Below are 92,100 nucleotides of genomic sequence, written 5' to 3'. Positions count from 1 at the left end.
GCAAGGTCGTGCTCTACCAACTGAGCTATTCCCGCAATAATGGCGTCCCCTAGGGGACTCGAACCCCTGTTACCGCCGTGAAAGGGCGGTGTCCTAGGCCACTAGACGAAGGGGACGTTGCCCGAAACATACACTGTACGTTTCAGTGCCAAATCATTAACCGAAGTTAGTAACCTGGCTTTCACTCAACCCCGTCCGGAAACGAAGCTGCTTAAAAATGGAGCGGGAAACGAGACTCGAACTCGCGACCCCGACCTTGGCAAGGTCGTGCTCTACCAACTGAGCTATTCCCGCAATAATGGCGTCCCCTAGGGGACTCGAACCCCTGTTACCGCCGTGAAAGGGCGGTGTCCTAGGCCACTAGACGAAGGGGACGTTGCCCGAAATGCACACGTACATTTCAGTGCCAATCACATAACCTGAGTTAATGATCTGGCTTTCACTCAACCCCGTTCGAAAACGAAGCTGCTTAAAAATGGAGCGGGAAACGAGACTCGAACTCGCGACCCCGACCTTGGCAAGGTCGTGCTCTACCAACTGAGCTATTCCCGCAATGGCGTCCCCTAGGGGACTCGAACCCCTGTTACCGCCGTGAAAGGGCGGTGTCCTAGGCCACTAGACGAAGGGGACACGCTACAACTTCACTGGTTGCTGGCGTTTAGCTATTCGCTTTACGCTGCAATTGGCGCGCATTCTAGGGATGGATTTGAAAGGCGTCAACCCCATTCTGAAAATATATTGAAATCAATGACTTCCCTCTTCTCTAGGCGCATTCCTACGCAGTCTGTCGCTGAACTTCCAAGGCCTGTATTCCGTCTTACTCCAAGGCGTTATGATTGGCTGAACTAAGTGATGGCATATTGCAGTCACTGATCTTCAATCTCTAGGCAGATAGCCCATAATCGAGAACAAACCGCCACTGCTTACCTACATCCAGAATACGTCTAACGGGCAATACCGCCTTGGCCCTGCATTGACCAGCAGACCACTTTGAAGAGGTTTTAACGTTGACTCCTTCCATGATCGCCCTGCTTGTCGTAGCTGGGATCGTACTATTGATCGCTATTGCCTACCTGAACCATGCGGTAGAAAACAACAAGCTGGAAAAAGCCCGTCAGAAGGTCGAACTCAATGACCGCATTCGTCGTTGCAGCGAGGTCAACGAGACATTCCCGGGCCAACTGATGTCTCCCGCGCTCAAGCTTTTACTGACTCGTCTGGAACTCAACGCGACACAACGGTTATTGCACCTGCAAAAAAACAGTGCCTCGACAAAAGCACGGGTTGCCGAACTCAATGCGTTAGTCGGGCAAGGGGAGTCAATCCCGGTCAATAACCCTCCACGCCCTATCCTCTCGGAGGCCATGGCCAAAGATGTTCGCTTTGCCCTGGAAACCCTGCACGGGCAAATCACGCGCGCTGCCAAAGATAACGTGCTGAGCAACGCCGAAGCCAAGGAGTGGCTTAAAGAGGTTCATCACCTGCTGGTGGTTGTGCACATCGAGTTCTTCAACAATCTTGGCCAACTTTCGCTCCAGAAAAACCAGCCTGGCCAAGCGCGCCTGGCCTATGAGCGTGGCGTGCAGTACTTGCGCCAACAGCCGGACACACGATACAGCGCCCACCTCGACGCCTTTGAAGTGCAATTGGCCCACGCCAACACGCTCTTGTTGAACACGCTTGAGCCTACAAAAGACGAAGCTAATGAGCTGACCGAAGGGCTGAAAAGTGACGAGATAGAAGGCGACTGGAAGAAAAAGGCGATTTACGATTAAACGCCGAGCAGCCTAAACGCAGGAGCCGTGCGCGAAATTGCGCAGACATTGCAGGCTATAAAAATAAAGGTGGTTGAGTACCCGGAACGGGTCAGAGGGCAAAACACAAAAAGGCAGCCACGGGGGCTGCCTTTTTGTTTGACGTCAGGCTACCGGATTGATTGGCTTTTCCGGGTACCACACGTCCAACAGCGGGCTAACTTCAACGCTGGTCAGCTCTGGGCGAGCTTTCAACCAGGCTTCAACTGCAGCACGTTGCTCTTCGCTGACCGAACCACGTTTCTGCAGGCAAACCAGACCGTAGTCGTCGCCACCCACATAGCCAAGGCCGTTAGCTTCCATGGCTTCTTTCAAAAAGGCTTCCAGGAAAGCGTCGACAGCTTCATCCGACAGGTCTTCTTTGAAATCCAGGTTCAGCTCAAAACCCAGCTCCTGAAATTCATCAACGCACAATTTTTTGCGCAGACGCTGGGAACGATTAGTAGCCATTGAACAATCCTCTTAAGTAATAACGGCGGCACTTTACCAGCTTAAGCCTGTGTCTGCCCGGTTCCGTGTGAGCGGTTCATCGTTTTCTGCTTATATTAAGCTCGTGTCTTTGGCATGCCGATGCACAAGCTCACAAGCCTTGGGGCATAATGCCGATACTTTTATGACCATTGAGGGCGTTTTTCGTCGTGCCCTCTTATTTTTTCCCCCTCGCGTGCAGGGTTTACTTCTTATGATCAAATCTTTACGACCACTGCTTCTCGCGGGCCTTTTCTTACCGCTCGCCTTTGGCGTTAACGCCGCCCCCGTCAACACCACGCTTTCGCCTAAAGTCCAGCAAGCGCTCAAAACCAATAAACTGCAAAACGATGCGCTGTCGCTGGTCATGATCCCGCTCAATGGCCCTGGTGTGCCTACCGTGTTCAATGCTGATGTGTCCATGAACCCCGCCTCCACCATGAAACTGGTGACCACCTACGCAGCGCTTGAAATGCTCGGCCCGACTCATCAGTGGAAAACCGAGTTCTACACCGACGGCACCCTGAATAACGGCACGCTGCAAGGCAATTTGTACCTCAAGGGCGGCGGCGACCCCAAACTCAACATGGAAAAACTCTGGCTGCTGATGCGTGACCTGCGCGCCAATGGCGTCCAGCATGTCACCGGCGACCTGATACTGGATCGCAGCTTCTTTGAACAACCTCAGCTTCCGGCGTTCAACGATGACGGCAACGATAAAAATAAACCGTTCCTGGTCAAACCCGATGCGCTGATGGTCAACCTCAAGGCGTTGCGCTTTATCGCCCGTAATGATGCCGGCAAGGTGTTGATCTCAGTCGAGCCGCCGATTGCCAGCATCCGGGTCGACAATCAGGTCAAGGCCCTCAACACTAAGCAATGCACTGGCGATGTCCGCTATAATCCCGTGCAGCAAGCCGATGGCACGGTTCTGGTCACGGTCAGTGGCCAACTGGCCGATGGCTGCAACTCTCAGACCTACCTGTCCCTGCTTGATCACGCGACCTATACCGCAGGGGCCGTACGCGCCATTTGGAAAGAACTGGGCGGGACCATTCAGGGCCAGGATCTTCAGGCCAGCGTGCCCAAAACAGCCAAATTGCTCGCTCGCGCCTACTCGCCGGACTTGGCCGAGATCATTCGCGACATCAACAAATACAGCAACAACACCATGGCTCAGCAACTGTTCCTGAGCCTAGGCGCTCAGTTTCGCAATGATGCGGACGGCGACGACGCCAAAGCAGCTCAACGTGTCATTCGCCAATGGCTGGCCAAAAAAGGCATCACAGCTCCACATCTGATCATGGAAAACGGCTCTGGCCTCTCACGAGCCGAGCGAGTCAGCGCACGCGAGATGGCACAAATGCTTCAGGCGGCCTGGAACAGCCCATATGCCGCTGAATTCATCAGCTCCATGCCGATTGCAGGCAAGGACGGCACCATGCGCAAACGCCTGAAAACAACAGCCATGAACGGGCAGGCCCACATCAAGACCGGCACCCTGAACACCGTACGCGCCATTTCCGGCTTTAGCCGTGACATCAATGGCAACACCTGGGCAGTCGTCGCGATTCTTAACGACCCTCGCCCTTGGGGCGCCTCATCAATCCTCGATCAAGTGCTGCTCGACCTTTATCGCCAGCCCCCGCTGGCCAACCGCGCAGTCTCTATCGCTCAGTAACGTTGTTGCAGACAATAAAAAACGCCCTTGATCTAGCGACCAAGGGCGTTTTTTTATCGCCTGAACAAAAGGATCAGCGTGCCATTATTTTCCAGGCACGGTGGATTTTGCTGTTGCGGGCAAAGTCCGGATCAATGGTGCTGGCGGTAATTTCTTCAACCGCATAACGCGATTCAAGGTGTTCATCCAGGATGAACTTGCGGAAGTTATTCGAGAAGTACAGCACCCCGCCCGGCGCCAGACGCGCCATGGCCAGATCCAGCAGTTGCACGTGATCGCGCTGGACATCAAAGATGCCTTCCATACGCTTGGAGTTGGAGAAGGTCGGCGGATCGATAAAGATCAGGTCGTACTCTTCACGGCAGGCGTCCAGCCACACCATCACATCCCCCTGCTCCAGACGGTTCTTGTCCGAAAAACCATTCAGGGACAGGTTGCGACGCGCCCAGTCCAGATAGGTCTTGGACAAGTCAACGCTGGTGGTGCTGCGCGCTCCGCCTTTAGCCGCATGCACACTGGCCGTCGCGGTGTAGCAATACAGATTGAGGAAGCGTTTGCCGCTGGCTTCCTTCTGAATACGCATGCGCATTGGCCGGTGATCCAGAAACAAACCGGTGTCCAGGTAGTCTGTCAGGTTAACCAGCAGCTTCACGCCGCCTTCATTGACCTCGGTAAACTTGCCTTGTGCGCTTTGACGCTCGTATTGCTTGGTGCCGCTCTGGCGCTCGCGACGCTTGACGATCACGCGGCTCTTGTCGATGTTCAGCGCCTGAGGAATGGCCGCCAGCGCATCGAACATACGAGCGGAGGCTTTTTCCGGATCAATGGATTTAGGTGCGGCATATTCCTGCACGTGAACCCAATCGTGATACAGGTCGATGGCCATCGAGTACTCGGGCATGTCAGCATCGTAAACCCGGTAGCAATCAATACCTTCACGCTTGACCCACTTGCTCAGCGCCTTGAGGTTCTTTTGCAAGCGGTTGGCAAACATCTGCCCGCCTTCGCTCAAGCGCGGCTGCTCGATCACCACCGGAGCGGGCTTGATCGGGTTACCGTTCTTGTTGAACTTCTCATACTTGGTCGGTGCTTCGATGTTGGACGGCAGGTCCGACTCGGCCTGCTCTCGCTCGGCCTGACGCTGCTCAGGTGTGCGACGCTCACCTGTGACGAATTGATCCGGCACGACTTTGATCAACAACAGCTTGCACGGCAAAGCACCGTTCCAGAACGAATACTGTTTATGGCTGCGGATACCCATACGCTTGCCCAAATCCGGGGCGCCAGTGAAAACCGCTGCCTCCCAATTCAGACAGGCCTGACGCAGGCGCTCACCCAGATTCTGGTAGAGGTAAAGCAAGCTCGCCTCGTCCCCCAGACGCTCGCCATAGGGAGGGTTACAGATAACCAGACCTTTTTGGTTCTGATCCGGACGCGGCTCAAAAGTCGCCACTTCGCCTTGATAGATTTTGATCCAGTGGCTTAATCCGGCACGCTCAATATTGTTGCGTGCAGGCTGGATAAGACGCGGGTCAGCCTCATAACCACGGATCCACAAAGGCGGTTTGGCCATGCCAATTTCGGCACGTTCGGTGGCCTCTTCGTGGAGTTTTTTCCAGATCGCCGGAATATGCCCCAACCAGGCATCGAAACCCCAGTGAATACGGTTGAGGTTCGGCGCCATATCGGCTGCAATCATCGCGCCTTCAACGAGGAATGTACCCACGCCACACATTGGGTCAGCCAACGCAGCGCCTTCGGCTGCCATGCGTGGCCAGCCAGCACGAATCAGGATAGCCGCTGCCAGGTTTTCCTTGAGCGGTGCCGCACCTTGCTGGAGACGGTAGCCACGCTGGTGCAAGCTGCTGCCTGACAGATCCAGCGACAGAATCGCTTCGCCGCGATCCAGACGCAGATGAATGCGCAAGTCCGGGCTGAATTTATCAATGGATGGGCGCTCACCGGACGGCGTGCGCAGTTTGTCGACAATGGCGTCCTTGACCTTCAACGCACCGAAGTGGGTGTTGTCGATGCCCGAGCCGTGGCCACTGAACTCAACAGCCAGCGTTCCGTCCGGAACCATATGGTCATGCCATTCAACATCCAGCACGCCGTGATACAGGTCCTCAGCGTCTTTCATCGGGAAGCGCTTGAGCACCAACAAGACACGGTTGGCCAGGCGCGACCAAAGGCAGAGGCGATAGGCGGTTTCCATATCCGCGACACCTCGAATGGCCGAGGTATGCTCGCGGGCTTCCTCAAGACCAAGGCCCGTAGCCTCCTCAAGGAGAAGGCCTTCAAGGCCTTTGGGGCAAGTAAGGAAGAGTTCGTAACGATCCGACATGGAATTCCTGAGCTTTAAGCTATCAGTGAGAAGGCAACGCATCGCCCGCTCCGTTTTCAATCAAGCGCTTTTCTCGAAGAGCGCCCGTGTGGCACGAAACTGTGCCGTTCCACCGCTGCGACCACCCGGCCCGAAGGCATAAGAAGTTTAGACGCAGAGACAGATCATTCATCTGAAACAATGTGACATGTTCAGACCCTTCGTCGAATAGTACCCAAGCATAGCGGGTGGCTATTCCCTGCAGAGAATGAAACGCATCCTCTTTGCAAGGGCTCGTCCTGTCAGGCTTTTGTCGCATTTGGCCCAGCAAAACAAGCCTTTCTTATGGCCTTAACACCATTATCGTTACGTCCTTATGACAAAACGATCATTCACACACCTTGGCTCATTGGTTAGAAATGAACACAGGTTGTCACCGCACAGGCGACAACAAAATGCTCGCCACGCCGGCAGCGAGCACACCAACGGCAGAACACTCTGCCCCGACCGCTGGTAGGTCGACGCTATACACACAGTCAACAAGTGAGGGCAACACCCTATGAGAAGACTTAAGCGTGATCCGTTGGAAAAAGCATTTTTACGCGGATATCAATATGGCGTTCATGGAAAATCCCGTGAGCTTTGCCCTTTTACTCTACCGTCGGTACGCCAAGCCTGGATTAACGGCTGGCGAGAAGGACGCGGCGACAATTGGGACGGTATGACAGGCACTGCGGGCATCCACAGACTTAACGAACTTCACGCCGTCGGCTAACTCTGGGCACACTCCGACATCACCTTTAAGACGTACCGACTTAACCATGCCGTCCTATCCAGGCGGCGGGCTGCGGCCCAAGGGCTCCTTATAGGAGCCCTTTTTATTGCCCGGCCATATGACCTCGTCGATTACTTGCGACCAAGCGCCGAAATAGCGTCAACTGATTCTCTGATCAGGGCCGGGCCTTTATAAATAAAGCCTGAGTAAATTTGAACAAGACTGGCACCCGCAGCGATTTTCTCAGCCGCGTGCTTGCCTTCGGTGATACCGCCCGCCGCGATGATAGGCATACGACCCGCCAGCTCGGCTGCCAACACTTTCACTGTGTGAGTGCTCTTCTCTCGCACAGGCGCACCCGACAAACCACCGGCCTCGTCACCGTGTTCCATGCCTTCAACCCCTACGCGGCTTAACGTCGTATTGGTGGCGATCACGGCATCCATACCCGTTTCAAGCAATGCCTGAGCCACGAGAACGGTTTCTTCATCAGTCATGTCCGGCGCGATTTTAATCGCCAGCGGTACGCGTTTACCGTGTCGCTCTGTCAGTTCTTTCTGACGTATTTGCAAGGCTTCAAGTAACTGCTTAAGCGAATCACCAAATTGCAAACTGCGCAGCCCCGGAGTATTCGGCGAGCTGACGTTGACGGTCACGTAGCTGGCGTGTGCATACACTTTGTCCAGGCAGATCAAATAGTCGTCGACTGCGCGCTCTACCGGCGTGTCAAAATTTTTGCCGATATTAATGCCCAGAATGCCGTTGTATTTAGCCGCTTGAACCCGCGCCAGCAGATGATCAACCCCAAGATTGTTGAAACCCATGCGGTTGATGATGGCTTGCGCTTGCGGCAACCGGAAGATACGTGGCTTGGGATTTCCTGGCTGAGGTCGTGGCGTAACGGTGCCCACCTCTACAAAACCGAAACCCAATTGAGCAAAGCCGTCGATGGCCGAACCATTTTTGTCCAGACCCGCAGCCAGACCGACCGGGTTTGGAAAGTCGAGCCCCATTACATTAACCGGCAGCCTGGCCGGGGCCTTGCACAACAAACCATTAAGCCCCAGCCGGCCACCTGCACCGATCAAGTCCAGAGACAGGTCGTGAGAGGTTTCGGGGGACAGTTTGAAGAGCAACTGGCGGGCCAGGTTATACATGGGTTCAATGGTCTCGAGGCTGACAGAAAGAGGGCGCAATTATAGCTGCGCTGTACGGCAAATCACAGGCAAAGAAAAACCCGGCCTGAGCCGGGTTTTTCTGAACAGCCTAGCTAAAAATTACTTAGCTTCAGCTTGAACGGTAGCTTCTACGCGACGGTTCAGAGCACGGCCTTCAGCAGTTGCGTTAGTAGCAACTGGGTTTGCTTTACCGTGACCAACAGAGTCTACACGGTTAGAAGCAACACCTTGGTTAACCAGAGCTGCACGAACGGCGTCTGCACGACGTTGCGACAGTTTCAGGTTGTAGGCATCGGTACCAACGCTGTCGGTGTAACCAGCAACAGTCGTGGTGGTCGATGGGTACTGCTTCATGAAATCAGCAACGTTGTTGATGTCAGGCATGTACTGCGACTTAACGTTCGACTTGTCGAAGTCGAATTTCACGTCCAGTTCAACGCGAACAACTTCAGCGATCGGAGCTTCTGGTTCTGGCTCAGCGATTGGTGCTGGAGCTGGAACTGGAGCCGGTGCAACTTTACCGCCGTTGCCGCCGAAGTTCACACCCAGGCCAACGGTAGGAGCGTAGTCCCACTTGCCGTTGTCCAGTTTGTAGTCAGCTTCAACGCCTGCACGGGCGAAGAAGTTGTTAGTGATGTACCACTTAACACCAGCGCCAGCAGTCAGGAAAGTAGACTTGTCACGACCGCTGTGACCGTCAGCTTCAACGTTGGTCATGCTCTTGTGAGCAACACCACCGGAAACGTATGGACGCAGAGCGTCGCCAACGTCACGGAAGTGGTACTGAGCGTTCAGACCAAAGTTGTCGCCTTTGATTTTCTGGTGGCCAGTGCCGTCATTCGAACGGGTGTGGTTGGTCTTGTCGTAGGTCAGGTTCAACGAGACGTCGTCGGTAATGAAGTAACCGATCGATGCGCCTGGGTTGTAACCATCTTCAACGTGGTCGACGCTGTCGTTGTACTGTTTTTTGTAGAACAGTTCACCCTCGACCGCGCCTTGGCCTTGTGCCAGGGCACCGAACGAAGTTGCGGCTACAAAGGAACCAATGGCAATGCCCAAGGTGTTTTTCAGTTTCATCCGTTAAATCCCCATCTGGTGATTGTAAAGCAGTCCCACATACCGGGGGACAACTCGGCGACAAGTCTATCAGACCTTGCCTACACGTAGATCCATTTGCACTGAACTAAGTTTCAGCATTATCTGCAAATTTCTCACGTAATTTGTCAAGAGCACGCTTGTACCGCATCTTCGTCGCGCTCAAACCCATATGCATTATGTCTGCGATTTCCTGAAATTCCAGTTCTGCGACGAAACGAAGCACTAAAATTTCGCGATCAATCGGATTCACGTGCACCAGCCAGCGATCAAGTCCGCCCTTTTCCTCAGGTTTCGGCGCCTTTTCTTCAGACGCCTCCTCGAGGGGATCAATACTTAATGCGTCCATCAAGCGACGCTTTCGCCGTTCCTTTCGATACTGTGTAATGCATTCGTTATAAGTGATGCTATAGAGCCATGTCTTGAATTTCGATTTACCTTCGAAATTTTTAAGACCATACAGCACCTTGAGCATGACTTCCTGACAGACATCATCTGCGTCTCTATCGTTCCCTAAATACCTTGAACAGACGTTGAACAAAGTGCGTTGGTAGCGACGCATCAGTTCTTCGTAGGCCCGAGTCACGTGGAACAACTCATCATGCGCGCGCGCCACCAACTCCTCATCAGAGAGCTCGCGGGGATCGTAGCGCATGGACAGCGATTGTGCTTTATTCAAAACGAGTCGTGCCGACAGTCAGGTCAATGTCCGCCGCAGCCTGACAAGCAGGCAGTAGCGCGGCGGCATACAGTATCAGGGTTTACCGCATTAGCGGCGCGTCACGTGCTGCTCAAGCAAAGTCCGATTAGAGAGGGAGACTAGCTCACCCTCATCAGTCAGCAACGTGGTTTTAACCGTACCGATTTCCTCTATTTGACCTTCTACCGCACCCACTCGAATGTCCTGCCCAATCTGATACAGCTCACGCACATAGATTCCGGCAAGAATCTGCCCGGCAATTTCTCGACTGCCCAGCCCCATGGCCAATGCAACGGCCAAGCCTACCGTGATCAATACAATCACAATCACGTGGTTCAGCAGGTCAGTCTTGACCTCCAACTGACTGATTGCCACCGAAATACTGATGATGATCACAAGCCCTTGGGCAACGCGCCCCAAGCCTGCAGCGTAATCAAAACCGACACTCTCAGCAGCGCCGCGTACCAGACCATTGAGCAATTGCGCCAGCAATACGCCAGCCAGCAACACCAAAATGGCACCAAATACTTTTGGCAAATACAGTGTAAAGATGTCCAGCGTAGCTGAAACTCGCTCGAGCCCCAGAGACTGCGCGGCCGAAACAAGGAATATCAGAAGTATGAACCAGTAGACAATTTTGCCAATCAAAGTGGAAATCGGCACTTTGATACCGGCACGGCCGAGAATTTTAGTCAGGCCCGTTCCGCCCATCAAGCGATCAAGACCCAGCTTGGCGAGCAATTTGGACAACAGGGCATCAAGCAGTTTGGCAACCACGAAACCCAGCAGTACGACCACCAACGCCCCGAAAAGGTTCGGTATAAAGTTGGCAATTTTGGTCCACAAGGCAGTCATTGCCGTGACCAGGCTCTGGGTCCAGAGATCAAGTTCCATGTTCAATCAGCCTTATCAGCAGGGCGAGCAGCAGGTTTGCGCCGCGAAACGGGCGCAATATGAGCTGAACCGCTGTTCAAAGCAATCATCAGTGCCTGCACCCACCGCCCCAGCAAGCTGAAAAGATCACCCGCACCGACCTGGCGGTTAGCGGTTTTCAGTACTCGACCCAGGCAAGCGTCATCGTCACGGGTGGACGCTGGCGCCTTGAGCATGTCACGTAGCGATTGTTCAAACGGATCGTGCATAAGCACCTCTCGATATGTCTGTAAAAGACGCGAGCAACTTTGACGGCGTCACATTTGCCCCGGTCAAAGCCACTGCAACCGACGGTAAAACCACCATTGGCCGACACCAATGACCAGCATTAACAAGCACGTCACTGCAAAACCGTAGGGGTCATTGGAGAACGGCACGCCGCCCACGTTAATGCCCAGCAACCCGGTGATAAAAGTGATAGGCAAGAAAATCCCGGTCAGCACACCGAACCGGTACATGATGCGGCTCATGCGCACATTCAAACGTCGGTCTTCGGCCTCAAGTACCAGCCCCACGCGCTCACGGGTGAGTTCCAGCTCTTCCAGATAGCGGGTCAGACTGTTGTTCAATTCGTTCCAGTAATCCGCATCATCCGTGCTGAACCACGGTAGTTTGGTCCGCGTAAGCTGGCCGAAAATATCCCTTTGCGGGGCCAAAAATCGGCGCAATGCAGCGGCTCTGCGGCGAATCTGCAAAATGGATCCGTGCTCAGGCGTGTACCGTTCGTCGGCATCTATTTTATCTTCTTCATCATCGACGATTTCTGATAGCTCGCCGATCAAGTCCTGCACTTTTAAAGTCAGGTGCTGGGCCAGATAAAGAATGAGTTCCGAGGGATTTTTCGGCCCTTCACCCTGGGAAAACTCCCCGAGCAGTTCATCGGTGGCGCGTAGCGGACGCATACGCAGCGAAATTACCCGCTGCGCACTGCCAAAAATACGCAGCGAGACCATATCTTCGGGTTCTGCACCGGGGTTCAGATTAACGCCGCGCAAAAACAGCAGGAATTCGTTGTTGGGCAGCGTCAATAAACGCGGCCGGGTATTTTCTTCGAGGAGCAAGTCACAGCTGAAATCGCTCAGACCGCTGGAATCGCGCAACCAGCTCTGGGTTTGCGGGTGACTGCGATCCCAATGCAACCAGATGCTTTCGTGAGGTTGCAGTTGCAGATCGTCCAGCTCGGTGCGGGCAATAGAGCGCGCCCCACCTTCACCGTCCAGCACCAGGGCATGCACCAAGCCCCATTGCGCGTTTTCGTCCTCGAACATCCGTGATCCTTAGTGGAAATGCGTTTAGCCCGGCATCTTCAAGGCTGATGGCGAAACGATAATGCCATTGTTGTCGGCATAAATGAATTCACCAGGGCGAAATGAAACGCCCGCAAAGGTTACGACCACGTTCAAATCACCGATGCCGCGCTTGTCGGTTTTCATCGGGTGACTGGCCAATGCCTGCACACCAAGATCAGTTTGCGCGATCACATCCACGTCGCGAATACAGCCGTAGATCACCATCCCTTCCCAACCATTTTTCGCCGCTTTCTCCGCGATCATGTCGCCCAGCAAAGCCCTGCGTAGCGAACCGCCACCATCCACTACCAACACTTTGCCTGCGCCATTGAGCTCTGCCTGCTCTTTGACCAGCGAGTTATCTTCAAAGCATTTGACGGTCACGATCTCTCCACCGAAAGAGTCACGGCCGCCCAAATTGCTGAACATAGGCTCAAGCACTTGCACCAGTTCAGGGTAGGCATCGCACAGATCGGGAGTGCAGTAGTGATTCACGGGAAAGCTCCTGTTGGGAAGGACAGCAAGCAGAACACTAGGGTTAAGGTATAGACGGTCTGGTGAACTCAGGTTTTACCCGTCGGGTCTATGACTTGTCGAAAACCCATTGAATCCCAGAACACTGAAAATGACCAGAACTGCATGCTGCGTCACATATTAGCCAGTAATCAGTGCTCTTGAATACACCGCATATTGCAACCTGTAGCCGCTGTCGAGGAACGAGGCTGCGATGGGCTGCGCAGCGGTCCCGCTTTTAGCAATCACGCAACCAATCACGTACCAAGGGCCATACTTCTGTTTGAGCAGGCTGACTGACGAGCATTTCGACGTGACTGAAATCGGCACTGAAACCATGCTCGCGGCCGAGCGCGACAAAGGTGCGCTGCGAGGAGCCCAATTGATCGTACAGTTTTCGGCACGCCCACTCGGGCGTCAGCCTGTCTCCTGCCGCGGCGACCACCAGAACCGGCACCTGCACTTCGGCCAGACCTGCCCACCAGTCCCGCTCTGCGTCCTTGAAACGACCCAAAAAGCCATTCCAGCGCAAGGTTTCCAGCGCGATGCTGACTGGCTCATCCTCTGGCCCGCGCTTTAGTCTCGTGCCAGACAGATACTTGAAGCGCTTGAGTATTAAATAGGCACACCACTGCACAGGCGGGAGTTTCAGCCACCCATAGCGGCGATTAATCTGAGTACCAAAAAATGCCGCCGACGCCACCAGGTCATTACTTAAATAGTGGCCACCAAGCGCTGCCGCAAGGCTGATGCCGCCTTGGGAATGGCCGATCCAATGTGGCGTTTGCCCACTTAGCTCCCTTACAAACGCACCTATTGCGGGCAAGTCGTAACGGGCATAGTCGGCTACGCGGTTCTTGTTCCAGTGAGTATTGCGAGCTGACAAGCCATGACCGCGCATCTCGGGCAGCCACACATCAAAACCGGCACGTGCCAAAAAGGCGCCAAGCCCCACCCCTTTGGGCGAGTACCAGAAACGCCGATTGGAAAAACTGCCATGCAACAGAATGACCGGTACGCCACGCGCGCAACCCGCGTTAGCCAGCCCAAGACGGGTAACCACCAGCTCTACGGAGATATCGGGGCTGTTGGCAGGTTTCAAGCGATAAACGTCTTCGCTCAGATCGCCCCGACGCTCAGCGCTGATCAGGGCAACGGGAAAAAGATGACTGCTGCTTTGCATAATGCTCTTGCACAAAAAAGGGCGACTCCGCACAGGAGCTCGCCCTAGCACTGCTTATAAAGAGCAAGGCACGCCATTGGCGTCCCCGCCCTCCTCTCAACGACTCAAGCGTGCGCTTGACCTTCTGCCAGGAAGAACCAGGTTTCCAGCACGGTATCAGGGTTCAACGACACACTTTCAATGCCCTGATCCATTAGCCAGCGTGCCAGATCCGGGTGATCGGAAGGGCCCTGACCGCAAATACCGATGTACTTGCCTGCTTTGTTGCACGCCTGAATAGCGTTGGACAGCAGCTTTTTCACCGCCGGGTTACGCTCATCAAACAAGTGTGCAATCACACCGGAGTCACGGTCCAGACCCAGGGTTAGCTGAGTCAGGTCGTTGGAGCCGATGGAGAAACCGTCGAAAAACTCCAGGAACTCTTCGGCCAAAATCGCGTTGGACGGCAGTTCACACATCATGATGATGCGCAGGCCGTTTTCGCCGCGCTTGAGGCCGTTTTCGGCCAGCAAGTCGATCACTTGGCTTGCCTCGCCCAACGTGCGCACAAACGGCACCATGATTTCGACGTTGGTGAAACCCATCTCCTCACGCACACGCTTGAGCGCGCGGCATTCAAGCTCGAAGCAGTCACGGAAGTTTTCGCTGATGTAGCGCGACGCACCGCGGAAGCCCAACATCGGGTTTTCCTCTTCCGGCTCGTACAACTTGCCGCCGATCAAGTTGGCGTACTCGTTGGACTTGAAGTCCGACAGGCGCACGATGACTTTTTTCGGGGTAAAAGCAGCTGCCAGCGTGCTAATGCCTTCAACCAGTTTTTCAACGTAGAAACCGACCGGATCGTCGTAGCCCGCGATTCGTTTGTCGACGCTGTTCTTGATTTCCGGCGGCAGACCGTCGTAGTTCAGCAGCGCTTTAGGGTGCACGCCGATCATGCGGTTAATGATGAACTCCAGACGAGCCAGGCCCACACCCGCGTTCGGTAACTGCGCGAAGTCAAAGGCACGGTCGGGGTTGCCGACGTTCATCATGATCTTGAACGGCAGTTCCGGCATGGCATCGACGGAGTTTTTCTTGATGTCGAAGCCCAGTTCGCCTTCAAAGATAAACCCGGTGTCGCCTTCAGCACAGGACACTGTCACACCCTGACCGTCTTTCAACAGTTGAGTGGCGTTGCCACAACCAACCACAGCCGGAATACCCAATTCACGGGCGATGATCGCCGCATGACAGGTGCGCCCGCCACGGTTGGTGACAATGGCGCTGGCACGTTTCATCACCGGCTCCCAATCCGGGTCGGTCATGTCGGAAACCAGTACATCGCCCGGCTGCACTTTGTCCATCTCGGACACGTCTTTAATGATGCGCACCTTGCCCGCACCAATACGCTGGCCAATGGCGCGACCTTCAACCAGCACGGTGCCGGTTTCTTTGAGCAGGTAGCGCTCCATGACATTGCCGGCACTGCGGCTTTTCACGGTTTCAGGGCGTGCCTGAACGATGTACAGCTTGCCGTCATCGCCGTCTTTGGCCCATTCAATGTCCATCGGGCACTTGTAGTGCTTTTCGATGATCATGGCTTGCTTGGCCAGCTCGCCGACTTCGGCGTCAGTGAGGCAGAAGCGTGCACGGTCGGCCTGATCAACGTCGATCACCTTTACCGACTTGCCGGCACTGGCTTCGGCGCCGTAAATCATCTTGATTGCTTTGCTGCCCAGATTGCGGCGCAAAATGGCAGGACGACCCGCTTCAAGGGTTTGCTTGTGAACGTAGAATTCGTCCGGGTTTACCGCGCCTTGAACGACGGTTTCACCCAATCCGTAGGCGCCGGTGATGAACACTACATCACGAAAGCCCGACTCGGTGTCCAGGGTAAACATCACGCCCGCAGTGCCGGTTTCAGAGCGCACCATGCGCTGCACGCCCGCCGACAGAGCGACCAGTTTGTGGTCAAAGCCCTGATGCACGCGGTAGGAAATCGCCCGATCGTTGAACAAAGAGGCAAACACCTCTTTGGTTGCACGAATCACGTTTTCAACGCCACGGATGTTCAGAAAGGTTTCTTGCTGACCGGCAAAGGACGCGTCCGGCAAGTCTTCGGCCGTCGCTGACGAGCGTACAGCCACCGCCATATCAGGGTTGCCGCTGGACAAGGTAGCGAACGCCGTACGAATGGCTTCGTTAAGTGTCTCCGGGAACTCGGCTTCCATGATCCATTGGCGGATCTGCGCGCCGGTTTTGGCCAGTGCGTTAACGTCATCGACGTCCAGCGCGTCGAGCGCTGCATGGATCTGATCGTTCAAGCCGCTCAGCTCAAGAAAATCACGGTACGCCTGGGAAGTCGTGGCAAAACCACCGGGAACCGAAACACCAGCGCCTGCAAGATTACTGATCATCTCGCCGAGGGATGCGTTCTTGCCCCCTACGTGCTCTACGTCATGGGCGCCGAGCTTATCGAGGGAAACTACGTACTCTACCAAGGTGATCTCTCCACTAACTGTGTTGGAAAAGCTCAGGGCGCTGAATACTCATCTAGGGAGCATCGCAGCGAGTGTGGCCTGGACCTGGAAAATAAGTGAAACTGCCTGTTATGTAGTGCAACAAAATCTTACCTATCATATCCAAGATTCGTCACCAGCTTAAGGCCCAAGCGCAAATGAAACGATCTGCTTTCTTTATCTCCGATGGCACCGGCATTACCGCCGAGACCTTGGGCCAGAGTTTGTTGGCACAATTCGAAAATGTGACCTTCAGCAAGTTCACCCGTCCGTACATCGACAACGCCGAAAAAGCGCGGGCAATGGTACAACAAATCAACAATGCCGCCGAAAAAGACGGGGTTCGCCCGATTATTTTCGACACCATCGTCAATCAGGACATCCGTGAGATTCTTGCCACGTCCAATGGTTTCATGATCGACATCTTTTCCAGCTTTCTTGCCCCGCTGGAGCAAGAGCTGGCGGAGCATTCTTCCTATTCAGTGGGAAAATCCCACTCTATTGGCCATAACTCCAACTACATGGAGCGTATCGAGGCGGTCAACTTTGCCCTCGACAATGACGATGGCGCACGTACACATAAATACGACAAGGCCGACCTGATCCTGGTAGGTGTCTCACGCTGCGGTAAAACCCCGACCTGCCTTTATATGGCCATGCAATTCGGCATACGCGCGGCCAACTACCCGCTGACTGATGACGACATGGAAAGCCTCAAGCTTCCTCCGGCGTTAAAGGCACACAAACACAAGTTGTTTGGCCTGACCATCGACCCTGATCGCCTGACCGCCATTCGCAACGAGCGCAAGCCTAACAGCCAATACTCCAGCTACGCCCAGTGCGAATTTGAAGTGCGCGAGGTCGAGCGTTTGTTCCAGCGTGAGAACATCCCGCATATCAACTCCACGCATTTCTCGGTCGAAGAAATCTCGGCGAAAATTCTGGTTGAGAAAGGCGTAGAGCGGCGCTTCAAATAAAACGAACTGCCAGCTTTTAGCCACAAGCTGGCAGTTGAAATCAGATTGCGCCCTGCCTGTTTTTTCTTGCAGCTTGCCGCTTACAACTGTTTTTACTGCTCAAAGAGCCCCACAAACGTATGAACAGGCATCGCCTCAAGCCTTGCCTGATCCTTGCACAGCGCAAAAATCTTGGTGCAACGCTGCCCCACAAATCGCGTCGCCAGGTTGGCCTTGAACTTGTCCTCCAGTAATGGAATGCCTTGAGCACGGCGACGGCGATGGCCTATCGGGTATTGCACAACTATTTGCCCGGTGCAGGTGCCATCGTTGAAAAACACCTGAATGGCGTTGGCTATCGAGCGTTTATCCGCCTCCAGGTATTCACGGGTAAAACGCGGGTCTTCAACGATCTCCATCTTCTCGCGCAGCTCATCAATGATGGGATGCGCCGCATGAAACTCATCCTCATAGTGCTCCGCCACCAGATTGCCAAACGCCAGAGGGACAGCTGTCATGTATTGAAGGCAATGATCACGGTCTGCCGCGTTGGCTAATTTTCCTTGTTTGGAAATGATCCGAATCGCTGATTCGTGGGTTGTAATTACGATTTTGGCGATTTCGTGCAGGCGATCCTTGACCTCCGGGTGTAAGGTCACGGCCGCCTCGCAGGCTGTTTGCGCATGAAACTCGGCCGGGAAGCTGATCTTGAACAGCACGTTTTCCATTACATAGGTGCCGTAAGGCTGCGACAACCGTAAGTGACGCTGATTTTCAGGTTTGAGCGCCAAATCCTTGTTGGTGTGACTGAACAGCACATCGTAAAAGCCCCACTGTGGCGCGGTGAGCACACCCGGCACGCCCATTTCGCCGCGCATGGCAATGTCTGCCAGGCGCACGCCGCGGCTTGAAGCATCCCCCGCCGCCCAAGATTTACGCGACCCCGCATTCGGCGCATGGCGGTAAGTGCGCAGGGCTTGGCCATCCACAAACGCATGGGACAACGCCGACAATAATTGCTCGCGGTTAGCGCCCATCAGCTTGGCACAGACCGCCGTTGAAGCGACCTTGACCAACAGAACATGGTCGAGGCCAACACGGTTGAATGAGTTTTCCAGAGCAATGACGCCTTGAATCTCATGGGCCATGATCATGGCCTCAAGGACCGCGCGCATGGTCAGTGGCGTTTCGCCGTTGGCCACGCGTTTTTGCGACAGATGATCGGCCACCGCCAAAATACCGCCCAGATTGTCCGAAGGATGGCCCCACTCGGCCGCCAGCCACGTGTCGTTGTAATCCAGCCAGCGCACGATGCAGCCGATGTCCCACGCGGCTTTGACCGGGTCGAGGCGAAAGGAGGTGCCGGGCACACGCGCCCCGAACGGCACCACGGTACCTTCCACAATGGGCCCCAAGTGCTTGGTGCATTCAGGAAAACGTAGCGCCAGCAAGCCGCAACCCAAGGTGTCCATCAGGCAGTTACGGGCGGTGTCGAGGGCTTCAGGCGAGGTGATGGTGTAGGTCAGAACATAGTCGGCAATGTCCTGCAAAACCTGGTCATAGTCAGGACGGTTGTTGAGGTCGACGTTGGCGCTCATGGGGCAGTCTCCAGCAGGCATTATTGAAACGTGGGTTAATCCTCAGGCAGGTCGTTAACAGGCGGGTCTGGAGTGCCCGCTTAAAATCAGTGTTGAAGCATTCCCTCACCCTAGCCCTCTCCCAGAGGGAGAGGGGACTAAAGGCAAGAGCGGATCGGTGCATAACCACCCATCAGCCCCCTCTCCCTCTGGGAGAGGGTTGGGGTGAGGGTTTACGCCATCAAAACGAATCGCCGGGCACTCGCACCCAACCTTCCATCAAGACCCGCGCGCTGCGGCTCATGATCGCTTTAGTGACCGTCCATTCACCGTTCACTCGCTGCGCTTGCGCACCAACGCGCAATGTTCCTGACGGATGTCCGAAACGCACGGCACTGCGTTGTTCACCGCCCGCTGCAAGGTTGACCAGCGTGCCGGGGATCGCAGCCGCTGTACCAATGGCCACCGCCGCCGTGCCCATCATCGCGTGATGCAACTTACCCATCGACAACGCTCGCACCAGCAGGTCAACACTCTGCGCGCTGACCGGTTTGCCGCTGGACGACACGTAATCCAAAGGCCCAGCAACAAACGCCACTTTAGGGGTGTGCTGACGCTTGGCCGCTTCTTCAAGCCGGTCAATCAACCCCATGCGCAACGCACCGTGGGCGCGGATGGTTTCGAACATGGCCAGCGCTTTCGGGTCGCTGTTAATGTCGTCTTGCAGTTCAGCACCGGTGTACCCCACATCCCGTGCATTGACGAAGATCGTCGGGATGCCCGCATTGATCAGGGTCACGTTCAGGGTGCCCACGCCTGGCACCTCCAGATCATCCACCAGATTGCCGGTCGGAAACATTGAACCGCCTGCCCCCTCTTCGTCCGCCGCCGGGTTCAGAAACTCAAGCTGCACTTCAGCGGCCGGAAAAGTCACGCCATCAAGCTCAAAGTCACCGGTTTCCTGAACCGCGCCATCGGTAATCGGCACATGAGCAATAATGGTTTTACTGATGTTGGCTTGCCAGATTCGCACCACAGCCGTGCCGTTATGCGGGATACGCGCCGCGTCCACCAGACCGCTGCTAATGGCAAACGAACCGACGGCAGCCGAGAGGTTGCCGCAGTTACCGCTCCAGTCGACAAACGGCTTGTCGATGGCGACCTGGCCAAACAGATAGTCCACATCGTGATCCGCGTGGGCACTTTTGCTCACGATCACGGTTTTGCTGGTGCTGGAGGTCGCCGCCCCCATGCCGTCGATCTGCTTTTCATACGGGTCTGGGCTGCCGATGACGCGCAACAGCAAGGCATCGCGGGCGGCACCCGGCACCTGAGCAACAGCTGGCAAGTCGAGCAGGCTGAAAAAAACCCCTTTGCTGGTGCCGCCACGCATATAGGTGGCGGGGATTTTGATTTGTGCTGCGTAGGCCATAAAAAAATCCTTTAAAGGCCGGGGCACTTGGCCCCGGCACTGCAATTAAGCCGTGGCCGATTCCAGGAAGTCCTGAGCAAAACGTTGCAACACGCCCCCGGCTTCATAGATTGACACTTCTTCTGCTGTATCCAGACGGCAGGTCACCGGCACCTCGACGCGTTCACCGTTTTTACGGGTAATCACCAGCGTCAACGTGGCACGTGGCGTGCGCTCACCGATAACGTCATAGGTTTCGCTGCCGTCAATTTGCAGCGTTTTACGGTCAGTGCCCGGCATGAACTCCAGCGGCAACACACCCATGCCCACCAGGTTGGTGCGGTGAATGCGCTCGAAGCCTTCGGCCGCGATGGCTTCAACCCCGGCCAGCCGGACGCCTTTGGCCGCCCAATCGCGGGAGGAGCCTTGTCCATAGTCGGCACCGGCAATGATGATCAGCGGCTGTTTGCGGTCCATGTAGGTTTCGATGGCCTCCCACATGCGCATCACCTGGCCTTCAGGCTCCAGACGGGTCAGAGAACCCTGCTTGACCTTACCGTCTTCGATGACCATTTCATTGAATAATTTGGGGTTGGCAAAGGTCGCACGCTGGGCCGTCAGGTGATCGCCCCGATGGGTCGCGTATGAGTTGAAGTCGACCTCGGGCAGGCCCATTTTCGCCAGGTACTCACCTGCCGCACTGTCGAGCATGATCGCGTTGGACGGCGACAAATGGTCAGTGGTGATGTTGTCCGGCAACACTGCCAGCGGGCGCATGCCTTTAAGCGGACGCGCACCGGCCAAGGCGCCTTCCCAGTAAGGCGGGCGACGGATGTACGTGCTTTGTGGGCGCCAGTTGTACAGCGGCTCAACTTTGGGGCCGGTGTCTTCGTGTATCGCAAACATCGGGATATAGACTTGACGGAATTGCTCAGGCTTAACGGCTGCCTTGACCACGGCGTCGATTTCTTCGTCGCTCGGCCAGATGTCCTTCAGGCGGATTTCATTGCCGTGGGCATCGAGGCCCAACACGTCCTTTTCGATATCGAAACGGATGGTGCCAGCAATCGCATACGCGACGACCAATGGCGGCGAGGCCAAAAAGGCCTGCTTGGCGTAGGGGTGGATGCGCCCGTCAAAGTTGCGGTTGCCCGACAGTACGGCGGTGGCGTAAAGGTCGCGGTCGATGATTTCCTGCTGGATCTTCGGGTCCAGTGCACCGGACATGCCATTGCAGGTGGTGCAGGCAAACCCGACGACACCAAAGCCTAACTGCTCCAGTTCATCGGTCAGCCCCGCCTCATCCAGGTACAGGGCCACGGTTTTCGAACCCGGCGCCAGCGACGATTTAACCCACGGTTTGCGGGCCAGGCCCAGTTTGTTGGCGTTACGGGCGATCAAACCGGCGGCAATCACGTTGCGCGGGTTACTGGTGTTGGTGCAACTGGTGATGGCCGCAATGATCACAGCCCCATCCGGCATTTGCCCCGGCACATTGTCCCACTGACCGGCAATGCCTTTGGCTGCCAGATCGCTGGTGGCTACACGGGCGTGCGGGTTGCTCGGGCCGGCCATGTTGCGCACCACGGATGACAGATCAAAGCTCAGGTTGCGCTCATATTGCGCGTCCTTGAGGCTGTCGCCCCACAGGCCGCTGACCTTGGCATAATTTTCGACCAGTTGAACTTGCTGGTCTTCGCGGCCCGTGAGCTTGAGGTAATCGATGGTTTGCTGGTCGATATAGAACATTGCCGCTGTGGCGCCGTATTCCGGGGCCATGTTGGAAATGGTCGCACGGTCGCCCAATGTCAGGGCCGCAGCGCCTTCGCCATAGAATTCGAGCCAGGCACCGACAACTTTTTGTTTGCGCAGAAACTCGGTCAGCGCCAAGACCATGTCCGTCGCGGTAATGCCCGGTTGCAACTTGCCGGTCAGCGCTACGCCAACGATTTCTGGCAGGCGCATCCATGAGGCCCGACCGAGCATCACGCTTTCGGCTTCAAGACCACCGACGCCAATGGCGATCACACCCAGCGAATCAACGTGGGGGGTGTGACTGTCGGTGCCCACGCAGGTGTCGGGGAAGGCCACACCGTCACGCACTTGAATCACCGGGGACATTTTCTCCAGGTTGATCTGGTGCATGATGCCGTTGCCGGGCGGGATCACGTCGACGTTTTTAAAGGCCTTTTTGGTCCACTCGATAAAGTGAAAGCGGTCTTCGTTGCGACGGTCTTCAATGGCGCGGTTTTTTTCAAACGCCTCGGGATCATTCCCGCCACATTCCACAGCCAGCGAGTGATCGACGATCAGTTGGGTCGGCACCACCGGGTTCACTTGTGCCGGGTCGCCGCCTTGTAGCGCGATGGCATCGCGCAGACCCGCGAGGTCAACCAGCGCGGTTTGCCCCAGAATGTCGTGACACACCACGCGGGCCGGGAACCACGGAAAGTCGAGGTCGCGCTTGCGATCAATCAACTGGCTCAACGAGGCATTCAGGGTCGCGGGGTCACAGCGCCGCACCAGGTTTTCGGCCAGCACGCGGGAGGTGTAAGGAAGCGTGTCATAAGCCCCGGGCTTGATCGCATCGACTGCCGCGCGGGTGTCGAAATAATCCAGCCGGGTGCCCGGTAGTGTTTTGCGAAATTCAGTGTTCATGGCGTAGGGCTCGATCACGGTTAGGTCTGAGGGCGCACCGCCGATGAGGCGTGACGAGGCGCCCTGCTGGTCAGCGACGTTCGATTAATACGAACTTGCGCTGTTCGACGCCGGTGTATTCGGCGCTAGGGCGGATGATGCGATTGTTGGCTCGCTGCTCGAACACGTGTGCGGCCCAGCCTGTCAGGCGTGAACACACAAAGATGGGGGTAAACAGCTTGGTCGGAATGCCCATGAAGTGGTACGCCGAGGCATGGTAGAAATCAGCGTTCGGGAATAACTTTTTCTGTTCCCACATGGTTTTATCAATGGCTTCCGATACTGGAAACAGCACCGTGTCACCGACTTGATCCGCCAGCTTTTTCGACCATTGCTTGATCACTTCGTTACGCGGGTCACTGTCCTTATAGATGGCATGACCAAAGCCCATGATCTTGTCTTTGCGCGCCAGCATGCCGAGGGTGCCCTGCACGGCCTCTTCGGCCGAGCCGAAACGCTCGATCATTTCCATCGCTGCCTCGTTCGCACCACCGTGCAGCGGGCCACGCAACGAACCGATGGCCGCCGTGATGCAGGAGTACAGGTCGGACAAGGTCGATGCACAGACACGCGCCGTGAACGTGGACGCATTGAACTCATGCTCGGCATAAAGGATCAGCGACACGTTCATCACTTTGACGTGCAACTCGCTCGGCTTTTTATCGTGCAGCAAGTGCAGGAAGTGACCAGCCATCGAGTCTTCGTCGGTCACGCAGCTGATGCGTTTGCCATCGTGGCTGAAGCGATACCAGTAGCACATGATCGCCGGGAAGGTAGCCAGCAGGCGATTGGTCTTGTCCAGTTGTTCGGAAAAGTCTTTCTCCGGCTCCAGGTTGCCCAGGAACGAACAACCGGTACGCATCACGTCCATCGGGTGCGCGTCGGCAGGAATGCGCTCCAGTACTTCTTTCAACGCCTGCGGCAAATCACGCAGGGTTTTGAGCTTGGCCGTGTAGTCAGCCAGCTCGGCCTTGGTAGGCAGTTCGCCGTACAGCAGCAGGTAAGCCACTTCTTCGAACTGAGCATCGGCTGCCAGTTCGCGAACGTCATACCCCCGATAAGTGAGCCCGGCGCCTTCTTGACCTACGGTCGACAAGGCCGTCTGACCGGCCACTTGGCCGCGTAATCCGGCACCACTCAAAACTTTTGCTTCGGCCATTGCGCTCTCCAATCTTGAATTTGTTAGGGATAAGGCAAATTTTTGTAGCCGCTGTCGAGCGAAGCTAAGGCTGCGATCGGCTGCGAAGCGGCCGCACACCAAGCGACTCAACCGTTCAGACAGACCACACCTTGCGATCTTACGACCGCTTCGCGCTCGATCGCAGCCTTCGCTTCGCTCGACAGCGGCTACAGGTATTACGGGCGTTTAATTATTTCTTCCCGGCAAATACCGCATCGAGCTTTTGCTCGAAAGCGTGGTAGTTGATGGCGTCGTACAGTTCCATGCGGGTTTGCATGGTGTCGATGACGTTTTGCTGGGTGCCGTCGCGTCGGATTGCGCCGTAGACGTTTTCCGCCGCTTTGTTCATGGCACGGAACGCCGACAACGGGTACAGCGCCAGCGATACGTCGGCGCTGGCCAATTGCTCGGTGGTGTACAACGGCGTCGCGCCGAACTCGGTGATATTGGCCAAAATCGGCGCCTTCACCCGATTGGCAAACAGCTTGTACATCTCAAGCTCGGTGATGGCTTCCGGGAACACCATGTCTGCGCCCGCTTCCACACACGCCGCCGCACGCTCAAGCGCCGACTCCAGACCTTCCACCGCCAGCGCATCAGTTCGCGCCATGATCACAAAGCGGTCATCGGTGCGTGCATCGACTGCCGCCTTGATGCGATCGACCATTTCTTGCAGCGAGACGATTTCTTTATTCGGACGATGACCGCAACGTTTAGCGCCCACTTGGTCTTCGATGTGAATCGCCGCCGCGCCGAACTTGATCATCGATTTAACGGTGCGCGACACGTTGAAAAATGAGGAGCCAAAACCGGTGTCGACATCGACAAGCAACGGCAGGTCGCACACGTCGGTGATGCGGCGAACATCGGTCAGCACATCATCAAGACCGGTGATGCCAAGGTCCGGCACGCCCAAAGACCCTGCAGCCACCCCGCCACCCGACAGGTAGATCGCCTTGAAACCGGCGCGCTTGGCTAACAGCGCATGGTTGGCGTTGATCGCGCCCACCACTTGCAGCGGATGTTCACTGGCGACTGCATCACGGAAACGTTGGCCTGGACTGTTTTTATTGCTCATGACTCACCTCGTGGAGTGGCTGTCTGCTGGGCGCTGTCTTGGTAATGACGCGCAATGTTGCGTTTAGAAGCGCCGATATGACGGCGCATCAATAATTCGGCCAACTCACCGTCGCGGTCGGCAATGGCATCAAGAATGCGGTGATGCTCGGCAAACGCCTGATGCGGGCGGTTGGGGGTGGTGGAGAACTGGATGCGGTACATGCGCACCAATTGGTACAGCTCGCCGCAGAGCATTTGGGTCAGCGTGCGGTTGCCGCTGCCTTGAATAATCTTGTAATGAAAATCGAAGTCGCCTTCCTGCTGGTAGTAACCGACACCGGCTTGAAACGCCTCATCGCGCTCATGGGTTTCGAGTACGCGGCGCAACTCGGCAATGTCTTCGTCGCTCATGCGTTCGGCCGCAAGGCGGCAGGCCATGCCTTCCAGAGACTCACGAATTTCGTAGAGCTCGATCAGCTCGGCGTGGCTCAAGGACACGACTCGCGCGCCAACATGGGGGACGCGCACCAGCAAGCGCTGCCCTTCAAGCCGGTGAATGGCTTCGCGCAACGGCCCGCGGCTGATGCCATAAGTGCGCGCCAGCTCAGGCTCGGAGATTTTGCTGCCGGGGGCGATTTCGCCTTTGACAATAGCCGCCTGAATCCGCCTGAAGACGTTCTCGGAAAGGGTTTCCGAATCGTCCTGAACGTTCAGATCAGAATCCAGTGCTTGCAGCATATTGTCGACACCTTGAAAATCAATAGTGCCAAAACTAGCGATTCAAGCAGCAATAGTCAAAACATAAATAGATATTGTCGACAATCTAAGTATTCGACCTTGGTTGCATCGACAACCACAATGAGTATCGGGAACCGCCTCGACGCTGGCGCCATAAAACCATCATGCTAGAATGCCGCCCGCATCCGCCCTGCCCTTCTTTATAGAGAGCAGCCGCACGAGGACACTTGCGCTCCTGCCAGTCGCCTTGAACTGAAGATTGCAAGAGACCACGCCCCGATTTATGAAATTTCTCACCCTGTCTGCCCTTCTTTCCCTGCTATGCCTGCCGAGCCTGAGCTTGGGTGCCGAAAAGACCGTGTACGGTCTCAACGAATACGCTGAACTGGCGGGCATTGACCTGCAAGTCGCCGCCAAACTCGACACGGGCGCTAAAACGGCTTCACTCAGCGCACGCGACATCAAACGCTTCAAGCGCGATGGCGAGAGCTGGGTGCGCTTTTATCTGGCCATCGATGACGCCCACTCGCACCCCATAGAACGCCCGCTGGCCCGCGTCAGCAAGATCAAACGCCGCTCTGGTGACTATGACCCGCAAGCCGACAAGAACTACACATCGCGCCCGGTGATCAACCTGGAAATTTGTATGGGCAAAGCTTTACGTACGATAGAAGTGAACTTGACTGACCGAAGTGCGTTCCAATACCCGCTGCTGATCGGCTCCGAAGCGCTTAAACGCTTTGATGCGCTGGTCGACCCAAGTCTTAAATATGCTGCTGGCAAACCTGCCTGTGTCGCCAACGCTCAAACCGCAGAGTAATTGAAATGCGTGCGCTAACCCTTCATCTGAAAATCTTGATCACCATTTTGGTGGTACTCGGGATTTCGATCACTGCTTATCAGATTTTCGCCCTCGGCATTCCTGTGACCGAAGACGCTACCGACGACCTGTGGAACATCGATGCCAAGGTCGAGTTCGTCGCCAGTTCAAAAGACCCGGTCAAAGTTCAGATGTTCGTGCCGCCGCTTAACCGCGACTACGTGAGCCTCAATGAAAGCTTTATCTCCAATAATTACGGCGTGAGCGTTAACCGGGTAGACGGCAACCGCAAAGTTACCTGGTCGGCACGCCGGGTCAGTGGCAAGCAAACCCTGTATTACCGCCTGGTGCTGACCAAACGCTACTCGGGCGACAAAACCAAGGTTAAAGGCCCGGTCTTCCGCGACAGCATCGCTGTCGAAGGCCCTGAGAAAATCGCCGCCGAAGCGTTGTTGGCTCCCATTCGCCAGCACTCGGCCGATGTCGAAACCTTTATCAGCGAGACCATCAAGCGGGTCAACAACCCCAGCGATGACAACGTAAAGCTGCTGCTGGCGGGCGACCCTTCCACTGCACATAAAGCTCAGGTCATCGAGTTGCTGCTGTCGATTGCCCACGTCCCGATGGAACAAGTCCACACGATCCGCTTGGTGGCTGATCAGCCGCAAACCCCCGAATTGTGGTTGCGCAGCTTCAACGGCAACGACTGGCTGTATTTCAACCCGGAAACCGGCGAGCAAGGCCTGCCGGCTGACCGCCTGCTGTGGTGGACGGGCGATGAGCCGATGGTCACTGTGGATGGCGGCAAGAAAGCCAACGTGACGTTCAGCCTGAGCAACAGCGAAATGAACGCCATTCGTTTGGCCAAGCTGACCGACGAGAACACCGACGCCAACTTCCTTGAATACTCGCTGTATGGCTTGCCGCTGCAAACGCAGCAAACGTTCATGATCATGGTCATGATCCCGATTGGCGTGCTGGTCATTCTGGTACTGCGCAACCTGATCGGCTTGCAAACCCTGGGCACCTTCACCCCGGTGCTGATTGCATTGGCGTTCCGCGAAACCCAACTGGAGTTTGGCATCATCCTGTTTACGGTGATAACGGCACTCGGGTTGATGTTGCGGTCTTATCTTGAGCACCTGAAGCTGCAAATGTTGCCGCGACTTTCAGTCGTGCTGACCTTCGTGGTGATACTGATCGCCGCCATCAGCCTGTTCAGCCACAAGCTGGGCCTTGAACGCGGGCTCTCTGTGGCTCTGTTCCCGATGGTGATTTTGACCATGACCATTGAGCGCCTGTCGATTACCTGGGAAGAGCGCGGCGGCGGACACGCCATGAAAGTCGCCATCGGCACCCTGTTTGCTGCCACCCTGGCGTATCTGGTCATGAGCATCCCTGAACTGGTGTACTTCGTGTTCACGTTCCCGGCCGTTCTGCTTATTCTCGTGGGCTTTATGTTGGCCATGGGTCGTTATCGCGGCTACCGCCTGACCGAGCTGGTGCGTTTCAAAGCCTTTTTGAAGGCTGACTCCTGATGTTTGGCCTCTGGAAGACATGGAAGGCCCTGGAAGCCCGGGGCATCATGGGCATCAACCGGCGCAATGCGGACTACGTACTCAAGTACAACAAACGCAGCCTGTACCCGATTGTGGATGACAAAATCATCACCAAAGAGCGCGCCCTCGAAGCCGGCATTCACGTGCCGGAGATGTACGGCGTGATCTCCACCGAAAAGGGCATCGAGAAACTCGACGACATCATCGGGGGACGGACCGACTTCGTGATCAAGCCTGCGCAAGGCGCGGGTGGTGACGGGATTCTGGTGATTGCTGACCGCTTTGAAGACCGCTTTCGCACGGTGTCGGGCAAGATCATCAGTCATGAAGAAATCGAACATCAAATTTCGAGCATTTTGACGGGCCTCTATTCCTTGGGCGGCCACCGCGACCGTGCGCTGATCGAGTACCGGGTGATTCCAGATCAGATCTTCAAAAGCATCAGCTACGAAGGCGTGCCGGATATTCGCATCATTGTGCTGATGGGCTACCCGGTGATGGCCATGTTGCGCTTGCCGACCCGCCAATCAGGCGGCAAAGCCAATTTGCACCAAGGCGCCATCGGTGTAGGCGTCGACCTGGCCACAGGCCTGACCCTGCGCGGTACATGGTTGAACAACATCATCAGCAAGCACCCTGACACCACCAACGCGGTGGACGGCGTGCAACTGCCCAACTGGGACGGCTTCATGAAGCTGGCGGCGGGCTGCTATGAATTGTGCGGTCTTGGCTATATCGGCGTAGACATGGTGCTCGATCAGGAGAAAGGCCCGCTGATTCTAGAACTCAACGCGCGCCCTGGCCTGAACATCCAGATTGCCAACGACTGCGGCCTGACGCTGCGCACTCACGCCGTCGAAGCCCACCTTGAAGAACTGGCAGCCAAAGGCATCAAGGAAACCCCGGAAGAGCGCGTGCGCTTTGCCCAGGAGTTGTTTGGGCATATCCACCCGAAAGACTGACACTAAAAACCGTAGCAGCTGCCGAAGGCTGCGTCCGACGACGCAGTCGTCGCAAAATCAGATGCTGCGGTGTATCAGTTAAACTCTGCTCTCAGGTTTTACGATCGCTTCGCAATCGAACGCAGCCTTCGGCAGCTGCTACGGGATTAGCGTTGCGCTGGCACTCAGGACTACAATCTGCCCCCCCCCGCTCCGATGGCTGATCTGCCTCACATGTTGACCTGCTCCGTACACCCGCTGCCCTACTGCGCCAACCCTGCCGATTATTTTGCAGCCATTCGCCATGCCCCCGGCGCTGTGCTGCTGGACAGCGGTCGGCCCACTGCCGACCGTGGCCGTTATGACCTGATGAGTGCCTGGCCGCTCGAAGAACTGGCCGTTCGCCCGCAGGAGTCGGGGCGCGATTTTCTGCAACGCTTGCGCGACAGCCTCAAGCAGCTCGGCAATGCCACGCTGCCGACCGGGCTCGAACTGCCCTTTGCCGGCGGCCTGATTGGCTACCTGAGCTACGATTTCGGCCGCCAACTGGAGCATCTACCCGCACGCTCACAAGACGATGTACACCTGCCCGACGCACAACTGGGCCTATATGCCTGGTCACTGATCAGTGACCATCACGCCGCCACCAGCCAATTGGTGTTTCACCCCAGCCTTGAGGCGACCGAGCGTGAGCGCCTGACGCACCTGTTCAGCCAGCCAGCAGCCGCGCACCACCGCTCTTTTTCATTGAAACACCCCATGCAGGCCGATATTAGCGCCCACTACTACGAGCAGGCACTGAAGCAGATCCATCACTACATCAAGGCGGGCGACTGCTATCAAGTCAACTACACCCAGCGCTTCAGCGCCCCCTGCGAGGGTGACGCATGGGCGGCATACCGTGCTCTGCGTGAGGCCTGCCCGACGCCGTTTTCCGGGTTTATAAGCCTGACTGGCGACGACGCGATCTTGAGCCTGTCGCCTGAGCGCTTTGTTCGTGTCAGCCACAATCAAGTTGAAACCCGCCCGATCAAAGGCACCCGCCCGCGAGGCAAAGACAGCGCCGAAGATGCTGCCAACGCAGCCGAACTTCTGGCTAGCCCCAAGGATCGTGCAGAAAATTTAATGATTGTTGATTTACTGCGCAATGATCTGGGACGCACCTGCCGTACAGGCTCAGTCAAAGTGCCGGAGCTGTTTAACCTTGAGAGCTACCCCAATGTTCATCACTTAGTGAGCAGCGTTACCGGGGAACTGGCGGACGGCAAGGATGCTCTGGACCTGATCGGTGACAGTTTCCCGGGTGGCTCGATTACCGGCGCCCCGAAGATCCGCGCCATGCAGATCATCGACGAACTGGAACCCACACGGCGCAGCATCTACTGCGGCTCCTTGTTGTATCTGGATGTGCGCGGCGAAATGGACAGCTCTATCGCTATCCGTACCGTGCTGGTCAAGGATGGCCATGCACGCTGCTGGGGCGGCGGCGGCATTGTGGCCGACTCCCACTGGCAAGACGAATATCAGGAATCCATCACGAAGGTGAAGGTATTGCTCGATACGCTGCGAACCCTGTAACCCGCGGTTTTTGCTAACATCTCGCCCACTAGAGAGCGCCCAGCGCCATTCACTGTAGGAAGCCGCCTGATGAGCCATCCGTTCGACGTCGCACAGACCGCCGCGACATACGCCAGCAAATCACCGCAAGACATTCTTAAACTCGCCTTTGAACACTTCGGCGACGAACTCTGGATCTCCTTTAGCGGTGCTGAAGACGTGGTGCTGGTGGACATGGCCTGGAAGATCAATAAAAACGTCAAGGTGTTCAGCCTCGACACCGGTCGCCTCCACCCTGAAACCTATCGTTTTATTGACCAAGTGCGCGAGCACTACAACATCCAGATTGAACTGATTTCACCGGATCACACCAAACTGGAACCGTTCGTCAAAGAAAAAGGCCTGTTCAGCTTCTACAAGGATGGCCACGGCGAGTGCTGCGGCATCCGCAAAATCGAACCGCTGCGCCGCAAGTTATCGACGGTCAAAGCCTGGGCAACCGGCCAGCGTCGCGACCAGAGCCCAGGCACTCGCAGCCAGGTCGCCGCACTGGAAATCGACGGCGCATTCTCCACACCCGAGCGGCCCCTGTACAAATTCAACCCGCTGGCACAGATGACCAGCGAGGAAGTCTGGGGTTACATCCGCATGCTGGAACTGCCTTATAACAGCCTGCACGAGCGGGGATTCATCAGCATTGGTTGCGAACCGTGCACCCGCCCGGTATTGCCCAACCAGCACGAACGCGAAGGTCGCTGGTGGTGGGAAGAAGCCACGCAAAAGGAATGCGGGCTGCACGCTGGTAACCTGATCGCCAAACACTAGTCCCCAGCATCCCGCTCGCACGGCTTGCGTTTACCCGACACTTTCGTTGAGAATTGGTAATTATTCTCAATAACGTTTGAGTCACACTTATGTCCTCGGGCGAACCTGCGTTTCAGTCTGCCATTTCAGCGCTCTACAGCGAGCACCACAGCTGGCTGTTTGGCTGGCTGCGACGCAAGCTGGGCTGCGCACACAATGCGGCCGACCTTGCACAAGACACCTTCGCCCGGATACTTAATGCTCGCGAATCAGTCGCGACCCTGCGTGAACCCCGCGCATTTTTGAGCACCACCGCGCGGCGCTTGATCATCGATCAGTCTCGACGCAAAAAAATTGAAAACGCTTATCTTCAAGAGCTGGCACTTACAGCCCAAGCCCTTGAAGGCTTTCAGTCTCCCGAGCAAATTCTGACCACCCTCGAAGCACTCGAACAGATCGCGTTTATTCTCGAAGGGATGCACGAAAAGGCACGACAGGCTTTCGTGCTGTATTACCTGGACGGCCTGACCCAGTGCGAGATCGCCCGCCAACTGAGCCTTTCTGACCGTACAGTGCGCAAGTATCTGATTCAGGCCTTATTGCATTGCAGCCACAGCCTGGACACGTAATGCCCTCTTCACAGCCAACCATTGATGAAGAAGCTGCAGAATGGATCCTTCGTCTGCACGAAGAAGGTTTCAGCGAACCCTTGCGTCTTGAGTTCGACCGCTGGCAGCAACAAAGCCCTAAGCATCAGGCTGCCGCCTTGCGCATGCAGCATGTGATCAGCCGTTTAAAAGCGCTGCGCGGGCAGTCAGCACCGGCCAAGGCGGCACTGAACGCAGCGTTCAGCGTGAAGAAACCCTATAAGTACGCGCGGCGGGCACTTCTTTTAGCGTTTGCATTGGCATTACCTCTGACCTTGCTGATGCGCAGCCACTATCCCGAGCAATGGATGGCCGATATCAGCACCGGCCCCAATGACTGGAAAACCTTGCGCCTGCCTGACAACTCCACGATTACCCTCAGCGGCACCAGCGCAGTCAATCTGCACTTCGATGGCACCTTGCGACGCATCGACTTGTTGCAGGGCGAAATTCTGATTGAAGTGGCGCACGACAACACCCGGCCTTTTATCGTGCACACCGAACAAGGCAGCATGCGCGCGCTGGGCACCCGCTTTTTAGTCAAACACTTGCCGGACACTACTGTGCTAAGCATGCTGCAATCGCGTGTCGCGGCACAAAGCGCCGATGAACAACGCACATTGGAAGTGAGCGCAGGCTCTCAAGCGTTGATCCGCCGCAACGCTGTCGAACTCGCTGGTAACATCGACCCGGCCAGCATTAACAAGGCCTGGCTGCACCACCAACTGGTGGTGGAAAACCAGCCGCTGCCTCAGGTTCTGGATGAGATTTCACGCCATCGACGTGGCCATATTCAGTTTGACCGTGCCGCACTTTCCGACTTGCGTGTGTCCGCCGTATTACCGCTGGACGATACCGACAGAGCCCTGCAACTGGTCGCAGAAACCCTGTCGTTGACTATTCATACCTACACACCGTGGCTCATTGTGGTCAGCCAAAAGTCGCCATCTAAAAAATAATAATTCGCATTCGTTCCGCTTTTTTCGCGTCAGCCGTCAAGGAAGGTACAAAGACCCATAAAGGATTGCGCTCTTCATGTTGACCTCCCCCCCTCTGCGCAGACGCTTTAATCCCGGCACCTGCAAACCGCTGACCCTGCTCATTCACATGGCTATTGTTTCGACTGCCAGTGCACTGAGCCCTGCATATGCCCAGGCACAATCCAGCATGGCCGTGCAAACCTATGACATTCCTGCCGGGCCTTTGAGCAACGCAATCAACCGCTTTGCGCAACAGGCCGGGGTCGCCATTATCGTGCCGTCCAACACCTTGCAAGATCTGACGACGCCCGGCCTGCATGGCACCTACAGCGAGCAAGGCGGCTTCGAAGCACTCTTGCGCGGTACCGGATTTACCGCTGTCAACACGGCCAATGGTTACAGGCTCGATCCATTGCCGGTCGCGGGCGCATTGGAATTAGGCGCAACCGAGGTCAGCGCCAATCAGTTGGGGACAATTACCGAAGGTACGGGCTCCTACACACCCGGCAGTATTGCCACGGCGACGCGGATGGTGCTGACACCGCGCGAAACCCCGCAGTCCATCTCGGTGGTCACGCGCCAAGCAATGGACGACTTCGGCCTCAACTCGATTGATGATGTGATGCGCCACACCCCCGGCATTACCGTAGCCACCTATGACAGCGACCGCACCAGCTATTATTCGCGTGGTTTTGCGATCAAGAACTTCCAATACGATGGCATCCCGATCCTGCAAGACGCGCAATATTCTGCCGGGCATACCCTGACCGACACTGCGATATATGACCGGGTTGAAGTGCTGAAGGGTGCCACAGGCTTGCTCACTGGCGCGGGTGGGCCGGGCGGGACGATCAATATGGTGCGCAAAAAACCGACCCGCGAGTTCAAGGCTCACGTGGATCTTGGGGCCGGCTCCTGGGACAACTACCGTTCGGAAATCGATGTCAGCGGCCCGCTGACAGAAAGTGGCAATGTGCGCGGCCGCGCGGTTGCGGCGTATCAGGATAAGCACTCGTTCATGGATCACTACTCGCGCGACAGCGAGGTTTACTACGGCATACTTGAGGTCGACCTGACCCCTGACACGCTGCTGACCTTGGGCGCCGACTATCAGGACAACAACCCTAAAGGTTCCAGCTGGTCAGGCAGCGCCTCATTATTCAACTCCGCAGGTGAACGCATCAGCACCCCGCGCTCCTTCAATAACGGCACTCAATGGAGCAGTTGGAAGCAATACACCCGCACCGTGTTCTCTACCCTGGAACACAACTTCGAAAACGGCTGGGTCGTCAAAGGCCAGTACAACCATCAAATCAATGGCTATAACGCCCCCTTGGGGGCCTTGCTCGACCCGGATGTAACGACCGGCTTGGCACCTATTCTCGCTCGCAAATACACCGGCGAATATGTCAGTGACAGCGGAGACCTTTTTGCCACAGGGCCATTCAGCCTGCTGGGACGTGAACATGAATTAGTGATTGGTGCTTCGGCGGCCAAATCTCACTGGACGGGCAAGGATTACACCAACGCCAAGATGATCGACAACGCCTACGACTACTACAACTGGAAAGGCGACGCGCTTGAGCCAGATTGGGGCGCAGTCACGTCGTACAACGATGAAACCACGCGTCAGACCGGCACGTACATGACCGGGCGTTTTAACCTGACAGACGATTTGACCCTGCTGCTCGGAACACGAGTGGCCAATTACACCCTGACAGGTACCAGCCAAGCCAAAGACACCGGCAAAGTGCTGCCTTATGCCGGGGTTATTTACGACCTCAATGAAAATATTTCTGCTTACGCCAGCTATACGGAAATTTTCCTGCCGCAATCCTATTACCGTGATCGCGACAACAAGATGCTTGAGCCCGATGAAGGCACGAATTATGAGCTGGGTTTGAAAGGTGAGTTCTATGATGGGCGTCTGAATTCTAGCCTTGCGTACTTTGAAGTACACCAAGATAACCGACCAGAGGCAGACACTTCTTACAACGGTAACCCGACCAATCCCGACATTGAATACGCCTACAAAGGTATTAAAGCCACCACCAAGGGCTACGAAGCTGAAATCTCGGGTGAGCTATTGCCTGGCTGGCAGTTGCAAGCGGGCTACACACACAAAGTCAGTCGTGATCAGAGCGGTAAAAAGGTCTCGACCTGGGAACCAGAGGATCAAATCAATCTGTACACAAGCTACACGTTGACAGGAGATCTCGACAAGTTGACCTTGGGCGGCGGCGTGCGCTGGCAGAGCACAGGCTGGCAAGTGCTGACCAACTGGAACAAAGGCGGCACTCAAGAGAAGTTTTCCCAAGCCCCCTACTGGCTGGTTGATTTGATGGCGCGCTATCAGATTTCGAAAAACCTGTCGGCCACCGTCAACCTTAACAACGTGTTCGACAAGTCGTACTACACCAATATTGGTTTCTACAACTCGTCCTACTACGGTGATCCACGCAATGTGATGGTGAGCACACGCTGGGATTTCTAAAAAGTCACCTGGAGACGCTGCCGAAGGCTTCAAAGCAGTCGTCGGCGCTCTCCGGGAGCAGCCCTTCGCAGCGACTACAGACTGCCCATATACAAAACACACGCGCACAAAAAAGCCTGCACTAGGCAGGCTTTATTGCGTGTCACAAGCGTTCAAGGGGCTTGTGACTCTAATATGGCGCAGCGGACGGGACTCGAACCCGCGACCCCCGGCGTGACAGGCCGGTATTCTAACCGACTGAACTACCGCTGCGCGTAACACTGAAAGCGAATGGTGGGTGATGACGGGATCGAACCGCCGACCCTCTGCTTGTAAGGCAGATGCTCTCCCAGCTGAGCTAATCACCCTTTCACTTCACTCTCGATGCGGGGCGCATTCTCTCACACTTTTTGTGTAAGTGGTTGTTTTATTTGAGTTTTTTTCAAAACTCTCAAAAACTACCGTTTCCAACGCCCCACTCTTTGATTCTGCAGCGAACTGCAAAATCGAAGCCTTTCAGGAAAAAGCCCGCATTCAGCGGGCTTCCCCAACCACAAGCGTTCAATGGGCTTGTGGTAACAAAAATGGCGCAGCGGACGGGACTCGAACCCGCGACCCCCGGCGTGACAGGCCGGTATTCTAACCGACTGAACTACCGCTGCGCGTAACACTGTGAGCGAATGGTGGGTGATGACGGGATCGAACCGCCGACCCTCTGCTTGTAAGGCAGATGCTCTCCCAGCTGAGCTAATCACCCTTTCACTCTCGGTGTGGCGCGCATTCTACGTAGCGACCTATAGTCTGGCAAGCACTTTTTAAAATAATTTTTCTAACGATGACAAAGGCTTAGCGCAGGGTTGGCCTATTAAGGCTATCAAGCGAATAATGCACCTTTGTATATAGGAGTGATTCACCCCATGTGGTTCAAAAACCTGCTTATCTATCGCCTGACCCAAGATCTGCCTTTTGATGCGCAGGTGCTGGAAACGGCACTGGCCACCAAACCGGCCCGCCCGTGTTCAAGCCAGGAAGTAGCCACCTACGGCTTCGTTGCCCCGTTCGGCAAAGGCGAAGACGCACCGCTGGTTCACGTCAGCCAGGACTTCCTGCTGATCGCCGCCCGCAAAGAAGAACGCATCTTGCCGGGCAGCGTTGTACGTGATGCCTTAAAGGAGAAGGTCGAAGAGATCGAAGCCGAACAAATGCGTAAGGTTTATAAGAAGGAGCGTGATCAGCTCAAGGACGAAATTATCCAGGCCTTCTTGCCACGCGCCTTTATTCGTCGCTCGGCAACCTTTGCCGCCATTGCACCGAAACAAGGTCTGATTCTGGTTAACGCCTCCAGCCCGAAACGCGCAGAAGACTTGCTGTCGACGCTGCGTGAAGTGATCGGTTCCTTGCCGGTTCGTCCGCTGGCTGTGAAAACTGCGCCGAGCGCGGTGATGACTGAATGGGTCAAGACGCAAAAAGCCGCCGACAACTTCTTCGTCCTCGACGAATGCGAACTGCGCGACACCCACGAAGATGGCGGCATCATTCGCTGCAAACGTCAGGACCTGACCAGCGACGAAATCCAGTTGCACCTGAGCACTGGCAAAGTCGTGACTCAACTGTCCCTGGCCTGGCAAGACAAGCTGTCCTTCGTGCTGGACGACAAGCTGGTGGTCAAGCGCTTGAAGTTTGAAGACCTGCTGCAAGATCAGGCTGAACAGGACGGCGGCGACGACGATCTGGGCCAGCAAGATGCCAGCTTCACCCTGATGATGCTGACCTTCGGCGAGTTCTTGCCGCAGCTGTTTGAGGCGTTGGGTGGCGAAGAAACCCCGCAAGGGATCTAACGGCTCACGCTGTTGTAGCCGCTGCCGCAGGCTGCGATAAGGTCCGCAGGGCCTTCGCTTCTTTATAAGCCGCAAGGGGCCTTCCCAATCCCCTTCGCAGCCTGCAGCAGCGGCTACACCGACAATAATCACAATAAAGGACCACCATGCGCGCACTCGCTGCTCTAAGCCGCTTTGTCGGCAATACCTTCGCTTACTGGGTCCTGATTTTCGCGGTGCTGGCGTTTATCGAACCCGGCTGGTTCGTCGGCCTTAAAGGCTACATCGTCCCACTACTGGGTTTGGTGATGTTCGGCATGGGCCTGACCCTTAAACTTGAAGACTTCGCAGAAGTCGCCCGCCATCCGTGGCGAGTGGCACTGGGCGTGGTTGCTCACTTCGTGATCATGCCCGGGGTGGCGTGGTTGCTCTGCCAAGTGTTTCACCTGCCTGCGGAAATCGCCGTGGGCGTGATACTCGTAGGCTGCTGCCCAAGCGGCACCTCTTCTAACGTGATGACTTGGCTGGCGCGTGGCGATCTTGCCCTGTCGGTGGCCATTGCCGCTGTCACTACCCTCCTCGCCCCGCTACTGACGCCTGCACTGATTTGGTTGCTGGCGTCGGCTTGGTTGCCGGTTTCATTTATGGACCTGTTCTGGTCGATCTTGCAGGTTGTGTTGCTGCCTATCGTGCTTGGGGTATTGGCCCAGCGCCTGCTCGGGACGCGCGTGCGTTTCGCGGTCGATGTACTGCCACTGGTCTCGGTCGTCAGCATTGTCATTATCGTGGCTGCCGTGGTGGCCGCCAGCCAGGCACAGATCGCCCAGTCGGGTTTACTGATCATGGCCGTGGTGATCCTGCATAACAGCTTCGGCTATTTACTGGGGTTCTTTACGGGGCGCCTGTTCAAACTGCCACTGGCCCAACGCAAGTCGCTGGCACTGGAAGTCGGCATGCAGAACTCGGGATTGGGCGCCGCACTCGCCAGCGCACACTTTTCACCCTTGGCCGCCGTTCCCAGCGCCCTGTTCAGCGTGTGGCACAACATTTCAGGTGCGCTGCTGTCGACGTACTTCCGTCGCATGAGTGAAAAGGAAGATCGCCTGGAAGCGGAACGCCGAGTTGCCGAATGAAATTCCGGGGTTGTCTGTCAGATTAATTACGGGCATATTTTGCCCACGGCGAGGACGACCTCGCGACTCATCGAGTGATTATTCTGGGGACGACCCCATCAATTGATGGAGGCACCATGTCCTGGATTATTCTGTTTTTCGCCGGCCTGTTTGAAGTTGGCTGGGCCGTCGGCCTGAAATACACCGATGGCTTCAGCCGGCCGCTACCGACCGCTCTGACGATCGCCGCGATGGCCGTCAGCCTTGGTTTGCTCGGGCTGGCGATGAAAGAGCTGCCGCTGGGTACGGCCTATGCGATCTGGACCGGCGTCGGTGCCGTCGGCACGGTAATCGCCGGGATCATCCTGTTTGGCGAGTCTATGGCGCTGTTTCGACTGGCCAGTGTTGCACTCATCATTGCCGGCTTGGTCGGCCTCAAGATGAGCGCGTAAACACAGGGTTGTAGTCGTGCCGAAGGTTGCGAAGCGAGCTGTTTTCTCAAGAGCGCCTCGTCCCCCTTCGCAGCCTGCGGCAGCGACTACAGGTTCTGCCCCCGCAGCTCAATGACCCGTTCACGCAATACTTTTTGCGTAGCTTCTTCTGGCGTCAGTGGCGCACCCGCGACCAACGTCACCCGCGACCACAACCGCCGAAACACGCCCTTGTTCGGGTCTCGACTAAAGAAACTCCCCCACAACCCCCGCAACGCCATTTGTATCACAGGCACAGGGGTGCGCTCCAGGATCAGCCTTACCCCGGCCTTGAACTCGTTGATCTGACCATCGGTGGTCAACTTGCCTTCCGGGAAAATACACACCAGCTCACCGTCACTCAGGAACTTGGCAATCTTGCTGAAGGCCTGTTCATAAATCGCCTCATTTTCAGCACGCCCGGCAATCGGAATGGTCCCGGCGGTGCGGAAGATAAAGTTGAGTACCGGCAAATTGTAGATTTTGTAATACATCACAAAGCGAATCGGCCGCCGCACTGCACCGCCAATCAAGAGCGCATCCACAAACGACACGTGGTTACACACTAATAACGCAGCGCCCTCATCCGGGATCGACTCCAGCCCTTTGTGTTCCACCCGGTACATGGAGTGACTGAGCAGCCAAATCAGGAAGCGCATGCTGAATTCAGGCACGATTTTGAAGATGTACGTATTAACCGCAATGTTCATCAGCGACACCACGAGGAACAACTCGGGAATCGTTAACTTGGCCACGCTCAGCAACACAATGGTGACGATGGCTGACACCACCATAAACAGGGCATTGAGAATGTTGTTGGCGGCAATTACCCGCGCACGTTCGTTTTCAGCCGTGCGCGACTGAATCAGTGCATACAGCGGCACGATGTAAAACCCACCAAAAACGCCCAGCCCGAGAATATCCAGCAGCACCCACCACGCCTGGCTAAAACTCAGCACCCCCAACCAGTCATTGGCCTGGATATTCTGTGGCATCTGCCCAGAGTGCCACCACAGCAGAAGACCAAAAACCGTCAAGCCAAACGAGCCAAAGGGCACCAGCCCGATTTCGACCTTACGCCCCGACAGTTTCTCGCACAGCATGGATCCCAAGGCGATCCCTACCGAAAACACGGTGAGAATCAAGGTGACCACGGTTTCATCACCGTAGAGCCAATCTTTGGCGTAGGCCGGAATTTGTGTCAGGTAAATCGCACCGACAAACCAGAACCATGAGTTACCCACGACAGAGCGTGACACCGCCGGCGTCTGGTTCAACCCCATGCGCAAGGTTGCCCATGACGCACTGAAAATGTTCCAGTTCAAACGTATATGCGGCGTATCGGCAGGTGCCGACGGGATCGAGCGGCTGGCCAGATACCCCAACACCGCGACACTGATGATCAACACTGAAACAACCGTGGTGTAATTGCTCGACGAGAGCATGATGCCAGCACCGATAGTGCCCGCCAGAATCGACAAAAAGGTGCCCGTTTCTACCAGCCCGTTCCCCCCGACCAGTTCATCTTCGTGCAGGGTTTGCGGCAGTATCGAATACTTCACCGGCCCGAAAAGTGCCGAATGAGTGCCCATGGCAAACAAAGCGACCAGCATCAACGCAAGATGATCAAAGGCGAAGCCAATGGCACCCACCCCCATGATGGCGATTTCACCCAGTTTGATCAGGCGAATCAATCGGTCCTTGGCGTACTTTTCGCCAAACTGCCCGGCCAGCGCCGAGAATAGAAAAAAAGGCACAATGAAAAGCAACGCGCACAGGTTGATCCAAATGCCACGATCACCTTCGATGCTCAACTTATAAAGAATGGCGAGAATCAGAGACTGTTTGAACAAGTTGTCATTGAGTGCGCCCAAGGATTGGGTGATGAAAAACGGCAGGAAGCGACGCTTCTTTAGCAAACTGAACTGCGAGGGGTGACTCATCATCCATGTACTCACGTTGCGCCGAAGGCTTTCTCTTTGGAGTGCTGTTGTAACACTCAAGGCACAACCTTACTCAGGTTCTGTACGGAAAATGCCACGTTAGGCACTTTCATACAGAACCTGAGCATGTGTCCTACTTTTTAAGCCCGGCAATGCAGGGCGAAACAAACAACTCTCCGCGATAAGCCCCGACTAGCGTGCGCTTGCCCACCACCAGCCACATCAGCGCCAGCGCCAGCACCAGCACACACCCGGCAACATTGAAGAAGGTCAGGTGCAGAACGCTGCCCAGACGCAATGTGGCCAGCGAATACACGCCCAGCGGGAAGGTGAAGCCCCACCAACCGAGGTTGAACGGGATACCTGAGCGGAAGTAGCGCACGGTGATCATCGCGGCCATCACGATCCACCACAAACCCACACCCCACAGAATCACGCCTGCAATCAGCCCCACCCCCTCGACAATCTCACCCATGCCAGCCAAGCCATTGGCGGCAAAAATCGCCGGAGCATCAGCCCCCAGCAGCAGTAAGCCCAGCGCTCCTGTGCCTACGGGGCCCAAGGCCAGCCAGCTGGAAGCGGCCATGCTTTCATGGGGCAACTTATGCAAGGCCATGCGCAGAATCAAAATGGTCAAAATACTGAAGGCCACCGGCACTGAAAACGCCCATAGCACATAGCTGGTAATCAGCACATGGAACTGCATGACGGTGTCCGTCAAGTAAGGCGCCAACAGCCCGCCACTGGCCGCAGCGACTTCTGCCGCCACCACCGGCAACAGCCATACAGCGGTCATCTGATCAATCGTATGGTCCTGACGGGTGAACATCAGGTACGGAATGATTACACCGAACCCCAGCGCCATGGCCACATCAACCCACCACAGCACCTCGGCCACCTGCACCATGGCGTCACCCCAACGCGGTACACCGAACACCAAAAAGCCATTGATGATGGTCGCCAGCCCCATCGGGATGGTGCCGAAGAACATCGAAACCGTGGAATGCCCGAAAATACGTCGTGCTTCGTCAAAAAACAGCACCCAGCGCGCGCCATACAAGGCGCTGAACAGGATGAACAAGCCAATATTGAACAGCCACAAGCCTTCGGCAAAAAATCGCACACCCGGTAGTTGCACCGGCAGTTGAGCCAAGGCCAACGCCAAAACCCCCGTACCCATGGTGGCCGCAAACCAGTTTGGAGTGAACTGGCGGATCACCTCACGCGGGTGCTGCAATTGGCTAAATGGCCGCAACACTGTTGAAGCTTTGTTTGGGCAAGTCATGGGTTCCTCCTCTTCCTCGTATGAGGTGCCGTAAGACTAGAACCAAATTAAATATCTATAAAACGGGTAATTTCGCTAACTGTTATCTATTTTGCAGATATTGAGATGGGCTGCTTTTTTCAAGCAGCGCATAAGCCCGCATTACTTCTCTTTGGCACGCGCCAACCCAGAGACAATGACAACGAACAATAGACTGAATCCCCATCCGGCGAGGATTTCAAACCACATCACGAATCTCACCGCCCGTTTGAGACTGAAGAATCCCAGCAACTCATCTTTTACGTTTGCCTTGGGTGTTTCGATCAGGGGCGCCCAATCCTTTTCTTGATGAAGATCAACCAGAGGCAGCAGCAAATCCAGTGAAAAGGCGATGGGGCTGAAACCTGTGTATTCCTGTGGTAAAGCATCACAGAGGTACCAGTTGCCTGTTCCGGGTTGAGAAGGCCCTACACTTGGTGGCCGACACGCAGCATAAGCATCATTCTGGAATATCAGGGGATCACTGGGGGCGAATACGGCCCCTTGATTGGCGGCATACCAGTAGAAAGCGGTGGTAAGAATCCACACGCCTAAAAACCAGGGCATTAACAAAATAGGACGGTAGCCGTAGCTGATCAAAATGCCGTATAGACCGTGAAGTGCCTTTGCCACAACCCGATTGATTAATTTACTGAAGACATCCCAACTTTGCGGAGCCAATCCGATTTGCCCGCACTTTGAACGATGGCGCTCATACTCAATGCCAATTTCTCGGGCATCTTCAGCGCGGCCCATATTCTCCAGAACGGTCTTGAGTTGTAGCCAGGGTTGAGGGACAAACGCGGGCGGACCCTTTTTCGCCTTGGCAAGTTTACCTACCGTGGCAGGCAAACGAATGCACTGCTTTCCCAACCATACGACGCGCTCATTAACTGTCATCGTGTTGTGCACGTCTAAAAATTCGTACACAAAACCATTGAGAACCAAATGCTTGCCCCAAGAAGCAGCATCATCATTAAGTGCAGTCGTATGCGCCCCCGCCAGTGACACTCTGTTTAATGGATTTTTGACTTTCAAAATATTTAGAGAGCCTTTGATGCGCACACGATTGGCAACCAGCTTGCCGACCCCTTCAGCCCCTGAAAAAATCAAATCACTATCAAACCTGGCTGCATTGAAACTGACAGTGCCCTCAGAAGAGAACCCCCCTCCAAGGTGTGCCGCACCTGTCACGTGCACGCTGTTGGCTAACAACGCATTGCCGTCACCCGTAAAAACACCCCCCGTACAATTCAACTGGCCTTGAATGACCGCCCCGCTCAGAGACACAGTCCCTTCAGAAGTGAACCCGCTGTCCAGGTAAATATTACCGTTCACGCGGATGCGATCTGCTCTTAAGGTCATACCGTTCTTGCAGGCAAGCTTAGCGCCTCGCAGAGCAAATTGGGCACTAACGGTGGCAGCAATAAAGGAGAGTTCTCCAAAGGACTTGAATCCACTCACCAGAAATACACCTCGCCCCACTTTGATGTTGCCAGCATCCAAAGAGACTTTTTCATTCAAAAAAGTCCCCGCACGGCAATTGAACTGCCCACCCACTTCAGCCCCAACGACCCTCACCAACCCCTCGGCGGTAAAACCATCTGTGAGAAAAAGGCCTCCCCGTATGATCGCGTCAGTGGCCGACAAGGACATATTGGAACCGGTCTTGAATAGCGCACCGGAAAAATTCACCTCTCCGCCCACCGACACAGAATCGATATTGACTGCATGAAGGGTTTGAATATTTGTGGCTATAAAATCACCACGCACCGACATCCCGTATGCTTTGAGCCCTTTAAGATGGGACCCATGCAAGTTCACGGTCTGCTTGAACTGGGCGCCCGAAAAAGCCGTGATTCTCGTCAGCGTGCATGAGCGAAGAGTAAATGCGTACGCCACTGTCGCACTTCTTAAATCGAGGGCACCTACTATAAAAGCCTTGCCAAGCTGAATCCCATTTTCATGTATGGCAATTCCGTCTTCAGCGCCCAACAATAAAAAGCGTAGAAATCCCGCACGTACTTTGTTCTGCGTGGTCGCGTGCTCAGGGCACTCAACGTCTCCTTGGGCGACGCCTCCTTTTTGACACGCCGCAAGCAATTGCTTTTCCAATTCAAACAGCGTTCCAAAATCGCTCAACGAACGTCCAAATGCTCTCACACCCTCTCCTTTGCGGTTGGCCCCTTACGTTGGGTGCGTAAGGTTTTCTTATGATGGACGCCATATTAAATTAGAGGCTTTTAGCCATCAAATGCTTGCCGCGTTGATGGCCTACCTGCGACCCCACGCCACGCTCAGACCTTGGTCGACGCTGACGATAATCAAGCATCATGCGAGACTAGTCTGCCGTCGCCGGATTGCGGCGGTCTATTACCTTCAGGAGTGTCCATGTCGTTGTCCAGCGGGCTCATCGCCGCCGTAGCCTTGGCCTACATGGCCGTCATGTTCGCCATTGCCTTTTATGGTGACCGGCGCAGCAAACCGCTGCCGCCGCGGGTTCGCGCATGGGTGTATAGCTTGTCGCTGGCGGTGTATTGCACCAGCTGGACATTCTTTGGCGCCGTCGGTCAGGCCGCCGAACAATTGTGGGCGTTTTTACCGATCTATCTAGGCCCGGTGCTGTTATTGGTGTGCGCACCCTGGGTGCTGCAAAAGATGGTGATGATCAGCAAGCAGGAGAACATCACCTCGATTGCCGACTTTATTGCAGCCCGCTACGGCAAATCCCAGTCGCTGGCGATTGTGGTGGCGTTGATCTGCCTGGTGGGCGTGTTGCCTTATATCGCCCTGCAACTCAAAGGCATTGTGCTGGGGGTCAACCTGTTGATTGGTGCCGGCGCAGACGCTACCGGCACTCGCGCTCAGGACACGGCACTCATTGTGTCGCTGGTTCTGGCGCTCTTCACCATTGTCTTCGGCACCCGCAATCTCGACTCAACCGAGCACCACCGAGGCATGGTGCTAGCGATAGCCTTTGAGGCCCTGGTCAAACTGTTCGCATTTCTCGCCGTCGGTGCCTTTGTAACTTATGGCTTGTATGACGGCTTCGAGGACCTGTTCGATCAGGCCATGCTGGCTCCGCGTCTTGAGGAATACTGGAAAGAAACCATCAATTGGCCCTCGATGGTGGTGCAAACAGGCGTGGCCATGATGGCGATCATCTGCCTGCCGCGCCAATTCCATGTGACCGTGGTCGAAAACATCGAACCGCAAGACCTGCGTCTGGCCAAGTGGGTGTTCCCGGCTTATCTGATTCTGGCCGCACTGTTCGTTGTGCCTATCGCACTGGCGGGGCAAATGCTCTTGCCCAGCTCGGTATTGCCCGACTCCTTCGTGATCAGCCTGCCCTTGGCGCAAGCGCACCCGGCACTTGCCATGCTGGCCTTTATTGGTGGCGCTTCCGCTGCCACCGGCATGGTGATTGTGGCCAGCGTGGCGCTGTCGACCATGGTGTCCAATGACATGCTGCTGCCGTGGCTGCTGCGGCATAAAAATGCCGAGCGCCCGTTTGAAGTTTTCCGCCACTGGATGCTCTCGGTGCGTCGCGTGTCGATTCTGGTGATCTTGCTGCTGGCTTATGTCAGTTATCGTTTATTGGGATCAACCGCCAGTCTGGCCACCATCGGGCAAATTTCCTTTGCCGCCGTGACTCAACTGGCGCCCGCCATGCTGGGTGCGCTGTACTGGAAACAAGCGAACCGCCGAGGTGTCTTCGCCGGGCTCGCAGCGGGTACCTTTATCTGGTTCTACACCTTGGTGCTGCCGCTGATTGCCCACAGCCTGGGCTGGCATCTGAGTCATTTTCCCGGGCTGGCGTGGTTGCACGGCAACCCTCTTGGTTTGCCCATCACTCCGCTGACCCAAGGCGTGGTGCTGTCGTTGGCCGGCAATTTCACACTGTTTGCCTGGGTGTCTGTGCTGTCGCGCACCCGCGTCTCGGAACACTGGCAGGCAGGTCGTTTTATCGGCCAGGAAATCAGCAGCCATCCCAGCGCACGCTCGATGCTGTCAGTGCAGATCAATGATTTGCTGACCTTGGCTGCGCGCTTTGTCGGCGAAGAACGGGCGCGTCAGAGCTTTATCCGCTTCGCCTATCGTCAGGGTAAAGGCTTTAACCCCAATCAAAATGCTGACGGTGAGTGGATCGCTCATACCGAACGGTTGCTGGCCGGGGTCTTGGGTGCGTCGTCCACTCGCGCGGTGGTCAAGGCGGCCATCGAAGGCCGGGAAATGCAGCTTGAGGATGTGGTGCGGATTGCGGACGAAGCCTCGGAAGTCTTGCAGTTCAACCGCGCCCTGCTTCAGGGCGCCATTGAAAACATTACTCAAGGCATCAGCGTGGTCGATCAGTCGCTGCGACTGGTGGCGTGGAACCGGCGCTACCTTGAGCTGTTCAACTATCCCGAAGGGCTGATCAGTGTTGGGCGCCCGATTGCCGACATCATTCGCCACAATGCCGAACGCGGTTTGTGCGGCCCTGGCGAGGCAGAAGTCCACGTGGCCCGCCGCCTGCACTGGATGCGTCAAGGTCGGGCACACACTTCAGAGCGATTGTTCCCCAATGGCAGGGTGATCGAACTGATCGGCAACCCCATGCCGGGCGGCGGCTTCGTGATGAGTTTTACTGACATCACCGCGTTTCGTGAGGCCGAGCAGGCCCTTACCGAAGCGAATGAAGGGCTGGAGCAGCGTGTCGCTGAGCGCACCCATGAGCTGTCGCAACTCAATCAGGCGCTGACCGAGGCGAAAGGCGTGGCCGAAGCGGCCAACCAGTCGAAAACCCGCTTCCTCGCCGCCGTCAGCCATGACCTGATGCAGCCGATGAATGCCGCCCGACTCTTTTCTTCAGCGCTTTCCCACCAAGAAGAGGAGCTGAGCCCGGAAGCGAAGAAGCTGGTGCAACACCTGGACAGCTCATTGCGCTCGGCCGAAGACTTAATCAGTGACTTGCTGGATATTTCACGGCTGGAAAACGGAAAAATCACCCCCGACATCAAGCCTTTCGCTATCAATGATCTGTTCGACACACTCGGCAATGAGTTCACTGCGCAGGCCAAGGAACAAGGTCTGAGCTTCAGAGTGCGTGGTAGCCGGCTGCGGGTGAGCAGCGACATCAAATTGCTGCGCCGTATCTTGCAAAACTTTCTGACCAATGCCTTCCGCTATGCCAAAGGGCCGGTGCTGTTGGGGGTGCGTCGACGTGGCCATGAACTTTCTCTTGAAGTGTGGGACCGGGGACCGGGAATTCCCGAGGACAAACTCAAGGTCATTTTTGAAGAATTCAAACGCTTGGACAGTCACCAGACCCGCGCAGAGAAAGGCCTGGGACTTGGCCTGGCGATCGCGGATGGTTTGTGCCAAGTGCTCGGGCATAGCCTGCAAGTGCGCTCTTGGGAGGGCAAAGGCAGCGTATTTAGTGTGCGTGTACCTTTGGCTAAAAGTCAGGCAGCACCGCAACCGAACGTTCCGGAACAAAACGGCCCAACAGCAAAAGGCGCTCAAGTACTGTGTGTCGACAACGAAGACAGCATTCTGATCGGCATGCAGAGTTTGCTGACACGATGGGGTTGCCGAGTGTGGACCGCGCGCAATCGCGAGGAATGCGCCGCATTGCTGAATGAAGGCGTTCGGCCGCAGTTGGTGTTGGTGGACTACCACCTGGATGAGGGTGAAGTGGGCACCGACCTGATGCGCTGGTTGCGGGCCGAGCTGGGCGAACCTGTGCCAGGCGTTGTCATCAGCGCTGACGGTCGACCGGAGATGATTGCTCAAGTTCATGCGGCAGGGCTTGAGTATCTGCCCAAGCCGGTCAAGCCAGCAGCGTTGAGAGCGCTGCTGAGCCGGCATGTGCCGCTGTAGATACTTCGCCCAGCTTCGCTGATGAGTAACGAAGGCTGCGATCAAGGTGGCAGAGCACTCACATTACAGCTTCGCATACGGTGTGCTCATTGAATCTGGCACACCGTGAAGCGGCCTTCGCCACCGATCGTACGTCTGCGTGCAAACGCTAACCCCTGCCTCATTCACTCCGCCGGGTGAGCCACACCATCAATATCAGCCATCGCGCGCTCCAGCAGTTCCGTCGGCAAACTTTTGCTGGCTCGCGCACCCAACAATTTCAACTGCTCGCTGCGACTGACCAGATTGCCGCGGCCTTCCGTCAATTTGTTGCGCGCCGCTGCATAGGCTTTATCCAGTTGTTGCAGGCGATTACCGACCTCATCCAGATCCTGGATAAAGAGCACGAACTTGTCATACAGCCAACCCGCCCGCTCAGCGATTTCTCGTGCGTTCTGACTCTGACGCTCCTGCTTCCAGAGACTGTCGATAACCCGTAAGGTCGCCAGTAAGGTGGTGGGGCTAACAATCACAATGTTGCGATCAAAGGCTTCCTGAAACAGATTAGGCTCAGCTTGCAACGCCGCTGAAAAAGCCGCTTCGATGGGTACGAACAATAGAACGAAGTCCAGGCTGTGCAGCCCCTCAAGACGCTTATAGTCTTTACCGGCCAAGCCCTTCACATGATTACGCAGCGACAGTACATGCTGTTTGAGCGCGGCCTGACCGATCACGTCGTCATCCGCGCTGACATATTGTTGATAGGCCGTCAGGCTTACCTTGGAGTCGACCACCACTTGTTTGTCACCCGGCAGCATGATCAACACGTCGGGTTGAAAGCGCTCGCCATCGGGCCCTTTGAGGCTGACCTGAGTTTGATACTCACGCCCTTTTTCCAGTCCGGCATGCTCCAGTACACGCTCAAGGATCAGTTCCCCCCAGTTGCCTTGGGTTTTCTGCCCTTTGAGTGCCCGAGTCAGGTTGGTGGCCTCGTCGCTCAGGCGCAAATTGAGCTGTTGTAAACGCTCAAGCTCTTTGGCCAGGGAGAAACGTTCACGCGCTTCTTGCTGATAGCTTTCTTCAACCCGCTTCTCGAACGATTGAATGCGCTCTTTCAGCGGATCGAGTAGCTGACCCAGACGCTCATTGCTGGTATCGGCAAAACGCTGCTCGCGCTCATCGAAAATTTTGCCAGCCAATTCGGCGAATTGTGCGCGCAACTCATCGCGTGAACCTTGCAGGTCATTGAGTCGCTGTTGATGACTGTCTTGCTGTTCGCGCAATTCGGCCGCCAGCGCGGCGGCGTGAGCGTCCAGGCGACGCAACTCAGTTTCCTTGAGGCTGCGCTCAACACTCCAGGCGTGGGCAGCATCACGAGCGTTATCGCGCTCCACCTGCGACAGCTCTACCTCTCGACGCAGCGCGGCAAGCTCGGCTTGCTTGGCAGCGTTGGCCTGCCCCAGATCACTGATCTCATCACGGCCTGCGTCCAGCTGAGCGCTTAGACCCTCTTGCGCCAACTGCGCCATATTCAGGCGTTCATTAAGCATTGCCAATTCAGCGGGATGAGCACTGTAACGACGCTGTAACTGCCAGAGGAGCGCCAACAGCGGCACACCCGACACCATAAGGCCCAGCAAAAAGCTGTTCAAGTCCAGGCTCATAACCCCTCCGCACGCGCTAAAAGAGCAAGGTTAACCAAGCTGCAAGGCCGAGGACAGCTCAGCCTTCGTTTTTGCTCAGTTCTTGCTGCGCGACCAAGTCGCCTGCACGTGCGGCCTGACGTAAAAGCTCATGGCCGATTCGCCGGTCGCGAGCGCTGCCGCAGTCACGACACATCAGTTGGCCTAAACGGCTTTGCGCCAACACCACACCCTGGCGGGCGGGTTGTTTGAGCAAGTGACCTGCAACGTGCTTGACGCTGGGATTAGCGCCCAGACGAGGGTTATCCAGCAACCAGATAGCCACCCGCAGCGAGAAGCGCTTGGGGGCATCAGAGGGCGTGGTCGGGCGAGCTGCGGAAGCAGTAGTTGTGCGAAACTTCATAAAACACTGTAGGGCAGAACAGAAGGCGCGCCACTCTACTCCTTTTTTCGTCTTGGTAAAGCCTAAAAAAGTCTATACCCGCGATCTAGAGCAAGCGAGCGGGACAATCCACAGATCCTGTGGATAAGTCAGTGGACAACCCTATTGAAACCCTCGCAAACGCCCACCCCACGCGGCCCAAGGTCAAACTGACGATTTTTTCACCAACTATAAAAAACGATGTTTTTCATTGACTTAAATTTATCAAACAGGCTAAGCAGGTCCGCCCTCTCGCCTGCCAAGCCATTATTCGCGCTGCGCCAATAATGTGCACAAGTGCGTATGAGTTGCCCAAAACAGGGTAAAAACAAGCTCAATCTTGTAGGCTGCGCCTTGGCTCGGAGCGCAGGCACACCGTCTTTTCTAACGCCTGCAGGCTAGTGAGCCCGCACCGCCGCTGCGCTAAAAATGGACTATAGGCACTCCGAGCCTATCCCTATGGCAATCAGCCCAGATCGAACGACTCCAGCATTTATTTTTGCTAGCACAGTTGCATTTAAAAATTCAACTGGTTACTATCCGCAGCGTTAGTACCAAGCTGAAAGTCAATTCGGGCCGAACAAATCCTTAAGCCATCTTCCATAACGTCGAAGAAACGCTGAAATACAGGATCGACCCCCTCGATGGTTTCCAGGTAAATCTTGTGACGCTACGGCCTTTGAAAATCAAAGGGTAGCGCGAAGCACTTTATTCTGACCTAACCAACCTGCAAATTGATCAGGATCTTCACCCCGAGCATGGAACCTTAGCTCCCGTTGTGATTGCCTGCCCTCCTAAGTACCTACCTGCCAGCCCAAGCGCCACATAATTTATGCGCTACAACTGGCGGCTTTGTTCCAGTCAGGTTCTTCGTCAAGCCAAAGATAGCTCGACGTCACTGGAACGTTTTAACGCAGCACGGATCATATCCGTGTCATTTGTAGGAACACCTAATAACTATGTCGACTCAAATCCATACTCAGGATGCCATTCGCACCCTAACCAACGCCTTTGCTCCAATGAACTGCCTGATTATGGCCGCTCGCAAAGGATGCTTCAGCTTCACTCTGGTCAACGAACACGGTATCGCCCGTCACAGCGAGCGCCTGTATCCCGATCAATATTCCAGCGCAGAACCCCTGCAAGCGGTGATTGATCGTACTCGTCAGGCACTGGTTGCCTGAAAACCTGAGCGCCACGCCAAAAGCCCTGCCTTATTAGCAGGGCTTTTTATTGCCTGCCATTTAAGAAATATCCGGTAGCGCTTAAGTACTTGCAGATATATAGCCAACCACTCGATGCTTTAAATGATTTAAAAACAGTCCTTTACAGCTGATATATGACACTAGACTTCAAGTTAAGCGGTTTCATCCGCTTCCGGCGACCCCTTCCGACCCATTGCTGCCAAGCCCTTGTGGGTCGTCGGCCATTTACAGGCGTCGAGGACACTATGGGTATCGCTGCCAGAGAATTGAGTCTGTACGTCATAAGACCCACGCTTGCGTATCTGGGTCAGAACAATCCAAATGCAGAAATCTTGTTACTGGGTATTGCCGCCAGTCAGTCAAATTTAGGGGCCGCCCTGCACGACCGTCGGGGGCATGGCCTGTACTGTATTAGAGAGCCTCGCCACGCCGCGCTTTGGGATGACTACCTCGCTCGCACCCCTGATCTGGCGAGCCTGGTTCGTGGACTGGCCAGTCAGCATGCTTTTTTAGGCAACCCTCACTTGGAACTTACCGTTAATTTACGGTATGCCACCGCTATTGCCTGGCTGTTGATAGAACAGCTTCATGTGCCAATACCCACTGCGGATGACGTTCAAGGCATGGCAAGAATATGGCGCCAAGCCTTTGAACCACAAGGACGTTTGCGTGATTTTGCAATTGCCTGGCGCAACTGCGTTACACCCCTCAACCAAGTGGCTTAAGTTATGAGCCACACAACTATTATAAAAAAAGATTGAAAACCGTGCGGATTGTCCTACAAAACAACGCTAACTTCTGCGAATTAGCCTATAGCGCTTAATTAAAAATGTTGGTAGCTTTCGTCCGGTGATCAAAAGGAGTTCTAATAATGAAAAAAGTAATGCTCAAGACCACACTTAGCCTCGCCGTCACTTTGGCTTCCAGTCAGATTTTCGCAAGTGGCTTCGCACTTAACGAACAAAGCGTTAGCGGTATGGGGACCGGTTTCGCAGGTCGTTCGTCTATTGCCGACGATGCAAGTACCGTATTTGGCAACCCTGCCGGTATGTCCCGCCTTAGCGGCCAGCAAATTACTGGCGGCATCGCTGTCATTGACGCCTCGACCGATATTAAAGATGCTTCCGGTAGATACCCTGGCACCAATAAAGGTGACATGGTTCCTTTTACTGGCGTCCCGATGGGTTTTTATACCAACAAACTGAATGACCAATGGTCGGTAGGTTTTGGGGTATACGCTCCTTTCGGTCTGGTGACCGATTATGAAAGCGGCTTCCAGGGTCGCGCGTTCGGCAAGAAGAGCGAAGTCAAGGTTGTCACATTGCAACCTACTGTGAGCTATGCCTTCAATGATCGCGTGTCGGTGGGTTTCGGCCCAACCATTAACCACATTTCCGGCACACTCGAATCTGACCTGACCCTCAACCCTGCGTTTGGTGACACCAACGTAGAAATCAAGGGCACCGATACCGCTCTGGGTTTCAACATCGGCGTGCTGGTTCAGGCGACCGATACGACTCGCGTCGGCCTGACTTATCACTCCAAGGTCAGCTACGACCTTGATGGTCATACCAAAGTTTCCGCCGCAGCCGGCACCCCGGCACAGTTGATGAAGAGCAATCGCTACGACGCTTCGCTGTCAATTGATACGCCAGAATCTTATGACCTTTCCGTCACTCAGGAACTGAGCGATGCATGGCGCGTGTATGCGGGTACTACCTGGACTCGCTGGAGCCGCCTGAAAGACATCACCGTGAAAAACGAGGGTGTCAGTCCGGTCAACTCGGGTGGTATCGGCGCGGCACTATTAGGCACGATCAAGGAAGAACAAAACTGGCATGACACCTGGGCCTACGCCATCGGTACTTCCTACCAGTTGAACAAACAATGGATTCTGCGCACCGGCCTGTCATGGGATCAGTCGCCAACCAACAACGAAAACCGTTCGCCACGTATTCCTACTGGCGACCGTACGATTTTCAGCTTGGGTGCCGGTTATGCCGTCAATGAAAACCTGACCATTGACGCCGCGTATTCGTACTTGAAAGAAGAGTCGGTAAAAGTTAATGACTCGAACCAACTCAACGCTTACAGCGCCAAGTATGAAAACAGTGCAAACGGTTTTGCGGTAGGTGCAACCTACAAGTTCTAATTCATTGCGCGCATGAATCATGGCCCACTGAGTTAAAAAAGCCCCGCTCTCTTTAAGAGGCGGGGCTTTTCAATTGGGAACGATCAAGATTTTGAAGCAATGGCTTTATTGATCGCCTCAATCAGTTCTGGATCATCCGGTTTGGTCAAACTGGAAAAATTGGCAATGACATTGCCTTTACGATCAACGACATACTTGTAGAAGTTCCACTTTGGTACGCTGCTCTGTTCTGCCAACACTTTAAACATGTGCGTGGCATCATCTCCGCGCACTTTTTGCGGATCGATCATGGTAAATGTGACGCCGTAATTGACATAGCAGACCTTGGCGGTCTCTTCGCCGTCCTTGGCTTCTTGTTTAAAGTCGTCCGAAGGCACTCCAATCAATTCAAGGCCTTGCTCATGAAATCGCTTGTTCAGCGCTTCCAGCCCTTTGAATTGCGGAGCAAAACCGCAAAAACTCGCGGTATTGACGATCAATAAGGGCTTGCCGGCAAATCGCTCACACAGGTCGATTGATTCCTTTGCCCGTAACTTGGGCAGTGAGCCCTCCAGAAGTGGCGGGCAATCAGCCGCCCAGACCGAACCGGCACATACCAACAGCAATACAGGCACCGCAACCCAGCGCTTAAACATTGTGTTTTCCTTAATCAAGAAGCCTAGGGTCTGTTCCCGTTTCATTGCAGCTGCGACGAAACGGGAACAGACCCTAACAAGTGCCCAGACCCAATTGCATCAAAGCCAGCCCGCCTTGGTGCCAGCCCCACCACGTCAGTGCCAGCAAGAGAAAACCGACACTCACGGCAACTAACCCTAGCCATCTCATATTCACGCCAGCCCCCTCTGCGCTTGCAACCGCGCCACAGGGCGCTCGCGCACCGGCCAATTCAACGCTGCAGCCAGCAGACTCAATACAACCGAGACCTGCCAGATGATGTCGTAACTGCCGGATTGATCATAGACCACACCGCCCAGCCAGCCTCCGAGGAAAGCGCCCAGCTGATGAAAGAGAAACACGATGCCGCCCAGCATGGACAAATTACGCACCCCGAACAGGGTAGCGACGGTGCCATTGGTCAACGGCACGGTGGAAAGCCACAAGAAGCCCATGGCCATACCGAACAGGTACGCGCTGACGTGTGTCACCGGCGCCCAAAGAAACAGTACGATCACCACCGCCCGCGCCAGATACAACCCGGTCAGCAAACGAGGTTTGGACATACGCCCACCTAGCCATCCCGCGGTGTAGGTGCCAAATATGTTGAACAGACCAATAAGCGCCAACACCGTTGTACCGACCGTGGCAGGCAAATGCTGGTCCACCAGATAGGCCGGCAGATGGATACCGATAAAGACGACCTGAAACCCGCAGACAAAAAAACCGAAGGCCAATAACCAGAAACCCGAGTGCGAGCAGGCTTCACTGAGTGCTTCTTTGAGCGTTTGCTCACCCCCCAGGCTGGGCATAGGACGGTCTTTGAGCAGGCCGACCAGCGGTATGATCAACGCCACCATCAGCCCCAGCACCAGCAAGGCAGACGACCAGCCTAACCAGCCAATCAGCCCGAGGGTTCCGGGCAACATTGCAAACTGACCGAAAGACCCTGCCGCACTGGCAATGCCCATGCCCATGCTGCGTTTTTCAGGGGGCAAGGCGCGCCCCACGACGCCCAAAATCACTGAAAAGGACGTGCCTGAAAGTCCAATACCAATCAACAAACCGGCGCTTAGCGACAATGACAGCAGCGAGTCCGACAACCCCATAAGCACAAGGCCAACGGCGTACAGGACACCGCCAATCAAGACCACTTTTGCCGCGCCAAACCGATCAGCCAGCGCTCCGGTAAAGGGCTGGGCCAACCCCCAGATCAGGTTCTGCAACGCAATCGCCAACGCAAACACCTCGCGGCCCCAGCCGAATTGCGCACTCATGGGTGGCAAGAACAGCCCAAACCCATGCCGGATTCCCAAGGACAGCGCCAATATCAACGCACTGCCCAGCAACACCCAGACACTGTTACGCCACACCGTTGTCATTCTTATTCTCCAAGCGTGGGTATGTACCCGTGTCTAATCGTGTAACAGGCGCCTCATTCGGAACCCGCCAACTCATCCAATAGCTGTAACAATTGTTCGCGGCGCTCTTCACCCAGACGGTCGATAAGACGCTGCTGCGCGGCTTCCCATGCGGGCAAGGCTGCCGTGAGCCGTCTCTCCCCCTCTTCGGTCAGGCACACCAGCCGATTGCGTTGATCTTCGCCCTCTGCCAGCTTCACCAGCCCGGCGCCTTCGAGTACACGTAAATTGCGCCCCAAGGTGCTGCGATCCAGCCCCATCGCTTCAGCCAGACTGGAAATACTCGGCTGGTCGAGGCGCTTGAGGTTTGTCATCAAGGAAAACTGCGCAACATTGATCCCGAAGCCATCAAGGGCGCCGTCGTAATGCCTGCTGATGCCTCGCGAGGCACGCCGCAGGTTGGTGCATAAACACTGGGTTGGTAACATTTTGTATGTATATACCCGCAATAATGGAGAATCAAGATGTAAGCGTCACAAATACCCTTTATAACGCCAAGCCTACTAACACCAACACTTCAAGCAATTCCAGCAGAGCGCCGGCGGTATCGCCCGTGGTGCCTGCCAGACGACGCATCATCACGTGTCGCAACCAGACAAATCCCAGAGTGGCCAGCATGACTGCCCACAACCCTGCATACCCGGCCAGCGCCACGCACACGACCGCACTCAAGGCCAATACCCACCAGCCCGCCTTGCGGGGCAAGTGATCTGCCAGCGCTTGACCCAAACCGCCCGCGCGCACGTAAGGTGTTGTCAGGAACACACCCAGCAAGGCGCTGCGGCCAATCAAGGGCACAATCACCAAAACCATCGCCTGCTGCTGCTCAATCAACGCCAGCAAGGCGCAGAACTTCAAAAGCAGCACCAACACCAATGTAACCACGGCAATCGGACCGCTACGCGGGTCTTTCATGATGGTCAGGGTGCGCTCACGATCACCAAAGCCGCCCAGCCAGGCATCCGCACTGTCAGCCAGCCCATCTAGATGAAGCCCGCCACTGAGCAGCACCCAAACCGTCAGCAGCAAGGCGGCGTGCAACATCAGCGGTGTGCCCGCCAGCAACGCGCTTACGCCCCATAACACCCCGCCAAAGAGCGCGCCCACCAGCGGATAAAACAGCAGGGAACGCCCCAATTCCTGAGGCTTTGGCATGCCCGGCAAATTAATCGGCAAGCTGCTCAGAAACTGTAAGGCGATCCAGAATGGCAACATGTCAGCCGGCCTCGCTCAACACGCCGCCCGCACTTACCTGCAATGAAAGCAGCGCGCCATTGACCACAGGTATCTGCAACAGCTGTTCACGGGGCAAACCACGCGCCTGCGCCAGCAGTAACTTCATGACACCACCATGGCAAACGACCAACACCCGCTCACCGCCATAGCGCTGCTGCAAACGCTCCGCTGCGGCCAGTACACGGGTGGAAAACGCTATGACCGGCTCAGCGCCTGGCGGTGTAAAGGCATAAGGATCAGACCAGAACTGGCCCAGCGCTTCAGCGTCTGTATCCATCAGCGAAGCCGCCGTGCGCCCTTCCCACTCGCCAAAGTGCAGTTCTTGCAGGTCTTTTTCATAGGTCAACGGCACGTCCAGTTGTTCCGCCAGCTCGCGGGCGAATGACGCACAGCGCTGCAGCGGCGAGCTGACTATGCGCTGCCACGGACCTTGGCCTTTAACAGCTGCACGCATTTGCTCCCAACCCTGGGCCGTCAGCGCATCATCAAGACTGCCGCGCAAGCCACCCCCCAGTTCGGTTTCACCGTGACGAAGCAAGTCCAGTTGCACCATCATGCCGGGCGATCCGCCACAGCCGCTTCAGCGAAGGTCGCCATTTGGCCATGCAGGTCACAGGCCAGACGGATCAACGGCACCGCCAGCGCAGCGCCACTGCCTTCGCCCAAACGCAATCCCAAATCCAGCAAGGGCTGCGCCTGCAAACTTTCAAGTACATGACGATGGCCCTGCTCGGCACCACGATGGCTGAAGATCATCCACTGGCGGCACTCGGGATTCAAACGCACTGCGACCATCGCGGCGACCGTGCAAATGAAGCCGTCAACCAAGGCAACGATGCCTTCCTGAGCACACGCCACATAAGCCCCTACCAGTGCAGCAATTTCAAAACCACCCAGGCGGAACAAGGTCTGCAAAGGATCATCCAGATAGCCTTCGTGAAACGCCAGCGCGCGTTCTATCACACGGGCTTTATGACTCACACCTGCCGCGTCCAGACCTGTGCCCGGGCCGGTCAATTGCGATGCCGGACAGCCCAGTAATGCACTGGCTACGGCGCTGGCAGACGCTGTATTGCCGATGCCCATTTCGCCGCCGATAAACAATTCGCTATTCACCTCACGGGCACGTAACACACTGTCACGCCCTGCCTGCAATGCTTTTAGCCCTTGGCTGTCAGACATGGCCGGGCCCTGGGCAAAGTTGGCGGTGCCCGCGCCCAGTTGCAAGTGACGCACACCCGCCAGATTAAGCATCGGCGTGACCGTGCCCAAATCCACCACATCCAGTTGCGCGCCCAACTGACGCGCCAACACGCTGATCGCCGCGCCACCGTTGACAAAGTTATGCAGCATTTGCCCGGTAACCGCTTGCGGATAGGCCGAAACGCCCTCAGCCACCACGCCGTGATCCCCCGCAAAAATAGCAATCCACAGCTTGTCGGCACGAGGCTTCAAACGACCTTGCAGACCCGCCAGTTGCACAGCCAGCGCTTCCAGCTGGCCCAGTGAACCGGCTGGTTTGGTCAGTTGTTGCTGACGCGCGACAGCTGCCGCCGTTTGTTGCAGGTCAACCGACTGGCACGGTTTCAGCCACCACGGAGTACTCATTGTGCAGTTCCTTTCAATGTCAGGGGCAGGCCCGCGACTGTCAGCACCACTCGCTGACAACGCTCGGCCAAGGCTTGATGCAACCAACCGGCTTCATCGACATAACGACGCGTCAACTCACCCAAGGGTACGACGCCCATTCCGGTCTCGTTGCTGACGAAAACGATCTCCCCCGGCAGTTCAGCCAGGCACGCCAACAGTGCGTCACGCTCGGCGTTCAAACGCTGCGGGTTTTCCAGCATCAACAAGTTAGTCAGCCAAAGTGTCAGGCAATCAACCAGTACAAAGGTGTCTTCGCGCGCGCTCTCCCGCAGCACGCGAGCCAGCTCGATCGGCTCCTCGATCAGCGCCCAATGCGCGGGGCGACGCTCACGATGATGGCGCACGCGCTCGTTCATTTCGCCGTCCAGCGGTTGGCTGGTCGCAATGTAGGTGACGGCGAAACCCGATTCAGCGGCAAGCTTTTCGGCCAGCCGACTTTTACCGGAGCGGGCACCGCCTAAAATCAGTTGCAGCATGTGTAAATCCCCGTAGCAGTGGCCGAAGGCGACGTCCGATGGCGAAGCGATCGTAAATAGTTAAACCGTGATGAACCGGAAGGAATGCAACGCCTGATTCGGGGCGGTTACGCCACCGGACGCAACCTTCGGCAGCTGCTACGAGACATGCTGCGCAACGCCGCACAATTCACGCAGATAAGCCGTGTCCAGATGGTTCTCAACCAGGTCCGCCAGGCGCTCGATATCACGCTCGCGCAACGCGTGATAATCCACCGCCTGCACATTCTGCAAGCCGGCCCACCGCAGCAGTGCACCGCACGCAGCAGGTGATTCAAACACGCCGTGCAAATAGGTGCCGAGCACGTGCCCGTCCACACTCTGAGCGCCATCACAGCGACCGTCCTGCAAGTGCACCGCGGGCAGTTCCAATGCTGCGCCTGTGGTCACACCCGCATGAATTTCATACCCGCTGACCGCTGCGCTTTCCATCGTCAAATGCCCGCGCACATTGCGCAGTTGTTTCTCGGCCGCCAGCTCGGTGCTGAAGGCCAGCAAGCCCAGCCCATCGCTCGAACCCGCTGCCCCTTCTAGCCCCAGCGGGTCGTGAACCTGCTCACCGAGCATCTGCAAACCGCCGCAAATGCCCATTACTTTGCCGCCGTATCGCAAGTGACGGCGGATGGCCGTGTCCCAGCCATTAGCACGCAAATAGGCCAGATCACTGCGCACGCTTTTGGAGCCCGGAAGGATGATTAAATCCGCAGGCGGAATGGGCTGGCCTGGCCCGACAAACTGCAAGTTCACTTGCGGGTGCAAACGCAGCGGGTCGAAATCGGTGTGATTGCTGATACGCGGCAGCACCGGCACCACCACGTTCAACACCTGCTCCACCTTGTCAGTTTGACGCTGATCAATACCGTCCTCGGCCTCAAGATGCAGGTCCAGCACATACGGCAACACGCCGATCACCGGCTTGCCGGTACGCTGTTCCAGCCAGTCGAGCCCCGGCTGCAACAAGGCGATATCGCCACGAAAGCGATTGATGATGAAACCTTTGACCCGAGCCTGTTCAGTGGGCGAGAGCAACTCGAGGGTTCCGACCAGATGCGCAAAGACCCCGCCGCGGTTGATGTCCGCGATCAGGATCACCGGGCAGTCGACCGCTTCGGCAAAGCCCATATTGGCAATATCACCGGCTCGAAGGTTGATCTCGGCCGGCGACCCTGCGCCTTCAACCATCACCACAGGGAATTGCTCACACAAACGTTGATGCGAGGCCAGTACCGCCTGCATGGCGATGGCTTTGTAATCGTGATACGCCACGGCATTCATGCTGGTGACCGCACGGCCATGGATAATCACCTGCGCGCCAGTGTCGCTGTTAGGCTTGAGCAACACCGGGTTCATGTCTGTGTGCGGTGCCAGCCCGGCCGCCTGTGCCTGCACAGCCTGAGCGCGACCAATCTCACCGCCCTCTGCGGTCACGGCACTGTTCAGCGCCATGTTCTGGGGTTTGAACGGCACCACGCGCACGCCCTGGCGTGTCAGCCAGCGGCACAATGCCGTGACCAGCGTGCTTTTACCGGCATCGGAGGTGGTGCCTTGCACCATCAATGTGCTCATGGACTTTCCTTGGTGTACGCCAACAACGCCTGCTCCAGCCTCAGCCAATCGCCTTCGGTGGCGGGCAAGCCGAAGCGCACACTGCTGTTGTGGGGGAACAGACGCAGCAAAATGCCGCGTTGCGCCATAAATTCGTAAAGCCGGTCAGCATGGGGCGTGATCAACCACTGGAACAGCGCACAGCCGCCTTGTGGCAGTAAATCGTGCGCACTGAGCAAGCGCGCCAGACGGGCGCCAGCCAGTTCGCTGCGCTCACGCTGGCGTTGCTGGGCATCCCTGTCGAGCAGGCATGCCTTGCCGACAATCCGCGTCGGCCCACTGACCGCCCAAGGCCCGACCTGTTCGGCCAGCAACTTGAGCAGTTTGAGTTCAGCCAGCACAAAGCCCAGACGAACGCCCGCCAGACCAAAAAACTTTCCAAACGAACACAGCACAATCAGCCCGGTTCGCCAGCTATGGGTCGCCAGGCTCAGATCAGGCGTGTTATCCATAAATGCCTCGTCAACCACCAGCCAGCCCCCGCGCTGGGCCAGCCGTGCATGCCATTCAAGCAAACGTTCGGGAGACAGCTTCAAACCCGTGGGGTTGTTGGGGTTGACCACCACCAGCACATCCAGTGTTTCAAGGTAAAAATCGACTTCTTCTTCCATGATTTCCCGCACGATGTGCCCACTGCGCCGCCACGCTTCAGCGTGTTCGGCATAGCACGGCGACAGTACGCCAACCTTGCCGCTGCGGCGCAGACGCGGAAGCAGTTGAATCGCACATTGCGAACCTGGCACCGGCAGAACGTTCGGCGCACCATAGTAAGCACAGGCGGCGTGCTCCAGACCGTCATCCGATTCTGGCAACCGCGCCCAGGCACGGTCGGGAATGTCCGGTATGGCAAAGGGCCAAGGAGCCAGACCGCTGGACAAGTCCAGCCAGTCCGACTCGGCAATGCCGTAATGAAGGACTGCCTGACGTAAACGGCCACCGTGTTCAAGCATAGAATTCACTCCCCACGCACAGAATCAATAACCATAACCACACACCGCGTTGCACCAGTTGCCAGCCCCGGTCAATGGCGTCGGCGTCAGCGGGCGCGCCTTCACCCAGTTGCGGGCGCTCGTGCAGCTCACCGTGATAAATCGCGGGACCACCCAGCTCAACCGCCAATGCACCCGCACCCGCGGCCATGACCGGGCCAGCGTTGGGGCTGTCCCATTTTGGCGCCTGTGTGCGCCAGCACTTCATGGCGAGCCTAGTTTTGCCCAACACGGCGTAAGTCAACGCCACCAACCTCGCAGGAATATAGTTCAGCACATCGTCAATGCGCGCCGCCGCCCAGCCAAAACGCTCGAAGCGCTCATTGCGATAGCCCCACATGGCATCCAGTGTGTTGCTCAGACGATAGAGCACCACGCCCGGCGCGCCCGCCACGACAAACCAGAACAGGGCTGCGAACACTGCATCACTGCCGTTTTCAAGCACCGACTCAGTCGCTGCACGGGCCACCTCGGTGGCGTCCAGCTCACTGGTCTGACGACTGACCAAATAGCCGACTCGCGTGCGCGCCTCATCCAGATCATGGCAGCGCAATGCTTGAGCCACCGGTTGCACGTGCTCACCGAGGCTGCGCATACCCAGCGCGCAATACAGCGCCACAATATCCACTAACCAACCGATGTAAGGCAGCCATGACAAGGCGGTTGCCAGTACCGTCAAAGGCAGCACTGCCAGCACCCAAGCCGTTACACCATGACTGCGCCAGCCACGTCCGCCGGAGTTGAAGCGCCGTTCGATACGCTCGGCCATACGGCCGAACGCCACCAGCGGATGCCAGCGTTTGGGTTCACCGAGCAGCGCATCCATCGCCACCCCGGCCACGCACAGCAAGGCCACACTCATGCACTGACTCCCCAATAATTCTCATACACCAACTCGCTCAGAGGACGCGCTTGCGCCCACCCTTCCAGCACCAGCATCGGCGCCGGGTAAAACGCTTCGACTGGCCCCAGGCAGAGCACAGCCAGAGGCTTGGCACCTGCGGGCAAACCCAGCAGGTCCGCAAGGGCTTGAGGCTCAAACAAAGAGACCCAGCCCATGCCCAAGCCTTCGACACGAGCTGCCAGCCACAGGTTTTGAATGGCGCACGACAACGACGCCATGTCCATTTCCGGCAGGGTGCGGCGGCCAAAAATATGCTTGTCGCGGTCATCCATCAACGCTGCCACCAAGACCTCGGCGCAATCGTTGATGCCTTCCACCTTGAGCGTCATAAACTCATCGGAACGCTCACCCAACGCCTCGGCGGTACGCACTCGCTCCTCCTCGACCAACGCTTGAATCTTGCCGCGCAAAGGACGATCGGTGATGCGGATAAACCGCCAGGGTTGCATCAGTCCCACACTGGGCGCCTGATGCGCCGCCTCAAGCAAACGCGACAGCAGTTCAGGTGCCACGCTGCCGCCACTGAAGTGGCGCATGTCACGGCGCTCGGCGATCGCTCGGTAAACAGCAGCCCGCTCTTGGGGGCTAAATGCGTTGTTACTCATGACACCTTCACGGCGCACGGCGCAAATAACGCGGCAATGGCCTGGGGGTTGGACGGAAAGTAAAAGTGCACATAAGACGCGGTCATGCGCCCTTCGCGATACACCGCTTCTGCACCGCGCCCGCCATTGGGGCTCAAGCCCCGGGCAATGGGTGCAAGTTCTGTACTGGTCAGCGAGTGATGGTAGGTGTGACCACGCAACAGCCCTTCAGGGAGTTCGACGGCTTGCAATGCCAGCGCCGCCAGTCGTTTTTGCATGGTTGCCTCACCGGCCAGCAACCCCACCAGCTCAGCTCGCTGGCCTTCTACGTCGGTCAGGGCATCGAGCAGATAAAGCATGCCACCGCATTCAGCCAGCAAAGGCTTGCCACTGGCATGGTGGGCGCGTATCGCTTCCAGCATGGGGCGATTGCGTGACAGTTCAAGGTGATGCAGCTCGGGATAGCCGCCGGGTAAATACAGGCTGTCCGCTTCCGGTAATTGAGTATCGCGAATCGGTGAGAAGAACAGCAATTGAGCGCCCATCTCTCGCAATAACGCCAAGCTTGCGCCATAAGTGAAGGCAAACGCTTCATCACGGGCCACGGCAATACGTACGCCAGCCAACAGGGGCTCAACGACAACAGATTCGGGCGCGTCAAACGTCACTGCAGGTGGCAGCGCTACCTCGCAGGTACTGGCCAAGGCATTGGCCGCCGCGTCGAGACGGGCATCCAGGTCATTCAGCTCGCTGGCTTGTACCAAGCCCAAATGACGACTGGGCAACTCAATCCCGGTCTCGCGGGACAGCGCACCATACCAGCGTAAACCTTCGGTTAAACTGCCTTCCAGCAACTGCGCATGGCGCACCGTGCCCACTCGGTTGGCCAACACCCCGGCAAAAGGGAGGTCAGGTTGATAACGCGCCAGCCCCAACGCCAGTGCGCCAAAGGTCTGGGCCATGGCCGTGCCATCAATCACACCCAGCACCGGCACCCCGAAATGTCGGGCCAGATCGGCACTCGACGGCGTGCCGTCAAATAAGCCCATCACGCCTTCGATCAGAATCAGGTCGGCCTCAGCGGCTGCTTCCCACAACAGGCGACGGCTTTCATCGGCCCCCACCATCCACAAATCCACCTGATACACCGGCGCACCACTGGCACGCTCGAGGATCATCGGGTCGAGAAAATCCGGGCCACATTTAAACACTCGAACCTTACGCCCCTGATTGCGATGCAAACGGGCCAAGGCGGCGGTAACGGTGGTCTTGCCCTGACCGGAGGCCGGTGCGGCGATCAACACCGCTGGGCAATGACGCGACTCTCTCATGCTTCAACACTCACAATTCGATGCCTTTCTGGGCTTTGATACCGGACTGAAAAGCGTGTTTGATCACGCCCATTTCAGTCACCGTATCGGCCAGATCAATCAGTTCAGGTTTGGCGCCACGGCCTGTGACCAGCACATGCTGCATCGGCGGCCGGGCTTGCAGGTCGCTCAATACTTGCTCAAGGTCGAGGTAACCGTGCTTGAGCGCAATATTCAGTTCATCCAGGACCACCAGGCCGATCGCCGGGTCGCGCAGCATTTCGCGGGACACTTCCCACGCCGCTTCGGCGGCCGCGATGTCACGCTGGCGGTCCTGAGTCTCCCAGGTAAAACCTTCGCCCATGACGTGATACCGCACTTGCTCAGGGAAGCGGCGGAAGAAAATCTCCTCGCCGGTGCTGTTGCGACCCTTGATGAACTGCACAACGCCGCATTGCATGCCGTGGCCCATGGCCCGGGCCAGCATGCCAAACGCTGAGCTGCTTTTGCCTTTGCCATTGCCGGTCAATACCAGCAGCAAGCCGCATTCGTTTGGCGAGCTGGCAATGCGCTCATCCATAACTGCTTTTTTGCGCAGCATACGCGCCAGGTGACGCTCATCACGTTCAGGGGATTCATTCATGGCAGCTCTCCGTTGGGGCTGAATTAAGCAAACGGGAGGCGGGGGAAATTCGTCACAAATCACACTGCATCGCCCGCCGCGAGAGTGCTGGATGAATCAGGCCGGTCTCCGGGCTCATAAGCGGATCGTTCATTAATAGAACAATCCTTGACTGCACGCCTTCCCGTGGCTGTCCACAGTGGCACGCTGCGCAGTTTTCACTCATTTACCGTTGCGGGGGCAGCGCCGGGATCGTGGTCGCTGTGGTGATCACAGTCGTCTTCACCGGCTTCCCTGTTTCACTCGGCCAACCATGGGTTGCAGAGCACCTGAAACAAGCCGCGAAGGTTAGAGGGTTGGGGATGGAGCGTCAATTGAAGCCATAGCTTGAACGTAAAACGAGGTACCCGACGAATACACACGCCAGATTAGTTGTCAGCTACAGTTGAAAAAAAATCGTAGGAATTCTCAGCTGGAAAAGGCAATGAATGAGACGTTAACGGTTTTCAATAAAACGACAGAGGCACTTACACAGACAACAAAGTCGCTGCAAGACACGCACAACCTTTCACACCTAAAAAAACCACTGCCTACTCATTTTGTTCCAGGGCTCCTCCCTCCTGAACTATTTCTCCACGTCCCCTCTCTATCGATGTATACCCTCTACTCGACGGATATTTCTCATGACCAAATTAACAAATGCGGCGGTCATTCTTTTAGCGGCCGGTTTAGCGGCCTGTGGTGAAAGTTCTACTTTGCAGGTGAGTGACGGTTCCGGGCCCTCCCCGGCACTGCCTGAGCCCAACAAAACGCTGATCCCGACAGTCAATATTGCACCTGCCATAGGCTGGCCTGCCGGTGCGACACCTGTCGCAGCTCAAGGCTTGAAGGTTGCTGCATTTGCCCAGAATCTCGATCACCCACGCTGGCTCTACGTCCTTCCAAATGGCGATGTGTTGGTGGCAGAAACCAATGCCCCACCCAAGCCTGGAGACAGCAAAGGCATTCGGGGCTGGGTGATGGAGAAAGTCATGGGGCGGGCGGGTGCTGGCGTCCCCAGCGCAAACAGAATCACGCTGTTGCGCGACACAAATCAGGACGGCATTGCCGATACCCGCTCTGTGTTTATCGAAAACTTGAATTCCCCATTCGGGATGACCTTGGTGGGTAACGATTTGTATGTCGCTGACTCGGATAAGCTGTTGCGCTTCCCCTACCAGGAGGGTGAACAGTCCATCAGTGCTAAACCGATCACGGTTGTCGAACTTCCCGGTGGCCCGCTCAACCATCATTGGACCAAAAACGTTATCGCCAGCCCGGACGGTAAAAAACTGTATGTGAGCGTGGGCTCTAACAGCAATGTTGGCGAGAACGGTCTGGACAAGGAAGAAGGTCGAGCCGCGATCTGGGAAGTTGATCGGGCCACTGGCAACCATCGAATTTTCGCGTCCGGATTGCGTAATCCCAATGGCATGGCTTTGGAACCCAAGACAGGCAAGCTCTGGACGGCGGTGAATGAGCGAGACGAAATCGGTAGCGATCTAGTGCCCGATTACATGACGTCGGTGCAAGACGGCGGGTTCTACGGCTGGCCTTTCAGTTATTACGGGCAGCATGTGGACACTCGAGTCAACCCGCAGGATTCGGAGTTAGTCGCCAAAGCGATTGCTCCTGATTACGCTTTGGGCCCGCACACCGCTTCGCTGGGCCTGACCTTTGCCCAAGGCAGCCAGTTATCCGACTTTAAGGAGGGCGCATTTGTAGGCCAGCACGGTTCATGGAACCGCAAACCGCACAGTGGCTATAAGGTGATTTTTGTGCCATTTACCGGGGGTAAACCTAGCGGGATGCCGGTTGATGTGTTGACAGGTTTTCTGAATGCGGATGAAAAAGCCCAAGGGCGGCCAGTGGGCGTGGTGATTGATAAACGAGGGGACTTGTTGGTTGCCGATGATGTGGGCAACACCGTGTGGCGTGTGTCACCGAAGTAGGCACTCTGCTAGCCACCCCTAGCCCTCCCCCTATGGGAGAGGGTTGGGCTCAAAGGCTTTCACCTGCTTACGGAAGACGCGCCAGATGCTGCTCGGTCGGCAACACGCGTTTGGCGTTCAGATAGGCTTTTTGCCAATAGGCCTTGGACAGGCTGTCCAGTTTGACTGTGCCGCCGGTAGCAGGCGCATGGACGAAACGGCCTTCTCCGACATAGATTCCAGCGTGGCTGACCTGTGAACCACCGTTGGTGGCGAAGAACAGCAGATCGCCGGTTTGCAATTTGTCCTTGCCCACATTCTGCGCCCGCATCACGATCATTTCGCGCGTCGTGCGTGGCAACGATATGCCTGCCATGTCGTTATAGACGTACTTGATCAACCCGCTGCAATCAAATCCTGAATCAGGGGTATTGCCGCCCCAACGATAGGGCGTTCCGACCAAACTGAACGCACGAAACAACACGTCAGCGGCAATCGGCGAGGTTTCTTCCGGCGCCGTGCTGAACACAACTGGCGTGGCCACAGGGGCAGGTGGTGGGTTATTGGCGCAGGCACTGAGCAGTGCTGCTAGAGTCAAAAGAGTCGCGCGGGCCATGGTCGACATAAACAGAACATCCTGATTCTGGATACGGCAACGGTGGCCGCGAAACCCAAAGCCGCGTCAGGGGGCACCTTCGCGGCTTCAAGAATTTAACATTGCGACTGAATTCTAGCCCTTAGAGGGCAAACTTCAAGTAAGACTTTAACTTTACTTGCGGGCAACTACGCTCGCAGGATTGGCGGGTGCCATCGCCAAGGCCCGTTTGGCCTCAATAAAGGTCTTGCTCCAGTAGGAATCCCCGAGATTATCGATCCGCACACCGCCGCTGCGGCGGCTGCTGGAGTGGATAAACTGGTCATCACCCAGGTAAATCCCGGCATGGCTGACGCGGCCACGGCCATTGGTGCTGAAGAACAGTAAGTCACCCGGCTTGAGGTTGTTTCGTGCGACCAGCGGTGCTTTAACGTTGATCATTTCACGCGTGGAACGCGGCAATTGCATGCCCGCTTCTTCGCGGAACAAGTAACCGATAAAGCCGCTGCAATCGAAACCTGCCTCTGAGGTGCCGCCGAAGCGGTAACGGGTACCGATCAAGGACATGCCACGCTCAAGAATGCTGTCAGCCAAAGCCGGCAATTCGTAAGGCTTGCTGTTCTCGGAAAACTGTTCAAGTTCTTTTTCGGTGGCCAGTTCTTCCTGATAAAGAGCGGAAGTCTGCGATACCGATGTTTTTTGAACCGGTTGTTCAACCACTTGCTGCGACACAGGGGTGTGTGCGGCACAGCCAAACAACAGGGTAACCAGTGCGAGGGGCACGAGGGGTGCAAAGCGCTTTAGCATGGGCACGACCGTGTCTTGTGGGAAAAGTAGTCGCGACTATGCCTTCTATGATCCTCATTTGCAAATTCAATCGATTAAAATGTGACTCCGCGGTTTTATCGTGACATGTGAGGGTCAAAACCCTTGCCAATAGCTTTTGCGTATATCGCTTACTGGAGCGCAAGGGTTCTATCAGTCAACAGGTAGGCAGTGCGTGAGGAGGCTTTACCAGCCGAGGGTTTCTTTGAGGAAGGGGATAGTCAGCTTGCGCTGTGCTTGAAGGGAGGCCTGATCCAGTCGCTCCAAGAGATCGAACAGCGCACTCATGCTGCGGGTACCGCGGGTCAGTATGAAATGCCCCACTTCATCAGTCAGGTGCAGCCCGCGACGCGATGCTCGCAATTGCAGGGCACGCAATTTGTCTTCATCGGACAAGGGGCGCATCTGAAAAATCAGCGCCAGCGTCAGGCGACTCTTGAGGTCAGCCAGCTTGATCGGCAATTCTCGGGGGGAAGCAGAAGCGGCAATCAGCAGACGGCGGCCACTGTCGCGCAAGCGATTGAACAGGTGAAACAGCGCCTCTTCCCAGTCAGCACGATCCGCTACGGCCTGGAGGTCATCCAGACAGACGAGTTCGTATTGTTCAAGGTTATCGAGGATTTCAATGCCGCGATCCTGCAATTCAGCCAAGGGCAAGTACACCGCAGGCTCACCCATTTGCTCAAACCGCAGGCAAGCGGCCTGTAACAAATGCGTACGACCCACCCCTTGCTTACCCCAAAGGTAGATCAGACTTTCTGTCCAGCCGGCGTCGGCTTCGCACAGACGCTCGACATAGCCGAGTGCAGCGGCATTGGCGCCTGGGTAATAGTTTATGAAGGTGGCGTCATCACGCAGACGCACACCTAGGGGCAGCTGAATCGGTTTCATGCTGACTGAACAGTTCAAGCGAACCGTTAGTGGCCTCTGTGTAAAGTTTGCAAAGTTTATACCCGTGTAGCCGGGCGCACAATGTAACAGACCACGAACAAAATCAAAGGTTTGCGTTAACAGTCTGGAATGGTTGAGTTTTTTCTGACACCACGCGAGCTATAGCACCTACAAAAAAGGCGGGTTCACCCGAAGATGCCCCGCCTCATCACCGCGTGTCTCTTTACAACTCAGGGTCTTCTTCGCCTTTGAATGCTTGCGAATCCTTGTACATATCGTGCATGTGGCGTACGAGCACCATGATCACGGCAGCCACCGGCAACGCCAGCAGCACGCCAGTAAAACCAAATAATTCACCGCCCGCCAAAATTGCAAATATAACGGCCACTGGATGCAGACCGATTCGGTCCCCCACCAATAAAGGGGTGAGCACCATGCCTTCAAGCGCCTGGCCGACCATAAACACCGCAACGATGCCCAGCATCGGGTACAAATCACCACCGAACTGGAACAACCCTGCGATGAGTGCGGCGCCAATACCGATGATAAAACCCATATAGGGCACGATAGCTGCCAAACCGGCCATCAAGCCGATAATCAGGCCTAAATCCAGACCCAGCAACATCAAGCCGGCTGAATAGATCACACCTAACGCTAGCATCACCAATAACTGACCGCGTAGAAACGCCCCCAGCACGTCATGGCACTCTTCAGCTAACGACACAATCTTGTCAGCCCGGTCACGTGGCAACAGGCTGCGGATCTTGGCGAGCATGATGTCCCAGTCACGCAACAGGTAAAACGCAACGACCGGTATCAACACCAGATTGGCCAAAAAACCGACCAGAGCAAGGCTTGAAGTAGTCGCCTGTGAAAGCACAGCACCGACAATGTCACCCGCCTGCCCGATATGTTCGGTGATGGCGGCCTTGATCTTGTCGAAGTTCCAGAATGAATCACCCAGGCCGAATTTGGATTGCACCCAAGGCATGGCGGTATGTTGCAACCAATCGAGCACCAGCGGAGCCAATTGATAAAGCTTCATCAACTGCTTGGCCAGCAAAGGTACGAGCACCAGCAACAACGCCACCAAAATGACGGTAAACAGGGTGAAAACCGTTACAACGCCCCAGGTTCTTGAAAAACCGTATTTTTCAAGCCGGTCAACAACCGGGTCGAACATATAGGCCAGTACCACCGCAACTAAAAACGGCGTGAGTATGGCATGCAAAAAATAGACGAAAAGGATCGCAGCCAACGCTACGCCCCACCACACCCATCGCCGCGAATCCGTCATGAACGACCATCCTTTATATAGAAGAGAATCCTTACCAGCTAAATCGTAACTGCCCGGCCGACTCGCCTCCGGTGACTGGCGCTTGCCCGTCGGCGGATACAACAGGCACTGGGTCAGCCGGCACTTCGCGCAACTGAGCCAGCCCCAGCTGGGAGCGCAATTGTTCGGTGCTGCCGTTTACCCGATAAACAGCGCGATCACCTTCAATACGCTGAAGTTGGCCGCCAAACGGTTCCAGCAAACGGCCCATTTGAGCATAGTGCTCAAGATTCATACCCTGAACTTGCAACGTCTGCTCGGTGGGTACGCCCGGTTTGACCGCGTAACGCGGCGCCAGACGCTGGCTCACCTGGAGCATGACGGCATCAGCCAGTGCGCCTTGATCTGCCGCCTCGGCACTGCCCTGTTCTTGCTGATCGCCCACCCATAAACGCCACTTGGCAGTCCACTTGCCATCGTCTTCGTGAGCGTGAACAGCCAGTAGTGCATCAGCCCCGTAGCGCTCGGAAGCCTCTTTCAGCGGTGCCGGGTTGCTGCCCTCAAGATTTTCCGCCGTGCCCACCAACTGCTCGCTCAAGTCCGCCAAGGGCAAGCGCAAGGGTAGGCCGCGATGCTGGGCCGCACGGCGCAACGGTTCGGCAGCTGACTGACCATCGCCCACCAGGCTTGAGCCCTCTACTGAATCGCTCAGCCACCAGCCAAGCAGCGCCGGACGATTGGTACCCCACAACGACAACCCGGCCTGACGCAAAGCACGATCGGTGCTCACGGGGTCAAAGTCGACTTGCAAGCTTTCGGGCGGGCCAGCGTCATATCCGTATTGGCTGATGATCTGTTGAGGGTCTTTGCGGACGGCTTCCAGAGCAGGGCTTTGCAGCGCCTTGGCATCCCCAGTCAATCGCAATACCAGTGTTTCCAAGGCTTTTTGCGTAGCCTGGGTGCGCTCCTCAGGTGTTTGACTGGTTACCGGCTCGCGCACTTGGTACAGCCCCGTAAGGATTTCAGCGTGACTGGCCAAACTGAAAAAAGACAAACAACCCACAGCGATAACTTGATGAAAACGCATGAAAAATTCCTGACGGCCATTAACACTATTGAAAAGCCGTATAAAAACACTCGATAAGGTGTCAGACAGGCCCGCGGCCGAATCATTCACTGACGCATCGTCGTTTTCATTCGGTCATAAAAAATCAAAACACTGCGGCTATACCTTATTACAAGCTTCCTGACACGGGTTAAAAAAGGTTTTTTTCGGCAGATATGACCCTGCCCGTCGGCCCGAGGATGGCCGCTGCCCTTCAAGCCTGATAAAATCGCGCGCCTTCGCAGACCGGCGACAGCCGGGCGCCCTGCCAGTGCTCTGTTTCATCTCTTGAGCCTGTGCAAGCCCGCCCTCTGAACTCGGTCGATACCCCCGAATCCCCCCTAAAGGCCTGGATTATGAGCAAGCAACCATCCCTGAGCTACAAAGACGCCGGTGTAGACATCGACGCCGGTGAAGCATTGGTCGAACGCATCAAGAGCGTGGCCAAGCGCACTGCACGCCCGGAAGTGATGGGCGGCCTCGGCGGTTTTGGCGCCCTCTGCGAAATCCCGGCTGGCTACAAGCAGCCTGTTCTGGTTTCGGGCACTGATGGCGTAGGCACCAAGCTGCGTCTGGCGCTGAACCTGAACAAACACGACAGCATCGGTATCGACCTGGTCGCCATGTGCGTTAACGACTTGATCGTTTGCGGCGCAGAGCCTCTGTTCTTCCTCGACTACTACGCCACTGGCAAGCTCAACGTAGAAACCGCTACCCAAGTGGTCACCGGGATCGGCGCTGGCTGTGAATTGTCCGGCTGCTCGCTGGTAGGCGGCGAAACCGCAGAGATGCCTGGCATGTACGAAGGCGAAGACTATGACCTGGCCGGTTTCTGCGTAGGCGTGGTCGAGAAATCCGAAATCATCGACGGCTCTAAAGTAGCAACCGGCGACGCCCTGCTCGCCTTGCCGTCTTCTGGCCCGCACTCCAACGGTTACTCGCTGATCCGCAAGATCATCGAAGTGTCGGGTGCCGACATCGAAAACATCCAGCTCGACGGCAAGCCACTGACCGACCTGCTGATGGCGCCAACCCGCATCTACGTCAAGCCGTTGCTTAAGCTGATCAAAGAAACCGGCGTTGTAAAAGCCATGGCTCACATCACCGGTGGTGGCCTGCTGGACAACATCCCGCGCGTTCTGCCAAAAGGCGCACAAGCCGTGGTTGACGTCGCCAGCTGGCAGCGCCCGGCTGTTTTCGACTGGTTGCAAGCGCAAGGCAATGTGGACGAACACGAAATGCACCGCGTGCTGAACTGCGGCGTGGGCATGGTCATCTGCGTGGCTCAGGCCGATGTTGAAACCGCGCTGAACGTACTGCGTGAAGCGGGCGAGCAGCCTTGGGTCATCGGCCATATCGCTACCGCCGCTGAAGGTGCTGCGCAAGTCGAGCTGCAAAACATCAAGGCGCACTAATGCCTGATACCTGTGATGTGGTGGTGCTGCTTTCCGGCACCGGCAGCAACTTGCAGGCCTTGATCGACAGCGATGACGTCAAGGGCAGCCCGGCCACTCTGCGCGCGGTGATTTCCAACCGCGCCGACGCCTACGGCCTGCAACGCGCCAAAGACGCGGGTATCTCTACTCGCGTACTGGATCACACGGCATTCGAGGGCCGCGAGGCCTTCGATGCTGCACTGATCGAAGTCATCGACACATTCAAACCGCACCTGGTGATTCTGGCCGGATTCATGCGCATCCTCAGCGCTGATTTCGTGCGTCACTACCAGGGGCGACTGCTCAACATCCACCCCTCGCTGCTGCCCAAGTACAAAGGGCTGCACACCCACCAGCGCGCGCTGGATGCCGGTGATCGCGAACACGGGTGCAGTGTGCACTTCGTCACCGAGGAACTCGATGGCGGACCTCTGGTCGTACAGGCAGTGATACCGGTCGAGTCTGACGACTCAGCCCACAGCCTGGCCCAACGGGTTCACGCACAGGAACACAGGATCTATCCTCTTGCAGTGCGCTGGTTTGCCGAAGGGCGTTTGTCACTTGACGAACAGGGCGCATTATTAGACGGTCAATTACTTGCGGCCAGCGGCCACTTGATACGAACCTAGGAGATATTATGCGTCGTGCCCTGCTCCTCGCCCTCAGCCTGCTGGCTATTCCAGCAGTGCAGGCGGCCGATCTTCAGCCCTTCACCGCCAGCTACACCGCCGACTGGAAACAGTTACCCATGAGCGGTTCTGCCGAGCGCAGCCTGACCAAAAACAGTGATGGCAACTGGACCTTGAACTTCAAGGCTTCCATGATGATTGCCAGCCTGACCGAAACCAGCACCTTCAAGGTTGAGAACAACAGCTTGCTGCCGTTGACGTATACCTTTGAGCGTGGCGGCTTGGGCAAGGCTAAAAAGGTCAATCTGGACTTTGACTGGGCCACCAAGATGGTGACCGGCACAGAGAACAAGGACCCGGTCAAACTGCCACTGATTTCCGGCATGCTCGACAAGTCCACCTATCAGTTGGCGTTGCAGCGTGATGTGGCCGCCGGCAAAAAAAGCATGAGCTACCAAGTGGTTGAAGGCGAGGACGTCGATACGTATGACTTCCGCGTTCTCGGCCCGGAAAAGGTCGAAACCAAAGCGGGCTCCATTGATGCGATCAAGGTCGAGCGTGTCCGCGACCCGACCAAGAACAAACGCACGACCGTGATGTGGTTTGCCCCTAAATGGGATTCGCTGCTGGTTCGTCTGCAACAGGTCGAAACTGACGGCAAGGAATACAACATCATGCTGCTGGACGGCACAGTGGGTGGTAAAGCCGTTAAAGGCGATTAATTGCCTGCCATGGTGTACACCTGAAAAACCTCGCTTCGGCGAGGTTTTTTTTCGCCCGAAGGCGTTCGCAACATGAAACTTTTGTCATAAAACTATTGCTTGAATCCGCAAACACCCCGCCAACCAAGGGCTGTAGCGATTCAGCGTTTTTGAGGAACATGACAGCCACGCCATTGGCTATTTACGTAGGAAGCTAACAGATTCTATAAAGAAGACCTGCGACGCCTTGCCGCAGGCCTTCATCAGAATTGGGAGCAAGCAGATGACTATCAAAGTAACTGAGCGCGACGATTCACGTATGTTCCACCAACTGGTTGCCCACGGTGTTCACCTGTGGGATGTGCATCAAGAAGACATATTGGTCGGTATGTTCCACCGCGAAAGCGACGCTCACAGCTACAAAGCCGAGCTGGAAAAGTTGGAAGCGCAGAAACGCCAGGCATGAATCACTGAAACTACTGTCTTGAAAAACACAAACCCCGCCGAAGCGGGGTTTGTCGTATCCGGACTCTATATGTTCGTGTAGCAGCTGGCGAAGGAACGAGGCTGCGTCCGGCGGCGTAGCCGTCGTAAAACCTGAAACCTCGGTATTTCAGTTAAGTCGCGGGTGTCAATTTTACGAGCGCTACGCACTCGGACGCAGCCTCGTTCCTTCGGCAGCTGCTACGGCGTTTGTCGTTGATATCAGAATTAGCCGGTTACCACATCAAGTCATCAGGAATCTGGTAGGCCGCGTACGGATCGTCTTCTTCCGGCGTTTTCGGCTCAACGAGGATGTTGAGCTGCACAATGCGACGCGGATCACGCTCCTGGATCTTCAGGGCCGCTTCACGGGGGATTACTTCGTAGCCGCCCTGGTGCTGCACGATGGCCAGCGAACCATTGGCCAGCTTGTTGCGCATCAAGGTGTTGACCGACAGGCGCTTAACCTTTTTGTCGTCCACAAAGTTGTAGTAGTCCTCGGTGTTCAGCTTGGGCAGACGCGAGACTTCGATCAACTGTTTGATCTGGGCCGCGCGGGCCTTTTGCTCAACCTTTTCCTGTTGCTGGCGGTTGAGTTCCTGATCGCGCTTAAGCTTCTCGGCCTTGGCTTCTGCCGCCAGACGCTGCTGGGTATCGTCCAGCTCGATCTGACCTTTGTGGGCCAGACGTTGCTGCTTTTGCTTTTCTTTACCGGCCTGTTTGGCCTGCTTTTCGTTGACCAGTCCGGCTTTGAGCAACTGGTCGCGTAGGGAAATGCTCATCTATCTACTCACTTAGGCAAGCTCAGCCGCAGCTGGGCAAATTCTTTTCCTGACGCTTGGCTTCACCCCAGAGGGCGTCCAGGTCTTCAAGGGTGCAATCTTCAATGGGACGCAGGGTATCGCGCAATGCCTGCTCGATAAACCGGAAACGTCGGTCAAATTTGGCATTTGCACCGCGCAAGGCGGTTTCGGGGTCAACCTTGAGGTGACGAGCAAGGTTCACCACTGAAAACAGCAAGTCGCCCACCTCGTCACTGATGGCCGACGAATCGTTGTCAGCCATCGCTTCGAGCACTTCATCCAGCTCTTCTCGCACCTTGTCCAGCACCGGCAAGGCGCCGGGCCAGTCGAAACCAACCTGAGCGGCGCGCTTTTGTAATTTGGCCGCACGGGACAAGGCCGGCAGCGCCACCGGCACATCGTCTAGCAAGGACAACTGTTCAGGGGCGGCGGATTTCTCGACGCGTTCTTCGGCCTTGATTTCATCCCAACGCTGTTTGACCTGTTCTTCACTCAAGCGCGGTACATCCACCGGCGCATACAAATCACCTGTTGGAAAGACGTGAGGATGACGGCGAATCAATTTGCGAGTAATGCTGTCAATGACCCCGGCAAACTCGAAACGCCCTTCTTCACGGGCCAGTTGACTGTAATAGACCACCTGAAACAGCAAATCCCCCAACTCTCCCTGCAAATGCTCGAAGTCACCCTGTTCGATCGCATCAGCGACCTCGTAGGCTTCTTCCAGGGTGTAAGGCACGAGGGTGGCGTAGGTTTGCTTGATATCCCACGGGCAGCCGTACTGAGGATCGCGCAGACGGGCCATCAAAAACAGCAAATCATCCAGGGTGTGCATTTCAGCTCCTTCAAGCTGTAAGTGGCAAGCTGCAAGCTGCAAGAAAAAAAGCCAACCGCGCTCTGTTTCTAACTTGCAGCTTGGCGCTTGCAGCTAAACCGCTCCACGTTAACGTGGCTCACTACGCCCTATCCGGCGGGTTTCGATGATGTTTGGCAGTTGCGAAATACGCCCCAGCAAACGTCCCAATGCATCCAGCCCCGGGATCTCGATGGTCAGGGACATCAATGCGGTGTTGTCCTCTTTGTTCGAACGGGTGTTGACCGCCAATACGTTGATCCGCTCATTAAGCAGCACTTGCGACACGTCTCGCAGCAACCCCGAACGGTCATAAGCGCGGATTTCGATATCGACCGGATAGGTCGACACTGGGATCGGCCCCCAGTTGACCTGGATGATCCGTTCCGGCTCACGACTGCCCAGTTGCAGCACCGAGGCGCAATCCTGACGGTGAATGCTAACGCCACGCCCCTGAGTGATATAACCGACAATCGCATCGCCAGGCAGCGGCTGACAGCACCCGGCCATTTGCGTCAGCAAGTTGCCCACACCCTCGATCTGAATATCGCCACGCTTGCCCGGCTTGTAGCCTGTGGCTTTACGCGGGATCAGCTCCATCTGCTCGCTGCCGCGTTCAGGCTCGACCAGTTGCTGAGCCAGATTGATCAGCTGTGCCAAGCGCAGATCGCCGGCTCCGAGCGCAGCGTACATGTCCTCGGCGGTTTTCATGTTCGCTTTGTCGGCGAGCTTTTCGTAATCCACGCCCGGCAAGCCCAAACGCCCCAGCTCGCGCTCCAGCAAGGTCTTACCGGCGGCAACGTTCTGATCACGCGCTTGCAACTTGTACCAGTGAACAATCTTGGCCCGCGCCCGCGACGTGGTGATGTAACCCAGGTTCGGGTTCAACCAGTCGCGGCTCGGTGTGCCGTGTTTGCTGGTGATGATCTCGACTTGCTCGCCGGTTTGCAGGGTGTAGTTGAGCGGGACAATTCGCCCGTTGATCTTGGCACCACGGCAGTTATGGCCGATTTCGGTGTGCACCCGGTAGGCGAAATCCAGCGGTGTCGCGCCCTTCGGCAGGTCAATGGCGTGCCCGTCAGGGGTGAAGATATAGACCCGATCAGGCTCTATATCGACCCGCAGTTGTTCGGCCAAACCACCGATATCGCCCAGCTCTTCGTGCCACTCCAGCACCTGACGCAACCAGGATATTTTCTCTTCGTACTGGTTGGACCCGGCCTTGACGTCGGTGCCCTTGTAGCGCCAGTGCGCGCACACGCCCAGCTCAGCTTCTTCATGCATGGCGTGGGTTCGAATCTGAACCTCCAGCACTTTGCCTTCAGGCCCGATGACCGCGGTGTGCAACGAGCGGTAACCGTTCTCTTTAGGGTTGGCGATATAGTCATCGAACTCTTTGGGAATGTGCCGCCACAGGGTGTGGACGATCCCCAGCGCGGTATAGCAATCGCGCATTTCCGGAACCAGCACCCGCACCGCACGCACGTCGTAGATCTGGCTGAAGGCCAGGCCTTTGCGTTGCATTTTTCGCCAAATGGAATAGATGTGCTTGGCCCGGCCGCTGATGTCGGCGTCCGTCACGCCAGTGGCTTCCAGCTCGGTACGCAGCTGGTTCATCACGTCACTGATGAAGCGCTCGCGGTCAAGGCGGCGCTCATGCAGCAAGGTGGCAATCTGTTTGTACTGTTCAGGCTCAAGGTAGCGGAAGGACAAGTCCTCCAGCTCCCACTTGATATGGCCGATGCCTAAACGGTGCGCCAGCGGCGCATAGATATCGAATACCTCGCGGGCCACGCGATTGCGCTTCTCGTCGGGGGCATTTTTAACGGCACGAATCGCGCAGGTGCGCTCAGCGAGTTTGATCAGTGCTACGCGCACGTCATCAACCATCGCCACCAGCATCTTGCGCAGGTTTTCAACCTGGCCCTGAGAGCCCAATACCATCGATTGACGTGGACTGAGGCTGGCGCTGATGGCCGCCATACGCAACACGCCGTCAATCAACTTGGTCACCACCGGACCAAAACGTTGGCTCACTGCCGGGAGCTGAATCTGCCCCTCGCGCACGCCGCGGTACAGAATCGCCGCGACCAGAGAATCCTGATCCAGCTTGAGATCAGCGAGAATTTCCGCAATTTCCAACCCGGTACGAAAGCTGGACGTGCCCTCGGTCCACAGGTTTTTAGCTGCATTGGCTTGTTGTTCAGCCTCACGTGCGTATTCGCACGCTTGTTTCAAGGCTTCACGGTCCAGCGCCACATCGACACTCACCGCATGATCCAGCCATGCCTCGAGGTTGATACTGCCGTCGGTGTTGATCGGCTGGTGTGCTCTGACCTGTACCATCTTGCTTACCTTCCCTACAGCGCACGATCAGTGCGCCGAAATCACCGGCCCAAATCCCAACCGCACGCTACAGGGCCAGTAGCGCGGGTTGCGGGCCCGTCGAAATAGACAGACATCCTAGTCTGCTTCAAATAACGCCATCGCCTCGACATGCGCGGTTTGCGGGAACATATCGAGGATTGCGGCACGTTTTAACCGATAACCCTGTTTCATCAACTCAACGGTGTCGCGTGCCAGCGTGGCCGGATTACACGACACATACACCAAACGTTTGGCGCCCAGGCTGGCCAGCTTGCGCACCACTTCATAGGCGCCATCGCGAGGCGGATCCAGCAAGACGGCAGCAAAGCCCTCTCTGGCCCACGCTGCGTTCTCCAGCGGCTGCGACAAGTCAGCTTGATAAAACGCCACATTATGCAGGTTATTGCTCACTGCATTCTGCGCGGCGCGTTCGACCATGGTCGCAACGCCTTCAACCGCGACGACTTCGCGAGCCTGTCGCGCCAACGGCAATGCGAAATTACCCAGCCCACAAAACAAGTCAAGAACCCGCTCGTCGGCTTGCGGTGCCAGCCACTCCAGTGCCTGAGCCACCATGGCTTCGTTAACGCCTGCATTGACCTGTACAAAGTCGCCGGGACGGTACGCCAGTTCCAATCCCCACTGCTCTAAACGGTAGCCCAACCCCTGACGCTCATCGAGCGGCTGCGGCTGATCTTCGCCATGCAGCCACAATTGGGCGTTATGGGTCTGACAAAAAGACTGCAACACGCTCATGTCTGCTTCGTTAAGCGGCGCCATATGGCGCAATAAAACAGCGATGGCCGAGCCACTGAACAATTCGACATGGCCCAGGGCCTTCGGGTTGCTCAGTTGGCGCAACATCGCGGGCAACCCACTCATGATAGGTTGCAAAGCCTGTACCAGCACTAAACAGTGATCGATTGCGACGATGTCCTGACTGCCCGCCGCCCGGAAACCAACGTCCAGACGCTTGGCCCGCGCATCCCAACGCACGGCAATTCGCGCCCGGCGGCGATAGCCAAACTCAGGCCCGGTCAGTGCTGGCGCCCACTCTTGAGGTTCGACCCCGGCCACGCGGGACAGTTGTTCGGCGAGCATGCGCTGTTTAAGTGCAAGCTGCTCGCTGTGGGGCATGTGCTGCACGCTGCAACCGCCGCACTTTCCAGCCAGCACGCAAGGCGCGACGCGACGCGTCTCGCTGGCCTTGAACACACGCTCGGTACGGGCTTCAACCACTTTGCCATGTGCACCCAGCACCCGCGCTTCGACGTCTTCACCGGCCAATGCACCGGATACAAACCAGGTGCGACCCTCGACAAACGCAATACCGCGTCCATCGTTGGCCAGACGTTCGATGCTTAAACGCTGTTTCTTGCCCACAGGCACTTGTGGGGCCTTGGTGCCGCCAGCGGGCTGGAAGCGCAGACCCCTTTCTTGCTTAGCCATCAGTTAGTCGGCTCATCGTAGATTCCGGTCGACAGGTAACGGTCGCCGCGGTCGCAAATGATTGCGACCAGTACTGCATGTTCGACTTCTTGTGACAGGCGCAGCATTGCTGCCACCGCCCCACCCGAAGAGACGCCACAGAAAATGCCTTCTTCACGGGCCAGACGACGCATCACGTCCTCGGCTTCGCGCTGGGCCATGTCAACGATGCGGTCAACCCGGCTGGACTGATAGATCTTTGGCAGGTACTCAGTGGGCCAGCGGCGAATGCCCGGGATGGCGGCGCCTTCCATCGGCTGCAAACCGACGATCTGCACATTCGGGTTTTGCTCTTTGAGGTAGCGCGAAACACCCATGATGGTGCCCGTGGTACCCATAGAGCTGACGAAGTGAGTGATCGTGCCTTCGGTCTGGCGCCAGATTTCCGGGCCGGTGCTGGTGTAGTGCGCCTCGGGATTGTCGCCGTTGGCGAACTGATCAAGCACTTTGCCGCGGCCTTCGGCCTGCATCCTGTCGGCCAGATCGCGGGCGCCTTCCATGCCCTCTTCCTGACTGACCAAAATCAGCTCGGCGCCATAAGCGGTCATGGCGGCCTTGCGCTCGGCGCTGGAGTTGTCGGGCATGATAAGGATCATCTTGTAGCCCTTGATGGCCGCAGCCATCGCCAGCGCGATCCCGGTATTACCCGAGGTGGCTTCGATCAGGGTGTCGCCCGCCTGGATCTGGCCACGCGCTTCGGCGCGGATGATCATCGACAGGGCCGGACGATCCTTGACCGAGCCCGCAGGGTTGTTCCCTTCGAGCTTGAGCAACAAAGTATTGGTGGTATCTCCTGCCAGGCGCTGCAAGCGCACCAGCGGAGTGTTGCCGACGCAATCGGCGATAGTGGGGTACTGCAATGTCATGGCGTATTCGCAATCCAGACTGCGGGGGCGCACATCATACCGACAAACGCCGATAGCCCATATCACGCAAAGTGCGGTGCTTATGGTCAAAGGCTATAAGCAAACCCTCACCCTAGCCCTCTCCCTAAGGGAGAGGGGACAGACAGCAGTGTCTGACGAGCGTCTCAAACCAGAACCTTAGCGGCGATTATGGATTGAACAACATTTTCAGAAATCACCCCAATCAGTCCCCTCTCCCTCTGGGAGAGGGGACAGACAGCAGTGTCTGACGAGCGTCTCAAACCAGAACCTTAGCGGCGATTATGGATTGAACAACATTTTCAGAAATCACCCCAATCAGTCCCCTCTCCCTCTGGGAGAGGGTTAGGGTGAGGGCTTTTACACACGCGCAGGCAAGCGCAGGTGTACACGCAGCCCCTGACCGACATTTTCGGCCCATAAACTGCCGCCCTGCAGGCGCAATGCGTTACGCGCAATACTCAGCCCCAGACCAAAACCGCCATCCCCCGGACGCGAACCATCCAGCCGGATAAACGGTGCAAAAATCCGCTCCAGCTCTTCAGGCGCCACACCGCCGCCTTGATCATCAATCCACAAATGCCAATGATCACCTTCCCGCTGCCCGCTCAAACTGACCGTACCGTCAGGCGGCGAATGACGAATGGCATTGCGCAGGATGTTCTCCATTGCCTGCGCCAAGCTATTAAGGTGCCCCTGCACCCAGCAGTCAGCCCCCACAAAGCAGGGCAATCTGGATGAAGGCCAAGCACTCTCAAACCGAGCATTTTCAGTCAGTATTTCCCATAGCGCCTGCACCTGAATGTCTTCGACCGGCAACATTGCGCGCTCTGCGTCCAGCCAGGCCAGTTGCAAGGTATCATCCACCAGCCGCTGCATACCGTCCACTTCACGGCTCAAGCGCTCACGGAGCGCGTCAACACTCTGCTCGCTGTCGCAGGCCACGCGCAATCGACTCAGGGGCGTACGCAATTCGTGAGACAAGTCGCGCAGCAGTTGCTGCTGTTGGCTAACCGTAGTTTGCAAGCGTTCGGACATCTGATCGAACGCGCGCCCCAGCTCGCCCAATTCATCCTGACGACTGGTGGTCTGGCTCGACAGGCGCGTGTGCAACTGATCCGCACGCCAGGCATTGGCCTGTGCCCGCAGTTGATTGAGTGGCACGATCAGAACACGGTACAGGCCCACGCACAGCAATAAGGTCAGCAAGCCCGGTATCAAGCCGTTCGTCACCACCCGCCAAATCCGCTGTGAATACCCCGGCATAAAACGTCGGGGCAGCTCGATGATCAGACTCCCCGCGGCGCGATCATCGGGAAACGGTATTTTCATCCATGGCCGGGTCGACTTGAGGTGGCTGATGGGCCAGTTCAGGCCGCGTAAAAAGGTCAGGTGCTGGCTTTCTGACTCACTCAGAGGGTAGCTGCTCAACGACTGCAGTCCCGGGCCGACCACGCCGATCCAGCCCGGTTCTTTGGGCCCCATTGTATAGATCCAGTGATCGACGCCGGCTTGCTGGCCCGTCTTCCAGGCATGCTCGGCCTCCCCCGCGTAACGCAGCAAGGTATCGCGTGCCTGTTCGGTCAAATAAGTAGTGCGCTTGTCCATATAGCGCCCCCATGACCAACTGAGCCAGATCATCAGCAAACAAAAGGCAACCAACAAACACGCCAGTTTCCAGAACACTGAATGTTTACCAGGGAGCTTAAAACCCATCACTGGCACTCAATACATACCCCCTGCCCCACACCGTGCGCACTTCGCGCGCGTGGTAGCCCATGAGTTTGAGTTTTCGGCGGATTTGGCTGATATGCATGTCCAGGCTGCGATCGTGGGCCGCGTAACCGCGTTGCAGCACCTGCTGATAAAGAAACGCCTTGCTCAGCACTTCATCGAGGTTGCGTTGCAAGGTATCCAGGAGGCGGTATTCACTGCGGGTCAGCCCTGCCCATTTTTCACCAAAACTCACGTCTGACCTGATTTCGTCGAACAGCAGCTCATTATCGCTGGTTATAGGCTGCACCGCTGGCGTCTGCCGGGGCATGCGATCAAGAGCAACACGACGCAGAATGGCCTGAATTCGTACACGCAACTCGGCAATGCTGAACGGTTTGGGCAAATAGTCGTCGGCGCCGAGTTGGAAGCCGCTGATGCGATCGGCTTCGGCCCCCAGCGCAGACATTAAAATCACCGGCAGGCTGTGGGTCTGTCGCAATTGCGTAAGCACCTGCAAACCGTTCATGCCCGGCAGCAGAATATCCATCAACACCACATCAAATTGCCCTTGGCGGGCATGCGCCAACCCGTCTTTGCCGTTCTGGCACCACACCACGTCGAACCCGCAACGCACCAATTGCTCATGCAGATAGGCGCCTAAAACGGGGTCGTCTTCAATGGCCAGAAGCCGGGAGGGAGTTACATTTACGGGATTCATTTGCGTCTGCAAGTCATTCTCAATCGTCGATTATTCAAGATTGAGCCATTGCGAGCAACCGCCATGCTGATCAAAGGCTGATTGAGGTCACACACCTGCACGTAATAGTAAGTTTTCGAAGATTTGCCCTGTCGCAAATGGCTACACTGCGGGCGAACCTGCGCGGGATGCTCAGGAAACGCTTAAAAAGAATGTCGGGCTGGAGAAATGCGTGCTTAAAAACCTGGGTATCAAAGGCCGTGTGTTGTTGCTCACGCTAGTGCCCGTCTCCTTGATGGCTATGGTGCTGGGAGGCTACTTCACATGGTTGCAGCAGTCGGAACTGGAATCCCAACTGCGCCAACGCGGTGAGATGATCGCCGAACAACTTGCGCCTTTGGTAGCGCCGGCAATGGGCCGCAACGACACGGCATTACTGAACCGAATCGCGACTGAAGCCCTGGAGCAACCCGATGTTCGGGCGGTGGCGTTTCTGAGTGCCAATCATCAACCCCTTGTTCATGCTGGCCCGAGCATGCTCAACCCTCCGCCCTTGGGCAACAGCACCCAGTTGCTGCAACGCTCGGACGTTGATGCCACTCGCTATTTACTGCCCGTATTTGGCCGCCATCGCAACCTCGCAGGTGACGTAATCCCCAACGAGGCTCATCGTTTACTGGGCTGGGTCGAGCTTGAACTGTCACACAACAATATGTTGCTGCGCGGTTATCGCAGCCTGTTTGCCAGTTTGTTGCTCATCGGCGCGGGGCTCGTGTTTACCACCTTGCTGGCGTTGCGCATGAGCCGCACCATCAATGACCCGCTGGACCGTATCAAACAAGCCGTGGCCCAACTCAAGGACGGTCAGTTACACACCCGCTTGCCGCCGCTGGGCAGCCATGAACTGGATGAGTTGGCCTCGGGTATCAATCGCATGGCTGAAACCCTGCAAAATGCTCAGGAAGAACTGCAACACAGTGTCGATCAAGCCACTGAAGATGTGCGTCAGAACCTTGAAACCATTGAAATCCAGAACTTGGAGCTCGACCTCGCCCGCAAGGAAGCGCTGGAGGCAAGCCGCATCAAATCTGAATTTTTGGCCAATATGAGCCATGAAATTCGAACCCCGCTCAATGGCATTCTGGGTTTTACCCATCTGCTGCAAAAAAGCGAACTGACGCCCCGCCAGTTCGACTATTTAGGCACAATCGAAAAGTCGGCCGACAACCTGCTCGGTATCATTAACGAGATTCTCGACTTCTCGAAGATCGAGGCCGGCAAACTGGTGCTCGACACCATCCCGTTCAACCTGCGTGACTTGTTACAAGACACCCTGACAATCCTGGCCCCGGCGGCCCATGAAAAAAATCTTGAGCTGGTGAGTCTGGTCTACCGTGATACACCGCTGTCTTTGATCGGCGATCCGTTGCGGCTCAAGCAAATCCTCACCAACCTGGTCAACAATGCCGTCAAATTCACCCGTGAGGGCACCATTGCAGTACGGGCCATGCTCGAAGACGAAGATGACAACACGCCCGAAGGCTTCGTCCAGTTGCGTATCAGTGTGCAGGACACCGGCATCGGCCTGACCAGCCAAGACGTGAGGACGCTGTTCCAGGCCTTTAGCCAGGCCGACAACTCACTGTCTCGCCAACCCGGCGGCACTGGCCTGGGGTTGGTTATTTCCAAGCGCCTGGTTGAGCAGATGGGCGGCGAAATCGGGGTAGAGAGCACCCCCGGTGAAGGCTCGGTGTTCTGGATCAGCGTCAAACTGCCCAAAGCCCGCGATGATGCCGAAGACTTGCCCGGTGCGCCGCTGCTGGGCCGACGTGTGGCCGTGCTGGAAAAACACGACCTGGCGCGTCAGGCCTTGCAACATCAACTGGAAGATTGCGGGTTGGAAGTAACGCCCTTTACCAGCCTCGAAAACCTCACCAACTGTGTGACGAGCGCCCACCAGACCGCACTCGCTATCCATTTGGTGGTGCTGGGTGTCACGGCCCACGAAATGCCGCCCGAACGCCTTAATCAGCACATATGGGATCTTGAGCACCTTGACTGTAAAGTCCTGGTGCTGTGCCCGACGACCGAGCAAGCCCTGTTCAATGCATCGGTCCCAAACCCTCACAGCCAATTGCAGGCCAAGCCCGCTTGCACCCGAAAATTGCGTCGGGCACTGGCTGACTTGATCAACCCGCAGCAAGTGCGCCAAGAACCAGGCGAGCCGATGGCCAGTCGCGCACCGCGGATTTTGTGCGTAGATGACAACCCGGCCAACCTGTTGCTGGTGCAAACCCTGCTGGAAGACATGGGCGCTCAAGTGATTGCTGTAGACAGCGGGTACACCGCCGTTAAAACGGTCAAGTCCCACGATTTTGATCTGGTTCTGATGGACGTCCAAATGCCCGGTATGGACGGACGTGAAACCACTGAAGTCATACGCCAGTGGGAAACCGAACAACATTTGACGCCGCTGCCGATTGTTGCGCTGACCGCTCACGCGATGGCCAATGAAAAACGCGCCCTGCTCCATAGCGGCATGGATGACTACTTGACCAAGCCCATCAGTGAGCGGCAGTTGGCTCAAGTGGTGTTGAAGTGGACGGGTTTGGCCCTGCGCAATCAAGTGATCGACAACACCCATGAACCGATCCAGCCCGGCAGCCAACTGGCGGTACTTGACCATGAAGAAGGGTTGCGCCTGGCGGCAGGCAAGCCCGATCTGGCCATCGACATGCTGGCCATGCTGCTGGCTTCACTGGAAGCGGACCGTGAAGCCATCCAGCAATCGCGTCAGGCCAACGACAACAATGCACTGATTGAACGCGTTCACCGCTTGCACGGTGCGACACGCTACTGCGGTGTTCCGCAATTGCGTGCCGCGTGTCAGCGCAGCGAAACGCTGCTCAAACAAGGAAGCGCACACGCCAGCACCGCCCTGGATGAACTGGATCAAGCCATGACCCGCTTGGCTGAAGAGGCGCGCGGCACCCCGTAAAACGCGTGCCATTCACTACAATGATCCGGCGGCACCCAACGCCCACTCTCAAGGAAGACCCATGCGCACGATTCTTTTCAGTTGCCAGACCTATGACCGCGACAGTTTTAGCGCTGCCCAACAGCCAGACGGTATCGAGTTGCACTATCAGCCTGCGCGCCTGAGTCTCGAAACAGCCGCCATTGCCCATAATTACGACGTGGTCTGTGCGTTCATCAATGACGATTTAAGTGCCCCGGTGCTGGAGCGACTGGCCGCTGGCGGTACACGGTTGATCGCCTTGCGCTCGGCCGGTTTCAATCACATCGACTTGCCCGCTGCCAAGCGCTTGGGCTTGAGCGTGGTGCGCGTGCCTGCGTACTCACCCCACGCCGTGGCTGAACATGCCGTGGCCTTGATTTTGGCTCTTAACCGCCATCTGCACCGCGCCTACAACCGTACCCGCGACGGCGACTTCACGCTGCACGGCCTGACCGGCTTTGACCTGGTGGGCAAGACCGTTGGCGTGGTCGGTACTGGCCAGATCGGCGCCACGTTTGCCAAAATCATGGCAGGATTCGGCTGCAAATTGCTGTGCTTTAACCCGTATTCGAATCCTGAACTGCAGGCTTTGGGCGCGCACTACGTGAGCTTGCCCGAGCTGTTGGCCGGTTCGCACATCATCAGCCTTCATTGCCCACTGACTGCCAATAACAAACACCTGATCAACAGCCAGTCGCTGGCCACCCTCAAACAGGGTGCCATGCTGATCAACACAGGACGCGGCGCGCTGGTCGAGACACCGGCGCTGATTGAGGCCCTTAAAACTGGCCAATTGGGTTATCTGGGGCTGGACGTCTATGAAGAAGAAGCCCAGATCTTCTTCGAAGACCGCTCAGACCTGCCTTTGCAAGACGACGTGCTGGCCCGCTTGCTGACCTTCCCCAATGTCATCATTACCGCCCATCAGGCCTTTCTGACGCGCGAGGCATTGAGCGCGATTGCCTGCACCACGCTGGACAATATTGCGGCCTGGAAAAGCGGAACCCCTCAAAACCTGATCGAAGGTTGAAAGGCCAGCACTCAGGCGCGTGATAGCATAGCGGCCTATTTGGAGGACCCATGGTCGAACACGATTTCCGCTTCAGCCTGCTGAACCCGCAGCACACCCTTATTGAATGCCGCGCGTTGGCGCCGGGTCTGTATCAAGTCACCGGCAACGGGGGTTCGATTCAATCGGGCGACGTGCTGATTGTGACGCTTAAAGGCAGCAAGGATTTGTCCATGCGCTTGAGTGTCGACAAAGTACGCCACCTGATCAACCCGCGCGGTCAGTGGGTTGCCGTGACCAAGGGGCCGGCTTTCGGCGAATTGGCCATTCATCAGTGGCAGGTTAACTGCGACGCCTGTGCCAAAGAACTGAAGTTCGAGTTCGCCGTCGATGCAAAGCTGGGCGTCAAAGCGCAAAAGCCTGCGGCCAGTGCGCGAATCGCCGAATTGGGCTGGAGCACTGAAGGTAGCAAGCACCTGTGCCCACACTGCCAAAAGGCCGCGCAATGAAACACCTGATCCTGATGGCTGCGCTGGGCGCAAGCTTGGTGGGGTGTGCAGGCGACCCGGTGCAGCTGCAACACAACCACACTTACGTGGTGGAATGGATTGGCGAACGCCCGTTGATTGATAACAGCCACCTGACCGTGACGTTTGACGAGGGTGGACGAGCCTATGGCAGCGGTGGCTGCAATCATTGGTTCGCGCCCTACACGCTGGACGGTGACACGCTGTCCTTTGGCGGTGTGGGCAGCACGCGCAAGGCCTGCGCACCCGCGCTGATGGAACAGGAGCATCGCTTTTTCGAAGCCTTGCAAACCGTTCAGCGCTGGGATATTTCGCCTATCGAGCAAGTGCGGTTCTGGCCGGCTGAAGGCAAGCCGTTGCGGCTGTGGCCTGAATAGAAGCCCCCCTCACCCTAACCCTCTCCCAAAGGGAGAGGGGACCAAAGTCAAACGCAGATCAGAGCAACGCCACCCTTTAAGCCCCCTCTCCTTCCGGGAGAGGGGACCAAAGTCAAACGCAGATCTGAGCAGCGCCACCCTTTAAGTCCCCTCTCCCTCCGGGAGAGGGCTAGGGTGAGGGTGAGGGGCTCTTGAGGCAGCTTTTTACTGCCCTCTGAGTTCCTTGATCTTGGCCAGCACCCCGGCCGCCGTCTGCTCACCCATCATCTGCGCGCGAACCTTTCCCTTCTCATCAATGATGTAAGTCACCGGCAACGCTTCGCTGCGCGGCAAATCAAAGTGCTCCGCCGGATCCTGAGCCAAAACGGTAAAGGTAATGCCCATTGCAGCACTGGCATCACTCAGTTCCTTGCCCTGCAAACCGTCGAAGTTAACCCCGAATACGCCTACCGATTGCCCCTGCAACTGCTGCTCCAGCGTATTCAGTTCCGGGATTTCAATGCGGCATGGCCCACACCACTCAGCCCAGTAGTTAATCACCTTCCACTGTTTGTCCAGACGTTCGGAGGCGATCTTCTGTCCATGCTGATCGACCCCGTAATCATTGCCACAACCGGCTAGCAGTAAAGTAGCGGCAACAGCAACTACCACCATGACTCGCTTAAACATCTGTTGATCCTTCTCAGTAAATTCGCTCTAAAAGCCAAGTGACAGCGCTGAATAACCGCGCACGGTTCAGGCAGAGTCGTCAGACGGGTAGAATAGCCGCCACCTTACGCAAGAAGCGACCCGCACATGACCGATCTGACGCTTTATCACAATCCGCGCTGCTCGAAATCGCGCGGTGCGCTGGAACTTCTCGAAGCCCGAGGCCTGGCGCCAACGGTTGTACGTTACCTGGACACGCCGCTGACAGCCGTACAACTGAGCGCCCTGCTGCGCAAACTGAACATAAGCGCCCGTCAGTTGCTACGTACAGGCGAAGAGGAATACAAAACCCTTAACCTTGCTGACGGTAGCCTAAGCGAAGCCCAATTGATCCAGGCGATGGCTACCCACCCCAAGCTGATCGAAAGGCCGATTCTGGTCGCTGGCGATAAAGCCGTCATCGGTCGCCCACCGGAAAAAATCCTGGAGATCCTGCCATGAGCACGCCCTACATTCTGGTGCTGTATTACAGCCGTAATGGATCGACCACTGAAATGGCCCGGCACATTGCCCGCGGCATTGAACAGGCGGGCATGGAAGCGCGCTTGCGCACTGTCCCGGCTATTTCCACCGAGTGCGAAGCCGTCGCCCCGGACATTCCAGCCGAAGGCGCGGTATATGCCAGTCTGGATGACTTGAAGCACTGCTCAGGGTTAGTCCTTGGTAGCCCGACCCGCTTTGGCAATATGGCAGCCCCGCTCAAGTACTTTCTGGATGGCACCAGCAACCTGTGGCTGACCGGCGCACTGGTGGGCAAACCGGCTGGCGTCTTCACCTCGACCGCCAGCCTGCACGGTGGACAAGAAACGACTCTGCTGTCGATGATGATGCCGCTGTTGCACCACGGCATGCTCATCACCGGCCTGCCTTACAGTGAGTCGGCACTGCTCAACACCACAGGCGGCGGCACGCCTTATGGCCCAAGCCATCACGCCGGCGCCGATGGCAAGCGCAAACTGGACGAGCATGAAATAGCCCTGTGCCGGGCGCTCGGCAAGCGTTTGGCAGAGACGGCCATGAAGCTGGACCACAGCCGTGGCTAAAAAGCCCAAGGTGCTGCCTTCCATCGCGTGGCTGGCGCCACGGGTGAGGCTGATGCGGGTTTTGAGTCTGGTGTGCTTTTTGGGCCTGATCGGGTTGCTGTGCGTTTACTACCTGGCATTCGCCAACCTGCATGGCGCACGCCCATGGGTGATCCTGCTGATAGAACTGGTGCCCTTGCTAATTGTGTTGCCCGGCATGTTGCTGGGCAGCGCACGGGGCCACTCTTTCACCTGCTACGTAATCAATCTGTACTTGATAAAAGGCGCACTGGCGGCGTTCGACCCAAACCGCCAGCTCTTTGGCTTTCTGGAAATGACCGTCAGCGTGGCGGTGTTTATCAGTGCCATGCTGTATGTACGCTGGCGCTACCAGTTAGATCGGCGCTTGTCAGGTGAAGGCACCCCCGTCAGTGATTCACCGTAAACGCCAGCATCTGTGACAATTGGCACATCGGCCGACCGCTTTCGGCATGCCACTGGTTGAAAGCATTCTGCACAATGGCCAAATCCCTCAAACTGGTCGGCGCCTTGTCGACCAGTTTCTGGGCATTGAGTGCCGCGACCACATCGTAGCTCGGCACAAAGGTGTCTTTACCCACCATGCGCAAGAAGCGCGGCGCCGACAACCCACCGAGCTGATGCCCATGTTTGGCCAAATACTTCCACAACCCCACTATGTCTGTGACCGGCCACTGCGCAATAAACGCGCCGAAGCTGCCGTGCTCGTGGGCGATGTCCAGCACCATTTGCGCATTGCGCGGCACGCTCTTGAGCTTGCCCAGATGGCGGATAATCCGCGCATCCTGCATCAACCTTTCAAGGTGCTCAGCGCCCATCAACACTACTTTTTCAGGATCAAAACCAAAGAACACCTCTTCAAATATCGGCCATTTGCCGTCAACTACGCTGTGCTTGAGCCCGGCTCGAAAAACGCGCAACGCCAAGGTCGACAAATATCGGTCGTCAGGAATGGCCCGTAATTGCGCCGGGGTTCGCGGTACGGGCAATTCGGCTTCCAGAGCGGCTACAGAACCAAAGCGGTTCAAACAGTATTCGTGCAGCCATGTGTAGTCGCGCATGCCCCCTCCTCTTGATTACGACAGGTTAAGCAGATTGACGAAACGCGGCGTCGCCGTTTCATCCATTTTCAAGCTGGCAAAATCAAACAGGCTACGGTCCGCCAACTGGGACGGGTTAACGTTCTGCAAGCTGCGGAAAATGCTCTCGGTGCGGCCCGGAGTTTTGCGGTCCCACTCCTGAAGCATGTCCTTGACCACCTGACGTTGCAGGTTCTCCTGGGAACCGCACAGGTTGCAGGGAATGATCGGGAACTGCTGCAAGTCCGAATACGCCTGAATGTCTTTCTCGTTGCAGTAGGCCAGCGGCCGGATCACTACATTGCGACCATCATCAGACAGCAATTTGGGCGGCATGGCCTTAAGGCTGCCATTG

81 protein-coding genes, 9 tRNA genes, 1 pseudogene and 1 riboswitch (1 of these 92 running past the window's edge) are annotated in these 92,100 nt (G+C 56.4%); of the genes and pseudogenes, 31 read left to right on the top strand and 60 right to left on the bottom strand.

From position 1 onward, the window contains the following. Positions 1–40: 40 nt before the first annotated feature. From ACI7MX_RS10420 to ACI7MX_RS10400, 5 genes are all read right to left on the bottom strand, one after another. Positions 41–116: transfer RNA gene (locus tag ACI7MX_RS10420), tRNA-Glu, on the bottom strand. Between the two features lie 102 nt (positions 117–218). After that, positions 219–294 (bottom strand) — tRNA-Gly (locus ACI7MX_RS10415). 5 nt (positions 295–299) lie between these two features. Next, positions 300–375 (bottom strand) — tRNA-Glu (locus ACI7MX_RS10410). 101 nt (positions 376–476) lie between these two features. Next, positions 477–552: transfer RNA gene (locus ACI7MX_RS10405), tRNA-Gly, on the bottom strand. A 2-nt stretch (positions 553–554) separates the two neighbouring features. Further along, positions 555–630, bottom strand: a tRNA-Glu gene (locus tag ACI7MX_RS10400). Positions 631–1,019: 389 nt separating this feature from the next. On the opposite strand from ACI7MX_RS10400, the gene ACI7MX_RS10395 reads away from it, so the two are divergent. After that, entirely contained in the window at positions 1,020–1,775 is a 756-nt protein-coding gene (locus tag ACI7MX_RS10395) for a hypothetical protein (protein WP_405591622.1), read from the top strand. Between the two features lie 144 nt (positions 1,776–1,919). Here the strand turns inward: ACI7MX_RS10395 and ACI7MX_RS10390 are convergent, their stop codons facing one another. Next, on the bottom strand, positions 1,920–2,264 hold the full coding sequence (locus tag ACI7MX_RS10390; protein ID WP_153376967.1) for a YggL family protein: 345 nt from the start codon (positions 2,262–2,264) through the stop codon (positions 1,920–1,922). 232 nt (positions 2,265–2,496) lie between these two features. On the opposite strand from ACI7MX_RS10390, the gene dacB reads away from it, so the two are divergent. Next, positions 2,497–3,963 carry a D-alanyl-D-alanine carboxypeptidase/D-alanyl-D-alanine-endopeptidase gene (dacB, locus tag ACI7MX_RS10385; RefSeq protein WP_405591625.1) on the top strand — a complete coding sequence of 489 codons (1,467 nt, stop codon included), beginning with the start codon at positions 2,497–2,499 and terminating at the stop codon, positions 3,961–3,963. 73 nt (positions 3,964–4,036) lie between these two features. On the opposite strand, the gene rlmKL is transcribed toward dacB, so the two are convergent. Beyond that, a complete protein-coding gene (gene rlmKL, locus ACI7MX_RS10380; protein ID WP_122784580.1) occupies positions 4,037–6,307 on the bottom strand; it encodes a bifunctional 23S rRNA (guanine(2069)-N(7))-methyltransferase RlmK/23S rRNA (guanine(2445)-N(2))-methyltransferase RlmL in 2,271 nt (756 codons plus the stop codon). A 538-nt stretch (positions 6,308–6,845) separates the two neighbouring features. Between rlmKL and rmf the strand changes: the two genes are divergently transcribed. Then, positions 6,846–7,061: a ribosome modulation factor gene (gene rmf, locus ACI7MX_RS10375; protein ID WP_019827662.1), complete on the top strand. Its 216-nt coding sequence runs from the start codon at positions 6,846–6,848 to the stop codon at positions 7,059–7,061. A 131-nt stretch (positions 7,062–7,192) separates the two neighbouring features. Here rmf and ACI7MX_RS10370 read toward each other — a convergent pair whose 3' ends face one another. From ACI7MX_RS10370 to ppsA, 10 genes and pseudogenes are all read right to left on the bottom strand, one after another. Continuing rightward, complete coding sequence (locus ACI7MX_RS10370; RefSeq protein ID WP_405591630.1) at positions 7,193–8,218, bottom strand: quinone-dependent dihydroorotate dehydrogenase; 1,026 nt, start codon at positions 8,216–8,218, stop codon at positions 7,193–7,195. A 120-nt stretch (positions 8,219–8,338) separates the two neighbouring features. Next, complete coding sequence (locus ACI7MX_RS10365) at positions 8,339–8,665, bottom strand: OmpA family protein (RefSeq protein ID WP_405596023.1); 327 nt, start codon at positions 8,663–8,665, stop codon at positions 8,339–8,341. A gap of 111 nt (positions 8,666–8,776) precedes the next feature. Next, positions 8,777–9,316: pseudogene (locus ACI7MX_RS10360) on the bottom strand (OmpA family protein); the annotation flags it as partial. A gap of 106 nt (positions 9,317–9,422) precedes the next feature. After that, positions 9,423–10,013 carry an RNA polymerase sigma factor SigX gene (sigX, locus tag ACI7MX_RS10355; protein ID WP_405591633.1) on the bottom strand — a complete coding sequence of 197 codons (591 nt, stop codon included), beginning with the start codon at positions 10,011–10,013 and terminating at the stop codon, positions 9,423–9,425. A gap of 90 nt (positions 10,014–10,103) precedes the next feature. Beyond that, on the bottom strand, positions 10,104–10,928 hold the full coding sequence (locus ACI7MX_RS10350) for a mechanosensitive ion channel family protein (protein ID WP_405591636.1): 825 nt from the start codon (positions 10,926–10,928) through the stop codon (positions 10,104–10,106). A gap of 2 nt (positions 10,929–10,930) precedes the next feature. Beyond that, positions 10,931–11,176, bottom strand: coding sequence for a CrfX protein (locus ACI7MX_RS10345; RefSeq protein ID WP_122784585.1), 246 nt, complete (start codon positions 11,174–11,176; stop codon positions 10,931–10,933). 63 nt (positions 11,177–11,239) lie between these two features. Beyond that, positions 11,240–12,235, bottom strand: coding sequence for a CorA family divalent cation transporter (locus tag ACI7MX_RS10340; protein ID WP_405591640.1), 996 nt, complete (start codon positions 12,233–12,235; stop codon positions 11,240–11,242). A gap of 24 nt (positions 12,236–12,259) precedes the next feature. Next, positions 12,260–12,751, bottom strand: a complete 492-nt coding sequence (rraA, locus tag ACI7MX_RS10335; RefSeq protein WP_314491736.1) for a ribonuclease E activity regulator RraA — start codon at positions 12,749–12,751, stop codon at positions 12,260–12,262. Between the two features lie 256 nt (positions 12,752–13,007). Then, positions 13,008–13,952: an alpha/beta fold hydrolase gene (locus ACI7MX_RS10330; protein WP_314491738.1), complete on the bottom strand. Its 945-nt coding sequence runs from the start codon at positions 13,950–13,952 to the stop codon at positions 13,008–13,010. Positions 13,953–14,056: 104 nt separating this feature from the next. Beyond that, positions 14,057–16,432, bottom strand: coding sequence for a phosphoenolpyruvate synthase (gene ppsA, locus ACI7MX_RS10325; RefSeq protein ID WP_405591644.1), 2,376 nt, complete (start codon positions 16,430–16,432; stop codon positions 14,057–14,059). Between the two features lie 176 nt (positions 16,433–16,608). Between ppsA and ACI7MX_RS10320 the strand changes: the two genes are divergently transcribed. After that, positions 16,609–17,427, top strand: a complete 819-nt coding sequence (locus tag ACI7MX_RS10320; RefSeq protein ID WP_314493199.1) for a pyruvate, water dikinase regulatory protein — start codon at positions 16,609–16,611, stop codon at positions 17,425–17,427. Positions 17,428–17,519: 92 nt separating this feature from the next. On the opposite strand, the gene prpD is transcribed toward ACI7MX_RS10320, so the two are convergent. The 6 genes from prpD to ACI7MX_RS10290 all read right to left on the bottom strand — a co-directional run bounded on the left by prpD (position 17,520) and on the right by ACI7MX_RS10290 (position 26,068). Continuing rightward, positions 17,520–19,004 carry a 2-methylcitrate dehydratase gene (prpD, locus tag ACI7MX_RS10315; RefSeq protein WP_405591648.1) on the bottom strand — a complete coding sequence of 495 codons (1,485 nt, stop codon included), beginning with the start codon at positions 19,002–19,004 and terminating at the stop codon, positions 17,520–17,522. Between the two features lie 220 nt (positions 19,005–19,224). Continuing rightward, positions 19,225–20,415, bottom strand: coding sequence for a 2-methylaconitate cis-trans isomerase PrpF (prpF, locus tag ACI7MX_RS10310; protein WP_405591651.1), 1,191 nt, complete (start codon positions 20,413–20,415; stop codon positions 19,225–19,227). Positions 20,416–20,460: 45 nt separating this feature from the next. Beyond that, a complete protein-coding gene (acnD, locus tag ACI7MX_RS10305) occupies positions 20,461–23,052 on the bottom strand; it encodes a Fe/S-dependent 2-methylisocitrate dehydratase AcnD (RefSeq protein ID WP_314492931.1) in 2,592 nt (863 codons plus the stop codon). A gap of 70 nt (positions 23,053–23,122) precedes the next feature. Continuing rightward, the gene (gene prpC, locus ACI7MX_RS10300; protein WP_405591655.1) at positions 23,123–24,250 is read right to left on the bottom strand and encodes a 2-methylcitrate synthase; all 1,128 of its coding nucleotides are present in this window, start codon (positions 24,248–24,250) and stop codon (positions 23,123–23,125) included. Between the two features lie 211 nt (positions 24,251–24,461). Continuing rightward, positions 24,462–25,349 (bottom strand): methylisocitrate lyase, encoded by an 888-nt coding sequence (gene prpB / locus ACI7MX_RS10295; RefSeq protein WP_405591658.1) that lies wholly within the window; start codon positions 25,347–25,349, stop codon positions 24,462–24,464. Continuing rightward, positions 25,346–26,068 carry a GntR family transcriptional regulator gene (locus ACI7MX_RS10290; protein WP_153376953.1) on the bottom strand — a complete coding sequence of 241 codons (723 nt, stop codon included), beginning with the start codon at positions 26,066–26,068 and terminating at the stop codon, positions 25,346–25,348. Before ACI7MX_RS10290 ends, prpB begins: the two co-directional genes overlap by 4 nt. Positions 26,069–26,351: 283 nt before the next feature. Between ACI7MX_RS10290 and ACI7MX_RS10285 the strand changes: the two genes are divergently transcribed. The 8 genes from ACI7MX_RS10285 to ACI7MX_RS10250 all read left to right on the top strand — a co-directional run bounded on the left by ACI7MX_RS10285 (position 26,352) and on the right by ACI7MX_RS10250 (position 35,870). Continuing rightward, positions 26,352–26,888, top strand: a complete 537-nt coding sequence (locus tag ACI7MX_RS10285; RefSeq protein WP_314492047.1) for an ATP-dependent zinc protease — start codon at positions 26,352–26,354, stop codon at positions 26,886–26,888. Positions 26,889–26,893: 5 nt separating this feature from the next. Next, entirely contained in the window at positions 26,894–28,426 is a 1,533-nt protein-coding gene (locus tag ACI7MX_RS10280) for an inactive transglutaminase family protein (RefSeq protein ID WP_314492050.1), read from the top strand. Next, a complete protein-coding gene (locus ACI7MX_RS10275) occupies positions 28,426–29,409 on the top strand; it encodes an alpha-L-glutamate ligase-like protein (RefSeq protein ID WP_122784599.1) in 984 nt (327 codons plus the stop codon). The genes ACI7MX_RS10280 and ACI7MX_RS10275 overlap by 1 nt, the downstream gene beginning before the upstream one ends. Before the next feature lie 213 nt (positions 29,410–29,622). After that, entirely contained in the window at positions 29,623–30,966 is a 1,344-nt protein-coding gene (gene pabB, locus ACI7MX_RS10270) for an aminodeoxychorismate synthase component I (protein ID WP_314492056.1), read from the top strand. A gap of 69 nt (positions 30,967–31,035) precedes the next feature. Further along, on the top strand, positions 31,036–31,770 hold the full coding sequence (locus ACI7MX_RS10265) for a phosphoadenylyl-sulfate reductase (protein WP_314492059.1): 735 nt from the start codon (positions 31,036–31,038) through the stop codon (positions 31,768–31,770). Between the two features lie 89 nt (positions 31,771–31,859). Then, positions 31,860–32,378, top strand: a complete 519-nt coding sequence (locus tag ACI7MX_RS10260; RefSeq protein ID WP_405591664.1) for a sigma-70 family RNA polymerase sigma factor — start codon at positions 31,860–31,862, stop codon at positions 32,376–32,378. After that, complete coding sequence (locus ACI7MX_RS10255) at positions 32,378–33,355, top strand: FecR family protein (protein ID WP_405591667.1); 978 nt, start codon at positions 32,378–32,380, stop codon at positions 33,353–33,355. The genes ACI7MX_RS10260 and ACI7MX_RS10255 overlap by 1 nt, the downstream gene beginning before the upstream one ends. Positions 33,356–33,431: 76 nt before the next feature. Beyond that, complete coding sequence (locus tag ACI7MX_RS10250; protein ID WP_405634570.1) at positions 33,432–35,870, top strand: TonB-dependent siderophore receptor; 2,439 nt, start codon at positions 33,432–33,434, stop codon at positions 35,868–35,870. Between the two features lie 175 nt (positions 35,871–36,045). Here the strand turns inward: ACI7MX_RS10250 and ACI7MX_RS10245 are convergent. The 4 genes from ACI7MX_RS10245 to ACI7MX_RS10230 all read right to left on the bottom strand — a co-directional run bounded on the left by ACI7MX_RS10245 (position 36,046) and on the right by ACI7MX_RS10230 (position 36,606). Further along, positions 36,046–36,122 (bottom strand) — tRNA-Asp (locus tag ACI7MX_RS10245). A 19-nt stretch (positions 36,123–36,141) separates the two neighbouring features. Next, positions 36,142–36,217, bottom strand: a tRNA-Val gene (locus tag ACI7MX_RS10240). A 217-nt stretch (positions 36,218–36,434) separates the two neighbouring features. Continuing rightward, positions 36,435–36,511 (bottom strand) — tRNA-Asp (locus tag ACI7MX_RS10235). A gap of 19 nt (positions 36,512–36,530) precedes the next feature. Beyond that, positions 36,531–36,606: transfer RNA gene (locus ACI7MX_RS10230), tRNA-Val, on the bottom strand. Between the two features lie 160 nt (positions 36,607–36,766). Between ACI7MX_RS10230 and rdgC the strand changes: the two genes are divergently transcribed. From rdgC to sugE, 3 genes are all read left to right on the top strand, one after another. Then, positions 36,767–37,687 carry a recombination-associated protein RdgC gene (gene rdgC, locus ACI7MX_RS10225; protein WP_122784604.1) on the top strand — a complete coding sequence of 307 codons (921 nt, stop codon included), beginning with the start codon at positions 36,767–36,769 and terminating at the stop codon, positions 37,685–37,687. A gap of 146 nt (positions 37,688–37,833) precedes the next feature. After that, complete coding sequence (locus ACI7MX_RS10220; protein WP_314486232.1) at positions 37,834–38,799, top strand: bile acid:sodium symporter family protein; 966 nt, start codon at positions 37,834–37,836, stop codon at positions 38,797–38,799. A 116-nt stretch (positions 38,800–38,915) separates the two neighbouring features. Then, the gene (gene sugE, locus ACI7MX_RS10215; RefSeq protein WP_314486230.1) at positions 38,916–39,230 is read left to right on the top strand and encodes a quaternary ammonium compound efflux SMR transporter SugE; all 315 of its coding nucleotides are present in this window, start codon (positions 38,916–38,918) and stop codon (positions 39,228–39,230) included. Between the two features lie 86 nt (positions 39,231–39,316). Here sugE and ACI7MX_RS10210 read toward each other — a convergent pair whose 3' ends face one another. The 3 genes from ACI7MX_RS10210 to ACI7MX_RS10200 form a co-directional block, all read right to left on the bottom strand. Beyond that, the gene (locus ACI7MX_RS10210; protein ID WP_405587436.1) at positions 39,317–41,191 is read right to left on the bottom strand and encodes an MFS transporter; all 1,875 of its coding nucleotides are present in this window, start codon (positions 41,189–41,191) and stop codon (positions 39,317–39,319) included. A 133-nt stretch (positions 41,192–41,324) separates the two neighbouring features. Then, positions 41,325–42,476: a TDT family transporter gene (locus ACI7MX_RS10205; RefSeq protein WP_405587034.1), complete on the bottom strand. Its 1,152-nt coding sequence runs from the start codon at positions 42,474–42,476 to the stop codon at positions 41,325–41,327. Positions 42,477–42,617: 141 nt separating this feature from the next. Beyond that, entirely contained in the window at positions 42,618–44,657 is a 2,040-nt protein-coding gene (locus tag ACI7MX_RS10200) for a membrane-associated oxidoreductase (protein ID WP_405587037.1), read from the bottom strand. Between the two features lie 228 nt (positions 44,658–44,885). On the opposite strand from ACI7MX_RS10200, the gene ACI7MX_RS10195 reads away from it, so the two are divergent. After that, positions 44,886–48,356 carry a NahK/ErcS family hybrid sensor histidine kinase/response regulator gene (locus ACI7MX_RS10195; protein ID WP_405587040.1) on the top strand — a complete coding sequence of 1,157 codons (3,471 nt, stop codon included), beginning with the start codon at positions 44,886–44,888 and terminating at the stop codon, positions 48,354–48,356. Between the two features lie 164 nt (positions 48,357–48,520). Here ACI7MX_RS10195 and rmuC read toward each other — a convergent pair whose 3' ends face one another. Both rmuC and ACI7MX_RS10185 read right to left on the bottom strand, forming a co-directional pair. Then, positions 48,521–49,885, bottom strand: a complete 1,365-nt coding sequence (gene rmuC / locus ACI7MX_RS10190) for a DNA recombination protein RmuC (RefSeq protein ID WP_314486240.1) — start codon at positions 49,883–49,885, stop codon at positions 48,521–48,523. 172 nt (positions 49,886–50,057) lie between these two features. Then, positions 50,058–50,381: a sel1 repeat family protein gene (locus tag ACI7MX_RS10185; protein WP_314486223.1), complete on the bottom strand. Its 324-nt coding sequence runs from the start codon at positions 50,379–50,381 to the stop codon at positions 50,058–50,060. A gap of 977 nt (positions 50,382–51,358) precedes the next feature. On the opposite strand from ACI7MX_RS10185, the gene ACI7MX_RS10180 reads away from it, so the two are divergent. The 3 genes from ACI7MX_RS10180 (at position 51,359) to ACI7MX_RS10170 (ending at position 53,756) form a co-directional block, all read left to right on the top strand. Then, entirely contained in the window at positions 51,359–51,583 is a 225-nt protein-coding gene (locus tag ACI7MX_RS10180; RefSeq protein WP_003214941.1) for a hypothetical protein, read from the top strand. A 266-nt stretch (positions 51,584–51,849) separates the two neighbouring features. Beyond that, positions 51,850–52,329, top strand: coding sequence for a hypothetical protein (locus tag ACI7MX_RS10175; RefSeq protein ID WP_314486216.1), 480 nt, complete (start codon positions 51,850–51,852; stop codon positions 52,327–52,329). A 146-nt stretch (positions 52,330–52,475) separates the two neighbouring features. Further along, the gene (locus ACI7MX_RS10170; RefSeq protein ID WP_314486214.1) at positions 52,476–53,756 is read left to right on the top strand and encodes an outer membrane protein transport protein; all 1,281 of its coding nucleotides are present in this window, start codon (positions 52,476–52,478) and stop codon (positions 53,754–53,756) included. A gap of 83 nt (positions 53,757–53,839) precedes the next feature. Here ACI7MX_RS10170 and ACI7MX_RS10165 read toward each other — a convergent pair whose 3' ends face one another. From ACI7MX_RS10165 to cobO, 13 genes are all read right to left on the bottom strand, one after another. Continuing rightward, entirely contained in the window at positions 53,840–54,391 is a 552-nt protein-coding gene (locus ACI7MX_RS10165) for a glutathione peroxidase (RefSeq protein ID WP_405587439.1), read from the bottom strand. 192 nt (positions 54,392–54,583) lie between these two features. Then, on the bottom strand, positions 54,584–55,792 hold the full coding sequence (locus ACI7MX_RS10160; protein WP_405587045.1) for an MFS transporter: 1,209 nt from the start codon (positions 55,790–55,792) through the stop codon (positions 54,584–54,586). 53 nt (positions 55,793–55,845) lie between these two features. Then, positions 55,846–56,259 carry a MarR family winged helix-turn-helix transcriptional regulator gene (locus ACI7MX_RS10155; RefSeq protein WP_405587048.1) on the bottom strand — a complete coding sequence of 138 codons (414 nt, stop codon included), beginning with the start codon at positions 56,257–56,259 and terminating at the stop codon, positions 55,846–55,848. A 58-nt stretch (positions 56,260–56,317) separates the two neighbouring features. Next, a complete protein-coding gene (locus ACI7MX_RS10150; RefSeq protein WP_405587051.1) occupies positions 56,318–57,046 on the bottom strand; it encodes an adenosylcobinamide-GDP ribazoletransferase in 729 nt (242 codons plus the stop codon). A gap of 1 nt (position 57,047) precedes the next feature. Continuing rightward, positions 57,048–57,623 (bottom strand): alpha-ribazole phosphatase family protein, encoded by a 576-nt coding sequence (gene cobC / locus ACI7MX_RS10145; RefSeq protein WP_405587054.1) that lies wholly within the window; start codon positions 57,621–57,623, stop codon positions 57,048–57,050. Next, entirely contained in the window at positions 57,620–58,675 is a 1,056-nt protein-coding gene (cobT, locus tag ACI7MX_RS10140) for a nicotinate-nucleotide--dimethylbenzimidazole phosphoribosyltransferase (protein ID WP_405587057.1), read from the bottom strand. The genes cobC and cobT overlap by 4 nt, the downstream gene beginning before the upstream one ends. Further along, complete coding sequence (cobU, locus tag ACI7MX_RS10135) at positions 58,672–59,193, bottom strand: bifunctional adenosylcobinamide kinase/adenosylcobinamide-phosphate guanylyltransferase (RefSeq protein ID WP_405587060.1); 522 nt, start codon at positions 59,191–59,193, stop codon at positions 58,672–58,674. The genes cobT and cobU overlap by 4 nt, the downstream gene beginning before the upstream one ends. Positions 59,194–59,331: 138 nt before the next feature. Further along, positions 59,332–60,798 (bottom strand): cobyric acid synthase, encoded by a 1,467-nt coding sequence (locus tag ACI7MX_RS10130; RefSeq protein WP_405587063.1) that lies wholly within the window; start codon positions 60,796–60,798, stop codon positions 59,332–59,334. Beyond that, positions 60,795–61,787 (bottom strand): threonine-phosphate decarboxylase CobD, encoded by a 993-nt coding sequence (gene cobD, locus ACI7MX_RS10125; protein WP_405587066.1) that lies wholly within the window; start codon positions 61,785–61,787, stop codon positions 60,795–60,797. The genes ACI7MX_RS10130 and cobD overlap by 4 nt, the downstream gene beginning before the upstream one ends. Next, positions 61,780–62,688 carry an adenosylcobinamide-phosphate synthase CbiB gene (cbiB, locus tag ACI7MX_RS10120; protein ID WP_405587069.1) on the bottom strand — a complete coding sequence of 303 codons (909 nt, stop codon included), beginning with the start codon at positions 62,686–62,688 and terminating at the stop codon, positions 61,780–61,782. The genes cobD and cbiB overlap by 8 nt, the downstream gene beginning before the upstream one ends. Beyond that, positions 62,685–63,335, bottom strand: coding sequence for a 5,6-dimethylbenzimidazole synthase (gene bluB / locus ACI7MX_RS10115; protein ID WP_314486197.1), 651 nt, complete (start codon positions 63,333–63,335; stop codon positions 62,685–62,687). The genes cbiB and bluB overlap by 4 nt, the downstream gene beginning before the upstream one ends. Then, positions 63,332–64,645, bottom strand: coding sequence for a cobyrinate a,c-diamide synthase (locus ACI7MX_RS10110; RefSeq protein ID WP_405587073.1), 1,314 nt, complete (start codon positions 64,643–64,645; stop codon positions 63,332–63,334). The genes bluB and ACI7MX_RS10110 overlap by 4 nt, the downstream gene beginning before the upstream one ends. A gap of 10 nt (positions 64,646–64,655) precedes the next feature. Further along, the gene (gene cobO / locus ACI7MX_RS10105; RefSeq protein WP_314486193.1) at positions 64,656–65,267 is read right to left on the bottom strand and encodes a cob(I)yrinic acid a,c-diamide adenosyltransferase; all 612 of its coding nucleotides are present in this window, start codon (positions 65,265–65,267) and stop codon (positions 64,656–64,658) included. Positions 65,268–65,348: 81 nt separating this feature from the next. Continuing rightward, a riboswitch (cobalamin riboswitch) is annotated at positions 65,349–65,594 on the bottom strand. A 335-nt stretch (positions 65,595–65,929) separates the two neighbouring features. On the opposite strand from cobO, the gene ACI7MX_RS10100 reads away from it, so the two are divergent. After that, positions 65,930–67,237 (top strand): PQQ-dependent sugar dehydrogenase, encoded by a 1,308-nt coding sequence (locus ACI7MX_RS10100; RefSeq protein WP_405587076.1) that lies wholly within the window; start codon positions 65,930–65,932, stop codon positions 67,235–67,237. Positions 67,238–67,304: 67 nt separating this feature from the next. Here ACI7MX_RS10100 and ACI7MX_RS10095 read toward each other — a convergent pair whose 3' ends face one another. From ACI7MX_RS10095 to ACI7MX_RS10075, 5 genes are all read right to left on the bottom strand, one after another. Continuing rightward, positions 67,305–67,841: a C40 family peptidase gene (locus ACI7MX_RS10095; protein WP_314486188.1), complete on the bottom strand. Its 537-nt coding sequence runs from the start codon at positions 67,839–67,841 to the stop codon at positions 67,305–67,307. A gap of 144 nt (positions 67,842–67,985) precedes the next feature. After that, positions 67,986–68,618, bottom strand: coding sequence for a C40 family peptidase (locus ACI7MX_RS10090; RefSeq protein ID WP_405587080.1), 633 nt, complete (start codon positions 68,616–68,618; stop codon positions 67,986–67,988). Between the two features lie 204 nt (positions 68,619–68,822). Continuing rightward, a complete protein-coding gene (gene hda, locus ACI7MX_RS10085; protein ID WP_405587083.1) occupies positions 68,823–69,527 on the bottom strand; it encodes a DnaA regulatory inactivator Hda in 705 nt (234 codons plus the stop codon). A gap of 223 nt (positions 69,528–69,750) precedes the next feature. After that, on the bottom strand, positions 69,751–70,824 hold the full coding sequence (locus ACI7MX_RS10080) for an AI-2E family transporter (RefSeq protein WP_314486181.1): 1,074 nt from the start codon (positions 70,822–70,824) through the stop codon (positions 69,751–69,753). A 31-nt stretch (positions 70,825–70,855) separates the two neighbouring features. Further along, positions 70,856–71,890 carry a DUF2066 domain-containing protein gene (locus ACI7MX_RS10075; RefSeq protein WP_405587087.1) on the bottom strand — a complete coding sequence of 345 codons (1,035 nt, stop codon included), beginning with the start codon at positions 71,888–71,890 and terminating at the stop codon, positions 70,856–70,858. A gap of 374 nt (positions 71,891–72,264) precedes the next feature. Here ACI7MX_RS10075 and purM point away from each other — a divergent pair, with 374 nt between their 5' ends. From purM to ACI7MX_RS10055, 4 genes are all read left to right on the top strand, one after another. Then, positions 72,265–73,323 carry a phosphoribosylformylglycinamidine cyclo-ligase gene (gene purM / locus ACI7MX_RS10070; RefSeq protein WP_405587090.1) on the top strand — a complete coding sequence of 353 codons (1,059 nt, stop codon included), beginning with the start codon at positions 72,265–72,267 and terminating at the stop codon, positions 73,321–73,323. Then, on the top strand, positions 73,323–73,973 hold the full coding sequence (gene purN / locus ACI7MX_RS10065) for a phosphoribosylglycinamide formyltransferase (RefSeq protein WP_405587093.1): 651 nt from the start codon (positions 73,323–73,325) through the stop codon (positions 73,971–73,973). The genes purM and purN overlap by 1 nt, the downstream gene beginning before the upstream one ends. 8 nt (positions 73,974–73,981) lie before the next feature. Beyond that, the gene (locus ACI7MX_RS10060; RefSeq protein ID WP_314486175.1) at positions 73,982–74,695 is read left to right on the top strand and encodes a DUF3108 domain-containing protein; all 714 of its coding nucleotides are present in this window, start codon (positions 73,982–73,984) and stop codon (positions 74,693–74,695) included. 262 nt (positions 74,696–74,957) lie between these two features. Then, a complete protein-coding gene (locus ACI7MX_RS10055) occupies positions 74,958–75,140 on the top strand; it encodes a hypothetical protein (protein ID WP_016779856.1) in 183 nt (60 codons plus the stop codon). Positions 75,141–75,393: 253 nt separating this feature from the next. Here the strand turns inward: ACI7MX_RS10055 and ACI7MX_RS10050 are convergent, their stop codons facing one another. The 7 genes from ACI7MX_RS10050 to ACI7MX_RS10020 form a co-directional block, all read right to left on the bottom strand. Next, a complete protein-coding gene (locus tag ACI7MX_RS10050; protein WP_153376920.1) occupies positions 75,394–75,939 on the bottom strand; it encodes a DUF2058 domain-containing protein in 546 nt (181 codons plus the stop codon). Between the two features lie 22 nt (positions 75,940–75,961). Further along, the gene (mazG, locus tag ACI7MX_RS10045; RefSeq protein ID WP_405587099.1) at positions 75,962–76,795 is read right to left on the bottom strand and encodes a nucleoside triphosphate pyrophosphohydrolase; all 834 of its coding nucleotides are present in this window, start codon (positions 76,793–76,795) and stop codon (positions 75,962–75,964) included. A gap of 108 nt (positions 76,796–76,903) precedes the next feature. Then, entirely contained in the window at positions 76,904–79,159 is a 2,256-nt protein-coding gene (relA, locus tag ACI7MX_RS10040) for a GTP diphosphokinase (protein WP_405587102.1), read from the bottom strand. A gap of 117 nt (positions 79,160–79,276) precedes the next feature. Continuing rightward, entirely contained in the window at positions 79,277–80,629 is a 1,353-nt protein-coding gene (gene rlmD, locus ACI7MX_RS10035) for a 23S rRNA (uracil(1939)-C(5))-methyltransferase RlmD (RefSeq protein ID WP_405587105.1), read from the bottom strand. Next, positions 80,629–81,534 carry a cysteine synthase CysM gene (gene cysM / locus ACI7MX_RS10030; RefSeq protein ID WP_405587108.1) on the bottom strand — a complete coding sequence of 302 codons (906 nt, stop codon included), beginning with the start codon at positions 81,532–81,534 and terminating at the stop codon, positions 80,629–80,631. Before cysM ends, rlmD begins: the two co-directional genes overlap by 1 nt. Before the next feature lie 378 nt (positions 81,535–81,912). Further along, the gene (locus ACI7MX_RS10025; RefSeq protein ID WP_405587111.1) at positions 81,913–83,268 is read right to left on the bottom strand and encodes a histidine kinase sensor domain-containing protein; all 1,356 of its coding nucleotides are present in this window, start codon (positions 83,266–83,268) and stop codon (positions 81,913–81,915) included. After that, on the bottom strand, positions 83,258–83,986 hold the full coding sequence (locus ACI7MX_RS10020) for a response regulator transcription factor (protein ID WP_405587114.1): 729 nt from the start codon (positions 83,984–83,986) through the stop codon (positions 83,258–83,260). The genes ACI7MX_RS10025 and ACI7MX_RS10020 overlap by 11 nt, the downstream gene beginning before the upstream one ends. 211 nt (positions 83,987–84,197) lie before the next feature. Here ACI7MX_RS10020 and ACI7MX_RS10015 point away from each other — a divergent pair, with 211 nt between their 5' ends. From ACI7MX_RS10015 to ACI7MX_RS10000, 4 genes are all read left to right on the top strand, one after another. Beyond that, positions 84,198–86,963, top strand: coding sequence for a response regulator (locus tag ACI7MX_RS10015; protein WP_314486160.1), 2,766 nt, complete (start codon positions 84,198–84,200; stop codon positions 86,961–86,963). A 61-nt stretch (positions 86,964–87,024) separates the two neighbouring features. After that, on the top strand, positions 87,025–88,014 hold the full coding sequence (locus ACI7MX_RS10010) for a 2-hydroxyacid dehydrogenase (protein WP_405587117.1): 990 nt from the start codon (positions 87,025–87,027) through the stop codon (positions 88,012–88,014). A 50-nt stretch (positions 88,015–88,064) separates the two neighbouring features. Next, positions 88,065–88,502, top strand: a complete 438-nt coding sequence (locus tag ACI7MX_RS10005) for a hypothetical protein (protein ID WP_314486156.1) — start codon at positions 88,065–88,067, stop codon at positions 88,500–88,502. Continuing rightward, entirely contained in the window at positions 88,499–88,897 is a 399-nt protein-coding gene (locus ACI7MX_RS10000; protein WP_314486153.1) for an META domain-containing protein, read from the top strand. Before ACI7MX_RS10005 ends, ACI7MX_RS10000 begins: the two co-directional genes overlap by 4 nt. Positions 88,898–89,101: 204 nt before the next feature. Here ACI7MX_RS10000 and ACI7MX_RS09995 read toward each other — a convergent pair whose 3' ends face one another. Continuing rightward, complete coding sequence (locus ACI7MX_RS09995; protein WP_314489942.1) at positions 89,102–89,566, bottom strand: TlpA disulfide reductase family protein; 465 nt, start codon at positions 89,564–89,566, stop codon at positions 89,102–89,104. Positions 89,567–89,692: 126 nt separating this feature from the next. Between ACI7MX_RS09995 and arsC the strand changes: the two genes are divergently transcribed. Genes arsC through ACI7MX_RS09980 form a run of 3 tightly spaced genes read left to right on the top strand, consistent with a single transcriptional unit; the run spans position 89,693 to position 91,072 of the window. Further along, the gene (gene arsC / locus ACI7MX_RS09990) at positions 89,693–90,046 is read left to right on the top strand and encodes an arsenate reductase (glutaredoxin) (protein WP_405587122.1); all 354 of its coding nucleotides are present in this window, start codon (positions 89,693–89,695) and stop codon (positions 90,044–90,046) included. Further along, a complete protein-coding gene (gene wrbA / locus ACI7MX_RS09985; RefSeq protein ID WP_405587125.1) occupies positions 90,043–90,648 on the top strand; it encodes an NAD(P)H:quinone oxidoreductase in 606 nt (201 codons plus the stop codon). Before arsC ends, wrbA begins: the two co-directional genes overlap by 4 nt. Further along, positions 90,641–91,072 carry a DUF2069 domain-containing protein gene (locus ACI7MX_RS09980; RefSeq protein WP_405587128.1) on the top strand — a complete coding sequence of 144 codons (432 nt, stop codon included), beginning with the start codon at positions 90,641–90,643 and terminating at the stop codon, positions 91,070–91,072. Before wrbA ends, ACI7MX_RS09980 begins: the two co-directional genes overlap by 8 nt. Here the strand turns inward: ACI7MX_RS09980 and ACI7MX_RS09975 are convergent. Both ACI7MX_RS09975 and ttcA read right to left on the bottom strand, forming a co-directional pair. Next, complete coding sequence (locus tag ACI7MX_RS09975; RefSeq protein WP_314489935.1) at positions 91,056–91,727, bottom strand: DNA-3-methyladenine glycosylase I; 672 nt, start codon at positions 91,725–91,727, stop codon at positions 91,056–91,058. The genes ACI7MX_RS09980 and ACI7MX_RS09975 overlap by 17 nt on opposite strands. Positions 91,728–91,742: 15 nt before the next feature. Beyond that, positions 91,743–92,100, bottom strand: partial view of a tRNA 2-thiocytidine(32) synthetase TtcA gene (gene ttcA, locus ACI7MX_RS09970; protein WP_314489933.1) — the 3' portion only. The gene runs 470 nt beyond the window's last position; the window shows 358 of its 828 coding nt (coding positions 471–828); the start codon falls outside the window, past its right edge; the stop codon is at positions 91,743–91,745.

The organism is Pseudomonas sp. 2024-210, from assembly GCF_045062345.1.
Lineage (GTDB): Bacteria > Pseudomonadota > Gammaproteobacteria > Pseudomonadales > Pseudomonadaceae > Aquipseudomonas.
This window is presented reverse-complemented; position numbering and strand designations above follow the sequence as displayed.

What these genes read in the sequence shown, in the direction of transcription:
- ACI7MX_RS10395 (WP_405591622.1), top strand. Translation starts at nt 1,020, where the DNA reads ATGATCGCCCTGCTTGTCGTAGCTGGGATCGTACTATTGATCGCTATT.
- ACI7MX_RS10390 (WP_153376967.1), bottom strand. Translation starts at nt 2,264, where the DNA reads ATGGCTACTAATCGTTCCCAGCGTCTGCGCAAAAAATTGTGCGTTGAT.
- dacB (WP_405591625.1), top strand. Translation starts at nt 2,497, where the DNA reads ATGATCAAATCTTTACGACCACTGCTTCTCGCGGGCCTTTTCTTACCG.
- rlmKL (WP_122784580.1), bottom strand. Translation starts at nt 6,307, where the DNA reads ATGTCGGATCGTTACGAACTCTTCCTTACTTGCCCCAAAGGCCTTGAA.
- rmf (WP_019827662.1), top strand. Translation starts at nt 6,846, where the DNA reads ATGAGAAGACTTAAGCGTGATCCGTTGGAAAAAGCATTTTTACGCGGA.
- ACI7MX_RS10370 (WP_405591630.1), bottom strand. Translation starts at nt 8,218, where the DNA reads ATGTATAACCTGGCCCGCCAGTTGCTCTTCAAACTGTCCCCCGAAACC.
- ACI7MX_RS10350 (WP_405591636.1), bottom strand. Translation starts at nt 10,928, where the DNA reads ATGGAACTTGATCTCTGGACCCAGAGCCTGGTCACGGCAATGACTGCC.
- ACI7MX_RS10345 (WP_122784585.1), bottom strand. Translation starts at nt 11,176, where the DNA reads ATGCACGATCCGTTTGAACAATCGCTACGTGACATGCTCAAGGCGCCA.
- ACI7MX_RS10340 (WP_405591640.1), bottom strand. Translation starts at nt 12,235, where the DNA reads ATGTTCGAGGACGAAAACGCGCAATGGGGCTTGGTGCATGCCCTGGTG.
- ACI7MX_RS10330 (WP_314491738.1), bottom strand. Translation starts at nt 13,952, where the DNA reads ATGCAAAGCAGCAGTCATCTTTTTCCCGTTGCCCTGATCAGCGCTGAG.
- ACI7MX_RS10320 (WP_314493199.1), top strand. Translation starts at nt 16,609, where the DNA reads ATGAAACGATCTGCTTTCTTTATCTCCGATGGCACCGGCATTACCGCC.
- prpD (WP_405591648.1), bottom strand. Translation starts at nt 19,004, where the DNA reads ATGAGCGCCAACGTCGACCTCAACAACCGTCCTGACTATGACCAGGTT.
- prpF (WP_405591651.1), bottom strand. Translation starts at nt 20,415, where the DNA reads ATGGCCTACGCAGCACAAATCAAAATCCCCGCCACCTATATGCGTGGC.
- acnD (WP_314492931.1), bottom strand. Translation starts at nt 23,052, where the DNA reads ATGAACACTGAATTTCGCAAAACACTACCGGGCACCCGGCTGGATTAT.
- prpC (WP_405591655.1), bottom strand. Translation starts at nt 24,250, where the DNA reads ATGGCCGAAGCAAAAGTTTTGAGTGGTGCCGGATTACGCGGCCAAGTG.
- prpB (WP_405591658.1), bottom strand. Translation starts at nt 25,349, where the DNA reads ATGAGCAATAAAAACAGTCCAGGCCAACGTTTCCGTGATGCAGTCGCC.
- ACI7MX_RS10290 (WP_153376953.1), bottom strand. Translation starts at nt 26,068, where the DNA reads ATGCTGCAAGCACTGGATTCTGATCTGAACGTTCAGGACGATTCGGAA.
- ACI7MX_RS10285 (WP_314492047.1), top strand. Translation starts at nt 26,352, where the DNA reads ATGAAATTTCTCACCCTGTCTGCCCTTCTTTCCCTGCTATGCCTGCCG.
- ACI7MX_RS10280 (WP_314492050.1), top strand. Translation starts at nt 26,894, where the DNA reads ATGCGTGCGCTAACCCTTCATCTGAAAATCTTGATCACCATTTTGGTG.
- ACI7MX_RS10275 (WP_122784599.1), top strand. Translation starts at nt 28,426, where the DNA reads ATGTTTGGCCTCTGGAAGACATGGAAGGCCCTGGAAGCCCGGGGCATC.
- pabB (WP_314492056.1), top strand. Translation starts at nt 29,623, where the DNA reads ATGTTGACCTGCTCCGTACACCCGCTGCCCTACTGCGCCAACCCTGCC.
- ACI7MX_RS10265 (WP_314492059.1), top strand. Translation starts at nt 31,036, where the DNA reads ATGAGCCATCCGTTCGACGTCGCACAGACCGCCGCGACATACGCCAGC.
- ACI7MX_RS10260 (WP_405591664.1), top strand. Translation starts at nt 31,860, where the DNA reads ATGTCCTCGGGCGAACCTGCGTTTCAGTCTGCCATTTCAGCGCTCTAC.
- ACI7MX_RS10255 (WP_405591667.1), top strand. Translation starts at nt 32,378, where the DNA reads ATGCCCTCTTCACAGCCAACCATTGATGAAGAAGCTGCAGAATGGATC.
- ACI7MX_RS10250 (WP_405634570.1), top strand. Translation starts at nt 33,432, where the DNA reads ATGTTGACCTCCCCCCCTCTGCGCAGACGCTTTAATCCCGGCACCTGC.
- rdgC (WP_122784604.1), top strand. Translation starts at nt 36,767, where the DNA reads ATGTGGTTCAAAAACCTGCTTATCTATCGCCTGACCCAAGATCTGCCT.
- ACI7MX_RS10220 (WP_314486232.1), top strand. Translation starts at nt 37,834, where the DNA reads ATGCGCGCACTCGCTGCTCTAAGCCGCTTTGTCGGCAATACCTTCGCT.
- sugE (WP_314486230.1), top strand. Translation starts at nt 38,916, where the DNA reads ATGTCCTGGATTATTCTGTTTTTCGCCGGCCTGTTTGAAGTTGGCTGG.
- ACI7MX_RS10210 (WP_405587436.1), bottom strand. Translation starts at nt 41,191, where the DNA reads ATGAGTCACCCCTCGCAGTTCAGTTTGCTAAAGAAGCGTCGCTTCCTG.
- ACI7MX_RS10205 (WP_405587034.1), bottom strand. Translation starts at nt 42,476, where the DNA reads ATGACTTGCCCAAACAAAGCTTCAACAGTGTTGCGGCCATTTAGCCAA.
- ACI7MX_RS10195 (WP_405587040.1), top strand. Translation starts at nt 44,886, where the DNA reads ATGTCGTTGTCCAGCGGGCTCATCGCCGCCGTAGCCTTGGCCTACATG.
- rmuC (WP_314486240.1), bottom strand. Translation starts at nt 49,885, where the DNA reads ATGCTTAATGAACGCCTGAATATGGCGCAGTTGGCGCAAGAGGGTCTA.
- ACI7MX_RS10185 (WP_314486223.1), bottom strand. Translation starts at nt 50,381, where the DNA reads ATGAAGTTTCGCACAACTACTGCTTCCGCAGCTCGCCCGACCACGCCC.
- ACI7MX_RS10180 (WP_003214941.1), top strand. Translation starts at nt 51,359, where the DNA reads ATGTCGACTCAAATCCATACTCAGGATGCCATTCGCACCCTAACCAAC.
- ACI7MX_RS10175 (WP_314486216.1), top strand. Translation starts at nt 51,850, where the DNA reads ATGGGTATCGCTGCCAGAGAATTGAGTCTGTACGTCATAAGACCCACG.
- ACI7MX_RS10170 (WP_314486214.1), top strand. Translation starts at nt 52,476, where the DNA reads ATGAAAAAAGTAATGCTCAAGACCACACTTAGCCTCGCCGTCACTTTG.
- ACI7MX_RS10165 (WP_405587439.1), bottom strand. Translation starts at nt 54,391, where the DNA reads ATGTTTAAGCGCTGGGTTGCGGTGCCTGTATTGCTGTTGGTATGTGCC.
- ACI7MX_RS10160 (WP_405587045.1), bottom strand. Translation starts at nt 55,792, where the DNA reads ATGACAACGGTGTGGCGTAACAGTGTCTGGGTGTTGCTGGGCAGTGCG.
- ACI7MX_RS10155 (WP_405587048.1), bottom strand. Translation starts at nt 56,259, where the DNA reads ATGTTACCAACCCAGTGTTTATGCACCAACCTGCGGCGTGCCTCGCGA.
- ACI7MX_RS10150 (WP_405587051.1), bottom strand. Translation starts at nt 57,046, where the DNA reads ATGTTGCCATTCTGGATCGCCTTACAGTTTCTGAGCAGCTTGCCGATT.
- cobC (WP_405587054.1), bottom strand. Translation starts at nt 57,623, where the DNA reads ATGATGGTGCAACTGGACTTGCTTCGTCACGGTGAAACCGAACTGGGG.
- cobT (WP_405587057.1), bottom strand. Translation starts at nt 58,675, where the DNA reads ATGAGTACTCCGTGGTGGCTGAAACCGTGCCAGTCGGTTGACCTGCAA.
- cobU (WP_405587060.1), bottom strand. Translation starts at nt 59,193, where the DNA reads ATGCTGCAACTGATTTTAGGCGGTGCCCGCTCCGGTAAAAGTCGGCTG.
- ACI7MX_RS10130 (WP_405587063.1), bottom strand. Translation starts at nt 60,798, where the DNA reads ATGAGCACATTGATGGTGCAAGGCACCACCTCCGATGCCGGTAAAAGC.
- cobD (WP_405587066.1), bottom strand. Translation starts at nt 61,787, where the DNA reads ATGCTTGAACACGGTGGCCGTTTACGTCAGGCAGTCCTTCATTACGGC.
- cbiB (WP_405587069.1), bottom strand. Translation starts at nt 62,688, where the DNA reads ATGAGTGTGGCCTTGCTGTGCGTGGCCGGGGTGGCGATGGATGCGCTG.
- bluB (WP_314486197.1), bottom strand. Translation starts at nt 63,335, where the DNA reads ATGAGTAACAACGCATTTAGCCCCCAAGAGCGGGCTGCTGTTTACCGA.
- ACI7MX_RS10110 (WP_405587073.1), bottom strand. Translation starts at nt 64,645, where the DNA reads ATGAGAGAGTCGCGTCATTGCCCAGCGGTGTTGATCGCCGCACCGGCC.
- cobO (WP_314486193.1), bottom strand. Translation starts at nt 65,267, where the DNA reads ATGAATGAATCCCCTGAACGTGATGAGCGTCACCTGGCGCGTATGCTG.
- ACI7MX_RS10100 (WP_405587076.1), top strand. Translation starts at nt 65,930, where the DNA reads ATGACCAAATTAACAAATGCGGCGGTCATTCTTTTAGCGGCCGGTTTA.
- ACI7MX_RS10095 (WP_314486188.1), bottom strand. Translation starts at nt 67,841, where the DNA reads ATGTCGACCATGGCCCGCGCGACTCTTTTGACTCTAGCAGCACTGCTC.
- ACI7MX_RS10090 (WP_405587080.1), bottom strand. Translation starts at nt 68,618, where the DNA reads ATGCTAAAGCGCTTTGCACCCCTCGTGCCCCTCGCACTGGTTACCCTG.
- hda (WP_405587083.1), bottom strand. Translation starts at nt 69,527, where the DNA reads ATGAAACCGATTCAGCTGCCCCTAGGTGTGCGTCTGCGTGATGACGCC.
- ACI7MX_RS10080 (WP_314486181.1), bottom strand. Translation starts at nt 70,824, where the DNA reads ATGACGGATTCGCGGCGATGGGTGTGGTGGGGCGTAGCGTTGGCTGCG.
- ACI7MX_RS10075 (WP_405587087.1), bottom strand. Translation starts at nt 71,890, where the DNA reads ATGCGTTTTCATCAAGTTATCGCTGTGGGTTGTTTGTCTTTTTTCAGT.
- purM (WP_405587090.1), top strand. Translation starts at nt 72,265, where the DNA reads ATGAGCAAGCAACCATCCCTGAGCTACAAAGACGCCGGTGTAGACATC.
- purN (WP_405587093.1), top strand. Translation starts at nt 73,323, where the DNA reads ATGCCTGATACCTGTGATGTGGTGGTGCTGCTTTCCGGCACCGGCAGC.
- ACI7MX_RS10060 (WP_314486175.1), top strand. Translation starts at nt 73,982, where the DNA reads ATGCGTCGTGCCCTGCTCCTCGCCCTCAGCCTGCTGGCTATTCCAGCA.
- ACI7MX_RS10055 (WP_016779856.1), top strand. Translation starts at nt 74,958, where the DNA reads ATGACTATCAAAGTAACTGAGCGCGACGATTCACGTATGTTCCACCAA.
- ACI7MX_RS10050 (WP_153376920.1), bottom strand. Translation starts at nt 75,939, where the DNA reads ATGAGCATTTCCCTACGCGACCAGTTGCTCAAAGCCGGACTGGTCAAC.
- mazG (WP_405587099.1), bottom strand. Translation starts at nt 76,795, where the DNA reads ATGCACACCCTGGATGATTTGCTGTTTTTGATGGCCCGTCTGCGCGAT.
- relA (WP_405587102.1), bottom strand. Translation starts at nt 79,159, where the DNA reads ATGGTACAGGTCAGAGCACACCAGCCGATCAACACCGACGGCAGTATC.
- rlmD (WP_405587105.1), bottom strand. Translation starts at nt 80,629, where the DNA reads ATGGCTAAGCAAGAAAGGGGTCTGCGCTTCCAGCCCGCTGGCGGCACC.
- cysM (WP_405587108.1), bottom strand. Translation starts at nt 81,534, where the DNA reads ATGACATTGCAGTACCCCACTATCGCCGATTGCGTCGGCAACACTCCG.
- ACI7MX_RS10025 (WP_405587111.1), bottom strand. Translation starts at nt 83,268, where the DNA reads ATGGGTTTTAAGCTCCCTGGTAAACATTCAGTGTTCTGGAAACTGGCG.
- ACI7MX_RS10020 (WP_405587114.1), bottom strand. Translation starts at nt 83,986, where the DNA reads ATGAATCCCGTAAATGTAACTCCCTCCCGGCTTCTGGCCATTGAAGAC.
- ACI7MX_RS10010 (WP_405587117.1), top strand. Translation starts at nt 87,025, where the DNA reads ATGCGCACGATTCTTTTCAGTTGCCAGACCTATGACCGCGACAGTTTT.
- ACI7MX_RS10005 (WP_314486156.1), top strand. Translation starts at nt 88,065, where the DNA reads ATGGTCGAACACGATTTCCGCTTCAGCCTGCTGAACCCGCAGCACACC.
- ACI7MX_RS10000 (WP_314486153.1), top strand. Translation starts at nt 88,499, where the DNA reads ATGAAACACCTGATCCTGATGGCTGCGCTGGGCGCAAGCTTGGTGGGG.
- ACI7MX_RS09995 (WP_314489942.1), bottom strand. Translation starts at nt 89,566, where the DNA reads ATGTTTAAGCGAGTCATGGTGGTAGTTGCTGTTGCCGCTACTTTACTG.
- arsC (WP_405587122.1), top strand. Translation starts at nt 89,693, where the DNA reads ATGACCGATCTGACGCTTTATCACAATCCGCGCTGCTCGAAATCGCGC.
- wrbA (WP_405587125.1), top strand. Translation starts at nt 90,043, where the DNA reads ATGAGCACGCCCTACATTCTGGTGCTGTATTACAGCCGTAATGGATCG.
- ACI7MX_RS09975 (WP_314489935.1), bottom strand. Translation starts at nt 91,727, where the DNA reads ATGCGCGACTACACATGGCTGCACGAATACTGTTTGAACCGCTTTGGT.